At 58.1% G+C, this 112320-nt stretch carries 108 protein-coding genes and 4 pseudogenes (1 of these 112 only partly in view); 55 read left to right on the forward strand and 57 right to left on the reverse strand.

Annotated features, from left to right (window positions below; genetic code table 11):
- Both ACIOVB_RS04745 and ACIOVB_RS04750 read left to right on the forward strand, forming a co-directional pair.
- A pseudogene (locus ACIOVB_RS04745) lies at nucleotides 1-361 on the forward strand (LLM class flavin-dependent oxidoreductase); the annotation flags it as partial.
- Nucleotides 362-736: 375 nt separating this feature from the next.
- Nucleotides 737-1009, forward strand: a complete 273-nt coding sequence (locus tag ACIOVB_RS04750) for a hypothetical protein (RefSeq protein ID WP_401265332.1) — start codon at nucleotides 737-739, stop codon at nucleotides 1007-1009.
- 450 nt (nucleotides 1010-1459) lie between these two features.
- Here ACIOVB_RS04750 and ACIOVB_RS04755 read toward each other — a convergent pair whose 3' ends face one another.
- From ACIOVB_RS04755 to ACIOVB_RS04775, 5 genes are all read right to left on the reverse strand, one after another.
- Nucleotides 1460-1705 carry a hypothetical protein gene (locus tag ACIOVB_RS04755; RefSeq protein ID WP_305442903.1) on the reverse strand — a complete coding sequence of 82 codons (246 nt, stop codon included), beginning with the start codon at nucleotides 1703-1705 and terminating at the stop codon, nucleotides 1460-1462.
- A 241-nt stretch (nucleotides 1706-1946) separates the two neighbouring features.
- Nucleotides 1947-2585 (reverse strand): hypothetical protein, encoded by a 639-nt coding sequence (locus ACIOVB_RS04760; RefSeq protein WP_305442901.1) that lies wholly within the window; start codon nucleotides 2583-2585, stop codon nucleotides 1947-1949.
- Nucleotides 2586-2591: 6 nt separating this feature from the next.
- Entirely contained in the window at nucleotides 2592-11081 is an 8490-nt protein-coding gene (locus tag ACIOVB_RS04765) for a DUF637 domain-containing protein (RefSeq protein ID WP_401265334.1), read from the reverse strand.
- A 25-nt stretch (nucleotides 11082-11106) separates the two neighbouring features.
- Nucleotides 11107-12813, reverse strand: a complete 1707-nt coding sequence (locus tag ACIOVB_RS04770; RefSeq protein WP_401265336.1) for a ShlB/FhaC/HecB family hemolysin secretion/activation protein — start codon at nucleotides 12811-12813, stop codon at nucleotides 11107-11109.
- Between the two features lie 93 nt (nucleotides 12814-12906).
- Entirely contained in the window at nucleotides 12907-13356 is a 450-nt protein-coding gene (locus tag ACIOVB_RS04775; RefSeq protein ID WP_401265337.1) for a winged helix-turn-helix transcriptional regulator, read from the reverse strand.
- Nucleotides 13357-13531: 175 nt separating this feature from the next.
- Between ACIOVB_RS04775 and ACIOVB_RS04780 the strand changes: the two genes are divergently transcribed.
- The 3 genes and pseudogenes from ACIOVB_RS04780 (at nucleotide 13532) to ACIOVB_RS04790 (ending at nucleotide 15333) form a co-directional block, all read left to right on the forward strand.
- On the forward strand, nucleotides 13532-14350 hold the full coding sequence (locus tag ACIOVB_RS04780) for an alpha/beta fold hydrolase (protein ID WP_401265340.1): 819 nt from the start codon (nucleotides 13532-13534) through the stop codon (nucleotides 14348-14350).
- A 70-nt stretch (nucleotides 14351-14420) separates the two neighbouring features.
- Nucleotides 14421-14591 (forward strand): annotated as a pseudogene (locus tag ACIOVB_RS04785) (cytosine permease); the annotation flags it as partial.
- 118 nt (nucleotides 14592-14709) lie between these two features.
- A complete protein-coding gene (locus ACIOVB_RS04790; RefSeq protein ID WP_401265342.1) occupies nucleotides 14710-15333 on the forward strand; it encodes a glutathione S-transferase family protein in 624 nt (207 codons plus the stop codon).
- 6 nt (nucleotides 15334-15339) lie between these two features.
- Here the strand turns inward: ACIOVB_RS04790 and ACIOVB_RS04795 are convergent, their stop codons facing one another.
- Nucleotides 15340-15840, reverse strand: coding sequence for a winged helix-turn-helix transcriptional regulator (locus tag ACIOVB_RS04795; RefSeq protein ID WP_401265344.1), 501 nt, complete (start codon nucleotides 15838-15840; stop codon nucleotides 15340-15342).
- A gap of 98 nt (nucleotides 15841-15938) precedes the next feature.
- Between ACIOVB_RS04795 and ACIOVB_RS04800 the strand changes: the two genes are divergently transcribed.
- Complete coding sequence (locus ACIOVB_RS04800) at nucleotides 15939-16577, forward strand: isochorismatase family cysteine hydrolase (RefSeq protein ID WP_401265346.1); 639 nt, start codon at nucleotides 15939-15941, stop codon at nucleotides 16575-16577.
- Nucleotides 16578-16622: 45 nt separating this feature from the next.
- Here ACIOVB_RS04800 and ACIOVB_RS04805 read toward each other — a convergent pair whose 3' ends face one another.
- A complete protein-coding gene (locus ACIOVB_RS04805) occupies nucleotides 16623-17501 on the reverse strand; it encodes a LysR family transcriptional regulator (protein ID WP_401265529.1) in 879 nt (292 codons plus the stop codon).
- 105 nt (nucleotides 17502-17606) lie between these two features.
- Between ACIOVB_RS04805 and ACIOVB_RS04810 the strand changes: the two genes are divergently transcribed.
- Nucleotides 17607-18998: an aldehyde dehydrogenase family protein gene (locus tag ACIOVB_RS04810; protein WP_401265348.1), complete on the forward strand. Its 1392-nt coding sequence runs from the start codon at nucleotides 17607-17609 to the stop codon at nucleotides 18996-18998.
- A gap of 110 nt (nucleotides 18999-19108) precedes the next feature.
- Here ACIOVB_RS04810 and ACIOVB_RS04815 read toward each other — a convergent pair whose 3' ends face one another.
- The gene (locus tag ACIOVB_RS04815) at nucleotides 19109-19939 is read right to left on the reverse strand and encodes an oxidoreductase (protein WP_401265351.1); all 831 of its coding nucleotides are present in this window, start codon (nucleotides 19937-19939) and stop codon (nucleotides 19109-19111) included.
- A 131-nt stretch (nucleotides 19940-20070) separates the two neighbouring features.
- Here ACIOVB_RS04815 and ACIOVB_RS04820 point away from each other — a divergent pair, with 131 nt between their 5' ends.
- On the forward strand, nucleotides 20071-20979 hold the full coding sequence (locus ACIOVB_RS04820) for a LysR family transcriptional regulator (protein ID WP_401265353.1): 909 nt from the start codon (nucleotides 20071-20073) through the stop codon (nucleotides 20977-20979).
- 81 nt (nucleotides 20980-21060) lie between these two features.
- Here ACIOVB_RS04820 and ACIOVB_RS04825 read toward each other — a convergent pair whose 3' ends face one another.
- Both ACIOVB_RS04825 and ACIOVB_RS04830 read right to left on the reverse strand, forming a co-directional pair.
- A complete protein-coding gene (locus tag ACIOVB_RS04825) occupies nucleotides 21061-22383 on the reverse strand; it encodes a hypothetical protein (RefSeq protein WP_401265356.1) in 1323 nt (440 codons plus the stop codon).
- A 47-nt stretch (nucleotides 22384-22430) separates the two neighbouring features.
- Complete coding sequence (locus tag ACIOVB_RS04830; protein ID WP_401265359.1) at nucleotides 22431-23723, reverse strand: hypothetical protein; 1293 nt, start codon at nucleotides 23721-23723, stop codon at nucleotides 22431-22433.
- Between the two features lie 182 nt (nucleotides 23724-23905).
- On the opposite strand from ACIOVB_RS04830, the gene ACIOVB_RS04835 reads away from it, so the two are divergent.
- Together ACIOVB_RS04835 and ACIOVB_RS04840 are read left to right on the forward strand one after the other, a co-directional pair.
- A complete protein-coding gene (locus ACIOVB_RS04835; RefSeq protein ID WP_401265361.1) occupies nucleotides 23906-24502 on the forward strand; it encodes a paraquat-inducible protein A in 597 nt (198 codons plus the stop codon).
- Nucleotides 24499-25188: a paraquat-inducible protein A gene (locus ACIOVB_RS04840; protein WP_401265362.1), complete on the forward strand. Its 690-nt coding sequence runs from the start codon at nucleotides 24499-24501 to the stop codon at nucleotides 25186-25188. The genes ACIOVB_RS04835 and ACIOVB_RS04840 overlap by 4 nt, the downstream gene beginning before the upstream one ends.
- On the opposite strand, the gene ACIOVB_RS04845 is transcribed toward ACIOVB_RS04840, so the two are convergent.
- On the reverse strand, nucleotides 25121-28147 hold the full coding sequence (locus ACIOVB_RS04845) for an FAD-binding and (Fe-S)-binding domain-containing protein (protein ID WP_401265365.1): 3027 nt from the start codon (nucleotides 28145-28147) through the stop codon (nucleotides 25121-25123). The genes ACIOVB_RS04840 and ACIOVB_RS04845 overlap by 68 nt on opposite strands.
- Before the next feature lie 159 nt (nucleotides 28148-28306).
- On the opposite strand from ACIOVB_RS04845, the gene ACIOVB_RS04850 reads away from it, so the two are divergent.
- Nucleotides 28307-29191, forward strand: coding sequence for a LysR substrate-binding domain-containing protein (locus ACIOVB_RS04850; protein ID WP_401265368.1), 885 nt, complete (start codon nucleotides 28307-28309; stop codon nucleotides 29189-29191).
- A gap of 128 nt (nucleotides 29192-29319) precedes the next feature.
- Here ACIOVB_RS04850 and ACIOVB_RS04855 read toward each other — a convergent pair.
- From ACIOVB_RS04855 to ACIOVB_RS04880, 6 genes and pseudogenes are all read right to left on the reverse strand, one after another.
- Nucleotides 29320-29925, reverse strand: a pseudogene (locus ACIOVB_RS04855) (DUF6338 family protein).
- A gap of 121 nt (nucleotides 29926-30046) precedes the next feature.
- Complete coding sequence (locus ACIOVB_RS04860; RefSeq protein ID WP_401265370.1) at nucleotides 30047-31660, reverse strand: GMC family oxidoreductase; 1614 nt, start codon at nucleotides 31658-31660, stop codon at nucleotides 30047-30049.
- A gap of 153 nt (nucleotides 31661-31813) precedes the next feature.
- Nucleotides 31814-33031, reverse strand: coding sequence for a mandelate racemase/muconate lactonizing enzyme family protein (locus tag ACIOVB_RS04865; protein ID WP_401265372.1), 1218 nt, complete (start codon nucleotides 33029-33031; stop codon nucleotides 31814-31816).
- Between the two features lies 1 nt (nucleotide 33032).
- Nucleotides 33033-34352 (reverse strand): nitrate/nitrite transporter, encoded by a 1320-nt coding sequence (locus ACIOVB_RS04870; RefSeq protein ID WP_401265374.1) that lies wholly within the window; start codon nucleotides 34350-34352, stop codon nucleotides 33033-33035.
- An 83-nt stretch (nucleotides 34353-34435) separates the two neighbouring features.
- Nucleotides 34436-35860 (reverse strand): aldehyde dehydrogenase, encoded by a 1425-nt coding sequence (aldA, locus tag ACIOVB_RS04875; protein WP_401265531.1) that lies wholly within the window; start codon nucleotides 35858-35860, stop codon nucleotides 34436-34438.
- Nucleotides 35861-35982: 122 nt separating this feature from the next.
- Nucleotides 35983-36915 carry a LysR substrate-binding domain-containing protein gene (locus ACIOVB_RS04880; RefSeq protein WP_401265376.1) on the reverse strand — a complete coding sequence of 311 codons (933 nt, stop codon included), beginning with the start codon at nucleotides 36913-36915 and terminating at the stop codon, nucleotides 35983-35985.
- A gap of 186 nt (nucleotides 36916-37101) precedes the next feature.
- Here ACIOVB_RS04880 and ACIOVB_RS04885 point away from each other — a divergent pair, with 186 nt between their 5' ends.
- Both ACIOVB_RS04885 and ACIOVB_RS04890 read left to right on the forward strand, forming a co-directional pair.
- On the forward strand, nucleotides 37102-38280 hold the full coding sequence (locus ACIOVB_RS04885; protein WP_401265379.1) for a hypothetical protein: 1179 nt from the start codon (nucleotides 37102-37104) through the stop codon (nucleotides 38278-38280).
- Between the two features lie 165 nt (nucleotides 38281-38445).
- Complete coding sequence (locus tag ACIOVB_RS04890) at nucleotides 38446-39321, forward strand: LysR substrate-binding domain-containing protein (protein ID WP_401265382.1); 876 nt, start codon at nucleotides 38446-38448, stop codon at nucleotides 39319-39321.
- A gap of 107 nt (nucleotides 39322-39428) precedes the next feature.
- Here the strand turns inward: ACIOVB_RS04890 and ACIOVB_RS04895 are convergent, their stop codons facing one another.
- The 4 genes from ACIOVB_RS04895 to fae all read right to left on the reverse strand — a co-directional run bounded on the left by ACIOVB_RS04895 (nucleotide 39429) and on the right by fae (nucleotide 43986).
- Nucleotides 39429-40793 (reverse strand): MFS transporter, encoded by a 1365-nt coding sequence (locus ACIOVB_RS04895; protein ID WP_401265385.1) that lies wholly within the window; start codon nucleotides 40791-40793, stop codon nucleotides 39429-39431.
- Nucleotides 40794-40998: 205 nt separating this feature from the next.
- Nucleotides 40999-42432: an NAD-dependent succinate-semialdehyde dehydrogenase gene (locus tag ACIOVB_RS04900; protein ID WP_401265386.1), complete on the reverse strand. Its 1434-nt coding sequence runs from the start codon at nucleotides 42430-42432 to the stop codon at nucleotides 40999-41001.
- Nucleotides 42429-43463 carry an aldo/keto reductase gene (locus ACIOVB_RS04905; RefSeq protein ID WP_401265387.1) on the reverse strand — a complete coding sequence of 345 codons (1035 nt, stop codon included), beginning with the start codon at nucleotides 43461-43463 and terminating at the stop codon, nucleotides 42429-42431. Before ACIOVB_RS04905 ends, ACIOVB_RS04900 begins: the two co-directional genes overlap by 4 nt.
- Before the next feature lie 10 nt (nucleotides 43464-43473).
- Entirely contained in the window at nucleotides 43474-43986 is a 513-nt protein-coding gene (gene fae / locus ACIOVB_RS04910; RefSeq protein ID WP_093437400.1) for a formaldehyde-activating enzyme, read from the reverse strand.
- A 116-nt stretch (nucleotides 43987-44102) separates the two neighbouring features.
- On the opposite strand from fae, the gene ACIOVB_RS04915 reads away from it, so the two are divergent.
- From ACIOVB_RS04915 to ACIOVB_RS04925, 3 genes are all read left to right on the forward strand, one after another.
- Complete coding sequence (locus tag ACIOVB_RS04915) at nucleotides 44103-44339, forward strand: hypothetical protein (RefSeq protein WP_401265389.1); 237 nt, start codon at nucleotides 44103-44105, stop codon at nucleotides 44337-44339.
- A 109-nt stretch (nucleotides 44340-44448) separates the two neighbouring features.
- Nucleotides 44449-44706, forward strand: coding sequence for a DUF2024 family protein (locus ACIOVB_RS04920; protein WP_187680692.1), 258 nt, complete (start codon nucleotides 44449-44451; stop codon nucleotides 44704-44706).
- Nucleotides 44707-44710: 4 nt separating this feature from the next.
- On the forward strand, nucleotides 44711-44989 hold the full coding sequence (locus ACIOVB_RS04925; protein ID WP_187680693.1) for a Rho-binding antiterminator: 279 nt from the start codon (nucleotides 44711-44713) through the stop codon (nucleotides 44987-44989).
- A 55-nt stretch (nucleotides 44990-45044) separates the two neighbouring features.
- Here the strand turns inward: ACIOVB_RS04925 and ACIOVB_RS04930 are convergent, their stop codons facing one another.
- Nucleotides 45045-46250: an NAD(P)/FAD-dependent oxidoreductase gene (locus tag ACIOVB_RS04930; RefSeq protein ID WP_401265392.1), complete on the reverse strand. Its 1206-nt coding sequence runs from the start codon at nucleotides 46248-46250 to the stop codon at nucleotides 45045-45047.
- A gap of 293 nt (nucleotides 46251-46543) precedes the next feature.
- Between ACIOVB_RS04930 and ACIOVB_RS04935 the strand changes: the two genes are divergently transcribed.
- Entirely contained in the window at nucleotides 46544-47092 is a 549-nt protein-coding gene (locus tag ACIOVB_RS04935) for an RrF2 family transcriptional regulator (RefSeq protein WP_401265394.1), read from the forward strand.
- A 72-nt stretch (nucleotides 47093-47164) separates the two neighbouring features.
- On the opposite strand, the gene ACIOVB_RS04940 is transcribed toward ACIOVB_RS04935, so the two are convergent.
- A complete protein-coding gene (locus tag ACIOVB_RS04940) occupies nucleotides 47165-47500 on the reverse strand; it encodes a hypothetical protein (RefSeq protein ID WP_187680696.1) in 336 nt (111 codons plus the stop codon).
- Between the two features lie 184 nt (nucleotides 47501-47684).
- Here ACIOVB_RS04940 and ACIOVB_RS04945 point away from each other — a divergent pair, with 184 nt between their 5' ends.
- A complete protein-coding gene (locus ACIOVB_RS04945; RefSeq protein WP_187680697.1) occupies nucleotides 47685-47924 on the forward strand; it encodes a hypothetical protein in 240 nt (79 codons plus the stop codon).
- A 144-nt stretch (nucleotides 47925-48068) separates the two neighbouring features.
- Nucleotides 48069-48431 (forward strand): NUDIX hydrolase, encoded by a 363-nt coding sequence (locus tag ACIOVB_RS04950; protein ID WP_401265397.1) that lies wholly within the window; start codon nucleotides 48069-48071, stop codon nucleotides 48429-48431.
- Between the two features lie 3 nt (nucleotides 48432-48434).
- Here ACIOVB_RS04950 and ACIOVB_RS04955 read toward each other — a convergent pair whose 3' ends face one another.
- The 3 genes from ACIOVB_RS04955 to ACIOVB_RS04965 form a co-directional block, all read right to left on the reverse strand.
- Nucleotides 48435-48677, reverse strand: a complete 243-nt coding sequence (locus tag ACIOVB_RS04955) for a DUF1652 domain-containing protein (protein WP_187680699.1) — start codon at nucleotides 48675-48677, stop codon at nucleotides 48435-48437.
- 106 nt (nucleotides 48678-48783) lie between these two features.
- Nucleotides 48784-49683, reverse strand: coding sequence for a polysaccharide deacetylase family protein (locus ACIOVB_RS04960; RefSeq protein ID WP_401265400.1), 900 nt, complete (start codon nucleotides 49681-49683; stop codon nucleotides 48784-48786).
- A gap of 131 nt (nucleotides 49684-49814) precedes the next feature.
- On the reverse strand, nucleotides 49815-50762 hold the full coding sequence (locus ACIOVB_RS04965) for an ABC transporter substrate-binding protein (protein ID WP_401265403.1): 948 nt from the start codon (nucleotides 50760-50762) through the stop codon (nucleotides 49815-49817).
- A gap of 137 nt (nucleotides 50763-50899) precedes the next feature.
- Between ACIOVB_RS04965 and ACIOVB_RS04970 the strand changes: the two genes are divergently transcribed.
- Together ACIOVB_RS04970 and ACIOVB_RS04975 are read left to right on the forward strand one after the other, a co-directional pair.
- Nucleotides 50900-51580, forward strand: coding sequence for an SOS response-associated peptidase (locus ACIOVB_RS04970; RefSeq protein ID WP_401265406.1), 681 nt, complete (start codon nucleotides 50900-50902; stop codon nucleotides 51578-51580).
- A 270-nt stretch (nucleotides 51581-51850) separates the two neighbouring features.
- Entirely contained in the window at nucleotides 51851-52123 is a 273-nt protein-coding gene (locus ACIOVB_RS04975) for a hypothetical protein (protein ID WP_187680703.1), read from the forward strand.
- 46 nt (nucleotides 52124-52169) lie between these two features.
- Here the strand turns inward: ACIOVB_RS04975 and ACIOVB_RS04980 are convergent, their stop codons facing one another.
- Entirely contained in the window at nucleotides 52170-52376 is a 207-nt protein-coding gene (locus ACIOVB_RS04980; RefSeq protein ID WP_187680720.1) for a hypothetical protein, read from the reverse strand.
- Between the two features lie 151 nt (nucleotides 52377-52527).
- Between ACIOVB_RS04980 and ACIOVB_RS04985 the strand changes: the two genes are divergently transcribed.
- Nucleotides 52528-52911 (forward strand): DUF2784 domain-containing protein, encoded by a 384-nt coding sequence (locus ACIOVB_RS04985; RefSeq protein ID WP_187680704.1) that lies wholly within the window; start codon nucleotides 52528-52530, stop codon nucleotides 52909-52911.
- Here ACIOVB_RS04985 and ACIOVB_RS04990 read toward each other — a convergent pair.
- Nucleotides 52908-53354: an Rrf2 family transcriptional regulator gene (locus ACIOVB_RS04990; RefSeq protein WP_187680705.1), complete on the reverse strand. Its 447-nt coding sequence runs from the start codon at nucleotides 53352-53354 to the stop codon at nucleotides 52908-52910. The genes ACIOVB_RS04985 and ACIOVB_RS04990 overlap by 4 nt on opposite strands.
- A gap of 130 nt (nucleotides 53355-53484) precedes the next feature.
- Here ACIOVB_RS04990 and ACIOVB_RS04995 point away from each other — a divergent pair, with 130 nt between their 5' ends.
- Nucleotides 53485-54372, forward strand: coding sequence for an NAD(P)/FAD-dependent oxidoreductase (locus ACIOVB_RS04995; RefSeq protein WP_401265410.1), 888 nt, complete (start codon nucleotides 53485-53487; stop codon nucleotides 54370-54372).
- Between the two features lie 6 nt (nucleotides 54373-54378).
- Here the strand turns inward: ACIOVB_RS04995 and ACIOVB_RS05000 are convergent, their stop codons facing one another.
- A complete protein-coding gene (locus tag ACIOVB_RS05000; protein ID WP_401265412.1) occupies nucleotides 54379-54906 on the reverse strand; it encodes a DUF3087 family protein in 528 nt (175 codons plus the stop codon).
- A gap of 224 nt (nucleotides 54907-55130) precedes the next feature.
- On the opposite strand from ACIOVB_RS05000, the gene ppnN reads away from it, so the two are divergent.
- Nucleotides 55131-56504, forward strand: a complete 1374-nt coding sequence (gene ppnN, locus ACIOVB_RS05005) for a nucleotide 5'-monophosphate nucleosidase PpnN (RefSeq protein WP_187680707.1) — start codon at nucleotides 55131-55133, stop codon at nucleotides 56502-56504.
- A 76-nt stretch (nucleotides 56505-56580) separates the two neighbouring features.
- Here ppnN and ACIOVB_RS05010 read toward each other — a convergent pair whose 3' ends face one another.
- The 3 genes and pseudogenes from ACIOVB_RS05010 to idi form a co-directional block, all read right to left on the reverse strand.
- The gene (locus ACIOVB_RS05010; protein ID WP_401265415.1) at nucleotides 56581-57552 is read right to left on the reverse strand and encodes a hypothetical protein; all 972 of its coding nucleotides are present in this window, start codon (nucleotides 57550-57552) and stop codon (nucleotides 56581-56583) included.
- Complete coding sequence (dxs, locus tag ACIOVB_RS05015) at nucleotides 57549-59366, reverse strand: 1-deoxy-D-xylulose-5-phosphate synthase (RefSeq protein WP_401265534.1); 1818 nt, start codon at nucleotides 59364-59366, stop codon at nucleotides 57549-57551. The genes ACIOVB_RS05010 and dxs overlap by 4 nt, the downstream gene beginning before the upstream one ends.
- Nucleotides 59367-59441: 75 nt before the next feature.
- A pseudogene (gene idi / locus ACIOVB_RS05020) lies at nucleotides 59442-59939 on the reverse strand (isopentenyl-diphosphate Delta-isomerase); the annotation flags it as partial.
- Nucleotides 59940-60206: 267 nt separating this feature from the next.
- Here idi and ACIOVB_RS05025 point away from each other — a divergent pair.
- Nucleotides 60207-61142 carry a polyprenyl synthetase family protein gene (locus ACIOVB_RS05025; protein WP_401265418.1) on the forward strand — a complete coding sequence of 312 codons (936 nt, stop codon included), beginning with the start codon at nucleotides 60207-60209 and terminating at the stop codon, nucleotides 61140-61142.
- 264 nt (nucleotides 61143-61406) lie between these two features.
- Here the strand turns inward: ACIOVB_RS05025 and ACIOVB_RS05030 are convergent, their stop codons facing one another.
- Together ACIOVB_RS05030 and ACIOVB_RS05035 are read right to left on the reverse strand one after the other, a co-directional pair.
- Nucleotides 61407-62810 carry an FAD/NAD(P)-binding protein gene (locus ACIOVB_RS05030; protein WP_401265420.1) on the reverse strand — a complete coding sequence of 468 codons (1404 nt, stop codon included), beginning with the start codon at nucleotides 62808-62810 and terminating at the stop codon, nucleotides 61407-61409.
- The gene (locus tag ACIOVB_RS05035) at nucleotides 62811-63374 is read right to left on the reverse strand and encodes a helix-turn-helix domain-containing protein (protein ID WP_401265423.1); all 564 of its coding nucleotides are present in this window, start codon (nucleotides 63372-63374) and stop codon (nucleotides 62811-62813) included.
- Between the two features lie 85 nt (nucleotides 63375-63459).
- Here ACIOVB_RS05035 and ACIOVB_RS05040 point away from each other — a divergent pair, with 85 nt between their 5' ends.
- The 7 genes from ACIOVB_RS05040 (at nucleotide 63460) to ACIOVB_RS05070 (ending at nucleotide 70671) form a co-directional block, all read left to right on the forward strand.
- Nucleotides 63460-64398 (forward strand): DMT family transporter, encoded by a 939-nt coding sequence (locus ACIOVB_RS05040; protein ID WP_401265425.1) that lies wholly within the window; start codon nucleotides 63460-63462, stop codon nucleotides 64396-64398.
- A 215-nt stretch (nucleotides 64399-64613) separates the two neighbouring features.
- Nucleotides 64614-67532, forward strand: coding sequence for a monovalent cation/H+ antiporter subunit A (locus ACIOVB_RS05045; protein ID WP_401265427.1), 2919 nt, complete (start codon nucleotides 64614-64616; stop codon nucleotides 67530-67532).
- Entirely contained in the window at nucleotides 67532-67876 is a 345-nt protein-coding gene (locus tag ACIOVB_RS05050) for a Na+/H+ antiporter subunit C (RefSeq protein WP_007910763.1), read from the forward strand. The genes ACIOVB_RS05045 and ACIOVB_RS05050 overlap by 1 nt, the downstream gene beginning before the upstream one ends.
- Nucleotides 67873-69552, forward strand: a complete 1680-nt coding sequence (locus tag ACIOVB_RS05055) for a monovalent cation/H+ antiporter subunit D (RefSeq protein WP_401265430.1) — start codon at nucleotides 67873-67875, stop codon at nucleotides 69550-69552. Before ACIOVB_RS05050 ends, ACIOVB_RS05055 begins: the two co-directional genes overlap by 4 nt.
- Nucleotides 69549-70037, forward strand: coding sequence for a Na+/H+ antiporter subunit E (locus ACIOVB_RS05060; protein WP_187680713.1), 489 nt, complete (start codon nucleotides 69549-69551; stop codon nucleotides 70035-70037). The genes ACIOVB_RS05055 and ACIOVB_RS05060 overlap by 4 nt, the downstream gene beginning before the upstream one ends.
- Complete coding sequence (locus ACIOVB_RS05065; RefSeq protein ID WP_007910754.1) at nucleotides 70034-70312, forward strand: K+/H+ antiporter subunit F; 279 nt, start codon at nucleotides 70034-70036, stop codon at nucleotides 70310-70312. The genes ACIOVB_RS05060 and ACIOVB_RS05065 overlap by 4 nt, the downstream gene beginning before the upstream one ends.
- Nucleotides 70309-70671 (forward strand): Na+/H+ antiporter subunit G, encoded by a 363-nt coding sequence (locus tag ACIOVB_RS05070; RefSeq protein ID WP_187680714.1) that lies wholly within the window; start codon nucleotides 70309-70311, stop codon nucleotides 70669-70671. The genes ACIOVB_RS05065 and ACIOVB_RS05070 overlap by 4 nt, the downstream gene beginning before the upstream one ends.
- A gap of 48 nt (nucleotides 70672-70719) precedes the next feature.
- On the opposite strand, the gene ACIOVB_RS05075 is transcribed toward ACIOVB_RS05070, so the two are convergent.
- A complete protein-coding gene (locus tag ACIOVB_RS05075; RefSeq protein WP_401265432.1) occupies nucleotides 70720-71160 on the reverse strand; it encodes a DUF3995 domain-containing protein in 441 nt (146 codons plus the stop codon).
- A gap of 93 nt (nucleotides 71161-71253) precedes the next feature.
- Here ACIOVB_RS05075 and ACIOVB_RS05080 point away from each other — a divergent pair, with 93 nt between their 5' ends.
- The gene (locus tag ACIOVB_RS05080; protein ID WP_187680716.1) at nucleotides 71254-71640 is read left to right on the forward strand and encodes a DUF2946 domain-containing protein; all 387 of its coding nucleotides are present in this window, start codon (nucleotides 71254-71256) and stop codon (nucleotides 71638-71640) included.
- A 92-nt stretch (nucleotides 71641-71732) separates the two neighbouring features.
- Complete coding sequence (locus tag ACIOVB_RS05085; protein ID WP_401265434.1) at nucleotides 71733-73865, forward strand: TonB-dependent receptor; 2133 nt, start codon at nucleotides 71733-71735, stop codon at nucleotides 73863-73865.
- Between the two features lie 115 nt (nucleotides 73866-73980).
- On the opposite strand, the gene ACIOVB_RS05090 is transcribed toward ACIOVB_RS05085, so the two are convergent.
- The 3 genes from ACIOVB_RS05090 to ACIOVB_RS05100 all read right to left on the reverse strand — a co-directional run bounded on the left by ACIOVB_RS05090 (nucleotide 73981) and on the right by ACIOVB_RS05100 (nucleotide 75780).
- Nucleotides 73981-74997, reverse strand: coding sequence for an ABC transporter substrate-binding protein (locus ACIOVB_RS05090; protein WP_401265436.1), 1017 nt, complete (start codon nucleotides 74995-74997; stop codon nucleotides 73981-73983).
- A 127-nt stretch (nucleotides 74998-75124) separates the two neighbouring features.
- Complete coding sequence (locus ACIOVB_RS05095) at nucleotides 75125-75322, reverse strand: hypothetical protein (RefSeq protein WP_401265437.1); 198 nt, start codon at nucleotides 75320-75322, stop codon at nucleotides 75125-75127.
- 8 nt (nucleotides 75323-75330) lie between these two features.
- On the reverse strand, nucleotides 75331-75780 hold the full coding sequence (locus tag ACIOVB_RS05100) for a hypothetical protein (protein ID WP_401265535.1): 450 nt from the start codon (nucleotides 75778-75780) through the stop codon (nucleotides 75331-75333).
- 422 nt (nucleotides 75781-76202) lie between these two features.
- Here ACIOVB_RS05100 and ACIOVB_RS05105 point away from each other — a divergent pair, with 422 nt between their 5' ends.
- Nucleotides 76203-76478 (forward strand): hypothetical protein, encoded by a 276-nt coding sequence (locus ACIOVB_RS05105; RefSeq protein WP_401265439.1) that lies wholly within the window; start codon nucleotides 76203-76205, stop codon nucleotides 76476-76478.
- A 49-nt stretch (nucleotides 76479-76527) separates the two neighbouring features.
- On the forward strand, nucleotides 76528-76764 hold the full coding sequence (locus ACIOVB_RS05110) for a DUF2789 family protein (protein ID WP_401265441.1): 237 nt from the start codon (nucleotides 76528-76530) through the stop codon (nucleotides 76762-76764).
- Between the two features lie 6 nt (nucleotides 76765-76770).
- On the opposite strand, the gene ACIOVB_RS05115 is transcribed toward ACIOVB_RS05110, so the two are convergent.
- The 3 genes from ACIOVB_RS05115 to ACIOVB_RS05125 all read right to left on the reverse strand — a co-directional run bounded on the left by ACIOVB_RS05115 (nucleotide 76771) and on the right by ACIOVB_RS05125 (nucleotide 79323).
- Nucleotides 76771-76974: a hypothetical protein gene (locus tag ACIOVB_RS05115; protein WP_187681284.1), complete on the reverse strand. Its 204-nt coding sequence runs from the start codon at nucleotides 76972-76974 to the stop codon at nucleotides 76771-76773.
- Between the two features lie 113 nt (nucleotides 76975-77087).
- Nucleotides 77088-78692 carry a methyl-accepting chemotaxis protein gene (locus ACIOVB_RS05120; RefSeq protein WP_401265444.1) on the reverse strand — a complete coding sequence of 535 codons (1605 nt, stop codon included), beginning with the start codon at nucleotides 78690-78692 and terminating at the stop codon, nucleotides 77088-77090.
- A 226-nt stretch (nucleotides 78693-78918) separates the two neighbouring features.
- Nucleotides 78919-79323 carry a TraR/DksA family transcriptional regulator gene (locus ACIOVB_RS05125; RefSeq protein WP_003225981.1) on the reverse strand — a complete coding sequence of 135 codons (405 nt, stop codon included), beginning with the start codon at nucleotides 79321-79323 and terminating at the stop codon, nucleotides 78919-78921.
- 471 nt (nucleotides 79324-79794) lie between these two features.
- Here ACIOVB_RS05125 and ACIOVB_RS05130 point away from each other — a divergent pair, with 471 nt between their 5' ends.
- The 3 genes from ACIOVB_RS05130 to ACIOVB_RS05140 all read left to right on the forward strand — a co-directional run bounded on the left by ACIOVB_RS05130 (nucleotide 79795) and on the right by ACIOVB_RS05140 (nucleotide 82679).
- A complete protein-coding gene (locus ACIOVB_RS05130; protein ID WP_401265447.1) occupies nucleotides 79795-80400 on the forward strand; it encodes a glutathione S-transferase in 606 nt (201 codons plus the stop codon).
- A gap of 2 nt (nucleotides 80401-80402) precedes the next feature.
- Nucleotides 80403-81509, forward strand: a complete 1107-nt coding sequence (locus ACIOVB_RS05135; RefSeq protein WP_401265448.1) for a DNA alkylation repair protein — start codon at nucleotides 80403-80405, stop codon at nucleotides 81507-81509.
- Nucleotides 81510-82076: 567 nt separating this feature from the next.
- Nucleotides 82077-82679, forward strand: a complete 603-nt coding sequence (locus ACIOVB_RS05140) for a hypothetical protein (RefSeq protein ID WP_401265449.1) — start codon at nucleotides 82077-82079, stop codon at nucleotides 82677-82679.
- A 177-nt stretch (nucleotides 82680-82856) separates the two neighbouring features.
- Here ACIOVB_RS05140 and ACIOVB_RS05145 read toward each other — a convergent pair whose 3' ends face one another.
- The 9 genes from ACIOVB_RS05145 to ACIOVB_RS05185 all read right to left on the reverse strand — a co-directional run bounded on the left by ACIOVB_RS05145 (nucleotide 82857) and on the right by ACIOVB_RS05185 (nucleotide 89994).
- A complete protein-coding gene (locus ACIOVB_RS05145) occupies nucleotides 82857-83516 on the reverse strand; it encodes a DUF2931 family protein (protein ID WP_401265451.1) in 660 nt (219 codons plus the stop codon).
- Between the two features lie 11 nt (nucleotides 83517-83527).
- Nucleotides 83528-84208 carry a DUF2931 family protein gene (locus ACIOVB_RS05150; protein WP_401265453.1) on the reverse strand — a complete coding sequence of 227 codons (681 nt, stop codon included), beginning with the start codon at nucleotides 84206-84208 and terminating at the stop codon, nucleotides 83528-83530.
- A complete protein-coding gene (locus ACIOVB_RS05155) occupies nucleotides 84195-84848 on the reverse strand; it encodes a DUF2931 family protein (protein WP_401265456.1) in 654 nt (217 codons plus the stop codon). The genes ACIOVB_RS05150 and ACIOVB_RS05155 overlap by 14 nt, the downstream gene beginning before the upstream one ends.
- Nucleotides 84848-86389, reverse strand: a complete 1542-nt coding sequence (locus ACIOVB_RS05160) for a phospholipase effector Tle1 domain-containing protein (protein WP_401265459.1) — start codon at nucleotides 86387-86389, stop codon at nucleotides 84848-84850. Before ACIOVB_RS05160 ends, ACIOVB_RS05155 begins: the two co-directional genes overlap by 1 nt.
- 139 nt (nucleotides 86390-86528) lie before the next feature.
- Complete coding sequence (locus tag ACIOVB_RS05165; protein ID WP_401265461.1) at nucleotides 86529-86891, reverse strand: DUF6124 family protein; 363 nt, start codon at nucleotides 86889-86891, stop codon at nucleotides 86529-86531.
- A gap of 507 nt (nucleotides 86892-87398) precedes the next feature.
- Nucleotides 87399-87923 (reverse strand): hypothetical protein, encoded by a 525-nt coding sequence (locus ACIOVB_RS05170; protein ID WP_401265464.1) that lies wholly within the window; start codon nucleotides 87921-87923, stop codon nucleotides 87399-87401.
- A gap of 172 nt (nucleotides 87924-88095) precedes the next feature.
- Nucleotides 88096-88458: a DUF6124 family protein gene (locus tag ACIOVB_RS05175; RefSeq protein ID WP_401265467.1), complete on the reverse strand. Its 363-nt coding sequence runs from the start codon at nucleotides 88456-88458 to the stop codon at nucleotides 88096-88098.
- A 584-nt stretch (nucleotides 88459-89042) separates the two neighbouring features.
- Nucleotides 89043-89258, reverse strand: coding sequence for a DUF4287 domain-containing protein (locus tag ACIOVB_RS05180; protein WP_401265468.1), 216 nt, complete (start codon nucleotides 89256-89258; stop codon nucleotides 89043-89045).
- Nucleotides 89259-89439: 181 nt separating this feature from the next.
- Complete coding sequence (locus ACIOVB_RS05185; RefSeq protein WP_187680281.1) at nucleotides 89440-89994, reverse strand: cytochrome b; 555 nt, start codon at nucleotides 89992-89994, stop codon at nucleotides 89440-89442.
- Between the two features lie 209 nt (nucleotides 89995-90203).
- Here ACIOVB_RS05185 and ACIOVB_RS05190 point away from each other — a divergent pair, with 209 nt between their 5' ends.
- The 9 genes from ACIOVB_RS05190 to ACIOVB_RS05230 all read left to right on the forward strand — a co-directional run bounded on the left by ACIOVB_RS05190 (nucleotide 90204) and on the right by ACIOVB_RS05230 (nucleotide 98086).
- Nucleotides 90204-90881: a thermostable hemolysin gene (locus ACIOVB_RS05190; RefSeq protein WP_401265471.1), complete on the forward strand. Its 678-nt coding sequence runs from the start codon at nucleotides 90204-90206 to the stop codon at nucleotides 90879-90881.
- On the forward strand, nucleotides 90871-92352 hold the full coding sequence (locus tag ACIOVB_RS05195) for an AMP-binding protein (protein WP_401265474.1): 1482 nt from the start codon (nucleotides 90871-90873) through the stop codon (nucleotides 92350-92352). The genes ACIOVB_RS05190 and ACIOVB_RS05195 overlap by 11 nt, the downstream gene beginning before the upstream one ends.
- Complete coding sequence (locus ACIOVB_RS05200; protein ID WP_401265475.1) at nucleotides 92349-93023, forward strand: TenA family transcriptional regulator; 675 nt, start codon at nucleotides 92349-92351, stop codon at nucleotides 93021-93023. Before ACIOVB_RS05195 ends, ACIOVB_RS05200 begins: the two co-directional genes overlap by 4 nt.
- Nucleotides 93010-93819: an SDR family oxidoreductase gene (locus tag ACIOVB_RS05205; RefSeq protein ID WP_401265478.1), complete on the forward strand. Its 810-nt coding sequence runs from the start codon at nucleotides 93010-93012 to the stop codon at nucleotides 93817-93819. Before ACIOVB_RS05200 ends, ACIOVB_RS05205 begins: the two co-directional genes overlap by 14 nt.
- Complete coding sequence (locus tag ACIOVB_RS05210; protein WP_187680276.1) at nucleotides 93816-94460, forward strand: tetratricopeptide repeat protein; 645 nt, start codon at nucleotides 93816-93818, stop codon at nucleotides 94458-94460. Before ACIOVB_RS05205 ends, ACIOVB_RS05210 begins: the two co-directional genes overlap by 4 nt.
- An 11-nt stretch (nucleotides 94461-94471) precedes the next feature.
- Nucleotides 94472-95134 (forward strand): response regulator, encoded by a 663-nt coding sequence (locus ACIOVB_RS05215; RefSeq protein WP_047295015.1) that lies wholly within the window; start codon nucleotides 94472-94474, stop codon nucleotides 95132-95134.
- Nucleotides 95131-96546, forward strand: a complete 1416-nt coding sequence (locus tag ACIOVB_RS05220; RefSeq protein ID WP_401265481.1) for an ATP-binding protein — start codon at nucleotides 95131-95133, stop codon at nucleotides 96544-96546. Before ACIOVB_RS05215 ends, ACIOVB_RS05220 begins: the two co-directional genes overlap by 4 nt.
- A gap of 136 nt (nucleotides 96547-96682) precedes the next feature.
- A complete protein-coding gene (fnr, locus tag ACIOVB_RS05225; protein WP_187680273.1) occupies nucleotides 96683-97432 on the forward strand; it encodes a fumarate/nitrate reduction transcriptional regulator Fnr in 750 nt (249 codons plus the stop codon).
- Between the two features lie 90 nt (nucleotides 97433-97522).
- Nucleotides 97523-98086, forward strand: a complete 564-nt coding sequence (locus ACIOVB_RS05230) for a GNAT family N-acetyltransferase (protein ID WP_401265482.1) — start codon at nucleotides 97523-97525, stop codon at nucleotides 98084-98086.
- Nucleotides 98087-98131: 45 nt separating this feature from the next.
- Here the strand turns inward: ACIOVB_RS05230 and ACIOVB_RS05235 are convergent, their stop codons facing one another.
- Entirely contained in the window at nucleotides 98132-99205 is a 1074-nt protein-coding gene (locus tag ACIOVB_RS05235; RefSeq protein WP_401265484.1) for an NAD(P)-dependent alcohol dehydrogenase, read from the reverse strand.
- A 256-nt stretch (nucleotides 99206-99461) separates the two neighbouring features.
- Between ACIOVB_RS05235 and ACIOVB_RS05240 the strand changes: the two genes are divergently transcribed.
- Nucleotides 99462-100388 carry a universal stress protein gene (locus tag ACIOVB_RS05240; RefSeq protein WP_401265486.1) on the forward strand — a complete coding sequence of 309 codons (927 nt, stop codon included), beginning with the start codon at nucleotides 99462-99464 and terminating at the stop codon, nucleotides 100386-100388.
- Nucleotides 100389-100416: 28 nt separating this feature from the next.
- Here the strand turns inward: ACIOVB_RS05240 and arsH are convergent, their stop codons facing one another.
- From arsH to ACIOVB_RS05260, 4 genes are all read right to left on the reverse strand, one after another.
- Nucleotides 100417-101115 carry an arsenical resistance protein ArsH gene (arsH, locus tag ACIOVB_RS05245; RefSeq protein ID WP_187680269.1) on the reverse strand — a complete coding sequence of 233 codons (699 nt, stop codon included), beginning with the start codon at nucleotides 101113-101115 and terminating at the stop codon, nucleotides 100417-100419.
- 12 nt (nucleotides 101116-101127) lie between these two features.
- Nucleotides 101128-101598 carry an arsenate reductase ArsC gene (locus ACIOVB_RS05250; RefSeq protein WP_401265489.1) on the reverse strand — a complete coding sequence of 157 codons (471 nt, stop codon included), beginning with the start codon at nucleotides 101596-101598 and terminating at the stop codon, nucleotides 101128-101130.
- Between the two features lie 27 nt (nucleotides 101599-101625).
- Entirely contained in the window at nucleotides 101626-101973 is a 348-nt protein-coding gene (locus ACIOVB_RS05255; protein ID WP_187680267.1) for a metalloregulator ArsR/SmtB family transcription factor, read from the reverse strand.
- Nucleotides 101974-102048: 75 nt separating this feature from the next.
- A complete protein-coding gene (locus ACIOVB_RS05260; RefSeq protein WP_187680266.1) occupies nucleotides 102049-102936 on the reverse strand; it encodes a LysR family transcriptional regulator in 888 nt (295 codons plus the stop codon).
- 133 nt (nucleotides 102937-103069) lie between these two features.
- On the opposite strand from ACIOVB_RS05260, the gene ACIOVB_RS05265 reads away from it, so the two are divergent.
- The 4 genes from ACIOVB_RS05265 to ACIOVB_RS05280 all read left to right on the forward strand — a co-directional run bounded on the left by ACIOVB_RS05265 (nucleotide 103070) and on the right by ACIOVB_RS05280 (nucleotide 108126).
- Nucleotides 103070-104719: a GMC family oxidoreductase gene (locus ACIOVB_RS05265; RefSeq protein WP_401265493.1), complete on the forward strand. Its 1650-nt coding sequence runs from the start codon at nucleotides 103070-103072 to the stop codon at nucleotides 104717-104719.
- A gap of 146 nt (nucleotides 104720-104865) precedes the next feature.
- A complete protein-coding gene (locus tag ACIOVB_RS05270; protein ID WP_401265495.1) occupies nucleotides 104866-106488 on the forward strand; it encodes an MFS transporter in 1623 nt (540 codons plus the stop codon).
- 145 nt (nucleotides 106489-106633) lie between these two features.
- Entirely contained in the window at nucleotides 106634-107479 is an 846-nt protein-coding gene (locus ACIOVB_RS05275) for a hypothetical protein (protein WP_401265497.1), read from the forward strand.
- Between the two features lie 38 nt (nucleotides 107480-107517).
- Nucleotides 107518-108126, forward strand: a complete 609-nt coding sequence (locus tag ACIOVB_RS05280; RefSeq protein WP_401265499.1) for a hypothetical protein — start codon at nucleotides 107518-107520, stop codon at nucleotides 108124-108126.
- A gap of 33 nt (nucleotides 108127-108159) precedes the next feature.
- Here the strand turns inward: ACIOVB_RS05280 and ACIOVB_RS05285 are convergent, their stop codons facing one another.
- Complete coding sequence (locus ACIOVB_RS05285; RefSeq protein WP_401265501.1) at nucleotides 108160-108528, reverse strand: DUF427 domain-containing protein; 369 nt, start codon at nucleotides 108526-108528, stop codon at nucleotides 108160-108162.
- Between the two features lie 125 nt (nucleotides 108529-108653).
- Entirely contained in the window at nucleotides 108654-110060 is a 1407-nt protein-coding gene (locus tag ACIOVB_RS05290) for a serralysin family metalloprotease (RefSeq protein WP_401265502.1), read from the reverse strand.
- A gap of 221 nt (nucleotides 110061-110281) precedes the next feature.
- Between ACIOVB_RS05290 and ACIOVB_RS05295 the strand changes: the two genes are divergently transcribed.
- Entirely contained in the window at nucleotides 110282-112228 is a 1947-nt protein-coding gene (locus ACIOVB_RS05295; protein WP_401265505.1) for a DNA topoisomerase III, read from the forward strand.
- Nucleotides 112229-112275: 47 nt separating this feature from the next.
- Nucleotides 112276-112320, forward strand: the start of a protein-coding gene (locus ACIOVB_RS05300) for a GNAT family N-acetyltransferase (protein ID WP_401265508.1). 459 nt of this gene lie beyond the right edge of the window; 45 of the gene's 504 nt are visible here — the first part of the coding sequence; it begins with the start codon at nucleotides 112276-112278; its stop codon lies off the right edge, out of view.

A 112320-nucleotide genomic window follows, 5' to 3' on the forward strand; every position in this document is an offset into this window, starting at 1 on the left:
GTGCTGCGCCATACCCACGTTCACACCGCTGATAATCCGGACGGCTGGAAAGTTGGCGCGAAAGCGATCTCACGCTTCTATCGCACCTTCGATGCGTGGTTCGGCAACAAGGAGACGCCGGTCAATGGCTTCCTCGCCCCGAGCCCGGAAGAGAAGTTTGCCGGGCGTCCGGAGTTTGAGCTGGAAAGCCTGCACAAGACGGCGATGATTGGTACGCCGGAGGAGATTATTCCGCGGATCAAATACTACCAGGAACTGGGCGTGGATGAGTTCAGTTTCTGGTGTGATAACAGTCTGCCGCATGAAGAGAAGGAGGTCGTTGGAGTTGTTTATCAAGTATGTGGTGCCGGCGTTTCGGTGAGTGTTCTGCTGATTGAGCCTGGCAAATGAAAACGCCCCGACAGTGTTCGGGGCGTTCTCAATTTGGATATAGGCAAGAGACTACAACATCGTCGGAAGCGACTGCCTTGCATGGCTGGAACGTTGAGGCTTATAGTCCGCCCCGTTGCCCAAATGGCAACTCGGGTTTGGCGACCTGACATAACGAGTGCAAGGGCCATCTGCTTGTTTGCAGGTGCCTGCGCGTCCGCAGAACTGCTGTGTTATGGCGGTTGTGCGCGGGAGACCTTCGGGTCTGCCGGTTACTCGTTTCCGGTTCGCCAACCTGCGTACAGCTGCCACCCATCGTTTGGCGACGAGGGATGTCAGCCTCACCCACTAAACGAGGCTTTACCCAGTGCAAAGATATATCCCCTTAACCGGAATCGACCAGATCCCGGCCTCCCTGCTCATCGACACACAAGCTCCACTAGAAGTCCTGCACGCCATGGCCGACTACCGCATTCGTACCGTCACCCAAGTACTGGAGAACATCGCGTTCCGCGCTGAAATTGGCTGTGACACCGTGGTGCTGTCCGACTTTTCCAAGCTATTGGCGATTCCACTGCGCGATGGCTGTGACTTGATGGATGTGATCGGCAAACGCTTGCAGGCTCAAGCGTCTGAATGAAAGAAATCGGGCAGCCTTTGGGTTGCCCTTCCAAGTAAGGCTGAACGCCTCTGGCAGATAGTCGCCACCGATCATCTAAACCACAATTTCACGGTGAACGCCTGTGGCAGGCGGTGTCTGAATAATTGCCGTATTGGCAACCTACCTCATCTTTCGAACGGGGCTTCAAGCGCGTGAAAAGTCATTTGGAACGGCGCTATAAAAGAAAAGCAACTACCTCAATAAGAAAACAATGCTTTCACTCTGGCGGCTAGGCTTGGAATACTGGCGTAGCTGCACTGATTTGGGTGGGGGTGAACGTCTTGAAATGTTGGAAGCAGCTCAGCTCTGCGTGATGAGGTGCATCATCAGGCGCAGAGATTAGAGTAGATTTGTGGGAATACCTCAGGGTCTGTCCGATTTCCCATCTCTACTTCAATTACGCCAACAAATGCTCACAGCACACTAACCTTAGTGATTGAATAGTTCAAAAATCCACCTCGCCAGAATTTCCGGCGACGTCGTTTCCTTCCGAAGCTGCTCAACACCGCGATCTCTCGCAACAAGGGCAAATTTGCCCGAGTCAGAGATCTCAATATAGGGAGCACCAAACTCCTCTATTTCAGTCCCTAAGGGAAACACCTTATAGGGTTTCCCTTGCTCATTCGCGTAATTAAAAAAACAATGAACTACTTGCTCAAGCTCCACGGATTCCACTTACAGTTTCCTTTATGGATTTGATATACCCGTTCAGCAACAGGGGAAGGGGACAGGTTTATTTTCAACCTGCGAAGTCAGCGTAGGATTTCGTTAATTTTGACCGGCCGTATCAGCCCGACGTCAAGACCCCGACCAAACGTGTATTCAACGTACTTTTCAGTCTCTGCGATGGGGGAAACGGAAAACGGGAAAGACCACGTTCTCGGAGCAATACTCAAACATTAAACGCACCCACCATTCAAACTTGTGCTTTCGGCTTAAAATCATCAACAGTTTTATTCCGCTCACTCATTAGAAACATTACGACTTTGGAGTCGAACCCTATCAAAAACTGAATAGCATCATAAATTTTCCACCCATGCAGGTTTGGTTGATCAATGATGGAGGTCAAGTGTTCCTCTACCAGAGGTAGGTATTCTGAAAAGCCCCCGCTTTTCGCAAAGTCAAAAATACCTGTTATTTCAAAGGGCAACCTATTCGCTAACAAAATAATTTTTGCCAGAGGTGCATACACCTGTGCTCTAGCAGCGTCTATTTCTCCACGATCGGCCACATTGGCAAAATAACTGGTTATTGCCATGAGTATTTGACGATAGGTATCATCGTATCCATGCAATCGATGTGTATAAAACCCTTCGATATCTTCAGGTTTGCTCATAATAACTTCCAGAGCATTCAACCCATCACGAATGCCCCAACTTGTCAGTAGTTTCGCAGCCTGAAAATGCTCCTCGATGTCACTGGTAGTACGGAGCAAGTCCAAAACGGCATCAACTCTTTCCCGAGGAATGTCCTCTGGATCCAAGTCACCTGCTACCACAGCGTAATCTGCACCATCTGGAATACTATTCAAAAGCTCATATGTCTTCGGGCTCATAAAGTCCTACTTTTTTACCGTTTTAATATAGTCGGCTGGCACACAACCCTTGATCAGGCATTCTCCATCACGTGTGGCGTTCCCCAAGTCCCTTTCCGCGCTCATCAACGAGTCCTTGTTTTTATTGGATGGGTTATTTGTATATCGAGTGCGCGCCGCATCAACTTTTGATTGTAGCTCCGCCGCCACCTGTTGACTTGTCAAAAATTTTGTATCTGGCAATGCACCGGAATCAATATCTTGCTGCAGTCGTTTGACGTCGATCTCTATTTTGTTAGTGCCATAATCTTTAGGGTTCGACGTCGCGCTTGGATCGGTAACAGATATGTATGGCGAATTTTCAGGGCTACCACCCCGCACGTGCGATTGAACGCTACCGGTCCCGTCGATGTTTGGCGGGACCAGATCGCCGTTTTCATTTATATGCGCTTTAGGTTTGCCGTTTCCATTCACCGTCGCACTGAAATCATTATCACTGCGCACAACGGTATCACCTGGCTCCTTTGTACCGCCACTCCCGTTACTCCCGGTTTTGGGCAGGTCCGCTGTTTCTGAGGCTCCGGTCTTAGTCGTTCCTTTACTGCTACCGGGCCTACCACCACCCGCAGTATCTGCCAATACTTCTGCAGCATCCCCCCAAAAAGCGCCCGCCTCACCATCACGCTGAACAACAACCTCTCTCGTGATCGTATTTTGTGCAGCCTGGTTATTCTCGGTGATGACCCAGCCCACAGTTGCAGCCGCACCTATATCCCCGCTGAGCCGGAGTTGCTCTGCCAGTTCTCGGATTTTCGGTGCATCGGCTTGCAGTTTTGCCGAAAGCTGGTTGCAGGCCGTTAGATTTTTCTGGCAAAGGCTGCCCAGCTCTGCATTTCTCTGCTCATCCAGATCGGCATAGCGTTCCCGCACTTCTGTTTTGCAGGTTTCGGATGCGCACTTTGCCTGCTCATCGAGCATTTCCACGATTTCGTGGTGCATCAGGTAGTTGTAGTTGGTGGCGTCTTTCGCAATCGTGGCGCCGTCTTGAAGGTTACCGTTGCTCACGGCAGCTGCAGCTACACCCACCAATTGGGAGGACATCGACAACAGGTTGCTGTCGTTCTTCACCAACGTGGCCAACTGGGTAACGAGGGCCTCATTAGCGCCAGCGGCCAATGCACCCGTTTTGAAATCACCACCCGCAGCTTCGTTCAGCAACCCGCCAACAACTGCGTGCAATGCGATTTTTTCGAGACTGCCGTCCTTCCAACCCTGACTAGCAGCAAAGTCGCCCACCGCATTGAATGCCGCCGCATTCAGGGTGCTCAACAGAGCACCTGTCAATGCGTTACCAAAATCCGCATGCTGACCAAGAGCCCCACCCAAGACAGTCGAAGTGGTGTTCTGCAACAGCTGGTTACCGGCGAAACGGCCGATACCTTCCAGACTGCTCAAGTCGGTCATGACTTTACCGGTAATCGGGTTCGTCGTGGTCTTGAGAATGCTGTCGAAGTAACCAGCGGTAAGGCCAGCGGTCACTCCGGAAATCACGTAGCTGGCCAGTGCATCCGAGGAAGTTACATCCTGGAACACAGCTCCAAGGTTTCCGCCATTATTGATGAAACTGGTAGTGGCATTGGTGGCGGCTCCAGTCGCAACAGCAGCAAGACCTGCAGCCCAGACTGTGCCCATACTCGCGCTCAGGGCAGTCAACGCTGCTGGCCCGACAAATGCCGCCATGACAATCGCGATGACTATCTGTGAGGCTGGGCCTAACCCAGAGTTGTCATACTTGAACGACTCATGAATCTCTTTAACGAGCCGCCAGTCAACATCCCCGCGCGCCTCGGCATCCTTCAACCAAGCCAACTGCGGGTCAGCCTTGACCATCGTGTCAATCGTCTGGCTCACGGACTCCTGATTGACATCCTTGATATCAATCTTCAGCCCATCAACGGCCTTGATCACGATGTTGCCCTTGGCAATCATCTGTGTCTGGCGCAAGGTTTCGTCGGTGTTACCACGGCCCTTGGCTGACACCCACGCGGCGTTGTTGTTGGTCTTGGTATGGCTCTCATCATGCAGATCCTTCACCCCTTCAAAGGTGATGGAGCCGCCGCTGTCGAGAACGATGTCCTTGCCGCTGTCGAGCTTGGCCACTTGATAGAGCTGGTCACCCTTGCTGACGAGCGAAAGGTTGCCACCGGTCTTGATCTCGCTACCCACGTGGGTGACCTGGGTGACTTCGTCGCGCTTGAGTTTCAGGCTGCCGAAGCCGCCCTTCTCTTTCATGTCATAGAGGGTGTAGTCCTTGTTCTGCGCGGCCAGCAGGTTCAAATCATTGCCGGCGTAGACGTAGGCTTCATTGCCTGCGCTGATCTTGCTTGCGACCAGCGTGGTGTCGCGTCCGGAACTGGTTTTCACGTCGCCGCCCGCGATGAACTCGGCGGCTTTCTGGACGGTGTGGTTGTCTTCTTCGTGGACGCGTTTCTTGCCATCCTTGCTATGGGTTTCGACATTGTTTTCGTCGCCGGCCGAGGACATGTAGATGTCGCGCTTGGCGTCAACGTTGAGGTTACCTTTGGCTTCGGCGGTGCTGGCGACGACGTTGATGTCGCGGCCGGCATCGAGCTTCAGATTGCCGCCGCTTTTCACCGTCGACGCAAGGTTTTCCACGGTGGTGGTGACGACCGAGCGATGGCCGCCATTGAACACTTCGTGGAGTTCGTTTTCGTTGCGCGTCGCCAGCAGGTTGATGTCGCGGGCTGCGCTCAGGCTGGCGTCGCCGCCGCTGCTGATAGATGACGAGTTGACCAGATCCTGGCCGGACTTGATGGTCAGGCTGTCGCGCGCGGTGATGTTGCCGCCGTCATCGACCAGCGTGCGCATGCCATTGCCGTCACGCACGGCGACAGCGGTGCGATCGTTGACGATGTCGCCCTTCAGGCTGGTGAGGCTGACCTGATTGCCGCGAATCTCGCCGGCCAAGGCGTTGCGAATGCTGTCGGTGGCCATGAGCGTGATGCGCTCGTTGGCTTCGACCAGACCACCCTGATAGAGGCTACCCTTGACGTCGACGGAGACGTCTTTGGTAGCGCTCAAGGTACCGACATTGACCAGGTCATTGCCGGCAAGCAGTTCCAGGTCGCGGCCCTGAATCAGGCTGCCGCCGCGCACGTTGCGCGATTCGGCCTGTGCCAGGTAAAGCACCGGCACCAGCACTTTCTGGCCATCGACGACACGTTCTTCCATCCAGACGATGTCGTGGGTCAGTGCGGCAACCTGCGCGGAGGTCAGGCTGACGCCGACCGACAGGTCCAGTTCGTTCTTGCTGGCGAGCGCGTTATCCATCAGATAACGGAATTGCTCGTAGTCGTTTTCCAGGCCGCCAGCGAGGAAACGCTGGCCGGTCTGGGCCATGACCGCGTCGCTGATCAAACGCGATTCGTAGCGACCGTCACCCAAGCGGCGCGCGGTTTCGTCGGCGCTGAAATCGAGTTTGCCGAGCAGGTAGTCGGAACTCATGAACGCCGCGGTCTGAGTCAGCTCCGGGTTGGTTTCGATCAGGTAACGGCTCTGCGGATTGGTGCTCTGCACGAACATGCCGTATGGGCCTTTCGGCAGACGGAACGTCGAGGAGGCCGTCGGATCGACCGCCGCAAAAGGTACGCCCTTAAAGTCGACCGGGACGAAGCTGATCTGCTTCACGCCATCAGCATCGACGCGTTCGATGCGCGTAACGTCTTTCGGTGCCTGGGTGCTGGCGTCAGTGCTGTGCTTGCCCAGATTGATGTTGATGCCACCCGCCACCGAGGTCTGATCGCTGGACAAAGATCCGGTCAATTGCCCATAGGTGTTTTCGTAAAGCGTGCCATTCTGAATGCTGTTGGTGACGTCCAGTTTGACTTTGCCACCGGCCTGAAGCACCGCCGAGTAGACGTTGTTGCCGTTTTCATTCCAGGTGGTGACGTCGCTGGTCGGGGCGAATCGCGAGTCACTGGAGCGACTGACCAATTCTTCGAAACGCGCCTCGTCGAAGTTGCCCGCCGCTGTCGCCGCGTTGAATGCCGGGATGTCGACGAACTCCATCTGATCCCAGAGGCTGTTGTCGATATGCCCCGGCGTGCCGATCTGCAGCACCCGATGGCCCGAACGCGACACCGCGCCCTGGTTCAACAGGCTGTCGGCAGTCACCGTCAGGTCGCCGTTGGCCGCCAGCAGGCTGTAGCGGTTTTCCACCTGGTTGGCGTGGATGTTGAAGTTTTTGCCGGCCACAAATCGTGCCGCGCGCGAGTCCTTGAGGACTTGATCGTTGAAGTCAGTGGTGATGGTGATATAGCCGCGTTTCCAGCCATCACCGCCACCGCAATGCTGGCCGCACACCCAGCTCAAGCTGCCGGATGATTGCCCCGAAGTCATCTCGAATTCAGCCTTGGCGTTTTCCACCGAGACTGCATTGATATCGATATCACCCTCGCCTTCAACGGTGCCCGACAGGTTACTGAACAACGCGGCACGACCGCCGCCCACAGCGTCGAAACTCAGGTTGCCGCGGCTGTAGATGTCGCCGTAGAAGTTGTTCAGGCTGTTGCTATGCAGCTTCATCGTGCCGCCGCTGAACAGCAGGGTGTCGGCGCCGTTGTAGATGCCGTTGGCAGCGGTGAATTCAAGATTGCCTTGGGCGCCGAGGGTGCCTTTGTTGTTGATACGCGCCGCCGTCACCGTGAGGTTCTGGTTGGCGATCAGGCGACCGAGGTTATCGAGCGTGCCGCGCAGGGTCAGTGCGGTATCGCCACCGCTGACCAGGCGCCCGTCCTGTTGAATCAGATCGTTGGCGCTGATGGTGAGTTTCTGTTGCGCCGACACCCGCCCATTGTTGAGCAGATTGCCGGTCAGGGTCAGCGTCAGATCACTGTCGCTGAGCAGTTGCCCGGCGTTGGTCAGGTTGGCGACATTCAGGCTCAGTGCCGAAGCGCTGGCGATGCGGTCGTCGGCGTTGAGGGTCAGATCCTGAGCGCTGGTGTAGGTCAGGCCTCCATTGAGTTGCCAGGTGCCGACGCCGTTGACCGAGCCGACATCCCACACGCCTTTGCCCAGCCCGGTGAGGCTGCCCTGGGTGCCGGTCAGATTGGTCAGGTCCAGATCGAAGACGCCCTGCGCAGCATGACGCACGCTACCGCTGAGGTTATTGAGCTGGGTCCCGGTAAGCGTCAGATCCTGACTGCCGATCTCGATCACGCCGCTCTGGTTGTTCAGGTTGCCGGTCAGTTTGATCTCGCTGGACGCGCCGCCGAGTGCGCGAATCTGGCCGCCGGCGCTGTTATCCAACTGGCCAGCGCTGAGTTTCAGGCGGGTCGCCGATTCGATCAGACCGCCCTGATTGAGAATCTGACTGACCGCTGCCAGTCCCAGTTGGTTGCCACTGATTTCGCCGCCGGTGTTGTCGAGACTGTCGCCGTTGAAAATCACCTGATCCTTGCCGAACAGTTTGCCGGCGCGGTTGGTCAGGCGTGTCACGGTCAATTTCAAGTCATCGAGCAGGCTGGAAATCAATCCGGCCTTGCCGTTGGCGGCGCTGTTGTCGAGAACGGCGCTGGTGATCTCCAGCGAGTCGGCTTGCAACGTACCGCCCTGGTTTTGCAGGCTGCCGGTGCCAAGGGCCAATTCGGCGTGACTGCCATTGGCGAGGATCACGCCTTGCTGGTTCAGCAGGGTTTTGCCGTTGATTTTCAGGCCGTCACTGCCCGCGATGATCTGGCCGGCAGCGTTGTTGTTGATCGAAGCGCTGGTGATGTCCAGTCGTTTGCCGCGCAGGGTGCCGCCACGATTATCCAGTTCGGTAAGCTGATCGAGCAGCAGGCGTTGTTCAGCGGCATCGACCACACCAGTGACGTTGCTGAAGACACCACTGATTTTAAGTGCGACATCACCGCCGTTGCCGACGATGCCACCTTTGTCGTTGTTGCTCAGTTGGGTGGCGGTCACGTCGATGGTTTTGCCAAGCAGGACGCCGGCGCTGTTGTCGACGACATCGCTTTCGATGTGCAAGTCGGCATCGCTCTGGATTCGGCCTTTGACGTTGAGCAGTTGCGACTGGCCGGGAGCAGCTCGTTTGAGGATCAACCGCGCACCGTCAACACCCGCCGCCAACAGACCGTTATCGCTGTTATCGAGGCTGGCCGCGTGCAGGTGCAGACCATCACTGATCAAGCGCCCGCCACGGTTATCGACGTGGCCGTTTTCAGCCATCACCAGCAGTTGCTGCGCCGCGACGACACCGCCACGGTTATTGAGCGAAGCGGCGTGAATAACCACATCACCCTGACTGGCTTGCAACCGACCTAGTGCGTTGTTCAGGTGCTGCTGGACCACCATCGTAAGTTTGCCGCTATCCGCGCTGAGGGTGCCGTCGTTGTTGCCGGTGAGGTTGGCAAGTTGCACGTCAACCACGCCGCCCAGCAATTTGCCGGCCGAGTTCTGCAGATCGCGGGCGGTAACGTTCAGGCGATCATTGCCCTGAATCAGCCCCTGGCTGTTGTCCAGGTCTTCGCTGGTGACCACGCTGTCATCGGAAGAAAGGGTGCCTTGGGTATTGTCGAGTGTGCCGCGACTGGTCACTTCGAGGGTTTTGCCGATCAGGCTGGCATTGCGATTGTTGATGCTTTGAGCAACGACGGTCAGGCGATCCGATGCCTGTACCTTGCCGTCGTGGTTATCCAGATCCTGCTCAAGTGCCATCTCGGCAGCACCGCTTTCGGCACTGATCACCCCTTTGGCGCTGTTATCGAGGCGAGTGGCTGTGACCTGAATCCGGTCAGCCGCCAGCGTACCGCCGTGGTTGAGCAATTCACCGCCGGACACCGCCAGAGTGTTTGTCGCCTGGATTTTGCCTTTGCTATTGTCGAGCCGCTCACGGGCTACAACCTTGGCATCACCCTGACTGGCGCCGATCAGGCCACGGGTGTTGTCGACTTGCCGGGCATCGATGTCCAGATGGCCTGCTACGATTTTGCCGTCAGCGTTTTGCACATCCCGGGCATCGAGCTTGAGACTGCCGCCAGCGATTTCGATACGGCCTTGACGGTTGTCGAGGCTGTCGACCGACAGCGTCGCCGCCTGACCATCGGCAAAGCGGATCAGACCGTTGAGATTGACGATGGCCGGGGCGCTGAACGCCAGACGGGTTTCGCCATAAATACGTGCGTCGGCGCCTTGGTTGACCAGACGGGTCGCGCTCAAGGTGACGGTTTTAGCCTGGACGATGCCGTTCTGATTGTCGAACTGGCCTGCGACCGTGGCGCTCAGCGAACGACTGGCCAACACGCTGCCAGTGTTGCTCAGTGCCGCGCTGTTGATGGACAGATCACCCGTGGCGTTGCGGCTGTTGTCGGCGTTCACCCCGGCTTCGATCACGCCGTTGTTGGTCAGTTTGCCGCCGCTGTTCAGGATCACACTGTCTCTGGCGGCAAGGCTCTGCCGGTTGACCAGAACTTCAGCGGTTTGCACAGCCAGTTGCGTGCCGGCATAAACAGCGCCTTGGGCATCGAGACTCTTGGCTTTAACATCGACTGCATTGCTGGCAGTGACTTTGGCTACGCTTAACTGGCCGCTGGCATCGATCTGGATATCACCGGCGCTGGAGGCAAGATCGCCGGCCAGTTTCACACCGACGCCCTGCTCCGTCCCCACCAGTTTGATCGCCCCGGCGTACATGCCGCCAAGCGCCGAAGAATCGATGGCCAGTTGCGGTTTGGCACTGCCATCTTCAGCCCGCGCGGTGGCGGCGAGCGTGTCTGCGTTTACGTCGTTGCGGCCGGCGGTGATGTTCAGGCGTTTGGCGTGAATCTGCGCGTTGATCTGCGCGCTGCGCGTGATGATTTCAAAGCTGTCGACGTTGCTCGCATCCAGTCCGGCGCCGTCGATGGACACACTGCCCTGATCCACCTGAAACCGATCCAGTCGACCGTTGTCGAGCACCGGTTTGCCGGTGGTCAACGTCACCCGCGGCGTGTTGATGAACCCGCAGCCGTTACACGTGATGCCATAGGGGTTGGCGACAATCACTCGCGCCGACTGCCCCGCCACTTCTGTGTAACCGCGCAACTGGCTGGGGCTACCACCGTTGACTTCGTTGAGGATGGTTTGCGCAACAGTGCCACGCAGGTTCGGGTTGCCGAGAATGATCCCGCCCAGTTGCGTCAGTTGCGTGCGCGCTGTGGCGTTGTTGAGGATGACGCCTTCAGCACCAACGTTGTAATCATTAAACTGATTGTGCGAAAGCCCCGTCGCATTGGGCGCGGCGATATTGACGATCGGCACGCCGTTGCCCGCGCGGTCGAGTGTGGTGCCGGGGGCATTGACGACAATTCCATCCGCCTGCGCCCACATCGGTTGCCAGAACATGACGTTCGCCAGCAGGAACGCCAGACCGCGTTTTGGCATGCCCAGGAAGTGTTCGCGGTGTTTTACGGCAGCAGAAGGCTGACCGGCCAGGTAGGCGAATTGACGGATGTCCATATCAGAATCTCGGGGCAGGCAAAAATTAGATGAAGAAATCCAGGCGGAAATAGATCGGCGCTTCGCGCTCGGTCAGCGCGTCCGGTCGTTCCAGGGAGTGGGCAAACGTCACGCTGGCGGCGACGTGCTGGCCACGGGCGAACAGCTCGAGCGAGTTGCTCGACATGCGCCCGTGCTGATCGCCGTTGTAACGATCGCCACGAATCACGCCCTGGTCGTAACCGAGGCTGGTGCCGTATTCGGCGAACACCGGTTGCAGCCATTCGAGGGTGACCGGACGCGCCCAGCGCAGGTCATTGCGCCAGTAACCGCCGCTGTCGCCGGACAGCGATTGATCCTTGTAGCCACGGATCGACGATGACCCGCCAAGGCTGGTGCGCTGCGAGCTGAACAACACGTCTTCGCTGCGCTGGCCGGTCATCAGGCTGCTGAAGCTGAAGGACTCACCCCACACCTTGAACGGCTGCAAGTAGCTCAGGGTGGCGGTGTATTTGCGGTAACGCGCATTCGGTTCGCCGGGATCTGGATCGTGGCTGCCCTGCGCATCGAATGCGCCGATGCCTTCCTGCATGCCGGCGTCGAAGTTGACGAACGCACTGCCGACACGGCGGCCGTGGTTGAAGCCGAACTGCGCTTCGCTGATGCGGTTGCTGCTCAGCTTGAGTTTGCTGTCTTCGATATAGGCGTTGGTGCGCAGGTAGGACAGGCCGGCGTTGAGCGAGGTCTTGCTGACGGCGTCGCGGTGGATCACACGCTCGGCGCGGATCTGATGGTTTTCGCTGTCGCCGGTCTGCTTGAAGTTGTAGCCGTTGGCAGCGATCTGCGAGCGGTATTCGCTCTGGCTGTAGGTGTAGCTGAAGTTCCACCAACCCCATGGCAGGTTGTAATTGAGCATGGCGTTGTTGGAGGTGTGCTGGTGATCGGTCATCGCATCGTGACCGCCGCGCAGGCTCAACTGATCGGCCAGGCCCAATGGGCTGTCCCAGTCGAACGTCGTGCCCCACTGTTGCTCGCCGGTGCTGCGCTGGCCGTCGTTGTTACGCGACAAGCCTGCACGCCAGGGTTTCTGTGGGGTATTGTTGACCAGCACGGTGCTGCCGCCGACGTTCTGGCCCGGCGCCAGTTCCATTTTTGCCTGATTGGACGGCAGACGATTGAGCTGATCGACCATCTGCTCGATCTCGCGCAGGTTGACCAGTTCGCCCGACTTGCCGGGAAACGCCATGGCCAGTTCGCGCTCCGACAGCTTGCTGTTCTCGGCGCCTTTCATGCCTTCAAGCTTGCCCTCGACCACCAGCACCTTCAGATGTCCGCCGGACAGATCCTGTTGCGGCAGGTAGGCACGGCTGGTGACCAGACCTTTCTCGATGTAGTAATCGGTGATGACTTTGAGCAGCTCGTTGAGCTGCGGCACACCGAGGCATTCGCCGATGTAGGGTTTGAGCAGGCGAGCCTTGTCGCGCTCGGAAAGGCTGTCGGCGCCCTTGAGCTCGATGTCCTTGATCGGGAAGCAGCGGGTGTCGGTCGGCGCTGCCGGTTGTGCGGGTTTGACGTCCTTGCCGGGCAGGTCCTTGAGTTCTTCGAGACGCCGTTGCTGCTCTTCGAGCAGACGGTTCTGGCGTTCGCGGATCAAATCGGTGTCGCCGGGGGTGGGTGCAGCGGCGGCGAATTGGAGCGGAGACAGGCACAGCAAAGCTACGCACAACCTCGCCATGAGGGCGGGTGGGTACATGTTCGATCCCTCGAGACGGAGAATGACATCAAAATAGTGGCGCGATATTAGATGGCCATCATTTTGACGTCAAATCTATGTTGCAACCGTCCGTCAGTGCTCAACGCTCAATCGGGTGGCTACGTCCTCGGGTGCCAGCAAACGTCCGTCCTCGGCCATCAATTGCAGCTTGCGAATCGGCTGACGATGCTTCGCATCAACCATCACCGAACCCGGCTCACCCGGCGCGTACATGAACTCGCCGCCCCATTGCGACAGCGCGACGATCACGGTCTGCAACGCCTTGCCGCGCTCGGTCAGCACATATTCCTTGTAGGCTCCACCATCGGCCGCCGGCACCGTTTGCAGGATCCCCTGCTGTACCAGCGCCTTGAGACGGGCACTGAGCATGTTCTTGGCGATATCGAGGTTCTTCTGAAAATCACTGAACCGGCGAATTCCGTCGAGCGCATCACGAATGATCAACAACGACCACCAGTCGCCGATCAGGTCCAGTGTCCGGGCGACCGGGCAGGCATTGCCCTGCAGGCTTTTGCGCTTCACGTCTAAGTACTCCATCGAATCGGTGATCAGCCTCGCGGCTCAGGGTTGCATCATACAACCCTGAACGGCAATCGAACCCAGCACCTGCATACAAGTGGTTCGTCATGATTGCGCGGATAGTGAACGCTGCCATTTCGGCATGTCTTTCAAAAGAATCCTGACCCAAGGAGCTTCCATGAGCACGTTCACCACGCAAGACGGCACCGAGATCTATTACAAGGACTGGGGCAACGGTAAGCCCGTGCTGTTCAGCCACGGCTGGCCGCTGGATGCCGACATGTGGGAATACCAGATGGAATACCTGAGCAGCCGCGGCTACCGCACCATCGCTTTCGACCGTCGCGGTTTCGGCCGTTCCGATCAGCCGTGGACCGGTTATGACTACGACACCTTTGCCGATGACATCGCGCAATTGATCAATCATCTGGACCTGCGTGAAGTGACACTGGTGGGCTTCTCCATGGGCGGCGGCGACGTCAGCCGTTACATCGCCCGCCACGGTAGCGAGCGCGTTGCAGGGCTGGTGTTGCTGGGCGCCGTGACGCCACTGTTCGGCCAGAAGCCGGACTTCCCGCAAGGCGTCGAGAAATCGGTGTTCGATGGCATCAAGTCTGGCCTGCTCAAGGATCGTGCGCAGTTCATCGCGGATTTCGCTGCGCCGTTCTACGGCACCAATCAGGGTCAGAAGGTCTCCGACGGCGTACTGACCCAGACGCTGAACGTTGCCCTGTTGGCCTCGCTCAAAGGCACCGTGGATTGCGTCACCGCGTTCTCGGAAACCGACTTCCGCCCGGACATGGCCAAGATCGATGTGCCAACGTTGGTCATCCATGGTGACGGCGACCAGATCGTGCCGTTCGAAACCACTGGCAAGCAGGCGGCTGCGCAGATCAAGGGTGCCGAGTTGAAGGTCTACGCGGGCGCACCGCACGGTTTTGCGGTGACTCACGCTCAGGCATTGAACGAGGATCTGTTGGCGTTCCTTAACCGCTGACAGCAGGCACTGTTTTTTCGTCAATCAGGCCGCGCATGTCCCGGCCTTTTTCCGTCTACAGGCTGCAAACGTGGTCGACAGTGTTCCGGTGCCGGTCGGCATCATCGGCTACCGCTTCATCCATGTGCTCAACCGCATCGGTACGTGGGTGCTGGGGATCGGCATCGTCGTCGGCTTCGGCTATATCTTCACGCACATTCAGACCGATGATTTCCTCACCCGTGGCAGCTTCAACCTCTCCGTTGGCGAGCAGTCATTGAGGTTGCTTTGATGAAAACGGAAGGCCCGCCGTGTGCGGGCCTTCTGCATTGGAGTGTGGTATTTGTTTGCGACCAATCACTACCGGACAGGGAAATCCAATGCTGCGAATACTGGGCAGAGCTTCGTCGATCAACGTGCGCAAAGTGCTCTGGGCCTGCGCTGAACTGGACATTGCATTCGAGCGTGAGGACTGGGGCACAGGCTTTCGGTCGACTGAATCAGCGGAGTTTCTCGCCTTGAATCCCTGCGCCATGGTGCCGGTGATTCAGGACGGTGATTTCACCCTGTGGGAATCGAACACGATCATTCGTTATCTGGCGGCTAATTTCCAAGGCTTGCACCTCTATCCAGCCGAACCACAAGTCCGGGCGCAGGTTGATCAGTGGATTGACTGGCAGGCTTCGGAACTGAACCGCTCGTGGTCGTATCCCTTCATGTCGTTGGTGCGCCACTCGCCGGACTATCAGGACAGCACCGCGCTGGCCGCCGGGATCGAGCAGTGGTCGAAGAACATGGAAATCCTCGACCGACAGCTGGAAAAAACCGGCGCCTACATCAGCGGCGAGCAGTTTTCTCTCGCTGATATCCCCATCGGGCTGTCGGTCAATCGCTGGTTCGAAACCCCGCTCAAGCATCCGCACCTGTCGGCGGTTAACGCCTATTACGAGCGTTTGAGCCAACGGCCCGGCTTTCTGCTACACGGACGCAACGGCACGCCGTGATCGACGCTATTTCGCCTTGAACGCCTCACGCCGCGCCTGCCGTTCGGCGGCGTAGGCTTCTTGCGGCTGGCTGATCAGATCTTCACGCCGCAACGGCTCGCCACAGTGATCACACAGCGGACCGAGACCTGCGCTGTGATTACAATGCTTGTGGGTCATGTTCACCGCCAGCCCTTCCTCCGGTGCCTTGCACCAGGTTTCTCCCCACTTTCGCAAAGCAATGACCACCGGGTAGAACGCCTCGCCTTTCGCGGTGAGGTGGTACTCGTAGCGTTTCGGCCGCTCGTTGTACAAGCGACGCTCGACCAGTCCGTCCGCCTCCAGGCTTTTCAGACGAGCGGCGACCATTTGCGGGGTGCCCCCGGTCTGCGCCTGGATCTCGTCATAACGATGGTTGCCCATGAACAACTCGCGCAAAACCAGCACCGTCCAGCGGTCGCCGACGATCGCCTCGGCCCGGTCAATCGGGCAAAGGGTCTGCGCAGGAGAGCTATCGTTTACAACCATCAGTGCTTGCCTCATTTACATTTACTATGATTATCATATCAACTCAATGTCGGGAGAAGTCCTGCGCAACGATCAATCCAATTGCCGGAGCAACAGCCATGTCGAATTCTCTCTATCCACTCGACCGCACCGCTTACCTGCTGGTCGATCCGTACAACGACTTTCTCTCGGACGGTGGCAAGATCTTCCCGCTGATCAAACCGATGGCCGAGCAGAACGGCTTGCTCGATAACCTGCGCAAACTCGACCGCGCGGTGCGCGAGCTCGACATTCCGGTGGTCATCGTACCCCATCACCGCTGGGAAAAAGGCGACTACGAAAACTGGGATCACCCCACACCGACCCAATGCAAGATCATGCACATGCACCATTTTGCCCGTGGCGAATGGGGCGGCGAATGGCACCCGGATTTCGCACCGAAGGATGGCGACATCGTCGTGCAGGAACACTGGGGCTCCAGTGGTTTCGCCAACACCGACCTGGATTTTCGGCTGAAGCAGAAAGGCATCACCCACGTGATCATCGTCGGCCTGCTGGCCAACACCTGCATCGAGGCCACCGCCCGCTATGCGTCGGAGTTGGGTTACCACGTGACCCTGGTGCGCGATGCCACCGCAGCGTTCAAAGCGGAGATGATGCACGCCGCCCACGAGCTCAACGGCCCGACCTTCGCCCACGTCATCGCCAGCACCGACGAACTGATCGCCAGCCTCAAGCCACAGGGTGAATCGAAATGAGTCTGGTGGGCGCTGCGTAGGTCGTTGCGGACTGCGAGGCGCCAGTCACTCCCCTGCCCGCACCACCCCACGCTCCTCCAGCAAGCGCACAAACATGCTCAAACTGCGCGACACCGTCCCGCGCCGCCACACCAGCCAGGTGGTCAGATAACGAAAATCCGGCGTCAGCGGCCAGACACTGACCGTTGCGCTGCCGGGCATGCTCTGCAGCATTTTGCGCGGCATCAGGGCCAGGCCGGCGCCCGCGCTGACGCAGGCGAGCATGCCGTGGTAGGACTCCATTTCGAAGATCTTGCCAGGCACCGCAGCGTCGGTGCTGAACCATTTTTCGAAGTGATGACGGTAAGAGCAGTTGGAGCGAAACGCATAAATGTTCTCGCCGTTCACATCCGCCGCACGCTGCACTGCGGCGTGATGGAGCGGCGCAATGATGACCATCTCTTCTTCAAACGCCGGCACGCCTTCCAGCGCCGGATGCAGCACCGGGCCGTCAACGAACGCGGCCGCAAGACGCCCGGACAGTACGCCTTCGATCATCGTCCCGGACGGCCCGGTGGACAGGTCCAGATCGACTTTCGGATGCAGTTGGTTGTACGCCGCCAGAAGTTCGGGGATGCGCACCGCCGCCGTACTCTCCAGCGACCCCAGGGGAAACGCGCCTTGTGGCTCCTCCCCCGCCACGGTGGCTCGCGCCTCTTGAACCAGATCGAGAATGCGCCGTGCGTATTCAAGAAAACTCCAGCCAGCAGGCGACAGTCGCAAACGACTTTTCTCGCGAATAAACAGGTCGACACCCAGATCCTGCTCCAGCTGCTTGATGCGCGTGGTCAAGTTCGACGGCACGCGATGGATCTGCGCCGCAGCGGCGCTGATGCTGCCGTGTTCGGCAACGGCTTTGAAGATTTCCAGCTGCACCAGATCCACAGTCATTCTCCAATCGTGAAAGAAACGATCTTTATTATTCAGTTTCCAGAAAACAAACACCACCCTACTCTAGGCCCATCACATTCGACACGCAGGACGAAAGCCATGAGCCAGATTTCCAGCCAGACCCACGCCATCTCGATCAACCCTGCCACCGGCGAGCAGATCGGTCAGTACGCCTTTGAATCCGCAGAAGCCCTCGATGCCGCGCTGACCCGCGCCGCGTTCGGCTTCTCGAAATGGAAGCGCAAGCCGCTGCAGGATCGCTCCCGCGCGCTGACCGCCCTTGCCGGCGCTCTGCGTGAAGGCGCCGAAGCCATGGCGACCATGATCACCCTGGAAATGGGCAAGCCCATTGCCCAGGCTCGTGGCGAAATCGAAAAATGCGCCAAGCTGTGCGAGTGGTACGCCGAACACGGCCCGGCCATGCTTGACGCCGAAGCGACCCAGGTCGAAGGCGGCAAGGCGCGCATCGAATACCGTCCGCTCGGCTCGATTCTGGCGGTGATGCCGTGGAACTTCCCGATCTGGCAAGTGCTGCGCGGCGCAGTACCGACGCTCCTCGCCGGCAACACCTACGTGCTCAAGCATGCGCCGAACGTGATGGGCAGCGCCTATCTGCTGCGTGATGCCTTCAAGCGCGCCGGTTTCGCCGATGGCGTGTTTGAAGTGCTCAACGTCACCCCGGAAGGCGTTTCCACCGCCATTGCTGACCCGCGCATTGCCGCCATCACCCTGACCGGTAGCGTGCGCGCCGGCATGGCGATCGGCGCCCAGGCTGGCGCTGCGTTGAAAAAATGCGTGCTGGAACTCGGCGGCTCCGATCCGTTTATCGTGCTCAACGACGCTGATATCGACGAAGCGGTGCAAGCCGCCGTGATCGGTCGCTACCAGAACTCCGGCCAGGTCTGCGCCGCAGCCAAGCGTTTGATTATCGAGCAAGGCGTGGTCGAGGAATTCACCCGCAAGTTCGTTGAAGCCACGCGCAAGCTGAAAGTCGGCGATCCATTGTCCGCCGACACGTACATCGGCCCGATGGCGCGTTTCGATCTGCGTGACGAACTGGATCAACAAGTGCGCGACACCCTCGAAGAAGGCGCGACCCTGCTGCTGGGTGGCGGCAAGGCTGAAGGTGCGGGCAACTACTACGAACCGACCGTGCTGGCCGACGTCACCGATCGCATGACCTCGTTCAAACAGGAACTGTTCGGCCCGGTCGCCTCGATCATCACCGCCCGTGACTGCGCGCATGCCATCGCTTTGGCCAACGACAGCGAGTTCGGCCTGACCGCGACGATTTACACCGCCAATGTGCAACTGGCCCAGCAACTGACCAGCGAACTGGAAACCGGCGGCGTGTTCATCAACGGCTACTCCGCCAGTGACCCTCGCGTGACCTTCGGTGGCGTGAAGAAAAGCGGTTTCGGCCGTGAGCTGTCGCACTTTGGTGTGCGCGAGTTCTGCAATGCGCAAACCGTGTGGCTGGATCGCAAATAAACCAGACACCTAAAACCCTGTAGGAGCTGCCGCAGGCTGCGATCTTTTGATCTTGTTTTTTAGGACAAGAGCAAAAGATCGCAGCCTGCGGCAGCTCCTACACAGGTTCGTCAGTTTTTGAAGTCGGTAGACAGTGCCAACTCGTTCCACTCGGCCAGTTCTTGCGCCACCAACCGATTCTTCGCCTCGATTCGCGCAACCGTGTCGCTACCCAATGCCAGGCGTTGTGGCGGATTCGGTGCGTTGACCAGCGCGAGGATCGCCTCGGCAAACTGCAGTGGATCACCCGGCTGCGCGTGGTTCGCGGCCTCGGCGAAGGTGCGCATTTTGCCCACGGTTTCGTCGTAATCCGGCAGTATCAGTGCGGTTTTGATCAGCGACTGCTCATCCAGAAAGTCTGTGCGGAAGAAACCCGGTTCGACCACCGTGGCATGGATGCCCAGCGGTGCCAGTTCCTGGTGCAGCGCTTCGCTGATGCCTTCCACCGCAAACTTGGTGGAACCGTAAACGCCCCAACCCATGTACGCCTGATAGCCGCCAATTGACGAGATATTGATCACATGGCCACTGCGTTGCGAGCGCATATGTGGCAGAACGGCGCGGGTGACGTTGAGCAGGCCAAACACGTTGGTGGCGAACAGGCGCTCGGTCTCGCTCGCGCTGGTTTCTTCCACCGCGCCCAGCACGCCAAACCCGGCGTTGTTGATCAGTACATCGATGCGGCCGAACCGCTTGATCCCTTCCGCGACCGCTTGATGCGCTTCCTCTTCTCGGGTCACGTCGAGACGCACCGCCAGCAGATTCGGGTGATCGCCGAGGCGATCAGTGATGTCTTGTGGGTTACGGGCAGTGGCAATCACGGCGTCACCAAAACGCAAGGCGCGTTCTGCGATGAGTGTGCCAAAACCACGGGAAGCTCCAGTAATGAACCAGGTACGCATAGCAACTCCTCCTGTCAGCGACCCTTGGCGATGGTGCCGGGTCTTCTCGATGAGTTGATGCGACTTTAAGCGCGTGCTACTGATGTGATAATCCCAGCAATTTTGCATGACTTTGTGAAAGGCACTCACAGATGAAATCACCCTCAGCGGCTGACCTCTCGGTATTCCTGTGCACGGCGCTGCATTTGAATTTCAGCAAAGCAGCGATTGAACTTGGCCTGACGCCGTCGGCCCTGAGCCACTCGGTCAAAGCGCTGGAGAATCGTCTCGGCGTGCGACTGTTCAACCGCACAACCCGCAGCGTGGCGTTGACCGAGGCTGGCGAACGCCTCTATGCGCGCCTGAAACCGGCGTTTCGCGACATCGATGATGCACTGGAAGACCTCAACCATTTTCGCGACAAACCCTCCGGTAACCTGCGTATCACCGCCGGCCGCCAGGCCTGTGAGCTGGTGCTGCTGCCAATTGCCAGTGAGTTTTTGCAGGTCTATGGGGATATTCGTCTGGAAGTAGTCGAAAGCGATGCACTGCTGGATATCGTCGCTGGCGGTTTCGATGCCGGCGTGCGCTTTGGCAATCGACTGGAGGCCGACATGGTTTCCCTGCCGATTGGTCCGACGATGCGCTCGGTGGTGGTCGGTTCGCCGGCATTTTTTCAGCGCCACGCCACGCCACAAAAACCCGAGGAGTTGCATGATCTGCCGTGCATCCGCCACCGCTTCCCCAGCGGCGCGATGTACCGCTGGGAGTTCGAACGCGGCGGCATCAGCCAGGAAATCGAAGTCAATGGCCCGCTGACCCTGGGCGATGTCAGCCTGATGGTCGGCCCCGCGCTGCAAGGATTGGGGCTGGCCTATGTGTTCGAAGAAATGGTCAGCGAACATCTGCGTTCCGGGCGTCTGGTCCAGGTACTGGCAGACTGGTGCCCCTACTACCCCGGCCTGCATCTGTACTACCCGAGCCGCCGCCATGTGCCGGCACCGCTCAAGGCTTTCATCGACTTCTCCCGCAATCGCACCCAAACCAGCCAGGAGCTGTAACAGGCTGCGATCTTTTGATCTTCGAACAGTGATAAGCCCGGCCATTCACATGACGGGGCTTTGGGTTCAGCAACCGCTTACTCAGACTTTCTGAGCAATCAGACCGCGGGCGACACACGGCACTTGTTGACCATCGACGGTGGCAGCTCCGAAGAACAGCAACGTGTCGTCAGTGAACAAGGCCGAAGCCATCCCGGCGGGGCTGACACTGAATTGCAGCCAACCTTTGCCCCCACCGAAGGTGTTATCCAGAACTCCCGCATCAGTGAATTTCGCGACCACTACCTGGCCGGGACCATAAAGATGTCCGTACACCAGAATGCTGCCATCTTTCTGGACACAAGCGTTATGCCAACTGGTTTCGCGGTCGCCCAGTTTCACCAGCAATGGTTTGCCGCGATTGAACTGTATGTTTGCACTGCCATCAGACTCCCGGCTGATCAATAGCCCGCAATCATCCTCATCAGAGGTGTAACCAATCCCCAATAGACGTTTGTTCGTCTGCTTAACAAGGTTTTCCATCAGAAAGTTCATTTCGCCACTTAGCGGTTCAATCAACAGATAACCATTGTCGGCAAATGAGGTGTCGGTTTTACCCGTGGAATGCAATCTCGTGAACAGTGCCCGGGCGTGCGGGATGTACATTTCCTGGCAGTTACCGACCAGCACATACTTACCATCGTCCGCCAGCAGAATGTCCGTGACTTGGGTATGGGTAAAGTCCGGATGAGCGACCCAGACGATGCCGCTCTCGTTGAAATCCGGATCAAGTACGCCATCAGGTGTCAGTCGAATGATCGCGGTTTGAGTTTCTTCTATGCCGTCATAAATCAGCTCATGCAACAGGATTTTACCGTCGGGCAGAATCGCGCTGTTGCCGGTGGTTCGCGCCATGGACGAACTGTGCAAGCTACCGAAACTGTCATCCTGCTCCTCACCGATACTGCCGAGCGCGATCAGCACTGTCCCGCTTTTGCCAAACGTCTGGTCCGGACTGCCATCAGGGTGCAGACGGATCAGGCCTTTCCAGGTATTGAAAGTGCCGTCGTGGTAGTTGCCGATCAGCAATAGCTTTCCGTCGCGCAACTCGACCACTTCGTTGATCTGTGAATAAGCGCGCCCACCGTTATTTTGGACAAACTCTGCGATCACATAGCCCGCCTGACCGAATGTCGGGTCGATCGCCCCGCTTGCCTTCAGCCTGACGCAGTAGTAGGCAAATCGCCTGGTAGAGGTGCGGATACTGCCGCAGACGTAAAAACGACCCGCAGAATCGACAGCCATACCTCGGGGGGAAATGTTGTCTCCTGGCTCATCGGGTCCTTTCAACAACACCAACCCGCCCTCCCCGAACGTCGGGTCGAGCTGACCTTCATCGCGCAAAAACAAGGCGTCGATTTTCATGCTGATTGCTCCTTGTGCGTTTAGCCGACGCGATGATCTGTCCTGATTCAATTTCGCCCGTGATAACGGAGTACCAGGCCTTGGGAAGCTGGCGTGGATAGAAAGCCTGCGATCACGATTTTTCCATCGCCCTGCAGGTCTATGCCGTCAAAAGAGCCGACCCGCTCCAGTGAAGTGCTGACCCAGCCGACGCCGTTGAAAGTGGTGTCAAGCGAACCATCGCTAAGCAGTCTGGCCACAACCAATTCCCCTTGCTCTTCTGGCCGTTGGATCTTGTCAAGCAAAACAAGGGTTCCGTCAGGTTGCATGGCGGCGCGGCGCCAGAGGGTGTCGACGTTATCCAGTCGGGTCAGCAACGGTTGACCACGGTTGAACTGAATATTGGGGCTGCCATCCGGCTCGAGGCTGATCAGCAGGCCTTGACCCGCAGCCGTTCTCCCGATCGCCAATAGCCGCTTGTTCGGTTGCCCGATCATCGCGTTGATCGTAGGGGTCTGCAGTGTCGGCAATGACACAACGACAAACCCGTCATCGCCAAAGGTTCGATCAAGGTGGCCATCGATGTTATAGCGCGCGAAAAATGGCGCCGGCGTACCTGAACGGGGCGCCAGATTGCCGCCGACCACGATCTTGCCGTCGGGATCAATGAAGCCGTTGCGCAGTTTCACATCCGCCGGGACGCCTCCCGGGTAAACCACTTGGACATGGCCTTTCTGATTGAAAGATTCGTCCGCAGAGCCATCGCTGTTCAGCAAAAAGATCAACGCACGGGTGTCCGCCTCATGAGAGACGACATAGTTGTGCACGACCAGGATTTTTCCGCTATCCAGTGCCGTGAGGCTACACGCATGGTCTTGAGTCTCGCCTTGCGATTGCGGGGCGCGTTGCGCCTGAATGTCTTCGGGCAATCGGAGAATAACCAAGCCTTCAGAGCCAAAATCGCTGTCCAGCGTGCCGTCGCAGAGGAAACGGGCCAGTGTGGGGATTGTGCCCACCTGTCCTGTCAGGAGAATTTTGCCGTCAGCGAGCAACGCGATGGATCTACCCGCAGAGTTCATGTTGAGGGCAAATGAGCCGCTGGAAATGCCATCCACACCGAAGGATTCATCCAGTGTTCCATCCGGCATCAAGCGGCCCAATACGTACGGATAACCGAAAGCGCCTCCGATCGCATAGCCCGCAAAATAAAGGTATTCAAGGTTTGCAGAGCGTTGCACTGCGACGTCATGGATTAAGGTTTGCGACCCTACACGAGGAATATCCAGGCGAAAAATACCGGCATCGGCAAAGCTTTCATCAAGCGACCCGGGGGTCCGCACAGTGTTGTTCGAGTGGCTCATGGAGCGTTCCTTGAGGGGGGATCTCGACTCAAGTAGCTACCCATCAGTCTTTTCCGTCTACTGTAAGGTCTGACAGTAGACACCAAATTTTATCTGTGTGTGCCGACGCTGCACCTACCGTCAAGTGAAGGTCTATAGTGGATTAATCCATTGCCCTCGTGGCCTGCTGTCGAGCGCTGTCCATGGTCAACACCGAACACCTGATCATTTGCGAACACTGCGATTGCGTGTATGAAAAAGTCGCGCTCGCCAAACATCAGAAAACCCTGTGCCAACGTTGCGGCGGGGTGCTCCAGCGCTACAACGGCCTGACGGTTGAACAACGTCTGGCCCTGACGTTCACGGCGGCGATGCTGTGGCTGTTCGCCAATTTCTATCCGGTGATGAGCATCAGCCTCAAAGGCTTGAAAAACAGTGCGACGCTGTGGGATTCGGTGCTCGCGCTGAGTCAGGGGCCGATCACGTTCATGGCGATGGTCGCGGCGATCTCGATCATCATTGCTCCGGCCTTTCAATTGGTGCTGCTGATCTGGGTGCTGAGTTTCGCCCTGTCGTCGCGCCGCGCACCGGGATTCAAGGTGTGCATGCGCTGGCTGGAAACCCTGCGCCCGTGGAGCATGCTTGAAGTGTGTTTGCTGGGAGCGATGGTGGCAGTGTTCAAACTCGCCGGACTGCTCGATGTCTTGCCCGGTATCGGCCTTTTTGCGCTGGCCGTGCTGAGCCTGATGATGATCCGTATTGCCGGCCGCGATATCCGTGACCTCTGGGACATGCCATGAATCGACCAGCGACCGCCAGCGAACTCAATCTGTGCCTGTGCCACAGCTGCGGCCTGGCCTGCGACATGACCGACGAGCCGCACGAATGCCCGCGCTGCGACGCCCCCTTGCACCGGCGCAAGACCAATTCACTGACGCGCACCTGGGCCTATTTACTCGCTGCGCTGGTGTTTTATATCCCGGCCAATCTGCTGCCGGTGATGAACACCACCATGCTTGGCAGTGGCTCCGACAGCACGATCATGAGCGGCGTGCTGGAGTTCTGGCAGCACGGCGCCTGGGACATCGCCCTGATCATCTTCATCGCCAGTATCGCCGTGCCGGGCGTCAAGTTCGTCGCCCTGTCGCTGCTGCTGATTACTGTGCAGCGCGACAGCGGCTGGGCCCGCCGCGAGCGCTCGAAAATGTTCCGTTTCGTCGAGTTGATCGGCTACTGGTCGATGCTCGACGTGCTGGTGGTCGCACTGGTCGCGGCGCTGGTGAAATTCCAGGCGCTGGGCGATATCGAGCCACGCCCGGGCATCCTGTTTTTCGGCATGGTGGTGGTGTTCACCATGCTCTCGGCAATGAGCTTTGACCCGCGGCTGATCTGGGACAACGCCCCCGACGACGAACCGCTCAGCGATGAACAACCTCCAGCAGCACCTGCAATGGATGGCGTAGCGCCCGATCCGACTGGCGCTTGACCTGGCTGCGGCACGAATAACCGGTCGCCAATGCCTCGCCCTTCTCTGCCGGTGCATCGACTTGACGCGCCCACGATTGTTCGTAGATCACTGCCGAGGTTTCGCGGTTACGCGCCTCGTGGCCATAGGTGCCGGACATCCCGCAGCAACCGGTGGCCTGAGTGGCCAGTTTCAACCCCACGCGCTCAAACACTTGCTCCCATTGCCGAGTGGCAGCCGGGGCATTGGTTTTCTCGGTGCAGTGCGCCAGTAAACGGAAGGTCTCGGCCCTGCTCTGGCTAGTCTGTTCCGGCATGACGTCGAGCAGCCATTCCTGCAACAGCGCGACCTCCGGGCATTGCTCCATGCCCGGCACTTTCTGATATTCCTGGCGATAAACCAGTGTCATCGCCGGATCCAGCCCAATCAGCGGCACGCCGACATCCGCCAGCGCTCGCAATTGCCGCGCGTTGCGCACCGCCGCACGGTTGAATGCCGACAGAAAGCCCTGCACATGCAGCGGTTTGCCGTTGGCACTGAACGGCGCCAGATACACCTGATAACCCAGACGCGAAATCAGCTCGACCAGATCCGCCAGCAGCGGCGCTTCGAAATAGCGCGTAAACGCATCCTGCACCAGCACCACGCTGCGTTCACGCTGTGCCTGGGTCAGGCCAGACAGGGTCGACACCGTCGCCGGTTGCACCTGCCAACGACGCATCGCCGCGTGGAAATCAAAGCGACTGAGCAACGGCACATCGACCATTCCGCCGACACGCTCAAGCATGCCGCGAACCCACGAGGCGCCCATTAAACCGTTGTACAACGCCGGAATTCGCGCCATCCAGGGGATGGTGTATTCCAGCGAGGCGATCAGATAGTCCCGCGCCGGGCGCAGATACCGGCTGTGATACAGCTCAAGAAAGCGCGAACGAAACTCCGGCACATTGACCTTCACCGGGCATTGCCCCGCGCAGGACTTGCACGCCAGACAACCGGCCATGGCGTCGTAGACCTCATGGGAGAAGTCTTCGGACTGCGCGCGGCTATTGCGCCAGCGCTGCCACAACGAAGAGAAAAATGCCGGTCGGCGAACGGCATCCGACAATACATCTACACCCGCCTCGCCCTGCAACCGCAGCCACTCACGGATCAACGATGCCCGCCCCTTGGGCGATTGCGCGCGTTCGCGGGTGGCTTTCCATGACGGGCACATCGCATCGTCAGGGTCAAAGTTGTAGCAGGCGCCGTTGCCATTGCAGTGCATGGCCGCGCCGTAGCTCTGCCAGACTTTTTCGTCGATCTGCCGATCCAGTTCGCCACGCAGAGTCACTTCGTCAATTTTCAACAACGCCGCGCCGGTGTTGGCTGGGGTGGCGATCTTGCCCGGGTTGAACTGATTGAACGGGTCAAACGCCGCCTTCAACGCTTGCAGGGCCGGATACAGTTCACCGAAAAACGCCGGCGCGTATTCCGAGCGCAGGCCTTTGCCGTGCTCACCCCAGAGCAGGCCGCCGTAACGTTGGGTCAGCGCCGCAACGCCATCGGACACTGGACGCACCAGCGCCGCTTGCTGTGGATCTTTCATGTCGAGAATCGGCCGCACGTGCAGCACGCCGGCGTCAACATGGCCGAACATGCCGTACTGCAAACCGTGGCTGTCGAGAAGCTCGCGCAACTCGGCGATGTATTCGGCCAGGTGCTGCGGCGGCACGGCGGTGTCTTCGACAAACGGCTGCGGCCGTGCTTCACCGGCGACGTTGCCGAGCAGACCGACCGCACGTTTGCGCATGCCATAGACCTTGTTCACTGCCGCGTGACCGACGGCCAGGGTGTGGCCGAGTCGCTCGACAGTGCGGTCACTGGCCAGGTGCTCGATGAAGGCTTCGACCCTTTTCTGCAAATCCTCGGGATCATCACCGCAAAATTCGACGAGGTTGATCCCCAGGGTCGGTCGCTCGGCGCTCTGCGGAAAATACTCGGCAACGCCGTGCCAGACGATGTCCTGCATTGCCAGCAGCAACACCTTCGAGTCCACGGTTTCAATCGATAGCGGCTTGAGTGCCATCAAGGCGCGAGCGTCGCGCAGCGCGTCCATGAACCCGGCGTAGCGGATGTTCACCAGCATCGTGTGCTTGGGGATCGGCAGCACGTTGAGCCTGGCCTCGACCACAAAACCCAGCGAACCTTCGGCGCCACACAACACGCTGTTGAGGTTGAAACGATTGTCTGCCTCGCGCAGATGTGCGAGGTCGTAACCGGTCAAGCATCGATTGAGGTCGGGAAAGCGCTCTTTGATCAGTGCGCCCTGCTCATCAATGATCTGCCGCGCACAACGATAGACTTCGCCGACCCGATCCTCGCGCGCGCACTGTGTCTCAAGTTCGCTGTCCTCAAGCGGCAAACCGTGCAGACGCTCACCGCCGCGCAGAATCATGTCGAGCTCGAGTACGTGGTCGCGGGTCTTGCCGTAGGTGCAACTGCCCTGGCCGCTGGCGTCGGTGTTGATCATGCCGCCGACGGTGGCACGGTTGGATGTCGACAATTCTGGAGCGAAAAACAGTCCGGCGGATTTCAGCGCGGCGTTGAGCTGATCCTTGACCACCCCGGCCTGCACCCGCACCCAGCGTTCCTCAACATTGATTTCCAGAATACGGTTCATGTGCCGCGACAAGTCGACCACGATGCCGTCTGTCAACGATTGGCCATTGGTGCCGGTTCCACCGCCACGCGGGGTGATGACCACTTGTTGGTAGGCCGGTTCGGCAATCAGTCGTGCAACGCGCGCCACATCGTCGGCGTCCATGGGAAACACCGCAGCTTGCGGCAAGCGCTGATAGATTGAGTTGTCGGTGGCCAGCACCACACGACTGGCGTAGTCGGCGCTGATTTCACCGCGAAATCCACTGGCCTTAAGGGCTTTGAGGAACTGCTGATAATCGGAGGTCAGAGCGGTAGAGGGCGACAGCTGGGCAATCATCGGTCAGGGTATCTCGGGTCAAAATCAGGCCGTGTGGCGGTGAACAGTTGTACGCAACGAATGATTGCGTCAGGCTCCGCCATCTCATGTTGTCCATATTCATTGCTGAAGGATCTTGGGACAACCGTAAATTCGACCCGCTATTAATGACTTTTACGAATGAATCCGCGAACGCTCACCCCTTCCATGTCGTTATTGCTCGCCTTCGAGGCTGCCGCGCGCCACGAAAGCTACACACGCGCCGCCCATGAACTGTCGCTGACGCAAAGTGCGGTCAGCCGTCAGGTGCAGATTCTGGAGAAGATGCTCGGCATGCGCCTGTTCAATCGGGAGGGACGCAAAGTCGTCCTGACGGATGTCGGACGCATGTATCAACGCGAACTCGCCGAGGCCCTCGGGCAAATTCGCAGCGCGACCCTGCAAGCCATGGCGTTTGGTTCGGGGATCCACAGCTTGCGGCTGGCGACGCTGCCGACTTTCGGTTCGAAATGGTTGCTGCCGCGACTCAAGGACTTCTACACAGCCCACCCGGGCATGACCGTGCACCTTCATTCACGCATTGAAGCCATCGACTTTGATACCAGTGAAATCGATGCGGCGATTTGTGTGGGCGCAGGGGAATGGCCGGGGCTGAGCGCCCTGCCCCTGCACACCGAAGAACTGGTAGTTATTGCCAGTGCGCAATTGTCCGTCGCCGAGCGCGATGACGCCGAAAAGCACGTCGCCGGGCAATTGCTGCTCAACGTCAGCAGTAACGCCCAAGCCTGGACCGAGTGGTTCACTCATCACGGCCTGCCGCACCGCAGCATGCGCATCGGCCCGAGCTTTGAAATGACCTCGCACTTGATTCAGGCGGTGCGGGCGAATATTGGTGTCGGCTTGGTGCCGAGGATTCTGGTCGAGGATGAATTGCTCAGCGGTGAGCTGCTGCAACTCGGAGAACCGATCACCAGTCGTCGCAGCTATTACCTGGTGTATCCGCCGCGCAATGAAGCGCTGCCATCGCTGAAGGCGTTTCGGGACTGGTTGGTGGATACGCTCTGACCCGCATCAGCGCTTTAGCGGTGGAGGCGCACTCGGCCCCTTGAACAGTGGTTTCTCCAACGGCTTTCCGTCGGGCCCAAAGAATAGATATTCGTATTTCTTTGGCATTAACTGCATAGCTCTGGCGGTCATGACGAACCCTCTGATGCCGGGCTGAACTCAACCCATTTAACCTTCGCGGAATCTATCAGCAAAAACTCAGCGCCAAAAGGCACCGTTTGGCCATTGCCATCGAGCCAACGCGGATTATGGATCAGGAACTGCCCATTGGCTGACTCCGGCGGCCACTCGGCCGGCCAGCCAGCGACGCGCCTTTCGTCATGCAAATGCAGGGTGATGAGCCGATCAAATTGCGCAAATGCGCAGAACCATTCACTCGGGTAGGAAGATTGTTTCGTTACGTTTCTGCGACGCAACCAGCCATGCAACCTGTCATTGGTAGCAAAATAACAGGACAGCAATCCAAGTAACAGCGAAGAAAGGAATGCCCATGACGTCTGCGCCTTGCCATCCTATATTCCTACAGAAAGTCCCTTCGCCCCCAACCACAAACAGACCACACCAATACCTGTTACCGCCCCATGAATCACAAACGTAAATATCAACGCCTGCACAATCTGCCCGAAGGTATCAGGCCGCTTGAATGCGGTAAGCGTGTAAAAAATCCAGGTTGAGACAAATCCGGGGATGAGGTACTGCAGCAACGGAATAACTTCTTTGACCAGATCATCCATGATCTGCGGCTCCTTGAAAGACATGCCGCCCCCGATTGAGGGCTGGCACTTAAAAGCCTAGTGCACGCTGAAAAAATGCTCGCCGCCAACTGTCACAGGTCATTACCCGAGACCGAAAAACCTAAGCATCCTGCAAGATCAGATCCGCTCCCTTCTCCGCCACCATCAGCACCGCCGCGTGAGTATTGCCCGACGTCACATTCGGGAAAATCGACGCATCGACAATCCGCAACCCTTCAAAACCATGCACCTTGAGACGGTTGTCGACCACTGAAGTCTGCTCGTCCGCGCCCATCGCGCAAGAGCCGCACAGGTGATAGATCGAGCCGCAGTTCTCGCGGAAGTACTGCAACATCTGTTCGTCGGTCTCTACTGCAGGTCCCGGCAGAACTTCGTCGACGGTGATGCTCTTGAGCGCCGGGGCGTTCATGATTTTGCGCATCAGGCGACTGCCCTGGATGACTTCGTCGATGTCCTTCTGCGTGCTCAGATAATTCGGATCGATCAGCGCCGCATCACGGGGATTTTTTGAAGCTATCTCGATGTGCCCACGGCTGGTCGGGCGGCACGGGTTGAAACACAACAGGAAACCGGAATACGGCTCGGGCTTGAGACTGGCCTTGTTGTTTTTCGGGATCTGGTACGAAAGCGGATTGAAATAGAGCTGCAAATTCGGATGATTCTGTTGCTCGTCGCCACGGAAGAAACCGCCTGCCTGATTGACGCTCATCGCCAGTGCACCTTTGCGCGTCAGCAGGTACTTCACACCGAGCTTGAGCTGGCCGAACAGCGAACTCAGTTCATCGTTGAGCGTCGGGATATTGGCCTTGTAGTAGTAACTGGCGCACAAGTGATCCTGCAGGTTCTGCCCGACCGCCGGCAGATGTTTGACCAGAGGAATCTGGTGCCTGGCCAGCAACGCGCGGTCAGCCACACCGGACAGTTGCAGAATTTTTGGTGTATCGACTGCTCCCGCGCAGAGGATCACTTCCTTGCGCGCTGTGAAGGTTCGCACCACGCCGTGCTGGGTAATGGCAATGCCCGTCGCGCGCTGCCGGGTTTCGTCGAACAACACCCGATCCACCAACGCGTAATGCTCAACCTTCAGGTTCGCACGCTTCAGTGCCGGATGCAGGTGGGCGAAGCTGCTGGAGCAGCGCTGCCCATTTTTGGTGTTGACGTCATAAAGGCCGGCGCCTTCGAATTTCGCACCGTTGAAATCTTCGCTACGCGGATAGCCGAGCTCAGAGCAGCCCTGAAGGAATACATCACAAATCGGATGAGTCTGGCCCTTCATCGGCGTAATGCTGATCGGGCCGCTGCCGCCGTGGTATTCGCTGTCGCCCAGCGGATGGTTTTCCAGTTTGCGGAAGTACGGCAGCACATCCTTGAAGCCCCAACCGTCATTGCCATTGGCTGCCCAATCGTCGAAATCATGAGCCTGGCCGCGCACATAGATCATGGCGTTGATCGAGCCCGAACCGCCCTGGACCTTACCGCGTGGTGCATAGATTTCGCGGTTGCCCAACTGCTTCTGGGGCTGGCTGTAATACATCCAGTTGAAGGTCGGGTTGTAATACATTTTGGCGAACCCGACCGGGATCTTGAACCACAGGGAGCTGTCCTTGCCGCCCGCTTCCAGCAGCAGCACGGTGTGTTTGCCAGAGGCCGAGAGCCGGTTGGCCAGCACGCAACCCGCGGCGCCTGCGCCTGCGATGATGTAGTCGTATGTCATGCACGGTTACCGCGTAAGTCGTTGTACAAAAATCGGAATGAACACTGCGATCCCCTGTAGGAGCGAGCCTGCTCGCGATGGCGGCGTGGCAGTCGACATTTGCATGTCTGGCACACAGCTATCGCGAGCAGGCGAAGGCCTACAGGAACCGTGTCAGCCTCGGGCCGGCGATGTGTCTTTGACATCCACCGGCGTCGGCGCCATTTGCAGGTGCAGACGTTCGCCGGTGTAAGGCGAGTGCTTGCGCACCACGTCCATGTTCAGCTCAACCCCAAGGCCCGGCTCGGTGGACGGGATGATGTAGCCGTCCTCCCACTGCAACGGTTTGGTCAGCACCTCGGCGTGGAAACCGCCCCAGGTCTCGATGCTTTCCTGAATCAGGAAGTTCGGCGTGCAAGTCGCTAACTGGAAACTTGCCGCTGCACCGATCGGCCCGTTGTAAAGGTGCGGGGCGATTTGCGCGTAATAGGCCTCGGCCATGCTGGCGATCTTTTTGGCCTCGAGCAGGCCGCCGCAGCGTGCGACGTTCATCTGCAAAATCGACGCACCGCCCGCCTGCAACAATTTGAAGAATTCGTACTTGGTGGTCAGACGCTCGCCGGTAGCAATCGGGATGCTGGTCTTGGCCGCGACTTGCGCCATGGCCTCTTCCTGGCCCGGCGGTACGGGCTCTTCGAACCACAGCGGATCGTATTTTTCCAGGCGCTTGGCCAGCCGGATCGCCGACGACGGCACCATCTGCCCGTGGGTGCCGAACAGCAGGTCACACTTGTCACCCACTGCTTCGCGAATCTTGCGGCAGAAGGTTTCGCAGCGCTCCAGCACTTCCAGTGAGATCTGGTGCCCGGAGTACGCGGTATACGGCCCGGCCGGGTCGAATTTCACGGCGGTGAAGCCTTTGTTCATATTCTCGATGGCGCATTCGGCCGCCAGATCCGCATCGTCGTAGTCGTATTCGCCGCGACTGTTGATCGGGTACAGATAGGTGTAGGAGCGAAGGCGCTCGTTGACTTTGCCGCCCAACAATTCGTAAACCGGTTTGTTCGCCGCCTTGCCGATGATGTCCCAGCAAGCCATCTCCAGGCCGCTGACCACGCCCATCATGGTCAGGTCGGGACGCTGGGTGAAACCGCTGGAATAGGCCTGACGGAAGAAGCGTTCGATATGGTGCGGATCCTGATCGAGCAGATAGCGCTCGAACACGTCCTCAATGATCGGCAGCATGGCTTTGGGACCGAAAGTAGCGGCATAAATCTCGCCGACGCCTTCGATGCCGCAATCGGTCTTGAGTTTGACGAACAGCCAATACATGCCGCCAATGTGCGGCGGTGGTACGGCGACGATGTGAGTTTCAAGGGCGATGACTTTCATCTCAGGCACCTGTCTTTTTCAGTGATTTGCGGTTGATCCGGGCACGCAGGGTCAGCGCGGCAAAAGTGCCGAGCAGACCGACGAAGGCGATGTAGCCGAAATACAGCTGGTAGCCGAGGGCGCCCGGGTAGTGTTCGGTGAGGTAGCCATTGATCAGCGGAATAAAGGCATCCGGCATGTAACCCACTACCGAGACGATGCCGATGGCCAGGCCTGTGATGCGCAGCGGAATGTCACAGCTGTCGAGGATCGCCCAGTACAGACCACGAATCGCGTAGGTCATCAAACCGATGAAAATCACCGTGGCAATCAACAAGCCCATGCTGTTGAGCGCTGGAAACACGATCAGCCCGATCATCGCCAGCGAGGCCAGCAGCAGAGCAACGATCAGCACCGAGATGTTGGAAAACTTGTCGCCCAACCAGCCCCCGCCAATGCCACCCAGCGGGCGCATCCACAACTTGATCGTGGTGATGGTGCCCGCCATGACCGCCGTCAGACCCCCACCTTGCAGGTAATCCGAGAAGCTGTAGGTGGCCCAGAAGATGTGGTAACCGCAGAACACGATGGCGGTGACGAGCCACAACTCAGGGATTTTCACCAGCGTCGTCAGATCCTGGAGCAGGTTGAACTTGCCCTTCTCCACCGCTGGCGTGTCCTCCATCGATTTCGGATCCTTGATCAACACCAGCACACAGCCGATGGCAATACAGGTAAAGGCGTAGAGGTAGACCACATGCTTGAAGCCTTCGGCAGTGGACTCGCCACGGGTCTCGGTGGCGAACGCAAACAGCGCCAATGCAACCGTCGCCAGCAACGCTTCAACCAGACCGCGACCACCATCAAGGATGCCGAAGAAACGACCCTGCTCGGTGTGATGAGCAATCATCTTCACCCGCTTGAGCACCGAGGCCCAAAAGGTCAAACCGGTGGTCAGGCCCCAGCAGCCAAAGATGATCATCAGCCCGGTCATCGACGGCGCGGTCGAATACCAGAGCCCCAAGGCGCCGGTGGCAACCAGCGAGAAGAAAATCAGAAAGCGTGGCGCAATTCGGTCGGCCAGCCAGCCGCTCGGCAAATAGCTGAGCAGGAAGATCGTGCCGAGCATCGAGTACAGATAGCCCAGTTCACTGTGGCTGATCTGAAAAACCTCGAGCATCGTGGTCTGGTAGACCTGGCGCAGATACAGAATCGGATAGATCGCGCCGGCGGCGAGCACCAGCAACATCAATTGGAAATAGCGACTTCCTTTGTCACTTTGGCTTTTCACAGCCGAATTGGAACCCTGAACAGCGGCAGCAGAGGATGCATGCTTGGACATTGAAGTGACCTCGGGCAACCCGGTGCTCCGGGCGCCCCTGATAATTGTTTTTATAGGTGCAGCGTGAGGCGTGTTGCGGTGGATCAGTACTTCATGACCACGAGTCGGGTCTGGGTAAATTCGAGCATGCCGTGCTTGCCGTCATCGCCGCCCAGCCCGGAGCGTTTCCAGCCGGCGTGGTAGCCCTGATACGGATCGGCCGGGGTGCGATTGACGTACAACTCGCCAGCCTCGATGGCATTGGCGATTTTCTGCGCGGTGCGATAGTTCTCGGTGTAGAGCACCGACGCCAGGCCGAACTGGTGGTCGTTGGCCATGGCCAGCGCCTCGTCGATATCCCGATACTTGAGCACCGGCAGCACCGGGCCGAAGATTTCTTCCTGAACGATTTCCATGTCCTGACGGCAGCCACTCAGCAGCGTTGGCGGGTAGAAATGCCCCGGTCCTTGCGGCAGTACACCGCCACTTTCGAGGGTCGCGCCTTGTGCAACGGCGCGCTGGACCATGGCGTGGATGTTCTTCTGCGAACTGGCGTTGACCAGCGGGCCCATGAGGTTTGCGTCGGTCGCGCGATCGCCGAATTTGACGTTGGCGATTTTGGTCTTGAGCAGACCAAGGAACTGCTCGTAGATGCTTTCCTGCACATAGACCCGCTCCACCGCCGTGCACAACTGGCCGCAATGGGTGGTCTTGGAGGCAATGATCGCGCTCGCGGCAGCTTCCAGATCGGCATCCGCCTCGATGATCGCCGGGGTCTTGCCGCCCAACTCCAGCGACGGCTTGGCGATGTTGGTCTTGCAGTAGTCGAGCACGATACGCCCGGCGTTGACGCTGCCGGTCAGGGTAATCAGGCCCACCGCTTTATGAGTGCAAACCGCCGCTGCGGTGGCGTGATCCATGGTCAGGATATTGATGACACCCGCCGGCATGCCCGACTGCTGCACCGCTTTGGCGATTTCGAACGCCGAAGTCGGTGTGTTGTTGCTCGGACGCACCACCACGGTATTGCCGGCAATCAACGCCGGGGCGATTTTGCGCAGCAAGGTATAGACCGGGTAGTTGAACGGGATCAGGCAGGCCACGACACCAATCGGCTCGCGATGCAGAAACAGGTTCTCGTCGGGACTGTCGCTGGGGATGATTTCGCCTTCGATACGCCGCGCCCACTCGGCGTGGTAGCGGGTGATCTGTGCGGCGTAGCGGGCTTCGTTGCTGGCATCGCTGATGCTTTTGCCGGACTCCGCTGCCAACGCGGCGCCGATGGCCTCGGCGCGATCCTCAAGAGCCGTGGCGAGCGCTCGCAGATGTTCGCCGCGTTCGATGCTGGTGAGTTTGCCCCAGACCTTTTGCGCCGCTGCGGCGGCGTCGACGGCGGCGGTGGCCTCTTCAGCAGTGGCGCCCGACACATGGCCGAGCAGCGCTTCGGTGGCCGGGTTGTAGACCGCGATCAGCGCCGCGCTGGCAGGCTCGATGAATTGGCCGTTAACAAAATTTCGCTCGGTTCGCATGTGCATCGCCCATCGTTGTTTTTATCAATGCCACCAGTCTTGTCATCGATGGCAGGTTGAACAAACGATTTATCGGGCGCCAGAACATTCGAAAAATGCAGGTTACTCCCAATAGCGATGTCTCAGATGGCCGCAGTCGAAGGCTCCAACTGGCGCTGGGCCAACCAGATCTCTTCCTGCAACCACTGACTGAACACCTGCAACTGCGGCATTTCAGTCTGCTCCGGCCGGGTTACCAGCCAATACGACTGATGCCCCTCGACATGCACGTTCAGCACTTGGGTCAACTGACCGCTGGCCAACTCTGCGGCGACCATGTGCCAGTCGGCAATGGTAATGCCCAGCCCATCGGTCGCCGCTTGTATCGCCAGATCCAGCAGGTCGAACTCATAGCCGCCCTGGGTATCGACACCGCTGATACGTGCCGCGTCGAGCCAGTGTTTCCAGGTCAGGTAACGCTGATCTTCCTTGGCCAACACATGCAGCAGTGTCAGGCGATTGAGATCGATGCCCTGCTCGCTACCCTCGCGGGTGTATAGAAAAGGCGCACACACGGCGATATGTCGCTCCTGGATCAGCAAAGAGCTGTCGAGCCCGTCCCACTCGCCGTCGCCAAAACGGATCGCACAGTCCAGGTTGCTGGTTTCCGCCAGGCTGTCCTGCAAGCGCGTGGTGATGCTCAACTCGAGTTCCGGGTGCTGCTCGCGCAAACGCCCCAGCCGCGGCATCAACCAGCGACTGGTAAAGGTCGGCGGCGCGTTGATGTGCAGACGATTGGAGTGGGTTTTCTGCTGGATGCTGCGCACCGTCAGCTCAATCTTGTCGAATGACTGATGCAGCGCCCGCAGCAGAACCTTGCCGGCACTGGTCAGCTCCAGATGATGATGGCGGCGCTCCAGCAGGCTTTCGCCGAGCTGCTCTTCCAACTGCCGGACCTGACGGCTCACCGCGCTTTGGGTGACATTGAGCAACTCGGCGGCGCGGGTGAAGCTGCCGGTGCTACCGGCCACTTCGAACGCTTTGAGCGCATTCAGGCCGGGCATTTTGCGTTTCATATCAAGGCACTCGAAAACCACTGACAAGACGCGAAGCATCCCACGAGTTTGACGGACTGTCCTACAGGAATTTCCGAGTAACATGCATTCGACGCAGGTTCTTCCGTCGTTTTTATCGTTTGTTCCAGATCTGTCGGATGGCAAAACTGCGCGGCATCTCTAATAAAAACAATCGAGAGCCGCTCCATGCCCTTCCCCTCTTTGTTTCGCCTGCGCACGACCTCCATCGCTCTGTTTTGCAGCTTTGCCGCTCCGGCAATGGCGGTGCAGGTCACCGATAATCTTGACCTGGGCGGCGCCATTCGCGCGCGCTGGGATGTCGATCCTGATCGCGACATTCAAAAGTTCGGCCTCGACACGGTGTTCCTCAGCGCCAAGTACAACTCCGACACCTGGATCGGCGAGGCGCAATACCGCTTCTACGGTCGCTCCTACCCTTACCAGTACAGCAAAAACTACGGCGACATCCGCTTCGCCAAGTTCGCGTGGGCCGGGTACAAATTCAATCCCGATCAGCAAGTGCAGGTGGGGTTGAACACGGTGCCGTTCGGTTTGCAGCCCTACTTCGGCAGCACCTTTTACGAAACCCTGGGCAACGTCATCGGCCTGGAAGATGTGCAGCAGGTCGGCGCCAAATACATCCAGCAAAGTGGCGACTGGAATTTCCAGGCAGGTTACTACCTGCGTCCTGCCTGGCAAGGCAAAGGCACCAGCAATGGCGTGACCTATTCCAGCGTGGTGTCCGAGGCTGACAGCTATGTCGCTGACGGCAGCGACAACCAGGAGCGCAACACCGTGGTGCTGCGGGTGGCCAAGGCCATGGATCTTGGCCCCTGGAAATCCGAAGTCGGCGTCTCGGGCCTGACTTCAAGCCTTCAGAACAGAGACACCGACAACGATGGGCGACGCAACGCCGTCGCCGTCCACTATCTGGGCAAGAACGGCCCGTGGGGCGTGCAACTTCAGGCGGCGCGACAGCAGATGTCGCCGCGCAACCCCGGCAGCGATGAAGTGGTGACGCTCGGCGGCTATGACGGCACCTATAACGTTGCCAGTCGCGGCAATTTGTACGTCGCGGATGTGAGTTATGACGTCGCCGGCAAGTACCTTTTCGATCAAGTCAGCGGGATCAAGCTCTACGCCAACTACAGCGCTTTCGACAAGTCTGCCAGCGGCTTCAAGACATCAGAACGAATGATCCTCGGCAGCTCGTTTTCGGTGAGCAAGTTGTGGGTGGCCGCCGAATGGCTGATCGGCAAGAACGATCCCTACATCGGCGGCAGCAGTTACACCCAGAGCCTGGGCGCCGGCGGACTGGATCAGTGGGAGAACCAGATGTATGTGAACATTGGGTATTACTTCTGATCCGGAATTGACTGCGTATCAAAGTCAGCCTTCGCGAGCAAGCTCGCGAAGGCGTCCTGCCAAACACCACTTGCATCCGCCCCTCACCAATAGTCAGATAGGCCCTACAAACCAAACTTACAAAAATAAAACCGAGCTAAACGCTCGATCCGGGGTTCTGCCTCCATGCGTCAACTGCCCTCGCTCAACACCCTGCGCGTGTTCGAAGAAGTCGCGCGCCATCGCAGTTTCAGTCAAGCCGCACAAGGACTGAACGTCACTCAGGGCGCAGTCAGTCGCCAGATCAAACAACTCGAAGACTACCTGGGCGTGGCGCTGTTCGTCCGCACCCCGCAAGGCCTGTCACTGACCGAAGCCGGCAGCAACCTCAAACCGCATCTGGCCGAAGCGTTCGACCACATGGAACGTGCGCTGCAAGCGGTGCGCGTGCCCAACCTGCGTCAACGCCTGCGCGTGCTCGCACCGCCAACCTGGGCGACACGCTGGCTATCGCCGCACTTGCGTGCGTTCTGTCAGCGCTATCCAGACATCAGCCTGAGCGTGACCAATCAGGCCAGCCACGACAGCGCCGCAGAAATCGACTGCCACATCCGTTTCGGCCTTTGCGCCTCTACGCATTGCGCCAGTCAATTGTTGGTGATGGAACGGCACATCGCAGTCGCCAGCCCTGAGTTATTCAATGGCGATCAAGCGCCGGATCTGAGGGAGTTTCCACTGTTGCACATCCTCCACGACGGCAAGCGCCTGAAGGTTTGGGAGAACTGGCTGGCGGCCATGGGCCGGGAGGACATCGATGCCGGGCAGGGACTGGAATTCAGCACACTGGATCAGGTGATCCACACCGCGCTGGCCGGAGGTGGCCTAGCGGTGATCGATCGGCAGATGATCGAGAAGGAACTGGCTAACGGCAGCCTGTTACCGATCACCCCGATTGAAGTGATCGGCCCCTACGGTTACTGGCTGGATGTGGCGAATGACAAGCAAGGCTTGTCGAAAGTGAAGCTGTTTACTGACTGGTTGAGTCTGGTCAGTAATCCTTGAAACACCGCGCTCCCATTGTAGGAGTGAGCCTGCTCGCGATAGCGGTCTTTCAGCCAGCATCCATTTTGGATGTCAGTCCCTCATCGCGAGCAGGCTCACTCCTACAGTCAGATTTGTGTCGCCACTTTGGTCACTGTGGTGACACTCCCCTCCACCGGACTCTGCGCCTTGCACGCCTGACTCAACGTCAACGACTTGGTCTCCGGCGCCCATGCCCACGACAGCAACGCACCGATCGCCAGAATCGCTGCCAGAATGCCCATGGTCGGACTCAGGCCAATCCCCGCCACACTGACCGGCAACAGGAACGTACTCACTGCCGAGCCCAAGCGACTCACTGCTGTTGCCAGGCCAATACCGCTGGCGCGCACTTCGGTCGGGAAACTCTCTGCCGGGAACACCCCGACCAGATTGCTCACCGCCGACAACACCAGTGTGAACACGCCGAACACCAGCACCATCAGCCACGCCGCACTGCCCGGCAACACCGCCAGCAGGAGCAACGCCACCGCAAGGATGATGAACGAGTTGATCAGAAATCCGCGGCGGGTGAACTTGATCGTGCACCAGATGCCGATCAGCGCACCGAGGATTAGCAGCATGTTCAGCATCAGTTCGGTGCCAAAGCCTTCCGCCAGGCCCATCTGCTGCAGGATCGACGGCAGAAACGTGTAGATCGCAAAATACGGCATCACGATGCACACGAAAAACAGGCAGTTGAACGCGGTGCGTTTGCGGTACTCGCGGCTGAACAACACCGCATAGCCGGAACGGGTTTCCGTGGAGCGGGTTTCATCCAGCTCTACGTTATCGCCCAGATGTTTTTTGACGATCGCCCGCGCCTCGGCCACCCGCCCTTGATTGACCAACCAGCGTGGCGACTCCGGCGTGCCGATCCGCGCAATCAGAATCAACGCAGCGGGGATCGCTGACGAGGCCAGCATCCAGCGCCAGGCATCGTCGCCAAGGCTGAGCATCGCGGTGCCGACGAAGGTGGCGGCAACGTAACCAAACGTCCAGATCACGCTGAACGACCCGAGCAACACGCCACGATGCTTCTTCGGCGAGAACTCGGCCAGCATCGCGTGACCGACGCTGAAATCACCGCCCAGCCCAATGCCGATCAGCACGCGGCAGAGAAACAGGCTCATCGCCGTTTCAACGTAGAACTGCATCACCGAGGCAACAGTGATGAGCACGAAACTGACCAGGAAGATTTTCTGCCGGCCGACCTTGTCCGAGATCCAGCCGAAAAACAGACTGCCGAAAAACAGCCCGATCAACGCCGAAGCGCCAATCAATCCCTGCCAGAACGCATCCAGTTGCATTTGCGGGCTGAGCAAGGTGAACGCAATGCCGATCAGGCCAAGGATATAGCCGTCGGTGAAGTGCGCGCCGAAGGTCAGGCCGGCGATTTTGATGTGGAAGCGACCGATGGGCAGGTCGTCGATTTTTATTGGTTGAGCGGACATGTTCATCTCCAATTGTTGTTATTGACGGAGAAATCGATTGCTCTTGTTTTAACGGTGGACGCGATCCCTGTGGCGAGGGGATTCATCCCCGATGGGGTGCGAAGCAGCCCTTCTTTTGAATCAAAAAGCAGGGGAGTACTGCGCAACTCATCGGGGGATAAATCCCCTCGCCACATAACGCCTCACAAGGTTTCATCAGGAGAAGTCAGAGACCGCCCATCAACAAGTATTTGATCTCCAGATAGTCATCCAGACCGTACTTCGAACCTTCGCGCCCGAGGCCCGATTCCTTGATCCCGCCGAACGGCGCTACTTCCGTAGAAATGATCCCTTCGTTGATCCCGACCATCCCGGCCTCAAGTCCTTCGGCCATGCGCCACACCCGGCCGATATCGCGACTGTAGAAATACGCCGACAGCCCGAATGGCGTGTCATTGGCGCGCCGCAATACTTCGGCTTCATCCTTGAAGCGGAAACACGCGGCGACCGGCCCGAAGGTTTCGTCCTGCGCGATCAGCATGTCGCCATTGACCTCGGTGAGGATGGTTGGCTCGTAGAACGTGCCGCCCAAGGCATGACGACGCCCGCCGCACAACAGCGTGGCGCCCTTCTCCAGTGCATCGCTGACATGGCTTTCAACCTTGGCCAGTGCGGCAGCGTTGATCAATGGGCCTTGCTCGGTATCACCTTCCAACGCACTGCCGACTCGCATCGCTGCAACGGCTTCAGCCAGTTTGCCGGTGAAGGCCTCGTACACACTGTCTTGAATAAAGAAGCGGTTGACGCACACACAGGTCTGCCCGGTGTTGCGAAATTTGGAGGCCATCGCACCTTTGACGGCAGCGTCCAGATCGGCATCGTCGAAGACAATGAACGGCGCGTTGCCGCCCAGCTCCAGCGAGACCTTTTTCAAAGTGTCGGCGGCCTGGCGCATCAGCAATTTGCCAGTGCGCGTAGAACCGGTGAACGACAGTTTGCGCACCACGCTGGAGGCTTGCAGCGCGCCACCAATAGCGACGGCATCGCCGGACACTATATTGAGCACACCCGCCGGAATGCCGGCCTGTTCAGCCAGTACCGCCAGGGCGAACGCCGACAATGGCGTCTCTTCCGAAGGTTTGAGAATCATCGTGCAACCCGCCGCCAACGCCGGCCCCACCTTGCGGGTGACCATTGCCAACGGGAAGTTCCACGGGGTAATCGCCGCAACCACGCCGATGGCTTCCTTGACCACAATGATCCGTGCATCCGCCTTATGGCTCGGGATCACATCACCGTAGGCCCGCTTGGCCTCTTCGCCGAACCATTCGAGGAAGCTTGCGGCATACACTACTTCGCCCATGGCCTCGGCCAACGGCTTGCCCTGTTCACGACTGAGCAGTGTCGCCAGATCTTTCTGGTTGGCGAGCATCAAGTCACTCCAACGCTTGAGCCGTTGGCTGCGCTCCTTCGCCGTCAGTTTTCGCCACGCCGGCAAAGCACGGTTGGCAGCCTCGATGGCCAGAACGGTTTCCTCGGCACCGGCCTTTTGCACCTCGGCAATCAACTCGCCATTGGCCGGATTGCGCACCGGATAAGTCGAGCCACCCCTGCCCCATTGGCCATCGATGAAGTTGCCGTACCGGATCAAATCGCTCATGCCACCGCTCCTTGCAGGGTGAACCGCTCCAGCCCCGGACGGGCCATGCGCAAGATGCGTTTGCCAGCGGTGTAATCGTTGATCACGTCGCACGGCGTGTAATTGCGTTCCAGTTCATGCAGCTCGTCAGCGTCGAGCCTGGTTTCCAGTGCGGCCAGCGCACTGTCGAACTGCGCGGTGGTATCAGCGCCGACCAGCATGCAGTCGACACCGGGGTGATTGGCCACCCAGGCCTGGGCGATTTGCGCATTCGACACGCCGCGAGCCCGGGCTACGCGCTGCACCGAATGGGCGATCTCGAACGAGGCTTCGTCGCTGTACATCTGCTGGGTAAAGAAGTCGGTCTGGTTGCGGGTCGACTGCACGTCACCGGTCAGCAAGCCGCGAGCCAGCGGACTGAACACCGAGACGCCAATACCCTGGTCGCGGCAGAACGGAATCATCTCGCGCTCTTCTTCGCGGTAGGCGCAATTCAATTGCAGCTGCATGTTGATCGGCTTGATCCAACCATTGCGCTCGCAAGCCATGAGGATCTTCGCCAGTTGCCCGGTGAGCATGGTGGATACGCCGATATAGCGAGCCTTGCCCGAGCGCACGATATCGTTCAAGGCGCTCATGGTTTCTTCGACCGGGGTGTTCACGTCGAAGTAATGCAGCATGAACACGTCGACGTAATCCATGTCCAGACGCTTCAGCGACGCATCGATGCTGTCCATGATGTGCTTGCGTGAATGGCCGCTGGCATTGATGCCGGTGCGCGTGCCGTAACCGACCTTAGTGGTGATCACCAGGTCTTCTCGACGAGCCAGACGCTTGACGATGCGCCCCACCACCTCTTCACCGACACCGGCAGAATAGAAGTCTGCGAGGTCGATGAAATTCACGCCGTTATCCAGTGCGTGCGCGACGATCGGCTCGCTCTGCTTTTCATTGAAGATCCACGGTTTCCAGTCCGGCGTGCCCATGTTCATGGTGCCCAGGCACAAGCGGGAAACTTGCAGGCCGGAGTTGCCCAAACGAATGTATTGCATGGCTCTGACCTCAGGCTTTCGGCGTGTAGAAAGGGTTGCTGATGTGCGCGACAACATCTTTGAGTTGCGCGGTTTCCGGCTTGCCGGTCAGGGCTGCGCGAATCGCAGTGCGGCAGGCGTTGTAGTTGTTCAGATACACAGCGTCGAGATCGTCGCAGGCCGGATTGACCCAATTGGCCGTGACGATCGCCCACTCATCTTCGGCTTCCGGTGGCAGCGTGCCGTCGAGCAATGCTTCAAGCACTGCTTTAGCGATCCCGGCTTGCGAAGCGCCCCACGTTGCGTTGCCGTGCAGGTCGCTACTGATCGCGGCTTTGTTCACATACAGGGTCATCGGCTTGACTGGAATGTTTGGCTGCGCAATCACCATGAACGGGCAATGGCCCTGGCTCGGCGACGCGAGGCTGTTGGCGAAAGCCTGCCCCGCCGGACCATTGCGCGGGCCGATCAGAATATTGATGTGCGCGGCGTTCACGCCCGGGCCTTCGAAACCTTCACCGATGTACAGGTCGAGTTCTTTCATCAGTCATTACTCTTTGTGGTGCAGAGGGATTGTTCGGGTGATCGGCAGCTCACGCGGGCCGGATGGCGAGCGTGATCAATAACGGGCATGGGGAGGTGCGGCGGGGAAAATGCGACATGGCTGCAAACGCTCTCTGGTTGTTATTGATGAGCTGTGTTTGCGATTTTTTAACACCGGGCCATGAGCCGGCTGTAACCATTAAAAATCATGGGGCAATGACTTTTAGTCATGGCCCCTTGAAGACGACTGGAGAAAGGCTGCTAGCGACGCAAGCCATGGCTCACGGGCCTGAAGGCATTCACAGCGAGCCAGGCAAAGCCGATGCGGCTTTCGATCTGGTTCATACACACTGAAGGTCAACGCCGACCTGCACAACCCGTTGCTGTGCGTCAGCAGCGTCTATGACATTGCCTCTGGCGACCTCTCGCTGCCGGGCACCTGGAAAATGAAGGAGGGTAAATAATGTTCGTCAAAGTGTTCGATACCCACGTGCGGACCAAAGATGGCCGCTACCTGCACTTCGATGTGCTCACCGATCGCCAGGCAGACGCGGCGAAGTCCTACGCACGGCAGTTTCTGATCGACAACGGCTTGCAAGACGAGGACATTTCCCAGAGCCAGTGCCAGTTCTGCCACAGCGAACCGGCCAATCCGCAGGTCGCTGCGGCGATCAACGAAAAAGGCTACTTCATCATCACTCTGCAAGGCTTCGAGGAGTAACGCCATGACCCGCTATCAGCCACTGAACTGCGATTTGCACGACTATCTGGAAATCGCCTGCATGCGCGGCTATCAATTGGATATCGAGTTGATCGATGGTCAGCGGCTGGTTGCCCGGGCCATCACCACTCGCACCTCCAGCGACAAAGAGGAGTTCATGGTTATCGAACAGGCAGGTGCGCAACAGGACATCCGTCTCGACCAACTCTTCGCAATCACGCCACAGGATGCCAATGCCGAGTTCGGTCGGATCGTGCTCAGCGAAGCATCTTGCGGCATATGAGAAAAAATCCCGCCCGGATTGAACCGGCGCGGGATTTTTTTGGAACGAAGAGGCTTTACGCAACCACAGGAATCATCGGATCGGCAGCCGCCAGAGCACTCACGCGATCAGCCGCCGGCGGATAGATCCACTGAGTGTTGATCTGGGTTTTCAAAGCTTTGCCTTCCTGTTTAACCAGTTTCACCTGTCGATCCCAGCCTTCGGTGTACACCGCGCCCCAGGCACCAAGGTCCAGACACGTTACGTATTTCGGCTGGCTGTACGGCGTCGGGTCAACACCGAGAATCTGCGCCGCAACGTTATTGCCGGCGTGACGACCGAGCGAGATCGCATGCTGGCAGGTCATCAGCGCGTAGTTGCCGATATCGTCGGTAGCGGCGTAGGCCACATCGCCGGTGGCGAAGATGTCGTCCTGACCGATGACTTTCAGGTGCGCGTCGACGTGCAGGCGCCCTTGCTTATCGCGTTCGGCGGGGATTTGTTCAGTCAGAGAGCTGGCGCACACACCGGTGGTCCAGATGACGGTTTTCGCGTCGATGTGCTGACCGTCCGACAGGGTCACACCGTTAGCGTCGATTGATTGCACCGAAACGCCCAAGCGCCATTCAACCCCCAGCTCCTCGCTGGCTTCGACGATGGATTTACTGATTTCTTCGCCCATCGAGGCACCGATCTTCTGTCCACGATCGACGACGATAACCTTGATATCAGCCTGTTCACCGAGAATCTCGCGCAGACGCGCCGGCATTTCCGTCGCCGTTTCAATACCGGTGAAACCGCCACCCGCGACCACAACGGTATTGCGCGCCTGGTTTTCCGGCAGATTTTTCAGGGCTTTCAGGTGAGTTTCCAGGTGAATGGCCGCTTCGATCCGGTCCACATCAAAGGCGTGCTGGCTGACACCAGGTGTGTCGGATTGTGCCAGGCCACTGCCGGCCGCCAACACCAGTTTGTCGTAGTGAAACACTTGCTTCACGCCAGAGGCATCGGTGTAGCCGACCGTTTTTTGCGCGACATCGATGGTCTCGGCCGCGCCTTTGATGAAGTGAACGCCGACCACTTCGAACAGTTCACTCAGCGGTGCAGCCAATTGATGAGCATTCGGTTCGTAGAATCGCGGACGTACACGCAACTCGGCCTGCGGCGCGAGAACGCTGACTTCGACGTCATCACGACCGTGAAGATCCACCAGACGCGTCGCACTCAACGCCGACCACATACCGCCAAAACCCGCGCCGATAACCAGAATCTGCTGCTTCATTGTGTTTCTCCAGAAAAAGCCAAACCGCTGACAGAGAGGTGATCGATGTTGTCGAAAGCCACACACTACCAACCCAATAGCGCCGACTCTATTGGTCGGACATAAATCCAACAAGTCAGATTTACTGATAGATTTAAACGAAATATTAGATATTGATCGCGCTTGATGACCTGCGAAAAACCTAATATTTATTGGAGAAATGACACAGAAGTATGCAACTGCATTTGAACTGACAGATTGCCGAGTCGGCATCAGACTGTTAGCATTTACGACAAATCAAGTCGGACTTATATATGTCTCTTTACAGCGCAGGCGTCGAATACGGCATTCATTGCCTGACTTTTCTGGTGGGTAGCGGAGGCGACAGCCGCGAAGCCAGCGTGCGTGACCTGGCAGAATTGCAAGGCGTGCCAGTGGAATATCTGGCGAAGATCTTCACCAAACTGGCCAAAGGCAAACTGGTAGTGGCGTCTGAAGGTGTGCGCGGCGGGTTCAGCCTGGCGCGGCCGGCCGACGAAATCACCCTGCTCGATATCGTCAAAGCCATTGATGGTCGCAAGAATATTTTCGAATGCCGGGACATTCGCGGGCGTTGCGCGCTGTTTGAAGGCAGTCCCCCGGAGTGGGCGATTGAAGGCACCTGCTCGATCCACGCGGCCATGATGACCGCGCAAAACCGCATGGAAGAAGCGCTTTCGCAGCAAACCATTCTCGACATTGCGAGAAAAGTCGGACGCAAAGCGCCAGCGGAGTTCGGCCAGCAAGTGGAGGACTGGATTCAGGATCGCCGCGAGAAAAAGGGCAATTTCGGTACTATCCCACTGACCGACATTTCAGACTGACCGCCCCTGAAAGCCAAAAAAAAGCAGAAACCGTTGATGCGGTTTCTGCTTTTTTTACGCTCATAAATGGCGTTACAGGCAATCGCGCACCGATTTGCGCAACGACCCGGATTTTGCCCATGGCGGCCCCTGGTACAACGACACGCGGCTACCGTCCTTGTACTTCACGATATCGAGAATCTCGTCAGCCGTGATAATGCTTGGCGCAGTAATACGATAGCCGTTGGAAATCGAAGTCTGCGAGGTCTTGGCGACATCCTGTTGCCATAACGGTAATACACAAGCGGCATAGTCCCTTGGCGTCTTGTCACTGGTTTTGCTCACGTTGGGCTCACCCGGCACCAACGATGTCGGCAGCGAGCATCCCGCCAACATGGCCAACGCCAGACTCCCGATCCATATTCGCATGGTGTTCCCTTAATCAAAAAAAGCGAATGTAACGCCTAACCGTAGTACACATCCATCGTGGCACCGCGCCCTCAATGAACATAGGACAATTTTTTACATCGATCAGGCCAATGACAGGCCAGCTACGCGCGACAGCTGAAAAATGCGGCTACTCTTTTCTACCGAGAATGTTCAGGAGGTGATCATGCGGCTCAACGAATACGAACACGAACTTCAGCGCGACCTGCAGAGTGTCGCATCGGATCTGCGCTGGTCGGCAGTCGACCTTAAACGCATCGCCGAACAGTTGCGCAAGTCCGGTAACGAAGCGGACGCCCAGACAGTCCTGAGATCCTGCGAGGTTTTGCAAAGCGATGAAGAGCGACTGCAGTTGTACGCCAGAGAAGTGAAGGCGCGCGCCATCAGCCGAATCAAAGTCCACTGATACTGACTCGCCCCACCCAACACGAGCCCCGGCGTAAACCGGGGCTTTTTCATTATTGCCTCCTGCAGGAACCTTTAAAGAATGGCTCGGCTCGAATATTGCAGTTTTATTACCAATTCGTGACAGGCAGTTAACAGGTAACAGATGAAAGTACGAGCAACCGTCATTTGCGAACAGGACCGTCACATTCTCCTGGTGCGCAAACCTCGATGCCGCTGGACTTTGCCCGGAGGCAAAGTCGAGCCCGGTGAAACCCGAGCGAATGCAGCCGTGCGCGAATTGCGGGAAGAAACAGGGCTGAAGGCCGACGACGTGCTTTACCTGATGGAACTACAAAGCGGCAGCACCCGGCATCACGTCTATGAAGCCTCAGTGCTGAATATTGATCAGGCACGCCCGCAGAACGAGATCATCGACTGCATCTGGCACCCGCTGAATGCCGTGCACAATCTGCATACCAGCGACGCGACCTTGCGCATCGTCCAGGCTTTTCAACGACGTTTATGAGGTTCAGCCGGCGAAAGCCCTGCGGCCCGCGCTTATTTCCGTGCGTAATTCACCGATGAAATTGGAAATGTCACGGATCGTGACGAGATGTTCCGGGGAAACGCCATTGAGCAGTAACTCGACGCGCCCGCTGTCCGGCTCATAAACCTTGATCCGCAATAACCCCTGCCCTACTTGCGTGCAGTCGCACTTCAGCGCAGGGAAGCCGGATTCGACAATGCGGCAAATGTCGGCAATGGCGAGCATGAGCGGACGCCTCACAGGCGCGGGATCGATCCGATGAGCATAGATGAGCGATTACCGCCCCGCTCGCCCGAAAAACGCCAACTTGATCACATATTCCATCAGTCTCTCAGTGGGTGTCATGGCCCCAGATCCAGTTCCAGAGCCCCGGCAACTGCACCGACTCAGAGCTTTGCTGAACAGTACGCGCCAGTGCAGCCTTCTCCAATGCAGCGCGGTCATCATAGAACGGCTTGTCCGCCAGCCTCACGCCGGTAGCCGCAGCGCTATCAAGCAGGATTTGCAGGTATTCACGCGTATGCCGCGCGGTATAGCGGTTGAGGTCATGGAAGGTCACTACCACCGGAATCACCCCGTCCACGGTTGGAATTTCGCCTTGGGCAATGCGCTCGCGGACTTCCGATAACTGCCGAAGCATGTTCGCCCGTCGACGCGGGCTGGCATTGAAACCCCAGATCTTGCCGTCATTGGCACTCAAGTCGGTCAACAAAACGTGCAGCCCGTGTTGCTGATAGGCGGCGAAAGTACGTTTGTCGTAGTTCCAGAATGGCGGGCGCAACAACTTGGGCGGCGCTCCGGTAATGGCCGCGATGTCCGCTGTGCCGTTGCTCAGCGACTCTTCGAGTTGCTGTGGGTCGAGCGAGCGATGGTTGGTGTGCCAGTGAGTGGCGGTATGAAACGCGAGAATATGCCCCTCATTGTGCTCACGTTGCATGATGCTACGGCCGATCTCGCTATGACCGGCCCGAGGCGCACGAGTCTGGACGAAAAACACGGCTTTGATGTCCGGTTGCAGCGAATTGTCCTTGAGGCTGTCGAGCACCGTGGCCGATGGGTTCCAGAAACTTGAAGCGCTGGGGCCGTCATCGAACGTCAGCAGAAAACGAACCGGGGCTTGATCCTTCAGCCGTGTTTCGGTTTTCGCAGTCATTTCGATGGGCGCGGCGATACAGCCTGCCAGTCCGAAAACGATGGCCGCCGCACAAAGAAGCTTGAATCCGGATGTCATGTTTTGCCTTGAGCCCGACCACTGCGGTCATGTTGTCGATCGGCAAAGCTCCCTCGCCCTTATCCATCCCTGCGCTCGGTTCTGCGAGCTGAGGTTGGATAAGGTACACAGGGTTTGGTTCCGGCGCTCGTTCAGCGAGTCAGCGCCTGCTCAAACGAGGTGTCGATAATCCCCGACGTGGCCAGCGGTGCCGGCAACGCTTTAACTTTAAACAGGAAATCCGCAGTGCTTTGCAGGTCGGTCGCGGCTTGTTGATCGACCGGCCCGACCGTCATGTGCGCCTGGCGCAGCCAGTGCCGCGAAACCTCCTGATCAAGATTGGCCTTCTTCGCCCACAAGTCAGCGTACTCGTCGGTATGGCTATCGACCCACGCGCGCGCCTGCTTTAAACGCCCGAGAAAATCGGCTATCGCCTCACGTTTACTATCGACAGACGGTGTTGATGCTGCAATCGCACTAAGCCCCGGCATGAGATTCTTCGCGGTCAGAATCGGACGAGCGCCGGAGAACAGAATCTGCTGGGAAATGTACGGTTCCCACACCGGAAAGGCATCGATGCTGCCCTGGGGCAAAGCAGCAGCCGCATCAATCGGCATCAGCTTGACGAAGTCAACGTAGCTCTCTGGCAGACCACTCTGCTCCAGTGCGCGCAAGGTCAGTTGCTGGCTCCATGCGCCGGGCCAGTAAGCGACTTTCTTGCCCTTCAGGTCAGCGATGGTTTTTACCGGCGAATCCTTTGGCACCAGCAACGCGATGGTGTCCGGGTTCTGCCGTGACACGCCGATCAGTTTCACGGGCGCCTGTTTCGCAGCGAGAAACAGAAAACCTGAATCGCCGAGGAATCCCAGATCGAGAGAACCTGTCTGCAAGGCCTCAGCCAACGGTGCGGCTGCCTGGAAATGCTTCCAGTCCACCGTGTACGGCGCGTCCTTCAACACGCCCGATGCTTCCACCGAGGCGCGGATGTTGTAGTAATTCTGGTCGCCGACATGCAGGACCACAGGCTCGGCAGCGTAGGACAAAGGCGATGCGAGCAATGCAACGGTCAGCGCGTTGCGGAGGAAACGGGAAAGCTTCATGGCGAGTCCTGCAAATGGAGGATGCATAGACCATAACGCTCTTAACTACCGAATTTTAAATTCGATTAATGCATAAGCTCATCACTGCAAATACCGAGAGCCAACTAAGCTGATATTTCCTACAGGAGATTCAGCCCATGTGCGGAAGACTCTCGCAATACCGTGGCATTCACGACTTCGTCGCGGTGTTGAGCATTCCCGATGCGTTGATCAACCATGTCGACGACGCACCACTGGCACACTACAACGCTGCGCCAACCACTTCGCTGGCCATCCTTCAGCAACACAATCACCAGGTTCATGCGCAAAATCTGCGCTGGGGCTGGCGCCCGCATTGGGCCAAGGACCGAGCACCGCCCATCAATGCGCGCGTTGAAAAAGTTGCCCACGGGCCGTTCTTCCGGTCGATCTGGCGTCATCGCCTGATCGTGCCTGTCGACAACTGGTTTGAGTGGGTGGATGCAGAGGATCACACCCGACAACCCTGGCTGATTCGTAGGGCCGATCACGGGCCGGTTTTCTGCGCCGGCATCGGTCAATTTCCGACACCCGATACGCAAGCACTGGATGACGATGGCTTCGTGATCATCACCGCCGACAGCGAGGGCGGCATGCTCGACATCCACGACCGCCGCCCGGTGGTGTTTTGCGCAGAACTGGCACGCGAATGGCTCGACACGGCCACACCGCTGGAGCGGGCCGAACAAATGCTGTTGTTCGAAGGTGAAAAAACCGAGGTGTTCGAATGGCACAAGGTCGACAGAGCCGTGGGCAATTCACGCAATCAAGGCGCAGGCTTGATTGATGAAGTGGCCTAAAGATTTCTTGCCGTGGCGCGTTATCAAAAGGCACCAACCGAGAGTGATTCCGTTTCGTTACAACGACTGTTTCAACAAAGAAACAGCAACCCGCTAAACAGTCGTTTGAGTGAATTAACCGCCTGTCTGACACTTCAACCGTCATACATACATTTAGATGCGCTACGGATAGCATGCGCGCCGCATTTCCATTTGGTATACCAGTTGACCAAAGAGTCAACAAACAAGGAAATTCCCTACAACTCTTTTTAAGCCTTGCAGAGAACTAAGTTGCGCGACGATTTTGCAATCAAACAGGCCAAGGGCCTGGAGTGTGTATATCTGTCCACGACAGAACGCTTTCAACTCGACTGTTTTATCGGCCATTACATCAAGACCCGAAACCTGAGTTCAGTCCCTGACATCGAACGTATCTTGCGCACCACCCTCGAGGGGTATCCCGGTCATGCGCCGGTGATGGTCAACGAACTCAACGCGTGGATCGACAGAACCTTGGGATATCGGGCAACACATCCGGACTTCACACAGTTGGAAGACCTTTAAAATGCAAAAAAGCCCCGTTTGATACGGGGCTTTTTGTATGGGGCATTCAGGGTTTCAGCGGACGCTCCTGATCCCGATCCGACAACTCTCTGCTGTCATCATGTTTCCAGGTCTGTTCTTGTCGTCTTTTTTGCTCCTCTATCTCAGCTTCCGTTGGCTCATCGTCATCATCATCCGGACGTGTCTGCTCGATTGCCATGCCCACCTCGCTTTTGGAAGAAATCATCATCCTTAGAGCGTAGAACAGTTTCATCGACCCACTTAAAACCACCAATGCAGCAAAGCGAAGAAACCAGCCAAAGACTCTGCCAGCAAATGCCGTTGGAAAGCATGAACAATCTTGCGCAATTGCCCCAGCCCTGCGCGTAACATAGCGCCATTCACAATCGCGTCAGGGAAACGACATGCTGTACCGAATCGCAGCCGATGGGCTGGTGCTGTTTCATTTGCTATTCATTCTGTTCGTGCTGTTCGGCGGGCTGCTGGTGCTCAAGTGGCCGCGGCTGATGTGGCTGCATATACCCGCCGCCGCGTGGGGCTTTGCGGTCGAGATGTTGCACCTGACCTGCCCACTGACCTACTGGGAAAACCTCATGCGCCACGCCGCCGGGCAAACCGAATACGCCGGCGGTTTCATCGAGCATTACATCTGGCCGATCATCTACCCCGCCGGGCTCACCCCGCAGATTCAACTGGCGCTGGGCAGTGTGGTACTGGCGGTTAACCTGCTGGTCTACGGGCGGTTGATTCGCTCGTGGAAACTTCGCCGAGCCGCTGCACACTCTTAACTTGTCTCACCCTCGCGGACTGATGTGAAGCGCGCATCGAAATCTGCCGCCAAATCCGCCAGGGTGATGCCGCCCAATCTCGACAGCAACAGCGCCTGCGCTTCGTCGAAGGTGCGCGTCAGCGCGGCATTCACCGCTTGCTCGACCAGACACTCCGGATGATCCGTCGACAAGCCGATGGCAAAAATCGACTGCGTGCCCAGCGCCTGATGAATGTCCAGCAGCGAGATCTGCCCCAAAGGTTTGGCCAGCGCCCAACCACCCTGATGCCCCTTCTCCGACGTCACGAACCCCTGCTCCTTGAGCAAGCCCATGGTGCGCCGCACCACCACCGGATTGGTGCCCAGCATGCCGGCGATGGTTTCCGAGGTCGCACGTTTTTCGTGGCGATCCATGTGAATCAATACGTGAAGCATGCGCGACAGCCGAGTGTCATTTCTCATCGATGATCCTTTTCAAGCCCTTGCCAAGACGCGCCGAGTATCGCTTGCAATGTCTGAAGTTACGAGACTATTGACAGGCATATTTCACGTAACTTACGGTGTACCGTGAAAATCACACGGAGATTTGATCATGGTGTACGACGTCATCATCGTCGGCGGCAGCTATGCCGGACTGTCTGCAGGCCTGCAATTGGCCCGCGCCCGACGCAAAGTGCTGGTGCTGGATTCGGGCCTGCGTCGCAACCGATTTGCCGAAACTTCCCACGGATTTCTCGGACAGGACGGACGCGCGCCAGGCGATATCGCCCAAGACGCCAGGGCGCAACTGCTGGCTTATCCGACGGTGCAATGGCTGGCAGATACCGCGCTGGAAGCACGTCAGACAGACCAAGGCTTCCAGGTGCACACCACCACCGGCCAGCTAGCCAGCGCCAGACGACTGATCATCGCCAGCGGTGTCATCGATGAATTACCCGCCATCAAGGGTCTTCAAGAGCGCTGGGGTAAAAGCGTGTTTCATTGTCCGTACTGCCACGGCTATGAACTGAATCAAGGCGCAATTGGCGTGCTGGCGACGTCACCGCTGTCGATCCACCACGCCTTGCTCTTGCCGGATTGGGGCCAGACCACTTTCTTCACCAACGGCGTGTTCGAGCCGGACGCCGAACAACTGGCAGAACTCGATCGACGCGGCGTGACGCTGGAATCTCAAACGGTCAGCCATATCAGCGGTAAGCGAGCAGATGTAGTGCTCAGCGATGGCCGGGTGATCAGCGTTGCCGGTCTGTTCGCCATGCCGCGCACTCGAATGGCCAGCCCGTTGGCCGAGCAACTGGGCTGTGTTTTTGAAGACGGCCCGATGGGCCCGTTCATTCAAACCGACGCCATGCAACAGACCAGCATACCGGGCGTGTTTGCATGCGGTGACGCGGCGCTCGCCGCCGGTTCGGTTGCCGTCTCGGTAGGTGATGGCGCACGTGCGGGAGCCGGCACTCACCGCTCACTGGTTTTTGTCTGATACAGACTAACGAGACGTCTGCTTGAGAACTTCCAGCCACGCCGGATCAAGGCGTGGCTGATCGATATCAAAACCAAGCGCCTGCATCCGCTCCTTGTGCGCTTCGACTTCACGGTGCAGTTGCGCATGATCGCTGGAGTTACCGTCCAGCTCATGCATCTGCGTCAGTCCCAAGTGATAGAAACGCAATACCTTCATCGCCGTCGGATCATTCTTCTGCACTGCCGCCGTCACCTGATGCATCACATTGGTGACGCTCATAAGATCGCGCTTGAGCCGCCAGCTATAAACAGCCGGGGCCATCCAGGTCTGATTCCAGAAGCGCCCGCGCAACAAAGCCGCCGTCAGCAGGAACGCCGCAAACACTCCGCCGACATTGAAGCGCAGGTTATCGCCGCCGGGCTCGCCAAACAGTGCCACCGCCACCGTCGAAAACAACATCGCCAGCACCAGGAACAGCACGGCAATGATCATTGTGCTGCGCCGCGTCTGCTGACGAAAAGTGACGGCGTCCATCGGCTGAATCTCGAACATCACGACTGACTTCCTTGAATGACAAAAAGGGCAACGGAAAAAACTGGCCCGCGCATTATCGCCTCTACCAAGGATTTAGCTATGCTGGGGCTCCTTTTCATCTTTTCACCAATCAACGGGGACATGGCGGTACAGCGCAGATCGTGCCATCTTCATTCATGGATACACACTATTCGGATGCCATTCGCCTGGTTTGGGGATGACATCGTTTTAAGGATCATTGCATGACCCAACGACACGTAATCAACGCCTCGGTCAGCCCTAAAGGCAGCCTGGAAACCCTTTCTCAACGTGAAGTTCAGCAACTGAGCGAAGCCGGATCCGGCAGCACCTACACCCTCTTTCGCCAGTGCGCCCTGGCCATCCTCAACACTGGCGCCCATGTCGATAACGCCAAGACCATCCTCGAAGCCTACAAGGACTTCGAAATCCGCATTCACCAACAGGATCGCGGTGTGCGCCTGGAACTGTTGAACGCTCCGGCCGATGCTTTCGTCGATGGCGAAATGATCGCCAGCACCCGGGAAATGCTGTTCAGCGCCCTGCGCGACATCGTCTACACCGAAAACGAACTCGATAGCCAACGCATCGACCTGAGCACCTCGCAAGGCATCAGCGACTACGTCTTTCATCTCCTGCGCAACGCTCGCACGTTGCGCCCGGGCGTCGAGCCGAAGATCGTCGTGTGCTGGGGCGGCCACTCGATCAACACCGAAGAATACAAATACACCAAGAAAGTCGGCCACGAATTGGGCCTGCGCAGCCTCGACATCTGCACCGGCTGCGGCCCCGGCGTGATGAAAGGCCCGATGAAGGGCGCGACCATCGCCCACGCCAAACAGCGGATACATGGCGGTCGCTACCTGGGCCTGACCGAGCCAGGCATCATCGCCGCCGAAGCGCCGAACCCGATCGTCAACGAGCTGGTGATCCTGCCGGACATCGAAAAACGTCTGGAAGCCTTCGTCCGCGTTGGCCACGGCATCATCATCTTCCCGGGCGGCGCCGGGACCGCTGAAGAGTTCCTGTACTTGCTGGGCATCCTGATGCACCCGGATAACGCCGGTCTGCCGTTCCCGGTGATCCTGACCGGGCCGAAACATGCCGCACCGTATCTGGAGCAGCTCGACGCCTTCGTCATCGCCACCCTCGGCGAAGCGGCCAAGCAGCACTACGAAATCATCATCGACGACCCGGCTGAAGTCGCGCGCCAGATGACTCAGGGTCTGAAAGCCGTTAAGCAGTTCCGCCGCGAGCGCAACGATGCGTTCCACTTCAACTGGCTGTTGAAAATCGACGAAGGCTTCCAGCGTCCGTTCGATCCGACCCACGAAAACATGGCCAACCTGAAACTCAACCGCGACCAGCCACCGCACGAACTCGCGGCCAATCTGCGCCGGGCGTTCTCCGGGATCGTTGCCGGCAACGTCAAGGACAAGGGTATTCGCCTGATCGAAGAACACGGTCCGTATCAGATCCGCGGTGATGCGGTGATCATGCAACCGCTGGATGCTCTGCTCAAAGCCTTCGTCGCCCAGCACCGGATGAAACTGCCGGGCGGCGCGGCGTATGTGCCGTGCTATCGAGTGGTGGCGTAAGCGTTCAAACCTTCACGCCCTCTTGCGGGAACCAGAAAGTTGGCTTCCACAAGTGGGCATTCCTGCGAGGTAAGTATCAATCAGGCCGAAACCGTACCTCGCGATAACGAGGTACTGCCAGATGCCAACCAATGTTGCCGATCCATTGCACCCTGAATGCTTCGGCGCACTGTACGGCCTGCTCGCGAATGACCACATCACAGCCCAATCGATCCAGCTCATCAGGCAGCCGCGCCTGAAGATCGAAAAACATCAAGGCCCATGCTTCGATCCGTTGCCTCACTTCAGTCGCTGCCTGATCAGGGCTCAAGCCTTGATGATGGCGCAGGTGGGTCAGCAGGTTGTAAACATCCTCGTCGGGATTTTCCATAATGCGGAATGACAGAAGATCATTGACCGCCTTCATTAAGTTCAGGGTAATCCTGCGAAGCGTCTGCCATGGCGTGCTGTAGTAGACCGCCGAGGGAAGCTCGATCCGGGTTGCAAAATAGGTGAACTCGAAACAAACCTGAAAACCGCCAGCGTTGCGCCAGATGCTTTCATAATCATCAAGCATCGGTTGAGTTCCTTCAACTCGATGAACGGCAGCACACATACAGGCATGAATGTAGCTGGTGTATTGATCGAGCGTCCGACATCTCCATTGCTCGGTCATGGACAACCCTGCCCGAGCAATGATGTTTGCCAGTCCCCCTGCCAACCCTTCGCACGTCCGAAAAGCCCCACCAAGCGCAACGTCATGCACCTTGCGCAGTACCTTTTCCAGTGCTTCGGGTGATCGGCTCAGGTCTTCGTCAGCCAAGTCATCCACGCAACTGAACCAACCCGTCAGATCAGAAAGTATATACAAATCTTCACGCTCAGCATCGGGCCACATGTAGCCCCCGTATTTGCCTGGAAGATAGATATCAAGTTGATGCGTCGCACGCGCGGAAGCCTCAAGCCCAAGGCCTTTGAGCCACTGACGAGTATGTTGCTCGGCCTCTTCACTCAGAGGGCTTAATGTAATCTCAAGCCCCTGTAAACAGGGAGGGAGGCAGTAGGTCACAGTGCACCTCGTGGATTTTTCTCATGGCGGAGGGAAACGTGGGGGTTGAGATTTGGCTGTCCTAGAAACTTCGTGACTGAAAGCGCAATACCCTTTGCATCAAGCGCACATTGCTGAAGGACTTCTTCCGGTGTGGCGTGCTCGATAAAGTCGTCCTCGAATCCAAGTTGCAAGGTTGGACGGAACAAGCCAGCGCTGTTCAAATACTCAAGACACGCCGAGCCGGCGCCACCTTTGATACAACCCTCCTCGACAGTAATCAGCACATCGTGACCACGCGCCAGTTCATCCAGTAAGGAATGATCCAGTGGCTTGATGAACCGCATATTGGCCAAGGTCGCATCCAGCGTTATTGCAGCCTCCAGAGAAGCAGTCACAACTGAACCGAAAGCAAGGATGGCAACTCTCGGGTAATCGAGGTGCGTGGACAAACGACAAATCTCACCTCGACCTACAGGAAGGCTTGCCAATGGCTCTCCATCGGGAACACCAACAACCCGCCCCCTTGGATATCGCACTGCAGCCGGCCCATCGTGCATGAGCGCGGTATTCAACATCTGTCGACACTCGTTTTCATCCGCCGGCGCCATCAACACCAAGCCGGGAATACAGCGCAGATAAGCGATATCAAAGGCTCCGGTATGCGTTGCACCGTCCGCCCCAACGACGCCAGCCCTGTCGATAGCCAATACGACTGGCAAATGCTGGATCGCTATGTCGTGGATCAATTGGTCGTAGGCACGCTGCAGAAAGGTCGAGTAGATCACCACCACCGGTTTGAGTCCCTCTACTGCCAAACCTGCGGCAAAAGTCAGGGCATGTTGTTCGGCAATCCCGACATCGAAACACCGACCCGGAAAGCGCCGCTGAAACTCGACAAGCCCCGAGCCTTCGCACATGGCCGGGGATATGACCATCACTCGCGAGTCGTACTCGGCGACCTCGCATAACCATTGCCCAACGACGTCCGCATAAGTCCGAAGCGAAGCTTTCCCGACCTTGAATCCGCATGCAGGATCAAACTTTCCCGGTGCGTGATAGAGCACCGGGTCATGAACCGCAGGCGCATACCCGTAACCTTTGCGGGTGACAACGTGCAGCACTCTGGGTCCTGGGCGCTTGGCGTACACGCGCAAGGCTGAAACCAGTTGATCGAGATCATGCCCATCGATCGGTCCTGAATAGTCAAAACCCAATGCCTGAAAAAAACCGGAAATTGCCTGCTTGCCTTCGCTGCGAGCCAACACCTGAAGGTGCTCACACAAAGCGCCGACCGGCTTGGAAATGGACATGTGGTTGTCATTAAGAATGACTAGCAAGGGCAGGTGCGTGTGCATTCCCGCATTGTTCAACGCCTCGAATGCCATCCCACCGCTCAGCGCCCCGTCGCCAATCACCGCAATACAGTGCCTTGATTCACCCTTGTATTGTGCAGAGACAGCCATGCCTAGTACGGCTGACAGGGAAGTACTGGCATGAGCAGTGCCAAAGCAATCGAACTCAGACTCCTGGCGGCGAGGAAAGCCAGAAATGCCACCCCGCTGCCTGATCCCGGCCATCGCCTTGCGGCGACCAGTCAAAATCTTGTGCGCATAGGCTTGGTGTCCAACATCCCAGACGATACGGTCAGCAGGTGTTTGAAAAACGTAGTGCAAGGCGATGGTTAGCTCAATCGTCCCTAGATTTGCCGAGAGATGACCGCCAGTTGCAGCCACGCTTTTCAAGACGAACATACGCAATTCCTCAGCCAATCGAGGTAATGCTGATCGATGCAGACGACGCAGATCAGCGGGCGAGTCAATCAGGGCGAGCAGACCCGCCCTGGGTAATACGCAAGCTCTCGATAAGTCGCTCCATGCCTGAATACGTGCAATACCTTGCTGTTGAACAATCATCTGAAACCAAGCGGTGTACACCGAAGGACGAGCCTCCACGTCCCGTTCAAGATCGGCGAGCGTCACCCACCTCCAATCAAGTGCCTCTTCGGGATTGGCCAAAGGGTCAAACGAACTGAAACCGACCAAAACGTGATCGTATTCATGCTCTGTCAGTTGATGGGAGACGCTGGCTCGATAGATAAACGCATGAACTTCGGCCAGGGCTTCACACGCCAGCCCCATTTCTTCATGCAGCCTTCGATTGGCCGCGTCAATGGTGATTTCACCCCATCGCGGATGGCCACAGCAGGTATTGGTCCAAAGTCCTTGCGAATGATATTTGCCCAGCGCTCTGCGCTGTAACAGCAGGCGACCCTCAATATCAAAAATAAATATTGAAAAGGCGCGATGCAAAATGCCGCGTTCGTGAATCTCCATTTTCCCTGCATGACCGACGATATTGTCCTGCTGATCGACAAGAATGAGTTGTTCCACGATAAACCTCGCCACACCCTCGACACTGGAAATAGTACGAACGAGAACCTGAATGCAAGCAATCGATATTAAATAACGCTAGTTGAATATAAAAAAAACTCAAAGATACAAACCGCCGTTCGTCACAACAACGCCTATACCTGTCATAGAATGCAATCCGGAAAAATCTATAACAAATAATTCTTTAAACAGTCTCGCAATGGCTAGAGGTCAACGCTATGGTGCAAAAGACATCGACTTATACATCAGCCCCCATGGACGGGTCGGAAGACGGAAACCATTATGCGCCCGATGTCCATACAGCAATACGAAGCCGCCAAACATAGCTGGGTAATGCCCTTCAACTATCAGGAACAACATGCTGGCATGAAAGTCAGGACTTCCCTGACTCATGCACTGGCTGCGCTGTATGGAATCGACCGCGATCAGACCCAGGCTATTTGTCACTGCGTCGAGCGCTTCAATACCGCCTCCCTGATACACGACGACATCGTCGACGAGGATCGGGTTCGTCGCGGAGCGCCGTCGGTCTGGGTCCAGTATGGTGTTGCCACGGCGATTATCTCAGGTATGTATGGATACATTGATGGCTTGCAGAAGCTGTGTCACACGCAAAACATTGCACTGGTGAAGGCGGGGCTGGAAAGTCTGGAGGCATTGCACATTGGCCAGTATCTCGACACACAGATCAGTGAAGGAGCGATGTTACCCACACTGGACGAATACCGATTTATCGCTGAAACCAATACCGGGTGTTTCTTCCTTTTCATCCTTGAAGCTTGCCAGCACATTAATCCGCTACCCGGGCACTGCTATCTTGAGTTGAAAAAAATGTTATTGGAGCTAGCGGTTTACTACCGCTTCATCAACGACTACTGCGACATCAATCACATCCCTCATTTCAAAAAGAAAGGTTTCGCCCCCGACCTTGAAGGCGGCCCAAAGTCCTTCCTGATGATTCTCGCAAAAGAGACATTGATTAAAAAACAAATAAGCAAACTGCAAAAAAAGAAAATCATTATCGCCTGGGGAAATGCCGGCATATTCTCTCGGGCGCTCCAACTAATGGAGGACAGCTATGAACAAATAGAACAGCACTTATATAATTTACAAAAAAACATAGATAATCGAGACTTCCGCCAACTTGAAGGTTTCTTGCAAAGCATTCATTTCCAGCAAAACTTGCAAGATAACTTCTACGAGAACTTGATTCGCTGACACCCGATGAGTCAAGAACTGTGCGGCCATTACCGATAAGCTGGGCTTCTGATACAAAAGCCAGCACTTTCCAGGGTACTAGGCTCCGTTGATGAAACAGGACGCTGTTAGATGCGATACCACGATAGTCATTGGCTGAACCGGCCTCTTCGCGGGCAAGCCCGCTCCCACAGGTTTCAGTGTTGTTCACACACCACATGTACGACTCGGACACTGTGGGAGCGGGCTTGCCCGCGAAGAGGCCCTGATCAGCAACGTTAATCCTCAGCCTTGCTCAGCACCCAATCGCCCCGCCAACGCCTTGGCCTGTAACGCCACATCCGTCACCGCCGTACTCTCCCACCACATTCCGCGCAACGGCGGGCCCATGGCGAACAACCGATCTGCCGCGTGTCCGTGTTGGTTCAGCACTGCGCCATCAATCGCAGCCGCAATTCCCAACGCCAGCGGCCCCGGTTTAACCAGCCCACGCGTCAATAACTGCTGCGGCAACGGTAGCGCGACCCGCCGCCAGTCGTACTCAATACCGCTTGAATTAATCAACGCCGCGCCACGAACTACGCAGGTTTCCGCTTCACCACGGCGACGAATGCGAATACTCACCTCACCCTCCGCGCACGGCTCAAGCCCTTTGAAAGAAGCGGCCTGAATCCGCAAACGTCCCTCGTCATGCAGACGCTCAACCAACTGCGCACTCAGCGGCGGCGAACGATGGTGATGGCTTTCCCACCAGGGTCGAACATGACGTACGAATTGGCGACGCTGCACGTCAGTCGCCTGACTCCACAACCGTCCTATATGCGCGCGAACCGTGTCCAGCGGTGCTTGCCAGTCGATACCTTGGGCGATGGCATCGCGGCAATGTCGACGCAATTCGTGCAGCAACTGCCGGGGCGAATGAATGTTGTGATCTTCAGCGAGGAAATCCACCCAAACAGGTGGTTGGCGCCGCACATGGGGCAGCAGCCCATGACGGGAAAACACTTCAATCGGCCCCCGATGCCCGGCCTGCTCCAGCGAGACCACGGCATCAACCATGGTCAGGCCGGAGCCGATGATCAGCACGGTGGATTGCGGATCGAGTTGACGCATGGCCGCGACATCCCAAGGATCGAGGGCGGCAGCGTTGAGGCCACTGGATTGTTTTTGCGGCGTGCGCGCGGCGGGAAACATGCCCGTGGCAAGTACCGCGTATGCACCTCTCAAGTGCTGGCCATTGCTGAGGGTGAGTTGCACCGAATCGGCGTCAGTTTGCAGGTCGACGACCTCTGCGCGTATATGCTCGACGGTCGAGCCTTGTTGCGCACCGACACTGCTCGCCTCGGCCAACCGCTGCTGCACGTAAATGCCAAACAACCCACGAGGCGGGAACAGTTCACTGACAGGCACATCTTGCTCAGCCGACTCAGACCAGCCACCGGCGGTAATATGCTCGGTCAGCCACTGCGTAAGGTCATTCGGGTTATCCGGGTCAACGCTCATCCGCGCAGCGTTGCCATTAAGCGTATGGCCCAATTCGACAGCGCTGTAAGCCTCGCCCCGCCCCAGTTCGGCTCGCGGTTCAATGATCAGAATCTTGCGCTGACCGGGCAGACGCAGCAATTGCACCGCCAGCATCGTGCCGCTGAGGCCACCACCAATAATCAGGATATCTGCGCGCTGACTCATTCAAATCACCACATTACGGACAAACCGCGCCGCGACATCCCCGTCATTGCGATAGGCATGCGGCTGATTGCTGGCAAACATGAAGAACTCCCCTGCACCGATGGGCTGCGGCTGATCGCCCAGCATTAACGTCAGGCAGCCTTCAAACACGTAGATCTGCTCGCTCCAGCCGTCGGCATCCGGTTGCGAGGGATAGACCTCACCGGGTTGCAGGCACCATTCCCACTGTTCGACTTCGCGGGTCGCGGTAGCCTTCGACAGCAATACCGCTTTGCTACCGGGAATCACGCCGGCCCACGCCACCTCGTTGATCCGGCTCGGATCACGAGCATCGGGCGCCTGAATCAGATCGCTGAAAGCGACGTCGAGCGCTTCGGCGACACGGTCGAGGGTGGTCAGGCTGACATTCTTTTCGCCCGCCTCGATCGCCACCAGCATGCGCCGGCTCACCCCGGATTTTTCCGCCAGCGCGGTCTGGCTCATGTCGGCCGCGTGGCGCAGGCGTCGGACATTTTGGCTGACGTGTTGCAGGACGGAGGTTCGTTGGCTGGAATCTTTGGGCACTATATTGCTCACTCGGTGGGGTTGGGCAGTATACTGCGCAACGTTGGGCGCATTGTGCGTCCTGCCTTTTATAGTGCGCAAGGTTATGACGTCAGTGAATCGCCCCGACACCTCCCTCCGTTTCTCCCGTTTCAGCAAAGCCGAGTGCGTCCTGGTGCTGATCACCATGGTCTGGGGCGGCACCTTTCTGCTGGTGCAACACGCGATGACCGTCAGTGGGCCGATGTTTTTTGTCGGTCTGCGATTCGCAGCGGCGGCAGCCATCGTCACCTTGTTCTCGTGGCGCCATTTGCGCGAACTGACCCTGTTCGAACTCAAGGCCGGCGCCTTCATCGGCGTGGCGATCATGCTCGGTTACGGCTTGCAGACAGTCGGACTGCAAACGATTCCGAGCAGTCAATCGGCATTCATTACCGCGCTTTATGTTCCATTCGTGCCGTTGCTGCAATGGCTGGTGCTGGGGCGCCGACCGGGGTTGATGCCGAGCATCGGGATCATGCTGGCGTTTACCGGGTTGATGCTGTTGTCTGGACCGTCCGGCGCTTCACTGAATTTCAGCCCGGGCGAGATTGCCACGCTGATCAGCGCCATTGCCATAGCTGCCGAGATCATTCTGATCAGCAATTACGCAGGCCAGGTTGATGTACGCCGGGTGACCGTGGTGCAACTGGCGACGACTTCGGTGTTGTCATTCTTGATGGTGGTACCGACAAGTGAAGCGATTCCGGACTTCTCCTGGCTGTTGCTGGCGTCAGCGCTGGGCCTGGGCGCGGCGAGTGCGGCGATTCAAGTGGCGATGAACTGGGCGCAGAAGAGTGTTTCGCCGACCCGGGCGACGTTGATCTATGCCGGTGAGCCGGTGTGGGCCGGGATAGTCGGGCGGATCGCCGGTGAGCGGTTGCCGGCGATTGCGCTGGTGGGGGCCGGTTTGATTGTGGCGGCGGTGATTGTCAGTGAGTTGAAGACCAAGGGTAAAGCTGCCGTTGAAACTGAGGGCGCACTGGAGAACGACAACGGCAATTGAAAGCAAAGATCAAAAGATCGCAGCCTTCGGCAGCTCCTGTATTGGAATGCGTTTTCCTGTAGGAACTGCCGAAGGCTGCGATCTTTTTTCGCCGTTGAAACAAGGCCAAACACAAATATCCAGACTACTTTGTAGGATTCTGAGACATCCTCGCGTTTGGTGATCAGGGAGCTGGCACGTATGATGCTTCACAAACTTCCGCAGATTAGAAGCCTATGTCCCTGATAGTTCTACTGCTTCTGCCATTCATTGGCAGCTGTCTGGCAGCGATGCTGCCACACAACGCGCGTAATACCGAATCCCTGCTGGCTGGTCTGGTCGCTCTGATCGGCACCGTCCAGGTGGCAATGTTGTACCCGCAAATCGCCCACGGCGGCGTGATCCGCGAAGAATTCATGTGGCTGCCCAGCCTCGGCTTGAACTTCGTCCTGCGCATGGACGGCTTCGCCTGGCTGTTCTCGATGCTGGTATTGGGCATCGGCACACTCGTTTCCTTATATGCCCGCTATTACATGTCGCCGGATGATCCGGTGCCGCGTTTCTTCGCGTTTTTCCTGGCATTCATGGGCGCCATGCTGGGTCTGGTGATCTCCGGCAACCTGATCCAGATCGTGTTTTTCTGGGAACTCACCAGCCTTTTCTCCTTCCTGCTGATCGGCTACTGGCACCACCGCGCCGACGCTCGTCGCGGCGCCTATATGGCGTTGATGGTTACTGGTGCTGGCGGACTATGCCTGCTGGCGGGGGTCATGATCCTCGGCCATGTCGTCGGCAGCTATGACCTGGACAAGGTCCTGGCCGCCGGCGATCAGATTCGCGCACATGCCCTCTACCCTATTCTGCTACCCCTCATTCTTGTCGGCGCACTCAGCAAAAGCGCCCAGTTCCCGTTCCACTTCTGGCTGCCCCACGCGATGGCGGCGCCAACGCCCGTCTCCGCGTACCTGCACTCGGCAACCATGGTCAAGGCCGGGGTGTTCCTGCTAGCGCGCCTGTGGCCGCCGCTGTCCGGCAGTGAAGAATGGTTCTACATCGTCAGCGGCGCAGGCGCCTGTACGCTGTTACTCGGCGCCTATTGCGCGATGTTCCAGAACGATCTGAAAGGATTGCTGGCCTACTCGACCATCAGCCACCTCGGCCTGATCACTCTGCTGCTGGGCCTGAACAGTCCATTGGCCGCCGTCGCTGCGGTGTTCCATATCCTCAACCACGCTACGTTCAAAGCCTCGCTGTTCATGGCCGCGGGCATCATCGACCACGAAAGCGGCACCCGCGACATCCGCAAGCTCAGCGGTTTGATCAAACTGATTCCGTTCACCGCGACGCTGGCGATGGTTGCCAGTGCTTCGATGGCAGGTGTGCCGCTGCTCAACGGCTTCCTGTCGAAGGAAATGTTCTTCGCCGAAACCGTGTTCATCAACGCCACGGCGTGGGTTGAAGCCGCGCTGCCGATTGTCGCGACCATCGCCGGCACGTTCAGCGTGGCTTATTCGCTGCGCTTCACCGTCGATGTGTTCTTCGGCCCAACGGCCACCGACCTGCCGCACACCCCGCACGAACCGCCACGCTGGATGCGTGCGCCGGTGGAATTGCTGGTGTTCACCTGCCTGTTGGTGGGGATTTTCCCGGCACAAATCGTCGGCCCATTATTGGCCGCTGCGGCGTTGCCGGTAGTCGGCGGCACCCTTCCCGAATACAGCCTGGCAATCTGGCATGGTTTGAACGCGCCCATGATCATGAGCCTGATCGCCATGTCCGGCGGCATCGTGCTCTACCTGTTGCTGCGCAATCAGTTCAGACAGGGCCGCTTCAAATATCCGCCACTGGTGGGCCGCTTCAACGGTAAACGCCTGTTCGAGCGCAGCCTGGTAGTGATGATGCGCATGGCCCGTCGGGTAGAACGCCGACTCGGCACCCGACGCCTGCAAATGCAGCTGTTCCTTATGGTGTTGGCGGCCGTGCTCGCCGGCCTGATTCCGATGCTGCACAGCAGCCTGAGTTGGGGCGACCGGCCGAAGATTCCTGGTTCCATTGTTTTCGTGACTCTGTGGCTGCTGGCAATTGCCTGCGCCCTCGGTGCCGCGTGGCAGGCCAAGTATCACCGTCTCGCCGCTCTGACCATGGTCAGTGTCTGCGGGCTGATGACTTGCGTGACGTTCGTCTGGTTCTCTGCACCGGATCTGGCGCTGACGCAGCTGGCGGTCGAAGTGGTGACCACCGTGCTGATCCTGCTGGGTCTGCGCTGGTTGCCACGTCGGATCGAAGAAGTCTCGCCATTGCCGAGCAGCCTGCGCAAGGCGCGCATTCGTCGTTTGCGCGACTTGCTGCTTTCGATTGCGGTCGGTGGCGGCATGGCACTGCTGTCCTACGCCATGCTGACGCGGCAGACGCCAAACAATATCTCCTCGTTCTACCTCAGCCGCGCCATGCCCGAGGGCGGTGGCAGCAACGTGGTCAACGTGATGCTGGTGGACTTCCGTGGCTTCGATACCCTTGGTGAAATCACCGTACTGGTCGCTGTGGCGCTGACGGTATTCGCGCTGCTGCGCCGCTTCCGCCCGCCGAAAGAAAGCCTGCAACTGCCAGCCCAGCAACGCCTGCTGGCGCCGGACGTGGTCACCGATCTGGTCAACCCGCGCTCGGCCAGCGACACCGCGCTCGGTTTCATGATGGTGCCGGCGGTACTGGTGCGCCTCCTGCTGCCGATTGCGCTGGTGGTGTCGTGCTATCTGTTCATGCGCGGGCACAACCAGCCGGGCGGCGGTTTTGTCGCCGGTTTGGTGATGTCGGTGGCGTTCATCCTGCAATACATGGTCGCCGGCACGCAGTGGGTCGAGGCGCAAATGAGTCTACGGCCCCTGCGCTGGATGGGCACCGGGTTGCTGTTCGCTACCGCCACCGGTCTCGGTGCGATGGCCGTCGGTTACCCGTTCCTCACCACCCACACCTGGCATTTCACTCTGCCGCTGCTGGGTGACATCCATATCGCCAGTGCGCTGTTCTTTGATATCGGCGTGTACGCGGTGGTCGTGGGCTCGACGCTGTTGATCCTCACCGCCCTCGCCCACCAATCGGTGCGTGGTCACAAGACTGCAGCGCTGCCCAAGTCCGTCGCCAGCAAAGGAGCCGTCTGATGGAAGAAGTCATCGCAATCGCCATCGGCGTCCTCGCCGCATCCGGCGTCTGGCTGATCCTGCGGCCACGGACATTCCAGGTGGTCATGGGCCTGTGCCTGCTGTCCTACGGCGTCAACCTGTTCATCTTCAGCATGGGCAGCCTGTTCATCGGCAAGGAACCGGTGATCAAGGACGGCGTGACGCAAGACTTGCTGCACTACACCGACCCGCTGCCACAGGCACTGGTACTCACTGCAATCGTCATCAGCTTCGCCATGACCGCGCTGTTCCTCGTCGTTCTGCTCGCCTCGCGCGGCTTGACCGGCACTGACCATGTCGACGGCCGGGAGCCTAAAGAATGATGGCGATGACTCACCTGATCGCCGCACCGATTCTGCTGCCGCTGCTGACCGCCGCCATCATGCTGATGCTCGGTGAAAAGCACCGGCCGCTGAAGGCGAAAATCAATCTGTTCTCCAGCCTCGTCGGTCTGTTCATTTCCGTGATGCTGCTGCAATGGACGCAGACCACCGGCGTGCCCGGCTCCATCGGCGTATACCTGCCCGGCAACTGGCAGGCGCCGTTCGGCATCGTGCTGGTGGTCGATCGCCTGTCGGCACTGATGCTGGTGCTGACCGGGATCATCGGCGTCAGTGCCCTGCTCTTTGCGATGGCGCGCTGGGACGGCGCGGGATCGAGCTTCCACGCGTTGTTCCAGATTCAGTTGATGGGTCTGTATGGCGCGTTCCTGACCGCAGATCTGTTCAACCTGTTCGTGTTCTTCGAAGTGCTGCTCGCCGCTTCTTATGGCCTGTTGCTGCACGGCTCCGGTCGGGCGCGGGTGTCGTCGGGACTGCATTACATCTCGATCAATCTGCTCGCCTCGTCGCTGTTTCTGATCGGCGCGGCATTGATCTATGGTGTGACCGGCACCCTGAACATGGCTGATCTGGCGCTGAAAATTCCGCTGGTGCCGGAAGCCGACCGAGGCTTGCTGCACGCGGGCGCAGGAATTCTCGCGGTAGCGTTCCTGGCCAAGGCCGGCATGTGGCCGCTGAACTTCTGGCTGGTACCGGCCTACTCCTCGGCCAGCGCCCCAGTGGCGGCAATGTTCGCGATCATGACCAAGGTCGGCGTCTACACCCTGCTGCGCCTGTGGACGCTGCTGTTTTCCGGGCAAGCAGGGGCTTCGGCGTTCTTTGGTGCTGACTGGCTGATCTACGGCGGCATGGCGACCATGGCCTGCGCGGCACTGGCGATTATTGCCGCCCAACGCCTGGAACGCATGGCCAGCCTGAGCATTCTGGTGTCGGCGGGGATTCTGCTGTCGGCCGTTGGTTTCGCCCAGCCGAACCTGATTGGCGCCGCGCTGTTCTATCTGGTCAGCTCGACACTGGCATTGAGTGCGCTGTTTCTTCTTTCCGAGTTGATCGAACGTTCGCGCTCGGCCAATGAGATCCCGCTGGAAGACGAAAGCGAATTGCTGCCTCGTCCGCAGGAATCACTGCAACCGCCCAAAGGCATCAACCTCGACGACGAGCAGAAAGCCGTGGTCGGTCAGGTCATTCCGTGGACGATGGCATTTCTTGGCTTGAGCTTCATCGCTTGCGCCCTGCTGATCATCGGCATGCCGCCGCTGTCCGGCTTCATCGGCAAACTCAGCCTGATCGGTGCGTTGCTCAATCCACTGGGCCTCGGTACCGACGCGCCAATTTCCAACGCGGCGTGGGCGCTGCTGGCACTGCTGATCCTGTCCGGACTGGCCTCGTTGATGGCGTTCTCGCGCCTCGGTATCCAACGCTTCTGGACACCGGAGGAGCGCCCATCGCCGTTGCTGCGCAAACTCGAATGCGCACCGATCTTCCTGCTGCTGGGATTGAGCATCGCCCTGACCTTCAAGGCCGAACCGCTGCTGCGCTATACCCAGGCCACCGCCGATGCTCTGAACAACCCGCAGCAATACGTGATGGCGGTGCTCGGCACCCGCGCCGTACCGAGTCCGGAAGCCAAGACAGCCCAACTGGAGGTACAGCCATGAAGCGTGTATTTCCTGCACCGTTACTGTCGTTGGCGCTATGGGCACTGTGGTTGACGCTGAACCTGTCGATCAGCCCGGGCAATCTGCTGCTCGGTGCAATATTGGGTTTTGCTGCACCGCTGATGATGCGCAAGTTACGCCCGAAACAAGTGCGCATCCGCCGCCCGGGGACGATGCTGCGCCTGTTCCTCCTCGTCGGTCGTGACGTGGTGATGTCCAATCTGATCGTCGCCTGGGGTGTGCTCAATGCCGGCCGCCGTCCACCTCGTTCGTGCTTCGTCAAAGTGCCGCTCGACCTGCGCGATGCTCACGGTCTGGCGACGCTGGCAATGATCTGCACGGTGGTGCCCGGCACGGTGTGGTCGGAACTGGCACTGGATCGCAGCATTTTGTTGCTGCACGTTTGGGATCTGGATGACGAAGCGCAGTTCATTGAGCACTTCAAGACCGCTTACGAGCGACCGCTGATGGAGATTTTCGAATGAGCCCATTACTGTCGAACGCGATTCTGCTGACGCTGTTTCTGTTCTCGCTGGCGATGGTGCTGACGCTGGTTCGGCTATTCAAAGGACCCTCGGCTCAGGATCGGGTTCTGGCGCTGGATTACCTCTACATCGTCGCCATGTTGATGATGCTGACGCTGGGCATTCGTTATTCAAGTGACACCTACTTCGAGGCGGCGCTGCTGATCGCGCTGTTCGGCTTCGTCGGCTCGTTTGCCCTGGCGAAATTCCTGCTGCGTGGCGAGGTGATCGAATGAACGCTGAATTGTCTCTGTGGGTTGAGATTCCGGTGGCGATCCTGCTGGTACTCAGCGGCATTTTTGCGCTGATCGGCGCGACCGGTTTGTTGCGAATGAAGGACTACTTCCAGCGCATGCATCCGCCGGCACTGGCCTCGACGCTGGGAGCGTGGTGCGTGGCGCTGGCTTCGATCATCTGCTTCTCGGCGCTGAAGTCCGGGCCGGTGATACATGCATGGCTGATTCCGATTCTGTTGGCGATCACGGTGCCGGTGACCACTTTGCTGCTGGCGCGGGCGGCGTTGTTCCGCAAGCGCATGGCTGGGGATGATGTGCCGGCCGAGGTCAGCAGTCGGCGGACTGAGAGCGGTAGCTAACCCTTTAAAAGATCGCAGCCTGCGGCTGCGATCTTTTGATACTGCTTTTCAGATCCAAGCCACCGCCAACAACCCCGCTCCCAACGCCAGACACAACGGCGAATACACCCACGTATCCAGCCGCGCAAATCGTGAATCCTTCACTTCCTTGAAGAACCCCACCAGATTCGAATCACCAATCGCCCGGGCAAACATCAACAGCGCAATCGCACTGATCACCCATTGCAGCGCCTTGTGATGCACCGCTGGCATTCCCCACCCGACCCGCAGACACACCAAAGCGGCAATCGCCAATAACGCAGCCGCCACCACCAAAGTAATCCACCCCGACGGTTTGAACGCCGGTCGCACCGTTTTCACAAAACCTTCCACCGGTACTTGCGGCACCGCCGCCACCGCCGCCCATTGCCCACCCAGCGCCCAATACACATGTACCAGGGCGATTACCGCGAACGTTGTCACCAGCCATTGAGCCAACACAAAGGTCATGGTTGAAATCCTTGAAAGGGATTTGAACAAATCATCCTAGTCGCATTTTTTTCAAGTGCACGACCGATCAGCGGTACGGTAAAGTGCCGCCCCATGAAATTCTCCCGTTCCGATCGCTCACTGCTGGCCTGGATGCTCTATTGCTGCGTCCTGTTCAACGTGTTCGTCTGCAGCATCGGACACGGGCAAATGGTCGGCATGCAGCTCAACGGTATCGGCGGCCAGTTCTGTACCGTGGACCCGGCGACGCAAGCGCCGCTCGCCGCCAACCCGTCCGAAGAAAAACTGCCAACCCTGTCCAAAGCCTTCGGTTGCCCACTTTGCTCAACAGGCGGCATGGGCCCGGCGTTCAATTCCAGCCTGACCCTGGCGATCCTGCCGGAACAACACAGTCCGCCACTGGCGCCGATCGTCAGCGCCGACCTCCCAGCCCGCTCCACTTGGCCCTCGGCCAACCCTCGCGCCCCACCGCTCGCCTGAGTGTTCTTGCCTTTTTGATTTGTCAGCCCACTGCGCCAACGCGCGGCGTTCGCCTGTGCGCTGACTCCCAGACATGCATTCAGGATTCAACAATGAAACAACTCACTCTGCTGGCGAGCCTGTGCGGCTGCCTGTCCGTTAACGTCTGGGCGCAATCCACCTTGGATCTGGCGCCGATCACCATCGACGGCGAGTCCGGCACCGAACCGGGCCTAAACATCGACCAATCCAGCGGCATGGCCTCGCGCCTTGGCTTGAGCGTGCGCGATACGCCCGCCTCGGTGGCCATCGCCAATCGCAACGACATCGAACGCCACGGCGCACAGAACTTCCAGGACGCCGCCAACACCCTGCCCGGCGTCAATGCCAGCGCACCGCCAGGCTTCGGCGGCTTCGTCTCCTATCGCGGCTTCACCAGCAGCCAGATCACCCAGATGTTCAACGGCATCAATGTGTCCGGCGGACTCGCCCGCCCGGTAGATGCGTGGATTTACGATCGAGTGGAACTGGTCGGTGGCCCGTCATCGCTGATCAACGGCGCAGGCTCCGTGGGTGGTTCGTTGAACTACGTGACCAAACTGGCAACCCGCGACGAACAGGCTGTTGAAGGCAGGGTCAGCTACGGCACTTACGACACCACCGAAACCGCGTTCGGCCTCAACCATGCCCTGACCGACCCGAGCAGCGAGATGCAGCACTACGCACGTCTCGACGTCAGCCACAACACCAGTAACGGCTACATCGACCGTCAGGAACGCGATGCCTGGAGCGTGGCGTTCTCATTGCTCAGCGACCTCACGCCGAACCTGTCGCACACCCTGGCGCTGGAATATCAGGACGAACACGAAGACAGTCCGTATTGGGGCACCCCGGTGCTCAACCCGAAGGCCGGCGAGTTGAAGATCGATAAACACAATCGCTTCAACAACTACAACGTCGAAGACGGTCGATATGAACAGCGGACGATCTGGGTGCGCTCGATCATCGACTACCGGATCAACGACAACACCACCCTGCGCAATACCCTGTATCACCTCGACAGCCAGCGCGATTACCGCAACCTGGAAACCTACCAGTACAACGCCGACAACACGGCGGTGAATCGCTCGACGGCGTATCAGGTACGGCATCAGGGCGAGCAGAACGGCAACCAGTTCGAACTGCGCCACGACAACACGCTGCTGGGTCTGGATACAACGTGGTCAGGCGGCTTCGAGTACAAAGTCAATCAAACCACCAACTCGCCGCTCAACATCAAAGACGTGAGCACGGTTGACCCGAACAACTACCGGCCGGGGCATTTCTATGACATTCCCGGCACCAATCCCAAGCTGATCAGCGACAAGACCAACGAAGTCACCACCAAAGCGCTGTTCGTGGAAAACCGGCTGGCGCTCACCGACAAACTGTCACTGCTCACCGGCCTGCGTTATGACGACATCGATCTCGACGTGACCAACCACCGCACCGTAACCGCCACCAACCCCAAGCACCTCAAGCGCAGTTGGGAGCCAATCACCGGTCGCGCGGGTCTGACCTATCAGTTCATCCCATCGGCTAACGTCTACGTGCAATACAGCACCGCCGCCGAGCAGCCCAACGGCACGCAAGACTTCGACGTCTCGACCGGCAAGCAATGGGAAATCGGCAGCAAGTTCGATTATCTGAACGGGCGCGGCTCGGCGACGTTGGCGGCTTACACGATTGAACGAAAGGACTTTGCCGTCACCGACCCACTTGACCCGACCAGCAGCATCCCGGTCGGTCAGCAGACGTCTAAAGGGATCGAGATTGCCAGCTCGTTGCGGATCACCGACAAACTGCTGGCCGAGGGTAACTTCGCCTGGGTCGACGCGCAGTACGATGACTTCACTGAGAAGAATGCGGCTGGCGTGGTCGTGTCGCGCAAAGGCAACACACCGACCAACGTTCCGGATCGGGTCGGCAATCTGTGGCTGACCTATGATTTCTCGCCGCAGTGGCAAGGCGGGGTCGATGCGCGTTACGTGGCGTCGGTGTTTGCCGATAACGCCAACACCATGACCGTGCCGTCGTACACGCTGTTCGGCAGTTTCCTCAGTTACAAGGTTGATTCGCACACCACCGTTACCGGGCGAGTGCGCAATTTGACCAATGAGGTGTATGCCGAGTTTGCGCATGTTTCGCCGGCGTACTATTTGGGTACGCCGCGAACCTTTGAGCTAGCAGTGCAAACTCGATTCTAAAAGCATCGCGGGCAAGCCCGCTCCCACAGTGTTTTGTGTCGTACACATATTTTGCATCCGACGATAAACCTGTGGGAGCGGGCTTGCCCGCGATGAGGCCTGTGGCCGCGGCTCTCTATTTCAAATCAGCCGAAACCTTGTCCGCCACATCCTTCGGCAACCACGCCTGCCACACATCCGGATGCGCCTTCATGAATGCCACTGCCGCATCACGGGGCGCGGTGTGTTTCTCACTCATCTCAGCCAACGCCTTGTTCAACGGCCCGATCGGAAAATCAACCTTGCTGAAGAACTCGGCAATCTGCGGATACTGCTTCTGAAACGGCGTCGACACACCAATCGACAGCTTCGAGGCCAGCGAGCGGGTCGGTTTCGGATTGGGATTATCGGCGTCGGTCAGCGTCTTCCACGCCTCGGCGTCAAACGGCGGTTCTTCCAGTTGCACCAGTTTGAATTTGCCCAGCAACGGTGTTGGCGACCAGTAATAGAACAGCACCGGTTTGCCCCGTCGAATCGAAGAACTGATCTCGGCGTCCAGCGCTGCACCGGAACCACTGCGAAAATTGGTGTAGTCGTCCTGCAATCCATACGCGGTCAGCTTCTGCTTATTGACCACTTCCGACGTCCAGCCGATCGGGCTGTTGAGAAAACGCCCCTTGCTCGGGTTCTCCGGGTCCTTGAACACGTCTTTGTATTTCTTCAAATCACTGACACTGCGCAGGTCCGGTGCGAGCGGCTTGATGCCCTTGGCCGGGTCGCCCTTGATCACGTATTCCGGCACCCACCAACCTTCGGTAGCGCCCTTGACCGTATCGCCCAGGCTCACGACCTTGCCTTCGGCCTCGGCCTTGACCCACACCGGACTGCGCCCGGCCCATTCTTCGCCGATGACCTGAATGTCATTGTTGGCCAGCGCGGTTTCCAGGGTGATGGTGGTGCCAGGCAAGGTGTCGGTCGGCAATCCGTAGCCCTTCTCGACGATGATCCGCAGGACATCGGTGATCAGGCTGCCGCTTTCCCAGTTCAGGTCGGCAAAATGGATCGGCGCTTGTGCCGCCATGACCGATGGCACTGAAGTCAGCAAACCGAATGTGGCCACGCTGGCGGCCAATAACCGTCGAAATCCGTTCATGCATTGCACCTCGTGCTGTTCACAGCAATGGCAGGATGGCCTGAGAGAAGACCGCAAGCCTCTGCATACTCAGTCAACTGACTGTAGCCGAGGTTCCTGCTTTTTCAGGGCCAGACCCTGGACGAGGTCAGGTTTCAGACTTTTCCTGCATGCTTTGCAGCTCGCGTCTGACCATGCTGGCGTATTCCGCCGGGCGCAACGTGTAGATCTGCGCGGCCACCCAACCGAGCCAGGCGCCTTGCAACTCGGCCTTCGCGGCGAACAACCGCCGGGCCTCATCGCGCGCACTGTCAAGGTTTTGCGAATGGAAATCGGCGCGGCTCAAACCACCGATCACTCGCTGGCCTTGAAAGTCACCAGTTCACCCTTGCGCCATTTCGCGGCTTTGGCGGTGACGGCTTTCAGGGTCTTGGTCAGACCTTCCTGCAACTGCGCATGGGCGGCGAACACGGTCACCAAGCTATGACCTTCCTTGAACAGGATCGCGTGGCCATCCGCCGTCTCGACGAAGGCGTAATCGCCGATGCCATAGACCGTCAGTTTGATTTCGCGAAAACGGATATCCATCTTGCCGCCTTCACGGCTGGGCAACACCGACGCACTGAAATGATCGCCAACCTTGAGCTTCAGGCCCGGTTTGTCATCGACCACCAAAGCGCTCTCAGTGTCGATTTCGGCAACGTAGATGCCTTCAGCGTTTTGCTCGGTGATGTAAACAAAACGTGATTGGAACAGCTTGACCAGCTTTGCACGCAAATCACCCAACACGAACAAAGCATGCATATCGAGATTACTGACTGCCAAAGAAACATCCCCACATCTGAATAAACCGCACACGGAAAACGCGCACGACAAAAAACGGCCAGGCCGATGGAACTGCCAAATGACTCAAAAAAAAGCCCGAACTGAGCAGACTGCTCATTCAACGCGAGGTTCGTAAGACTACTGGATTGTCACTCGCGAAACTCACTCCAATGTCGCCAAAGCTCGAAGGAATAATCCTTACCGGCGACCAAAGAAAGCTGATTACGAACTTTAGGGAAAATTCTCACGAAAAAAAGCATTTTTCCGACATATCACTCGCGAAAAATTGCTTTAGATAAGCCCTGTCGTCACCAAGCACTGGCGATTCTAGAGCAGCGATGCTCATTACGACTACCCGAAACGGCCTGTAAATATCGGCCAACCGATGAAAAGGACTTCATATGTGCACTCTGACTCACTTCGCCATGCCCACTGACGCCCGACTCAAATCGCCCCTTATCCTGCATGTCGCCGATATGAACGATCTGCAGGAACACCAACAAAAGGATATGGCTCCGCGCTTTCAAGTCGTACCGGCCGGCAACGCTTTCTTCCACATCAAGGAAAAATCGACCGGCCGCGTAAGAGGTTTCCGCGAAGATCACAACGAAGCGTGCGCCCTCGCCCGCTCACTCGAAATGCAAATCGAACTCCTGGCCAGTGCTTGCCTCAGATAAAGAGAGCGATCGACTGCGCCAGACCGGCGCACATCAGAAGGAGCAAATGATGGATCTTGAAGGTTATAACTTGAAAACCCTGTTCGATCAGTTGGGTCTGCCTTCAGAGGAAACTGATATTGATGATTTCATCGATAGGCATCCGCTGGACGCTGACACCAAATTAGTCGATGCGCCCTTCTGGTCAGAACCTCAGAAGCAAACGCTTCAAGAGTGGATTGGCAAAGACGATGACAGGGCAATAGTCTTCGACGAACTGAACGTACGCCTTCACGACGGCAAGTAATCTCGATCAGTGCAGGCTGTCACCAGGCGCGGCCTGCAACTGCGCAAGCCACGCAGCCCTGCACTCCTCGGCCTCGTCGCGACTGGCGAACGCAGTACCGCGCCGCTCACCATTGAGCAAAACCACCCAGCAAACACTTCGGCCCATCGCGCGTAAACCGGCGGGCACACCGCTGCCAATCATCACGGCAACATCAACTCTGCACTGCATGCAGACCTCCCCAAATCATTAGCCACCTAACTATGTAGGCATGTTAATGATTTACTCGCGGAGGAAACAGCAACGCCCGTGCATAGATTCATTGCATCAATCGCAACAATCGATCAGCGCGGGCTTTCCGGTTTATAGCCCAAACGCAATCCGCCCCAGTGCCGACCCTTGATCGTGATCGGCACCGACAAGTCGTGCATCAACTCACCGGTATCGCGCGTGTAAGTCTGCAACAACACCGGTTGCTGATGACTGCCACAGCGAATCCCGGTGCGGTCGGCAAACTTGCGCTTGGTGCGATTGTTAACCGCATCGACCTGCGCATCCCCGGTCAACGGCTGACTGAACACCTGATTGTGCGTCGGCACGTAACCCTGCTGTGTGCAGGCAATGGCAAATACCAATCCCTCATGACGCGGCAGCAACGGCTCCTGAATCGCCGGCAGCACCTGATCGGTGTAACGATCAAAACGAGTCTGAAATTTCGCCGGTTGCGTATTCGCGATCGGCTGATACTGACGGTCGAACAAATCGTCGAGGCTGATCCGCCCTTGCTCGACATCCGCCTCGAAACGCGCGGCAATCTGGCTCGCCCCTTCGCGCGCCAGGTCATAGATGCGCTGGTGATAGTCATCCAGCCCGACTTCGGCCAGACGCTCACTGATGGTTTCCGCCTGCCCTTCCATCTGCACCGCCGCTTCGGCGAGGCGACGGGTCTGCTGATCGCTGACCGCCAGATCGCTGCGCATCTGCTCGATGGCTTTGAACAGACTGTCGAGTTGCTCGCGGTTGGTCTCCGCACCCCTGGCGATCTCGCCGACCTGACTTTCCACCCCCGCCGCCAATCGCGCGATATTCTCCAGGTGCTGACCGGTGTGTTCGACCTGTTCGACGCCGCTGCTCAAATCGCTGGATAGTTCGCGGATCTGCTCCACAACCTGGGCGGTGCGCTGTTGAATGTCAGCGACCATCTCGCCGACCTCGCCCGTCGCCGACGCCGTTCGCGCCGCCAAGCCGCGCACCTCATCCGCCACCACTGCAAATCCGCGACCGTGCTCACCGGCCCGCGCCGCTTCAATCGCCGCGTTCAACGCCAGCAGATTGGTCTGGCTGGCAATCGACTGAATCACCAGCGTCACCCGCTGAATGTCATCGCTGCGCAGACTCAAGGCCTCGATCAATTCACGGCTGGCATTGGCGCGCTGGCTGAGCTGATGCATGCGCGAGATCGAATCGACCAATTCGGTTCGCCCCGCTGCACTGCTGTGATGCGCCTCGCTGGCAGCGGCCAACGCTTCACGGCTGAGCTGCGAAGTGGCGTGTTCAGTGGCGATCATCACCTCGGCATTGCTGACAATCCGCGCTGCCGCATCGAGTTGCGATTCAAGTTTGCTCGCCAGTTCCTTGACCGAAAACGCCACCCCGGCCGCCGACAAGGCGTTATGGCTGGTGGTGTAGGAAAGATCGCGAGTGAGTTCGGAAATCGCACTGCCGGAGTCGGCAGGCGTTACATCGGGGACAGCTCGGGAGCGCAGGCGCGGCAGCCAGACAATCAGCACCGCCAAGGGCATGCCGACGTAAAGCGACCATCCACCCAGCGTCATGCCGGCGAGCAACAGCATCAGGGCGATGCTTTGCAGAGTCGGTGCGACCCAGCGGTTTTTTGGCAAAAGCACTGGTGCAGGCAAAGCCCCAACCAGAGATCCGTCTCTCGTCATATCAACACCCCACGCTTGTTCTCATTATTGTGACTGCATTAAACGCCACTACAACGCCATTATCTATGGTCCGTTAGTCGTGGGGTCTTGCAGCAGGTCAATGGAACGGCCCGGGATATCGCAGACGAGCAAAAACAAAGATCGCAGCCCCTGCAACCCCATATAGGAGCTGCCGAAGGCTGCGATCTTTTCAGAACGACCCGCAATCGGCGGGTCGCCTCAGGAATCAGGCCTGACGCTGGTGCTTGTCGATCTGCTCGTGACGCTCTTGAGCTTCGATGCAGTACTTGGTGGTCGGGCTGATCAGCAGGCGTTTCAGGCCAATGGCCTCGCCGCTGTCGTCGCACCAGCCAAAGCTGTCTTCCTTGATGCGCTCAAGGGCCTGTTCCAATTGCGGCAGCATGCGCTGGTCGCGATCGATCGCGTTTACCAGCCAGGTGCGCTCTTCTTCAACCGAAGCCGCGTCCGCCGGGTCAGCCGGGGTGTCCAGGCTTTCGATGGCGATACGGTTTTGCTCAATGCGCTCGTGGGTTTCGACTTTCATGTTCTGCAACAGCTCAGTGAAGAAAGCGTGTTGCTCTGCATTCATGTAGTCATCTGCCGGCATCGCCAGCAACTTGTCCTTTGTCATTGATATCTCTATAAAAAAACGTGCATTAAGGCGAAATAGGGAGCGTTCCGGCGAACCGTGTCCGGTCGACGAAAAGGCATCGTTTATTGCAAACGCCACCCGGCACTCAATTTACGAGGGGCGGCAGTCTAAGGCCCGTTTCAGGCATCAGCAACTGTAAATACAGGGAATTTGTCCGACAAAGCCCGGAAACTGCTCTGACACAAGCTTCACAACGGTCATCGGAGTGCGTTTATAGCAAGAAATTCAGTCGAGCGGCTGTATATAGAAGACAAACGGCTATCAACGACCTGCGAGCAAGGTTATCGGCAGGCTGGAGCTTTTATACAGAACGACCTCATGGACTGCACAAAGCCCACCTTCGCCGGGGTCATGAGAGATTCACAAACAAGCCGGATTCGACGACTGACATTTCCCTCAGGCTCGGCTAGGTTATGCCTACCCCACCGGTTCGACTTGAAGGAACGCGTCATGAAACTGATCGGAATGCTCGACTCACCTTACGTGCGCCGCGTGGCGATCTCCGCCAAACGCCTGGACATCGACCTCGAACACGAGTCAGTCTCGGTGTTCCGCCACTTCGAGCAATTCCAGCAAATCAACCCGGTGGTCAAGGCGCCCACCCTGATCCTCGACGACGGCGTCGTCCTCATGGACTCGACCCTCATCCTCGACTACCTCGAAACCGTCGCCGGCAAAAGCCTGTTGCCGAAAGAGTTGAGCCAGCGCGCCCACGCCCTGCGCCTCATCGGCCTCAGCCTCGCCGCCTGCGAAAAAGCCGTGCAGTTCTACTACGAACGCAACCTGCGCCCGGCCGACAATCAATATCAACCGTGGGTCGAACGCGTCGAAGGCCAACTCGCCGCTGCCTTCACCGCCCTCGAACACGAACTCGAAAAACACGGCCTGCCCACCGACGGCACCCTGACCCAAGCCGGCATCAGCCTCGCCGTCGCCTGGAGCTTCACCGACCTCGTCGTCCCCGACCAGATCGACACCCGACGCTACCCCCACATCGCCCAATACACCGCCTACGCTGAAACCCTCGAAGCGTTCGTCAGCACGCCGATGACCTGAACATGAGCACAACTGAAACCACCGCACCGGCCCTCAAAGAAATCTTCAACGCCGAGCGATTGCGCCACATCGCCACCGAAATGAGCGCCGTGTACCCGGCGTTCAAAGCCAAAGCATTCCTTCAACACGCCAATGACGGACTCGCCGACCTGTCCGTCATGCAACGCATGGCCCGCGTCAGCGAAAGCCTGCACGCCGTGCTGCCGCTGGACTACGAAGATTCCCTCGAAGTCCTGCGCGAACTCGCCCCACGGCTGAACAGCGGATTCGTCAGCATGTGCCTGCCGCACTACGTCGCCAGCTACGGCGCGCACGCCTTCGATACCTCCATGGACGCCCTGAAATACTTCACCACCTTCGGCTCCTCCGAATTCGCCATCCGCCACTTTCTGCGCAGCGACCTGGAACGTTCGCTGGAACGGATGCACGACTGGACCCAAGACGAAAACCACCACGTCCGCCGCCTAGCCAGCGAAGGCAGCCGCCCTCGCCTGCCATGGTCATTTCGGCTGGAAGCGGTGCAGGCTGACCCGCAATTGACAGTCGGGATACTCGATCGATTGAAAGCAGATGAGAGCCTATACGTGCGCAAGTCCGTGGCGAATCATTTGAATGACGTGACCAAGGTGCATCCCGAGTGGGTGCTCGACACGATTGAAGGTTGGTCACTGGAAAACAAACACACGGCGTGGATTGCGAAACATGCGTTGCGCAGTTTGATCAAACAGGGGGATCTGCGGGCGTTGACGGTGATTGGCGCTGGCGGGAAGCCTGAGGTTGAGTTGCTGGATGTGAAGGTTGAACCGGCGGTGGTAAGGCTCGGGGAAGCGATTACGTTGTCGTTTGTGGTGAAGTCGACCGTGGCTGAAGAGCAGCGGTTGGTGATTGATTATGCGATTGACTATGTGAAGGCGAATGGCGGGGTTTCGGGGAAGGTTTTTAAGTTGAAGACGGTGGTGTTGGCGGGGTTTGGAGAGGTGGTTGTAGGGCGGCGGCAGGTGATGAAGGATTTTACGACACGGAAGCATTTTGTTGGGCGGCATGGGGTGCGAGTGATGGTTAATGGGGAGGTGTTGGCGACTAACGCGTTCAACATTATCGCGGGATGACACGACAATGAGATTGAGGAGATATGGCGAAGGTTGAACAGGTGCGAAATCACGGGTGGGCCGCCTTCAGGTCATAATAAGCGGCCAGTTATGAAGGACTGCTATCGACCCAAAGCCGACATTCATTTTGAGTCGCTCAATCGCTGGCTCAGAGGACCGTGTCGTCACTCCGAAATAAACAAGGCCGCAATCGCAGCCTTGTTTATTTCGGAGTGTTAATCGTGCGAATGGCCGTGCTCGGCACTCTCGGAGGTTGTGCCTTTTTCGCCACCACCGCATGGAAAAGGCAGGAAAAGGGGACTGATTTATTATCCAGGGAAATTTACCCCCCGAACCTGTCTCGCGCTCGATGGCAATAATTGATCTGTTTGGGTGGATGAGCTTCGGACAATATGTGGCTGATATTGAGAATTTTGGTGGTTTTACACCACTAGAAAACGTCTAGGAAAATCAGAGTATCCGCGCCCAACTGAAGGATGCCAGAGCCTAAACATGCTTGCTTAGATGGTTTCTTGCGTAAGTGACGGGGGAGGCTAATCTGTCAGCACTAGTCAATAGGAGCGCATGATGAGCTTCAAGCAGATCTACAAGGATGCCGCCGAAGGCCTCAGCGCTACGTTCCATTCTTTCAGTCAATCACGGCTTCTCGCAAGCCGCCCGCTCGATGATCCATCTAGACGTGGGATATGTAGAGCCTTATGCCTCTATGAGGCTCATTATGCTAAAGGGAATCGATCTCGCGAATTCAAACGAGACATGCCCGGCCTCGTTGACAAAATTTGTAGCCTTCAGGAGAACATCAGCGTTCAAAACTCTACGACGCTATCCGAGGCTTTCGCGGAACTTTACGAAAAACAGGCCCAAAATTTGGGGCTAACTTATATAGCGCAGTCTCACTTCGTGCCTGACGTTTACAACTGGCTGCAGGGAGCGGCGGGATATGCGACGCGTAATCCTTTTTACGTTCAGATGGTTCTTCCAAATCATGTCGTTTCTGTGCGACCAGGCGCCCATGGAGGGGTTAGTTTTTTTGATCCCAATGTCGGTCAGATCTCATGTCCTCGGGCTGAACTGTTCTTTTTGCTACACACAATTTTCAATAACCCCGAGATTTCAGATGCTTACCAGCTGACTGGTGCACCTGAAGTTTTTTTGGTGTATCTGGCCTGACACGCCACTTAGGGAATCACAGCACAGCACTAGCTAGCACTGATTACCCTTCCGCGATGGCCGAATCTGGAAAAAGGTGGAAAAAGGGGACTGATTTATTTTCTGGAAATAAATCAGTCCCCTTTTTTCGCTATTAATCTCACTCTCAAGGCGCCCAGCGCGGGATTCGCGCATCGCTTACCAACTTCCATACGGAATGCCGTACTTGTCGATATAACGCTTGGACTTTTCACTCACGGGATACACGTAGCGACCTTCGTTCTTGCCCTGACTCGGCCCCAACGGTTCAATCTCAGCCTGAGCGCGTGCGACTTTGATAGGGTGATGGCACGAATCTCTGACCCAGACCTGCACCACACCACCGGGGGCCAGCCCCAGATACACCGAAGCCATAAACCTTGCTTCCTGATCAGGTGTCTTCGGGCAACGTTGATTGACAGAAGACACCATCAATTGCCTGGCCTCCTCAGGAATATCTACCCATGCTTGCCACGTTTTTTGTTCGACGATTGATTGCCAACGAACCCAGATGCGAACAGGTAGATCTGCTCCCACCACTCGCTTACCGCTGCCGCCTACCCCGCCCGTCCACCCTCGGGCCGACTCTGTGCCATCCTCGGGTTCTCCCCCGGCAGCGGTGCCGCCGCCAGTTTTGTAGTAAATCTTGCCGGTAATGTCTTGAACAGAACTGTTCTCTACCCAGACTTTCATGTAGTCCGGCTCAATAAAGGCCAGCTCCCACCACTGAGATTTCGGATCGTTCCTGGCCGATAGTGGATCAGTAGCCTGGCACCCCGTGACCAGCAACATGCATAGCATCGTGAGGAGTTGTTTCATTGGGTTACGGCTTACCAACTCCCATACGGAATGCCGTACTCCTCAATATAGCGCTTAGCCTTTTCACTCATTGTGTAGGCATAGCGATCACCATGCTTCCCCTGCTGCGGGCCGAGTGGTTCGATCTCGCCTTGGGCATGCGCAACTTCTATTGGGCGGTGGCACGAGTCTCTGACCCAAGCTTGGAGCACTCCGCCGGGAGCTAGACCCACGTACAGCGTCGCCATGTATCGGGCGGTTCTTTCTGGAGTTTCCGGGCAGCGTTGGTGCGTAGACTTCACCATCAATTGCCTCGCTTCTTCTGATATTTCTATGAAGCCTTTATAGGTTTTTTGCTCTGATATGGACTGCCAACGGACGAAGATCATTCTTGGAAGATCGGCGCCGGTAACCGGCATTCCAGAACCACTAACTGTTCCCCAGCCACGCGCAGACTCTGTGCCATCTTCTGGCTCACCTCCGGCGGCTGACTTCCCGCCGACTCTGAAAAACATCAGGTTCTTGATATCCAGAACTGAACTGTCTTCCACCCAGATTTTCATGTAACTCGGCTCAACAAATCCTATTTGCCACCATGGAGACTTGGGATCTTTGGCGCCCGATTCGGAGCTTCCAGTTTGACAACCCGCCAACAGTAAAACGCCAAATAGGACGGCTTTTGATTTACTCACCCAGCGCTTACCAACTTCCATACGGAATCCCGTATTTATCGATGTATTGCTTCGCTTTTTCGCTGACTGGATAGGCGTAGCGACCACCGTGTTTCCCCTGTTCCGGGCCTAGTGGCTCAATCTTGGCTTGACCCCGAGCAATCATTATCGGATTTCGACATGAATCACGGACCCAGGCTTGAAGTACTCCTCCCGGTGCGAGCCCCACGTAAAGTGATGCCATGAACCGAGCTGGTTTTTCCGGTGTTTCCGGGCAACGCCGGTGTGTGGACGTCGCCATCAATTGCCTGGCTTCCTCTGGAATCTCGATGTAGCCCGCGTAGGTTTTTTGCTCTGTGATGGATTGCCAACGAACGAAGATTTGTTTGGGAAGCTCAGCGCCAGTCACAGGTTTCCCAGTTCCACCTACTGTCCCCCAACCACGGGCAGACTCAGTGCTGATTTCAGGTTCTCCGCTGGCAGCAGTGCTCTTGCCGGCTCTAAAAAACACTCTGTTATTGATATCTTGGACGGAGCTGTCCTCTACCCAGACTCTCATGTAGTTCGGTTCAACAAACACTAACTCCCACCAAGGATATTTGGGGTCGTTTTCGCCTGTTTCATGGTTTGCGGTTTGGCAACCTGCCAGAAGGAGAAAGCCCAGCGCAATAATTACTTTCATTACCAAAAATTCCAATCTGGTACATGTGGATGTTGTACGCGGATTGCGTCTTCCGTCGGGGCGTTGATGTAAACAGCGTTAATGCCGCTACCGTCCCTTCTCCCGAGTGGGTGGTTCCAGTTCGCAGAGGTATGGATATATTTCAGTTTAAGCAGCGCGTCTTCCTCAACAGTGATGCGGTAGTCACCGGCAACAAATCGATCACACAGCGGCTGGAGTTCTTGGGGAACTGAGTGCTCCTCACCTTCGGGAATATCGATGAGCGGAACGCCCTTCTCCTTTGCCAGTTGATACATGACTCTCAAATAGACTCTTGAAAGCTTGCCGCTAACCGGCCGCTTGAGTTGCAGAGCTGCGTACACTCGTTTCTGTTTGGGTGACAGTATGTCTTGATGCTCCTGTGGAAGCTCGAAAGAGGGGGGAGTAACAATTTCCAGCCATTGGGCAGGCCATCCGTTCGCGATCCACTGGCTTCTGACTCGCGCAGCATCTTGATAGATCGACGTGGTTGCGACATCGGTGTGGAGAGGTACCGCGAGTGTCTGCATCGGGCTGACCAGTACGCACTCCTCGACTTCATCGATATAGCTGCCGCCAATATCTGAATGAACACCCGGAAAAGAATATTCCGGGTGTGCAGGTTTCACCCGACTCAGCGCGAAATTGGCACGGCATTCATCTCGGGCTACAAGGTGGACAACATCTGTGAAGAATTTGCGGTCCAGGTAAAGCTTCACACCCGGGGCGATGGAGCTTTTCACGCGTCCAAAATTAGTGAAACCGGCGATGGAGGGCACTGTATCGAACAGGCCAATAAACCCCATACGTATGCCGCGTCCAAACTGGCTATCAAAGTTACGGTTGAAATCTCGGGCGCTGCTGTTCAGCAAATTCCCCAGTGGCCCTTGCTTGCCTCGTACCACTTCATTTGCGAAGTGTCGTGCGGCTGCAGCGCCACGACTGAACCCAAACGTATCAAACGTCAGAGACGCAATTTCGCTGTTTGGATTTTCTTTCAGGGTGTCTTCAACAATCTGTCTGATTTGCGTAAATGAGGCCTGTACACGGCCAGCAACTCCGGTATCACCCCGTCCTATTCCGGAACCCAGCACACTGTCTTTTTTATCACTTTGGGTACCGATACCGTCCATGTAGATAGAGCCTGATACTCGGGTAACGAAGCCTGCTCCTTCACCATCCTTAGTTTCCTTATACAACAGATGTAGTTTCGCTACATTTGTAAGTCCTGCGCCATAACTGCTATCTGTATCCCCCATATAGGGCTCACAACTAGCAGGAATATCCTCTGGCGCAATCGGATGCTGCGCGCCACACAGCAACCCAGCCGCTGTGTTATTCGCATTATTCCCAGTGCCATCAAAGAAAACCCCAATCCGCAACGCGATCCCAATCTTCTCGGGCTCGGGCGCGGGTTCTTTCCCGTATTTCTCATATTCCGCCCAACGCTGGGCGTGAATATCGACGGGTTTGGCTTCTTCGTAGCGGTGGTTTTTCGGGGGGTTGGGGACGTAGCCGCTCAATCCTTGATTCCTTGTTCTGATCCTTGAGAACGGCCCGAAGGGTGACAGCCGAGGCTTGGGGGCGCAAGGCGTGGCCGTGTGCCAGCCCGGTTGAGACAGCGTGGTTTGACGAGGGTTTCCCCTCGTCGTGGTGGTTGGGTTATTTGGGGATTTCGACGTTGTCCAGCGCTTGGTTGACGGCCAATTCGGCAAGCATCACGACTTGCGCGATGCCTAGCGCGTTTTTGCGGTGGGAGGTGTCGAGTATGGCGGCGAAGTTGTTGAGCATTTCGCTGGCGGAGCCGAGGGTTTCGCTGGCGTTGGCCAGGAGGGATTCGGTGTCGTACTTCGGGTTGGCGAAGTACATGCGCTCGGGTTCGTTGGTGCTGGCCATGATGTGGTCGGCGGGTTTGAGGTAGTGGTCGAGGGCGCGCTCGGCGGCTTCGTGGAATTTCTTGGAATTGGGGGATTCGTAGGGGGATGCGGGGTCGGTGACTGGCGGGTTTGGCGTTACTTTGAACATAGATGAAGCTCCTAACACATTTAGAGGAGGCTTCACCCTTTCGCTACCAAACGAAGGGTGGCGGCCATGCACAGGTTGGTAGGCCGGGTGTTAGGATCCGGCGCGCCCTAGGACGCCCTGTACATGACCACCATAAGTCCGAATCGGAGAAATCTCGGCGATGGTGGAGCTGTACATCTAACACCGGGCTACCAAACCCGATCACTGTTTTTCAGTGACCGACAAACGATAGAACCCTCGACCTAGACGCACAAGCCGGCGGATTCTGGCGTAGTTGTAGCCGATGGCGCAAGACGTTGTAGGGCATGGATGGCGACAGGAGGTTTCGCTTAAACATGATGGTTAGTGACTGTTTAAAAAACAGCAGATGATAGGGAATAGGCTGCTAGGGAATCTGTACTCTGAAGCGGTTTCACTTTCACATGAAAAGCAGATCTGATCCCTTATCCCGTGTGCCACTGTTTTGGGATTTTGATTCAGCTTTCGCCTCGAACATGTGATTTCGAGTCAATGGGTCTCAAAAGAATTCCACTGGTGTGTGTCCAGAGCAAGCGCGCAATAAGGCTCAAAAACGTAAAGCTCTAGCGCATTCTCGATGGCTATCGCTGCGACGTGGAGTGATTGTAAATAGGATTGGGCCTCGGCGAATGATGTACCAAATAGAAAGTCATCCATTGCTTTGGCGCGCGTGAGCTTGGAGATTGTCCGATCAGGATGCCTTGCCATCGCTATTCGAAATGCCAGGCTCGCGTCGAAATGTGTTTTACCGAATACGTGCTGACGAAGTCGGCTAATCACACTTCTGGAAATCCCAACATAGATGGGTAACCCCTTGTCGATTAGTACGTAGCAACCTGAAAAGTCATGCGCCAGATCGAACCGCTTTAGCAAAGACTTTGTGCCTACACCTGGAACTGCAAACGCCTTCATTTCTCGTGGATCAGCAAGAGCGCTCGTCATTCTGCTCATATGTGCGGGTAGAACTGTTGTCGCTAACGCTTCAAATGTGTGCGGGCATTCGTGTAACGGCATTGGAGAACCGCTCGCTTTAGAAATGAGTGCCAACGCTAGCGCGATACGTCGGGCCGTTACAAGCAATCGCATTTTTGAGAGGCGAAACTTGAGGCGTCATGAACAGGAATAAGGAATAAATTGATAGCTCTCCGTAGCGAAGTACATTGGCATTCGCTACGGAGAACAATACCTACTCTGCTATCTCGACCTTATCCAGAGCCTGGTTGACGGCCAATTCGGCAAGCATCACGACTTGCGCGATGCCTAGCGCGTTTTTGCGGTGGGAGGTGTCGAGTATGGCGGCGAAGTTGTTGAGCATTTCGCTGGCGGAGCCGAGGGTTTCGCTGGCGTTGGCCAGGAGGGATTCGGTGTCGTACTTCGGGTTGGCGAAGTACATGCGCTCGGGTTCGTTGGTGCTGGCCATGATGTGGTCGGCAGGTTTGAGGTAGTGGTCGAGGGCGCGCTCGGCGGCTTCGTGGAATTTCTTGGAGTTGGGGGATTCGTAGGGGGATGCGGGTTCGGTGACTGGCGGGTTTGGCGTGACTTTGAACATGGTGAAACTCCTAGTTATTAAAAAGGAGCCATCACCTTCGCTACCAAACGAGGGTGGCGGCCATACGCGGGTTGGTAGACCGGTAACTAGGACCCGGCACACCCGAAGGTGTCCTGCGCATGGCCACCATTGAGCAGAGACCCGACGGGCCTGCGAACGGTGCGCGATGCGACTAGTTATGGCGGGCTACCAAACCCGATCACTGCTTTTCAGTGACCGACAAACGATAGAACCCGCGACCTAGACGCACAAGCCGGCGGATTCTGGCGTAGTCGTAGCCGATGGCGCAAGACGTTGTAGGGCATGGATGGCGACAGGAGGTTTCGCTTAAACAGGTTTGTTGTTTGTTGTTTATTTTGCTCAATGATTGCTGCGGCGCAGGGGCAACCGTCATCGCGAGCAGGCTCGCTCCTACAGAGGATTGTGGCTGGTTTTGAATTTTTTAGGCCGGGCTGACGCTATCGCGGGCAAGCCCGGCTCCCACAGGTTTTGTGGGTTACTCAGGCTCTGCGTTGAGTCATTTGGATCAAGGCTGATTGACTGCTGCCCGGCGCCAATGGGTGAAGTTCATCGCCGCCCTGCTCTCACTTTTTGCCGCTAGCCAAATGATGCGCGACCAACGCATTGGCATGCCCATGGCCCATGCCATGTTCTTCCTTGAGTAAAGCCACCAGTTCCATGTGTTTTTTATCACCGACACTGGCGAGCAGTTTCAGCCAGTGGTCGATGGGTTGGCCGTACTTTTTCTCGATGGAGGGGAAGTAGGACGCCGGGCCTTTTACTTTGTTGTCTTCGGTCATGCTGCACGCTCCTTGTCGGCAAGGCCTAAGAGTGGACGCGAAGTGCGGTTCCGGCAACTATCGCACTCTGCCAGACAACACAAAAACTGTAGGAGTGAGCCTGCTCGCGATCGCGGTGGTTCAGTCAAAATCGATGCTGACTGCACAGGCGTCATCGCAGCAGGCTCAATCCTACAGGGGGTCAGCGTGAACCTGTGCGCCCCGGCAGCATCCGCACCAGCGTGTTATCGCGCACCCAATAATGGTGAAACAACCCCGCCGCCGCGTGCAGACCGATCACCCAATAACCGCTGCTGCCGATCAGTTCGTGCCAGTACTTGAGGCGTTTGGCGAGGTCCGGGTCGATGGCGACCGGCGCCGGTACGTGGAAGCCGAAGTAGGGGAACGGTTTGTCGCCGGCGGCGAGCATCAGCCAGGCGAGGATCGGCGTGGCGATCATCAGGCCGTAGAGGGCCAGGTGCGTCAGGTGCGCGATGCCGGTCTGCCAGGCTGGGGGTTTGGGGGTGATCGGTGGGCGCGGGGTCAGGCGGCCGATAAGGCGCAGCCACACCAAGGCGAAGATGCTCGCGCCGAACAGGCCGTGAAAGCCCATCAGCAGCCCGCGCGCTTCGCTGCCCTTGGGCATGTAGCCTTTGATTTCGACGCAGGCATAGACGCCGACGAACAGCGCCAGCATCAGCCAGTGCATCGTGATCGAGAGTTTTCCATAACGGGTTGCGGCGTTGTCGCGGGTCATAAAGATGCGCCTCGTGATTGTCGTGGGTGACGGTCGATGCGGTCGACGGTCACGTTCCTTTGGCCGGGCGAACCGACGGTGTCACCCTGCCCGGCCAGTCTTAAGACAGTCTGAAGATCGGCTTGCAGGTTAACCTTTTTTCACCTTCAGACTTCGTTAAGAAATGGCTCGGATACTTCGCTCAAATCTTTGAGGGAGGCGTTCTGCCCATGCCCGATTTCGACTGGAACATCCCCCTGCCCCTGCATTTCGGCCAGTCCGAAACGCCGCAGATGACGCTGACCCATGCGTTGCCCGACGACGCACAACGAACGGCGTTCGAAGCGTTCATTCAGCAACGCTTTCGCAAGGCCCACGGTGCCGATATCCGCCACTTCATGCCCGAGCTGTTCGGCATGCACAACGCCGACGGTGTGCTGAGTGCTGTGGCCGGTGTGCGCCGCGCGCATCTGGAGCCGCTGTTTCTTGAGCGCTATCTGGATGAGCCGATCGAACCGTTGATCAGCGCGGCGGCGGATCGCCCGGTGACGCGCAACGGCATCGTCGAGGTCGGCAACCTCGCCGCCAGCGACACCGGCAGTGCGCGCCTGAGCATCATCGCCATCACCTACTTGCTGGCCATGGGCGGTCTGGAGTGGGTGACCTTCACCGGCAACATCGGGCTGGTCAACAGCTTCCATCGCCTCGGTTTGAAGCCAGTGACATTGTGCGCCGCGAACCCGGAGCGACTGGGTGACGAGCGTCAACATTGGGGCAGTTATTACGAAAGCAAACCTTGGGTTCACGTCGGCAACATCCGCGCCGGGTTCATCCATTTGCGCAATATCGGCCTGTTCACACGCTTGGGGCTGCCGACCTCGATTGAAGGAGCTTTCCATGTCGCTTGAACTGCAACGCTTCCAGGAAACCCTGCGCAGCCATGCCGGGCGCAATGATGGTGCGGTTGCCCTGTGGGGCGATTCGCTGAAAATCGATTACACAACCTTGTACGCCGAGGTGATGTATCGCCAGGAGCGATTGCGCGATGAAAACGTGCAAGTGATTGCACTGGCGCTGGATAACGGGGTCGACGCGATGCTCTGGGATTTGGCCGTGCTGTTCGAAGGCCTGACCTGTGTGACGCTGCCGCCGTTTTTCAGCCCGGCGCAACGTGCCCATTGTCTGGAGCAGAGTCAGGCCGAACGGGTGATTGCCGAGCCGGAGCTGGAAGCCGAATTGCTCGCGGGCGGTTACGAGAAAAGCGGCGAGTTCTGGTGCCGCTCGTTCAGCGGCCCGAGCCGCATGCCCGCCGGCACCGCCAAACTGACGTTTACCTCCGGCACCACCGGCACACCCAAAGGCGTGTGTCTGAGCGCCGCGAGTTTGTTGCGGGTGGCGCGTGAGCTGCATCAGGCAAGCGAACCCACCAATCCTGAGCATCATCTGGCCCTGCTGCCGCTGGCGATTCTGCTGGAGAACCTCGGCTGTTATGCGGCGCTGTATGCCGGTGCGATGTTGAGCCTGCCGAACCAGAAAACTCTCGGGATTCAGGGCGCCAGCGGCGTCGATGTGCCACGCCTGCTGGGCTATCTGGCCAGCCGTGCGCCGGAGAGTCTGATTCTGGTGCCGCAGTTGTTGCTGTTGCTGGTCAGCGCCGCCGAACAGAAAGCCTTCGCCCCCCAAAAACTGCGCTTTGCCGCTGTCGGCGGCGCACGGGTTTCCGAAGATTTGCTGCACCGCGCACAACGGGTCGGCCTGCCGGTTTTTGAAGGGTATGGTTTGTCCGAATGTGCGTCGGTGGTCTGCCTTAATCGCCCCGGTGCGCAACGTCCGGGAAGCGTTGGCCAGCCCTTGCCGCATGTTGAAGTGCGCTTGGCCGAAGACGGCGAAGTGCTGATCAAGGGCTCGCCGCTGCTGGGGTATCTGGGCGACGCGCCGCATGCCGAAGAATGGTGGCCGAGCGGCGATCTGGGCGAGTTCGATCCGGAAGGTTTTCTCTACCTCAAGGGCCGCAAGAAGCATCAGTTCGTCACCAGTTTCGGGCGCAACGTCAACCCGGAATGGGTCGAGTCGGAGCTGACCCAGCGCCGCCACATCGCCCAGGCGTTTGTTTATGGCGAGGCGATGCCGCACAACCATGCACTGCTATGGCCGCACCGCGCCGATTGCAGCGATGCAGAGCTGGCCGCCGCCGTCGCCGAAGTCAACGAGGCCTTGCCCGATTACGCCCAGGTACACCGCTGGACGCGTCTATCCCAACCTTTCAGCGCCGCCAATGGCCTGCTCACCGCCAATGGTCGCCCACGCCGCGAAGCCATCGTCGCGCACTACCACACCCAATTGACTGAATCAGTTATCTGCGAGGAATCCGCGTTATGAATTTTTTCGACACCCTGCAAGAAGCCACGCAGCAGGAACGCCACGAGTTGTTCAACTTGCCGATCATTCTGGATGCCTTGCAAGGCAAGGTCAGCCTTGAGAGTTATCGGGCATTTCTTGCGCAGGCCTATTACCACGTGCGCCACACCGTGCCGTTGATGATGGCGTGCGGTGCGCGTCTGCCGACACGTCTGGAATGGCTGCGCAAAGCGGTGTGCGAGTACATCGAGGATGAATACGGCCATGAACAGTGGGTGCTCAACGACATTGCCGCGTGTGGCGGTGATCGCGATGCCGTGCGCGATGGGCTGCCGTCGCTGTCGATCGAGTTGATGGTCAGCTTCCTCTACGACCTGATCGCCCGGGGCAATCCGGTGGGTCTGTTCGGCATGGTCAATGTGCTTGAAGGCACCAGCATTGCCCTGGCGACTCACGCGGCGGGCAGTATTCGCGAGCGTCTGGCGTTGCCGGAAACGGCGTTCAGTTACTTGAGCTCCCACGGTTCGCTGGACATCGAGCACATGCAGACTTACCGCCGACTGATGAACCAACTGGAAGATCCAGAAGATCAGGCGGCGGTGATTCACGCGTCGAAAGTCGTCTATCGCCTGTACACCGACATGTTCCGTGGCTTGCCGCGCAACACGGAGGCTCAATATGCAGCTGCGTGAAGCACGTGTTGTGTTGACCGGTGCCAGTGGCGGCATCGGCATGGCCATCGCCAATGCCTTGTGCGCCGCCGGCGCGCGGGTGCTGGCCGTGGCCCGCCATCAAGAAGCGCTGCTGCCGCTGCTGGAGCGTTATCCGCAAAACCTGTGCTGGGTCGCCGCCGACCTGACCTACCTCAGCGACCGACGCAAAGTGCTGGCCGCCGCCGAAGCCATCGGCGGCATCAACCTGCTGATCAACGCGGCCGGAGTCAACCACTTCGCCATGCTTGAGCAGCTCGACGACAACGACATCAACGCGATGCTGGCGGTAAACATCAGCGCGCCGATCTGCCTGACCAAGCTGTTGCTGCCAATGCTCAAGCAGGCCGACAGCGCGATGGTGGTCAACGTTGGCTCGACCTATGGCTCGATCGGCTACCCCGGTTACGCCAGTTATTGCGCGACCAAGTTTGCCCTGCGCGGGTTTTCCGAAGCGCTGCGCCGGGAGTTGGCCGATACCCGGGTCAGCGTGCTGTATGTCGCGCCACGCGCCACCCGCACATCGATGAACAGCGCGGCGGCGCGAGCCTTGAACGATGCGCTCAAAGCCAACGTCGATGACCCACAAACCGTCGCCGCAGCGGTGATTCACGCGATTGCCGGAGACCGTCGCGACCTGTATCTGGGCTGGCCGGAACGTTTCTTCGTGCGCCTCAACAACCTGCTGCCGCATCTGGTTGATCGGGGTCTGCGCAAGCAGTTGCCGCTGATCCGCCGCCTCAGTGAAAAACCTGAAAACGAGACCCTCAAGCCATGAAAAAACTTTCCGCATGCCTGTTGTTGGCCGCCCTGAGTCAAAGCGTCTGGGCGCTGGACTCCGCCGATCAGCAACGCCTCACCGGCATCCAGCAGAGCTGGGCGCACATTCAATACGAAGTGGCCGAGAAACAGCGCGCCGCCGCTTTCGAGCAACTGTCCAGCGAAGCCACCGCGTTCACCACGCAACGCCCGGCCGTGGCCGAAGCCTGGATCTGGAAAGGCATCGTCACCAGCAGTTGGGCCGGTGCCGAAGGTGGGCTCGGTGCCTTGAGCAAAGCCAAGGACGCCAAGGCTGATCTGGAAAAATCCCTGACGCTTGACCCCAAGGCCTTGCAAGGTTCGGCCTACACCAGCCTCGCCGCGCTGTATGACCGCGTGCCGGGCTGGCCGATCGGTTTCGGCGACAGCGACAAGGCTGAGCAACTGCTCAAGCAGGCGCTGCAACTCAATCCCAACGGCATCGATAGCCTGTACTTCTGGGGCGATCACCTCTACCGTGAAAAACGCTACGCTGAAGCGAAAGGGGCGTTGCAAAAAGCCCTGCAAGCCGCGCCGCGTCCGGGCCGGGAAAGCGCCGACGCCGGGCGTCGCAAAGAGATCGCCGCCCTGCTGGTGGACGTCAACAAGAAACTCGACTGACAGGAGTCCGCGTGCGTTTATTACTGATTGAGGATGACGTGGCGCTCGGTGAAGGCATTCATCAGGCGCTGGGGCGTGAGGGTTACACCGTCGATTGGCTCAAGGACGGCAGCAGCGCGTTGCATGCGCTGCTCAGTGAAACCTTCGACGTGGCGGTGCTCGATCTCGGCCTGCCGCGCATGGACGGCCTCGAAGTGCTGCGCCGTCTGCGCGACAGCGGCTCGAATTTGCCGGTGCTGATTCTCACTGCCCGCGATGCTACCGAGGATCGCATCGCCGGGCTCGACGCCGGGGCCGATGATTATCTGGTCAAACCGTTCGATCTGGCCGAACTCAAGGCGCGGTTGCGTGCCTTGTTGCGACGCAGCGCCGGGCGCGCCCAGGCGCTCATCGAACACGCTGGCATCAGCCTCAACCCTGGCACCCAGCAGGTCAGCTATCAGGGCCAACCCGTGGCGCTGACGCCCAAGGAATATCAGTTGCTGCACGAATTGCTCTCGCCGCCGGGCCGGGTGATGACCCGCGATCAACTGATTCAGTTGCTCTACGGCTGGAATGAAGAGGCGGAAAGCAACACCCTGGAAGTCCACATCCATCACCTGCGCAAGAAATTCTCCACCGACCTGATCCGCACCATTCGTGGCGTGGGCTATCTGGTGGAGGAGCGTCGATGACCTCGATCCGCCGTCGTACGCTGACGCTGATCATCGGCCTGTTGCTGGCCGGTCTGGCGGTGCTCAGCACGTTCAATGTGCATGACAGCAACCACGAAATCGCCGAAGTCTACGACGCGCAACTGGCGCAAAACGCCCGGTTGCTGCAAGGCGTGATGCGCATGCCAATGGACAGTACCGAGCACGCGCAGTTGTATCAGGCGTTCAATCAGGCCCTGGGCGAAGCCAAGCCCCGGGTCGATGGTCATCCGTACGAAAGCAAAATCGCTTTTCAGGTGTGGGATCCCAAGGGTGAGGTGCTGGTGCATACCGCCAGCGCGCCCTCCTTCACCGCACCGCCGACCCAACCGGGTTTCAGCGATGTGCGGGATTTGAAGGGTCGGCAATGGCGGGCGTTCATGCTGGAGGACAAGCAGAACAGCCTGCGTATCTGGGTCGGCGAACGCGATGACGTGCGCTCAGATCTGGTCGACCGCATCGTCCGTCACACTTTATGGCCAAACGTGATCGGTAGCCTGATCCTCGCGGCCATGATCTGGCTGGCCATCGGTTGGGGCCTCAAGCCGCTGGCGGACATGGCCGCGACCCTGCGCGCCCGCCATAGCGGCTCGCTGGAACCGCTGCAAATGACACCGCTGCCCAGCGAACTGGAACCGATGCAGGCCGCGCTCAACCGCATGCTCGCGCAGATCCAGGAAGTGCTCGGCCGCGAACGCCGCTTCATCGCCGACGCCGCCCACGAAATGCGCACGCCGCTGGCGGTACTGCGGGTGCATGCGCAAAACCTGCTGGAGGCCGGCACCGAACAAGAGCGCCGCGAATCCCTGGAATTTCTGATCGTCGGCGTCGACCGCACCAGCCGTCTGGTCAATCAGTTACTGACCATGGCGCGCCTGGAACCCAAACCCAACCCGCCGCCACTGCAACGCATCGACCTCAGCGAAACCGTGCGCAACAGCCTGGTGCAACTGACACCGTGGTTGCTGAGCAAACAGCTGGAGCTGGCCTTCGAAGACAGCGCCGAACCGCTCCACGTCATGGCCAGCAGCGCCGCCATCGACATTGCCCTGAACAACCTGATCACCAACGCCGCCAACTTCTCCCCGGAACACGGCGTGATCACCGTGACGCTGACTCAGGCCGACGGTTTCTGCCATTTGAGTGTCGAGGATCAGGGGCCGGGCATTGATGAGGAAGATCGAGAGCGGCTGTTCGAAAGGTTCTACAGTCGCGGCAATGCCCAGGGCGCGGGATTGGGGCTGACTATCGTCAACACCATCGCGACGCGGCTGGGTGGGCGGATTACGTTGGTCAATCGGGCTGAGGGTGGGTTGCGGGCGACGTTGTCGATGCCTGGCGCACAATCGCGCCCCGCGACACAACGTATCACCCGCGAGCTACCACAGGGCTGAGTACGCAGCGCAATCCTGGCCGATTCTGATTGGCCGGCCTGCCCGTTCGTCACTTGAGCGGGCAATCGGGCAAATCAACGGCATGCGACCAGCCCACACACCTATGCTTGGTGAACCTTCCAAGGCGTCCTCGCTAATGCCTGAAACTCGTCCTCTGAACATTCAATACCTCAAGACTGCGTGCTCGAGTTGCAGCGTTGTGGAACTGTGCCTGCCGATTGGCCTGACCGGAAAGGAAGTCGAACGCCTGGATACGCTGATCGTGCAGCGTTCCAGGATCAAGAAAGGCGCGGCGCTGTATCGCGCAGGCGATCCGTTGCGCTCGCTCTATGCGGTGCGCACCGGTTCGTTCAAGACCAGTGCTGTATCCGTCGACGGCCGGGAGCAAGTCACCGGTTTTCATATACCCGGCGAGATGCTTGGCCTCGACGCGATCAGTCGCGATGAGCACGTGTGCAGTGCATTTGCCCTGGAGGACAGTGAAGTCTGCCCCATCCATTTCGCCCAACTGGAGAAGCTGGCCCAGACCTTGCCGTCATTGCAGCACAACCTCAACAAACTACTGAGTCGGGAGATCGTGCGCGACCACGACATGCTGATGTTGCTCGGCAACATGAGCTCGGATGAACGCCTGGCGGCATTTTTGGTGAATCTCTCGCAACGCTTCAACATGCGCGGATATTCCTCCAGAGATTTCGTGCTGAAGATGCGCCGCGAAGAAATCGGTTCCTACCTGGGGCTGCGCCTGGAAACCATCTGCCGTGGCATCGGCCATCTGCGGGATCAGGGTTTGGTGGACATCTCGGGACGTAACGTGAAAATCCTCGACATGAGAGGCCTCAAACAACTGATCGTCGGCTGTCGGCCGACTCAGTCGCCGATCTGATCCAGATCAGACGCCCGCATCACCAACGGCGTACAAAGAGATCAGCGCAATGCACCGCGCGTTGATCTTTTCCACGCTGGAGGTCACATCATGCTCACTGTCAAAGACCACAATGATCGGGCCGCGGCTGTGTATGCCACGCACCACGGCCAATACTGGATCGAATCGCTCAAGGACGGCCGACACGTGCTGATCCGGCCGCTGGCCGAAAAGGATCGCGAACGCGAATACGCGTTTATCAAGCGCTTGTCCCCCGAGTCCCGCCACATGCGTTTTCTGGCACAGATCAGCGAGCCGGGCACGGCGTTGCTCGATCAGTTAATGGACATCGACCAGAAGCAACGCGCAGCCTTTATTGCGCTGGTTCACGAGAACGGCGAATTGATCGAGATCGGTATCAGCCGCTATGCCGCCACGGCCGAAAAAGAATGCGAATTCGCGGTGACGGTCGCCGATGAATGGGCGCATCTGGGCCTGGCAACCTTGCTGATGGAGCACCTGATCAAGGCCGCCCGACAGAACAACTTCCGCCGCCTGTACTCCGTGGATTCGGCCAGCAACACGGGCATGCGCGAATTGGCCAAAGCCTTGGGCTTTGAAACCCACAGTGATCCCGACGATAGCCACCAGGTCATCCATCGCCTGTTTCTGTAGCAGATCAACGCGCTCCGCCCCGCCAACGGTACGTGGCGCGTTTGATCACGGTGTAATCGCGACCTTCATCACGCCATCGCGCTGATGGCCGAACAACTCATACGCCGCCTCGATATCGTCCAGTTTGAAATGGTGGGTCACCAGCGGTGACAGATCGACGCCACCGCTTTGCACCACCGCCATCAATCGGCGCATGCGTTCCTTGCCGCCGGGGCACAGGGTGCTGACGATGCTGTAATCGCCCAAACCCGCTGCAAAAGCATCGTAGGGAATGCGCAGATCCGAAGCGTAAACCCCAAGGCTCGACAACCGCCCGCCCGGGCGTAACACCCGTAATGCGGACTCGAACGTGCCTTGGGTGCCCAAGGCTTCGATGGACACATCCACCCCGCGCCCGTCGGTTAGCGCCATGATTTGCTCAACCACGTCACCGTCCTTGAAATTGACTATGTGGGTCGCGCCCAACTGCCGCGCAACCGTCATGCGCTCGGCCACCGCGTCGACACCGATGATGACGCTCGCACCCTTGAGCCGCGCACCGGCCACTGCGCAGAGCCCGATCGGCCCCAGCGCAAACACTGCAACGGTGTCGCCGATACTGACCTCGCCGCGCTCTGCGCCGGAGAACCCGGTGGACATGATGTCCGGGCACATCAGCACCTGTTCATCACTCAGCCCGTCGGGGATCGGACACAGGTTGGCTAGCGCATCCGGCACCAACACATACTCCGCCTGACAACCATCAATGATGTTGCCGAACTTCCAGCCGCCGGTGGCGCGAAAGCCGTGCCGGGTGTCCGGCCCGTCCTGTGAGCCGCAGCCGCACAGGCACGCGTAACTTTGGCCGCTCGGGGTAATGGCGCCGGCAATCACGCGCTGACCTTCGACAAAGCCGCGCACTTGCGAGCCGAGTTTCTCGATGACACCCACCGGCTCATGACCAACGGTCAAGCCTTTGGCCACCGGATACTCGCCGCGCAGGATGTGGACGTCAGTGCCGCAGATCGTGGTGGTGGTGATGCGCACCAGCGCGTCCAACGGGCCTACTTCGGGGATCGGCTTGTCATCCAGCACGATGCGATCCTTTTCGACGAAAATCGCCGCTTTCATCATGGCCATGAGCGATGTTCCTGCGCGGGTGGTTCAAGTGAGTGCAGCACCTATTGGAGACTGCGCCGACTTAACCGACACAAGGTTGATCACGATCAACCATTGCGGGATCGCTTGCGCGATTACCGCGCGTCGGGCGTCAGCGTCGCTGCCCCCTGCCATTGACAAAGATCAAGGCGTGCGACCCGGCACGGAGCAGGATGACTCAACGCCTCTGCCGCCATTGCGCACAAGCGTCCATGCCGTTACCCACGGGAGTTTTGTCATGTCCGAGCAAGCACGTTTCATGCTGGTGGCCCCACCCCTGATGAAAGACAGCCCCGCATTCGAACGGGCTGGCGCACTGGCCAAGGCCTCGGGGGCGGCGCTGCACATTGTGGCGTTCGATTATCTGGAAGGTCTGGCAACCGCCGGACTGGTTAACGAACAGGCGCTGGAACAGATGCGTATCGGCTATGTCGAGCGTCACCGCCAGTGGCTGGAAGATCAGGCCAGACCCTTGCGTCATCTTGGCGTCACGGTGACGACCGAGGTGGTCTGGATCGAGCACCCCTTGCGCGAGATCCTGATTCACCTCAAAGAGCAGCCGATGGCCCTGTTGATCAAGGATCTGGAGCCCGCCTCATTCATGTCCCGGCTGATGTTCACGCCACTCGATCTGCACCTGCTGCGCGAATGCCCGGTCCCCCTGCATTTCGTCAGCCATGTGCACAATGCCCGGCCTCGGCGAATGGTTGCCGCTGTGGATCCGTTTCATCGTGACGCCCGGTACGAAGACTTCAACGACCGGATTCTGCGTGAGGCCGTCAAACTGGCAAGCCTCAGCGACGCCGAACTGGAAGTGATCTATGCCTATGACCTGTCATCGATCAGCGCCGATGAGTTCGGATTCGACAATGCCTCGACGTTTTTCACGCAGGGCAACGCCAAAGCACTGTTCGATGCACAAGCCACCGCGTTCCGCGCACTGGCCGAACGCAACGGCATCCCGCCGGAGCGCCAACACATGATCATGGGCGATCCGGCCAAAGTGCTGTGCAGCTATGCCGATGCCTATGACATCGACGTGATCGTCATGGGCCGTGTCGGCCATCGCGGCCTCGGCCGGTTGGTCGGCAGCACGGTGGAACACCTGCTGTACAAAATGCCCTGCAGCGTCTGGGTGGTGTCGCCGCAAATGCTGTCCGCCTGAACGCAGCCACCCCTTAAAGTCGGCGGGCTCAGATCGAGCGCTGATTGACCCGCGCCATCAATTGTTCGGCCGTTTCTTTGCGCTCCGAATACCGATCGACCAGAAAATCCTGGCGGTCGCGCAGCAGCACGGTGAACTTCACCAATTCTTCCATCACGTCGACGACGCGGTCATAGAACGGCGACGGTTTCATCCGCCCTGCCTCGTCGAACTCCATGTAAGCCTTGGGCACCGAGGACTGGTTGGGGATGGTGAACATGCGCATCCAGCGGCCCAACACGCGTAGTTGATTGACGACGTTGAACGACTGCGATCCACCGCACACCTGCATCACCGCCAGGGTTTTGCCCTGGGTCGGGCGAACGGCGCCAAGCTCCAGCGGAATCCAGTCGATCTGTGCCTTGAACACCGCCGACATGGCGCCATGACGTTCTGGCGAACACCAGACCTGACCTTCCGACCACAGCACCAGTTCGCGCAGCTCCTGCACTTTCGGATGGTCGACGGGGACGTCGTCGGGCAATGGCAAACCGGACGGGTTGAAGATGCGCGTCTCGGCGCCGAAGTGTTCGAGCAAGCGCGCGGCTTCCTCTACCAGCAAACGGCTGAAAGAGCGTTCGCGGGTCGAGCCGTAGAGCAACAGGATGCGCGGTTTGTGTTCGCCCGAGGTCGTGGCTTTAAAGCCTTCGAACAGGGTTGGATCAAGGTTGGGCAGATGTTCTGACATATATCCTCCGGCTTACAGGGAGCCGATTCGATCCAGCTCACGCTGCAGTTCTGCGCGGCTGAGCGTTGTAAAAGGCAGGCCGAGGAAGGTCGAACAGCGCCGCTCGATGATCGCCAGCGTGGCACTGAACGCCGCATCCACTGCGGCCTCGTCACCGGTCACATCGGAGGGATCTTCCAGGCCCCAATGGGCTTTCAGCGCCGGACCGAAGTACACCGGGCAGCTTTCACCGGCGGCCTTGTCGCAGACGGTGATGACGATATCCGGCGGGTTGTCCTCGAAGGCGTCATTGCCTTTGCTGTACAGGCCATCGATGGAAATACCGGCCTGTTGCAGCGTGGCAAGACTGCGTGGCAGCACCTGGCCTTTAGGGAAACTGCCAGAACTCAGCGCTTCGAAACCCGGGCGCGCCAGGTGATTGAACATGGCTTCGGAAAGAATGCTCCGGCAACTGTTGGCCGTGCACATGAACAGAACTCGCATGGGGGGGCTCCTGCGGACGTTAATAATTCAGCAGCACGCTGCTTCGCGGACGGGGCGATCATCCATGTTTAGCAAGCGCGAGGCGTTGTCCTTGAGCCAGTCGGCGTTAGCCTTCGACGTCACTTGCAGGATTTGATGAACCCAATCGGGCAGATCCGGGTTGAGCCGGTAATAGACCCACTGGCCCTGCCGACGATCAAGCAGCAGCCCGTTGCTGCGCAGTTGCGCGAGGTGGCGGCTGATCTTCGGCTGGCTGTCATTGAGGGCACACATAAGCTCGCAAACGCAGAGTTCGCCTTGAGCGGCGATCAGCAGCGTAGCGCGGACACGGGTCTCGTCGGCGAGGCTTTTGAAGAGTTCGGGGGGCGTGATCATCAGGGCGCACCGTACATATGGACTGCCGAATATACGGATATCCATATATTAATCAACCTGAAAGATCAGAAGATCTCAGGAATTGAGCAACAACCCCTGCTCCGCCTCGCACAACCCCACTACATAATCCCAGACCACCCGCAGCCGCACCGACTTGTGCAACTCGCGCCGGGTGCTGATCCAGTAACTGCGCTCGATGCTTTCGTCCGGCAGCAAGGGCACCAGATCCGGCTCAGAGGCCGCCATGTAGCACGGCAACACCGCAATGCCCAATCCCGAGCGAGCGGCTTCCTGCTGGGCGATGACGCTGGTGCTATGGAACACCACCCGAGGACTGCGGCAAAAGCTGTTGAGGAACATCAACTCCTGACTGAACAGCAGATCATCGACGTATCCGATCCATGCATGCCGCCCGAGGTCTTCCCGGCTGCGCAACGGTGGCGCGTTGTCGAGGTAACGCTGGCTGGCATAGAGGGCCAAACGGTAGTCCGTCAGTTTGCGGGTAACGAGCATGTCAGCCGCCGGACGCTCCAGATGAATGCTGATTTCTGCCTCGCGGTTAAGGATGCTGACGAAGCGCGGCACCGCGACCAATTCCACTTCCAGACCGGGGTAGCGCTCGAACAGACCGATCATGCGGCTGGCGAGAAACTTGATGCCGAGGCCTTCAGTGACACCGACACGGATTTTGCCCAGTGGCGCGGTGGATTGGGTGATTTCCTCTTGGGCCAGCAGGGCGACGTTTTCCATGGCTTCGGCGTGCTTGAGCAGCGCCTCCCCCGCCGGGGTCATTTCGTAGCCTTGGGCGTGCTGGACGAACAGCGCGGTGCCGAGGCTTTTTTCGATGGCCTCGATGTGGCGGGCGACGGTGGCGTGGGTGGTGTTCAAGCGGCGGGCGGCGGTGAGCAGGCGGCCACTGCGTTGCAACTCCAGAAAGAACCGCAGATCGTTCCAGTCGAACATGGGGTGTCCTTGTCAGCTATCGTCATTCAGGGCTGTTTAAAAACGCACAGCGGCTGCGCAAAAACTAACATTCTTTTGACGAAAGCTAACAACTAGAGTGTCCGACAATAAAAACAAAAAGCGAGGTCAGGGAATGCAGACTTCCCTTGATGAATACGACTACATCGTGGTCGGCGCCGGCCCTGCCGGGTGCTTGCTGGCCAATCGACTGTCGGCCGATCCGCAGCAGCGCGTGCTGTTGCTCGAAGCGGGCGGACGCGACAACTATGCGTGGATTCACATCCCCGTCGGTTACCTGTTTTGCATCGGCAACCCGCGTACCGACTGGTGCTTCAAGACCGAAGCGCAACCCGGTTTGCAAGGCCGCAGCCTGAGTTATCCGCGCGGCAAAGTGCTCGGTGGCTGTTCTTCAATCAACGGCATGATCTACATGCGCGGCCAGGCCGGCGACTATGACGGCTGGGCAGCCGAGGGCAATCCGGGCTGGGCCTGGGATGACGTGCTGCCGCTGTTCAAACAAAGCGAAAACCATTTTGCTGGCGCCGCTGATTTTCACGGTTCCAAAGGCGAATGGCGGGTCGAGCAACAGCGGCTGTCGTGGCCGATTCTCGATGCGTTTCGCAGCGCCGCCGAGCAGAGCGGCATCGCCAGCATCGATGACTTCAATCAGGGCGACAACGAAGGCTGCGGCTACTTTCAGGTCAACCAGAAGGCCGGCGTGCGCTGGAATGCGGCAAAAGCCTTTCTCAAACCGGTGCGATCCCGGACCAATCTGACCGTGTTGACCGGGGTTGAAGTGGATCGTGTTCTGCTGGAGGACGGTCGCGCATCGAAGGTCAGCGCCCGTCATGAAGGCCAGGTGAAAAGCTTCAAGGCGCGCAAAGAGATCGTGTTGTGCGCCGGCTCCGTGGGTTCGCCGAGCATTCTGCAGCGTTCCGGGATCGGCCCGCGTCCGCTGCTGGAACGCCTCGGCATCGGCGTGATTCATGAGCTGCCGGGTGTCGGCGGCAATCTGCAGGATCACCTGCAACTGCGGCTGATCTACAAACTGGAAAACGCCCGCACCCTCAACCAGATCGCCGGCAGTGTGTGGGGCAAGATGGGCATGGGCCTGCGTTATCTGTATGACCGTAGCGGACCGTTGTCGATGGCGCCGAGTCAGTTGGGGGCGTTCGCCCGATCCGGGCCGGAGCAGACGTCGGCGAATCTGGAATATCACGTGCAACCATTGTCGCTGGAGCGTTTCGGCGAACCGTTGCACAGCTTCCCGGCCTTCACCGCGTCGGTCTGTGACCTGCGTCCGCAGAGCCGTGGCCGCGTCGAAATCCGTTCCGCAAATCCGCAGGAAGCGCCGCTGATTCAACCCAATTACCTCAGCCATCCCGAAGACCTGCGCGTGGCCGCCGATGCGATCCGCCTGACCCGACGCATCGTCAGCGCCCCGGCCCTGCAAGCGTTCAAACCGGTCGAGTATCTGCCCGGGGATAGCCTGCAAAGCGAAGAACAACTGCACGAAGCGGCGGCCAGAATCGGCACAACGATTTTCCATCCGGTCGGTACGTGCCGCATGGGCAATGACGGTGATGCGGTGGTCGATGCGCAACTGCGCGTACATGGTGTACCCGGGTTGCGCATTGCCGACGCATCGATCATGCCGCGCATTACCTCGGGTAATACCTGTTCGCCTACGCTGATGATTGCCGAGAAGGCGGCACAGCTGATCCTTTCTCCAACCGTAAACCCACCCCCTGTAGGAGCTAGCCTGCTGGCGATGACGGACTGACATCCAACATCTCTATGGCTGATGCACCGCCATCGCCAGCAGGCTGGCTCCCACAGGGGACTTGCACCAGATTCAAGGCATCGCGCATCACCCGGACACGCAACACCAGTGGAACAACAAAAACAATCACTGTGAGGGATACCGATATGTCGGAACACGTTCAGCCGCTGGACGCCGTGCGCAGCACGGACACCAGCCCGGATACACGCAAAGTCATCTTCGCCTCCTCCTTGGGGACGGTGTTCGAGTGGTATGACTTCTTCCTCTACGGCGCCCTCGCGGCGGTAATCAGCAAGCAGTTCTTCGCCGGGGTCAACGACACCACGGCGTTCATCTTTGCGCTGATGGCGTTTGCCGCCGGGTTTATCGTGCGGCCGTTCGGGGCGCTGGTGTTCGGTCGGTTGGGGGACATGATCGGGCGTAAATACACCTTCCTCGCGACCATCATCCTGATGGGCGTCGCAACCTTCTGCGTCGGCCTGCTGCCTACCTACGCCAGCATCGGCATCGCCGCCCCCATCATTCTGGTGGTGCTGCGCATGCTCCAGGGCCTGGCGCTCGGCGGTGAATATGGCGGCGCCGCGACTTACGTGGCGGAGCACGCGCCAATCGGCAAACGCGGTTTCCACACTAGCTGGATTCAATCCACCGCCACCCTCGGCCTGCTGCTTTCGCTGCTGGTAGTGCTCGGTTGCCGCTACTTCACTGGCGATCAGTTTGAAGTGTGGGGCTGGCGCATTCCGTTCCTGCTGTCGATTGTGCTGCTGGGCATTTCCACCTGGATTCGCCTGAGCCTGCACGAGTCGCCGGCCTATCTGAAGATGAAAGAGGAAGGCAAAACCTCCAAGGCGCCGATCCGCGAATCCTTCGGCAAGTGGGAAAACCTCAAAGTGGTGCTGATCGCCCTGTTCAGCATCAACGCCGGGCAAGCGGTGACGTTCTACGCAGCGCAGTTTTACGTGCTGTTCTTCCTCACCCAGTTCCTGAAAATGGACCCGGCGGTGGCCAACACCTTGCTGATCATCAGCGTGGTCATCGGCGCACCGTTTTTCATCTTTTTTGGCTGGCTGTCGGACAAGGTCGGGCGCAAACCGATACTGATGCTCGGCCTGCTGCTGGCGACGGCGCTGTACTTCCCGATCTTCAAATCCCTCGCCCATTACGCCAACCCGGCCATCGATCAGGCCAGCCGTCAGGCGCCGATCACCGTGCTGGCCGATCCGGCGACCTGTACCTTCCAGTTCGACCCAGTGGGCAAAGCCAAATTCGATAGCCCGTGCGACAAGGTCAAAACCTTCCTGGTCAAGCAAGGCCTGCCCTACTCCAGCGCCGCCGCGCCGGCCGGCAGCGCGGTGCAAGTCAGCGTTGGCGACGTGAAACTCGACGGCTTCGACGAAGCGGCGTTGCGCGGCGCAATCACCCTCGCCGGCTACCCGCAACAGGCGGATATGCAGCAGATCAACAAGCCAATGATCGTCGCCCTCATCGTCGCGCTGATCATCATCTCGGCCATGTGCTACGGGCCGCTGGCGGCGCTGATGGTTGAGCTGTTCCCGACCCGCATCCGCTACACCTCGATGTCCTTGCCGTACCACATCGGCAACGGCTGGTTTGGCGGTTTCCTGCCAACCGTGTCGTTCGCGCTGGTGGTGTACACCGGGGATATTTTTTATGGGCTGTGGTATCCGGTGCTGATTACCGGGGTGAGCCTGGTGGTAGGGATGATCTGTTTGCGTGAGACGAAGAATATCGATCTCGATAAGAACTGAGTGCGCCATCGAATCCGCTTCAGACTGCCTCTGGAGCGGATTTTTTGCGCCTGAGAACCACGATCGACAGAGTGATTGCATCTAAATATCATTTGCGAACTGAGCTGTTATTCGCCTTTGAGCTCACCATCCTAAGGAACAGGAAATGACCGACGCACCGCCCCCTGAAACATCTTCCCAAACCGCCCCTCAAGACAACATCAATCAGGAAAAGACTTCGCGGGGAGGTAAATTCCTATTGTGGTTTGGCCAAGCCATCGTCCCTCTACTGCTGGGTTCCTTTCTCTTCAGCGGTATTCTCGAGGGCTACAAAAGCACGCTCGGTGAAAAGAAAGACATTATCGATAGCTATTACCGACCGATGAGAACCCTGCAGGCATCTTGCGCCATGCGCCATCAGCAACTTGCCCACCAGTATGGCGAGTTGGCTGATGCCTACCGGCTACAGTTCGACGAGCTGACGCACATGCTAACCGAGCCTGAAGCCGCCGCCGCGGCCGGTTACGAAATCATCCCCAGAACCATTGCGAGCAACAACAAGGAACTGGCCAAAACTACCCGGGAATTGAATGACGGCGTGCGCCAATGCCATGTCGACCTCTACATAAAATATGAAGAGCTGGCGCTGGTAACGGGGACCTATGACAAGTTCAAGCGATTGGTGAGCACTCGGGACAAGCGACTCGCGCAAATCGAGAAGCAATTGCAGGCCAAAAGAGTGCCTTACCTCGCCGCGGGTAGCGCAGAAGACATGATGAAAATGTTGCGAAAATTGGCCACCGTTCGATCTGATACACCGCATGATCGAGCAAAGATGCTCACGGAAATCAGTGTCTACGCCAACCCGACCGTGGAACTCAATCGCCTGCTCATGACGACCGAACGTGAACGCTACGAAGCCGAGCAAGCCTTCTTCGCCTCAACCCGTAATCTGTTCGCGCGCGAGATCAGTGCACGCCAATCCAAAGGTTTTTTCAGCTATCTCTTTTGAATCCAGTGACCAAGCCAAATGATAAGGATCATCACCCAATGAACGATCAATATGTCTCCATTGCCTGCCCAACCTTGCAACCGCTGGAGCCGATACTGCATAGCTGGATATCTTGTACCCGGCGTTACATCGATGTATGGGATGGCGATGACTTGCCCTACTGGTACAACGAGCAAGCCAACGTCAGCATCCTCGCGGGTGCCGCATGGAGGGCTGACTGGACAGCCATCGAGGAATACCAAATCAGCAAGATTGCAACAGAGGCGAATGAGCAAACAGCGTCGATCGGCCGCAATGATTTGTACATTGCCAATGAAGAGCATGGCTTTTGCATCGAGGCTAAAGTGGCCTACGTTGATATAAACGAAATAGAGAAAGCAAAAAAACACATCGCTGCCAGACGTGATCAAGCCACTGGCGATGCGAGGCGAGTCGATTACCACGAGCCACGCCTGGGTGCGGTGTTTGTTGCACCTTACTCGCTTGGCAGCAAAGCCGATGAGCAACAGATCAGAGCCTTCCAGCAGGAGATACTTACCTTGGATTCTCAGGCGCTGGCATGGGTATCACCCACCAAAGCCCAGAAAACCCGCAGCCACGACAACCGCTACTACCCATTGGTTGCCTTGCTGTTGATGACTATATGAAACACAGGTCGAGACCTCACCGAGGGGCTGCGCTCATACCTCAGATTTAATCACTTCAAACTTCACCTGATCCGGATAAAACGCCACGTAGTCGCGGATCGGCGCGACCGATATTTTCGGATTTTCGTAAGTCCACACCGCATTCGCCCCCTCATGCCCCGGCACCTGCAAGCTGAAGTAATTGGCGTCGCCCTTGTACGGGCAGTAACTGGTGTGATCGGTGCGGGCGAAATACTTTTCGTCGATGTCTTCGCGGGGGATGTAGTACACCGGCGGGTAGTTGGCCTCATTGAGGACCATCACGTGGGAGGACGCGGCGACCTGGATGCCGTGGAATTTCACCACCAGGCAACCGATGAGTTGTTCGAGGGCAATGACGGGAGTGGGGCCGGGGGTTTTCATGGGTTTCTCCTGAATACGGCAAAGAGACCGCTTCAGGTATAGCCCATGTGTTCCGGTCATGGGAGGTTCGCAGCCGAACGGCCAACGGCCCGCACACCATCAGGGCGAGGGCCGCTTTTCAGGCATCACGCAACAATATCGGTCGCCAACGCCTGCCCCACCACACCTACGGCAAAATCAATCTCGCCCTGCCCCGTCAGGTCAACCAACAGCGTGGTCTGATCGCTCTGCGCGTAGTAAGTCAAAATCGCGTCCCCCGCATGCCCGGTGAAACCGTTGACGAAATTCAGCGAAGCAGCGCCATTCGCAAACCCGGCAATGCCCGACAGGTCGATCTTGTCCAGGCCACTCTTGAAATCCATGATCCAGTCCGGCTGGTTATTGGTCGAATCGCTGGCCGCGCCAAACACGAAAGTGTCCGCACCCTCGCCGCCCCGCAGCACATCGGCACCGCCGCCACCGTAGAGGATGTCGTTGCCCGCGCCGCCCAACAGATAATTGACCGCTCCGTTGCCGATCAGCAGGTCATTGCCCGAACCACCCACTGCGTTTTCCACGGTTACGCCGTAAGCAATGGATACGTTACCGACCAGACCACCGACGTCAGAGAACGAACCTTCATTGAGGTTGATTTTCTGGTTCTGGGTGAAGCCAGAGAAATTCAACGTGTCATCGCCGCCACCGTCCCACACCGAGAACACCAGTTTCGACGATGCCGAAGTGGCGCTGTAGAAATCGCGTCCGGCGTTGGAACTGAAACCGTACGTGGTGTTATCGGCGCGTGTCTCGCAGTTGGCGCCATACAGTTTCTGTACGGCAACGATATCGTCCAGCAACGGCGCCGAAGCATAGGCGCCGCTGCCGTCCTTGCTGAAGTTCTGGTCGGTATTGGCCTCGCTCCAGTAGCTCATCAGGCTATAGCCACGGGTGTCTTCGGCGTACTTGGCGTCAGCGTAGGTCGGGTTGCCATTGCCGGCGTTGTAGGCGCCAGGGTGCGACAGGCCGAGGGTGTGGCCGATCTCATGGGTCAGGGTCTGACGCCCGTAGTTATTGGTGTCCGGGGTTTTGTTGACCTGGTATTGATCGTTGATCAAATACCACGACTGGCCGTCATAACTACCGCCGCTCGGCAAGTAGGCGAACGCGGCGCCGCCGGTGCTGACGTCGTAGTTGCCAAACGTCATATGACCGTCGCCGCCCTTGCCTTCGGTGAAGGTGACGTTGGCGACGTCGGCCCAGGATTGCATGGCCAGCACGGCTTGAGCCTTTTGCTGGGCGCTGAATTCGCTGAAGTTGCCGAGTTTCGGGTTGTAGTTCGCCGGTTGGTCGGTGAGGAAGGTGTAACTGAGGCTGATCTTGCCGTCGGCATTTTTATCGCCCCACGACAGGCCCTTGCGCAGGATTTCGTCAGCGGCCTGATCGGCAGTGTATGAGGGCTTGCCATTGACCAGTCCTTCGCCACGGTCATACAAGTGGCTGAATGTATTGACTTCATCGTAGGCGCTGCTGGTTTTGGATGTGGCTTGAGCCATGGTGCACGTCCTTGTTCAGTGGTCAGGTGTCGCGTTGAACCTGACATGACCTGCAACCGCCGCGCTAATCAATTTCTCGATAGTTCCTGGCAGCGTCCCCGAATTACCCGTCATTTGCGGCAATGCTTTTTATCTGTATATCCATACAGATAAAAGTTGCCCCTGGCGCCAAGTCCGGCCATTCTGTGCGCCTGTTCGGACCTTGATCGACGATGGTGGTTATGCGGCTGTACCTCTGTGAAAAACCTTCCCAGGCCAAAGACATTGCGGCTGTGCTCGGCGCCAAGCGTCGGGGCGACGGCTGCTGGTTGGGAACGGACGTCACGGTGACCTGGTGCATCGGCCATTTGCTGGAGACCGCTCCGCCGGACGCCTACGACGCGCGCTACAAGCGCTGGGTGCTGGCGGATCTGCCGATCATTCCGGACAAGTGGAAAATGACCGTCAAACCGCGCACCGCCAGCCAGTACAAAGCAGTGAAACGCCTGCTCGGCGAGGCCAGCGAACTGATCATCGCCACCGACGCCGACCGTGAGGGCGAGATGATCGCCCGGGAACTGGTCGAGCACTGCCGCTATCGGGGGCCGATCCGCCGCTTGTGGCTGTCGGCCTTGGACGAGGCGTCGATCCGCAAGGCATTGGCCTCGTTAAAACCGGGAGCAGAAACGTTCAGCCTGTATCACTCGGCATTGGGTCGCTCGCGGGCGGACTGGCTGATCGGCATGAACATGAGTCGTCTGTTCACCCTGCTCGGTCGTCAGTCGGGTTATCAGGGTGTATTGCCGGTCGGTCGGGTGCAAACGCCGACGTTGCGGCTAGTGGTAGATCGTGATCGCAGCATCGCCGATTTCGTGCCGGTGCCGTTTTGGGCGATCGACGTGGAGTTGCTGCACAACGGCACGCCGTTTACCGCGCAGTGGCTGGCACCCTCGGATGTTTGTGACGATCAGGATCGTTGCCTGAATCAGGCGCTGGCGCAGCAAGCCGCCGTCGCGATGAGAAGCGCCGCCAGTGCGCGAGTGGTGAAACTGCGCACCGAGCGTATGCGCGAAGTGGCGCCCCTGCCCTTCGACCTCGGCACCTTGCAGGAAGTCTGTTCGAAGAAACTCGGCCTCGGTGCGCAGGAAACCCTCGACATCGCCCAGGCGCTCTACGAAACCTACAAAGTCATCACCTATCCGCGCAGCGATTGCGGTTTCTTGCCGCTGAGTCAGCACAGTGAGGCGCCGGGGATTCTCGCGGCGTTGCGTCAGGCCGACCCGAGCCTCGACGCGCTGCAGGGTTTTCTCGAACCGCAGCGCAAATCCCGGGCGTGGAACGACGCCAAGGTCAGCGCGCACCACGGCATCATCCCCACCGCAGCGGCAAAGAACCTTGAACGCCTGAGCGGCAAGCACCGTGCGGTCTACACGTTGATCCGCGCCCGCTATCTGGCGCAGTTCCTGCCCAACCATGAATACGATCGCACCCAGGCCGATTTTGATTGCGCCGCAGAGGCGCTGCGCGCGGTCGGCAAGCAAATCATCGAACCGGGCTGGAAACGCGCATTACCCGAGGCATTGGCACCGGCCAAGGGCCGTGAAGCACCAGCACCGCAAACCTTGCCGGCATTGTCTCAGGGCGTCGAGTGCGCGGTCGCAGATGTGAAGTTCAAGGATCTGTGGACGCAACCGCCCAAACCCTATACCGAAGGCGATCTGATCAAAGCGATGAAAAACGTCGCCAAGCTGGTGGAAGACCCGCTGCTCAAGCAGAAGCTCAAGGACACCACCGGTATCGGCACCGAGGCCACCCGCGCGTCGATCATTCAGGGCTTGCTGGATCGTGGGTACCTGGTGAAAAACGGCAAGGCCCTCGCCGCGACACCCGCCGCGTTCAGTCTGATCGACGCCGTACCCCGTGCAATCGCCGACCCCGGCACTACAGCAATCTGGGAGCAGGCACTGGACATGGTGCAAAGCGGTGAGATGAGCCTGGAAGAATTCGTCACCAAGCAAGCGGCGTGGATGAGCAAACAAGTAACCCGATGCTCTGCCCTGAGCCTGACCATCAGCGGCCCGCCACCCGCCGGCAAGGCTGCCGCGCCGTGGAAGAAAAAACGCAAATCGACGCGCAGCAAAACCGCCGGTACCCCTAAACGCACCGCGAAACCCGCAGCCAAAAAGTAATACACGCTACTGTTTCTGAAAGGTCATCACTTTCAGGAAGCCTAAGCATGCATAACGTCGAACTGCACCCCGCCCAGCGCGACGAACTGCAA

Source organism: Pseudomonas sp. NPDC087639 (genome assembly GCF_044743385.1).
Classification (GTDB): domain Bacteria; phylum Pseudomonadota; class Gammaproteobacteria; order Pseudomonadales; family Pseudomonadaceae; genus Aquipseudomonas.

What these genes read in the sequence shown, in the direction of transcription:
- ACIOVB_RS04835 (WP_401265361.1), top strand. Translation starts at nt 23,906, where the DNA reads ATGGTCAACACCGAACACCTGATCATTTGCGAACACTGCGATTGCGTG.
- ACIOVB_RS05230 (WP_401265482.1), top strand. Translation starts at nt 97,523, where the DNA reads ATGCTCACTGTCAAAGACCACAATGATCGGGCCGCGGCTGTGTATGCC.
- ACIOVB_RS04980 (WP_187680720.1), bottom strand. Translation starts at nt 52,376, where the DNA reads ATGAAACTGTTCTACGCTCTAAGGATGATGATTTCTTCCAAAAGCGAG.
- ACIOVB_RS04800 (WP_401265346.1), top strand. Translation starts at nt 15,939, where the DNA reads ATGTCGAATTCTCTCTATCCACTCGACCGCACCGCTTACCTGCTGGTC.
- ACIOVB_RS04925 (WP_187680693.1), top strand. Translation starts at nt 44,711, where the DNA reads ATGACCCGCTATCAGCCACTGAACTGCGATTTGCACGACTATCTGGAA.
- ACIOVB_RS05190 (WP_401265471.1), top strand. Translation starts at nt 90,204, where the DNA reads ATGCCCGATTTCGACTGGAACATCCCCCTGCCCCTGCATTTCGGCCAG.
- fnr (WP_187680273.1), top strand. Translation starts at nt 96,683, where the DNA reads ATGCCTGAAACTCGTCCTCTGAACATTCAATACCTCAAGACTGCGTGC.
- ACIOVB_RS05155 (WP_401265456.1), bottom strand. Translation starts at nt 84,848, where the DNA reads ATGAAAGTAATTATTGCGCTGGGCTTTCTCCTTCTGGCAGGTTGCCAA.
- ACIOVB_RS04905 (WP_401265387.1), bottom strand. Translation starts at nt 43,463, where the DNA reads ATGCAATACATTCGTTTGGGCAACTCCGGCCTGCAAGTTTCCCGCTTG.
- ACIOVB_RS05045 (WP_401265427.1), top strand. Translation starts at nt 64,614, where the DNA reads ATGTCCCTGATAGTTCTACTGCTTCTGCCATTCATTGGCAGCTGTCTG.
- ACIOVB_RS05180 (WP_401265468.1), bottom strand. Translation starts at nt 89,258, where the DNA reads ATGACCGAAGACAACAAAGTAAAAGGCCCGGCGTCCTACTTCCCCTCC.
- fae (WP_093437400.1), bottom strand. Translation starts at nt 43,986, where the DNA reads ATGAAAGAACTCGACCTGTACATCGGTGAAGGTTTCGAAGGCCCGGGC.
- ACIOVB_RS05090 (WP_401265436.1), bottom strand. Translation starts at nt 74,997, where the DNA reads ATGAACGGATTTCGACGGTTATTGGCCGCCAGCGTGGCCACATTCGGT.
- ACIOVB_RS05280 (WP_401265499.1), top strand. Translation starts at nt 107,518, where the DNA reads ATGAACGATCAATATGTCTCCATTGCCTGCCCAACCTTGCAACCGCTG.
- ACIOVB_RS05140 (WP_401265449.1), top strand. Translation starts at nt 82,077, where the DNA reads ATGAGCTTCAAGCAGATCTACAAGGATGCCGCCGAAGGCCTCAGCGCT.
- ACIOVB_RS04760 (WP_305442901.1), bottom strand. Translation starts at nt 2,585, where the DNA reads ATGAGCCCGAAGACATATGAGCTTTTGAATAGTATTCCAGATGGTGCA.
- ACIOVB_RS04825 (WP_401265356.1), bottom strand. Translation starts at nt 22,383, where the DNA reads ATGAAAATCGACGCCTTGTTTTTGCGCGATGAAGGTCAGCTCGACCCG.
- ACIOVB_RS05275 (WP_401265497.1), top strand. Translation starts at nt 106,634, where the DNA reads ATGACCGACGCACCGCCCCCTGAAACATCTTCCCAAACCGCCCCTCAA.
- ACIOVB_RS04840 (WP_401265362.1), top strand. Translation starts at nt 24,499, where the DNA reads ATGAATCGACCAGCGACCGCCAGCGAACTCAATCTGTGCCTGTGCCAC.
- ACIOVB_RS05185 (WP_187680281.1), bottom strand. Translation starts at nt 89,994, where the DNA reads ATGACCCGCGACAACGCCGCAACCCGTTATGGAAAACTCTCGATCACG.
- ACIOVB_RS04820 (WP_401265353.1), top strand. Translation starts at nt 20,071, where the DNA reads ATGAAATCACCCTCAGCGGCTGACCTCTCGGTATTCCTGTGCACGGCG.
- ACIOVB_RS05220 (WP_401265481.1), top strand. Translation starts at nt 95,131, where the DNA reads ATGACCTCGATCCGCCGTCGTACGCTGACGCTGATCATCGGCCTGTTG.
- ACIOVB_RS05175 (WP_401265467.1), bottom strand. Translation starts at nt 88,458, where the DNA reads ATGTTCAAAGTCACGCCAAACCCGCCAGTCACCGAACCCGCATCCCCC.
- ACIOVB_RS04940 (WP_187680696.1), bottom strand. Translation starts at nt 47,500, where the DNA reads ATGCGAATATGGATCGGGAGTCTGGCGTTGGCCATGTTGGCGGGATGC.
- ACIOVB_RS05025 (WP_401265418.1), top strand. Translation starts at nt 60,207, where the DNA reads ATGCGCCCGATGTCCATACAGCAATACGAAGCCGCCAAACATAGCTGG.
- ACIOVB_RS04810 (WP_401265348.1), top strand. Translation starts at nt 17,607, where the DNA reads ATGAGCCAGATTTCCAGCCAGACCCACGCCATCTCGATCAACCCTGCC.
- ACIOVB_RS05030 (WP_401265420.1), bottom strand. Translation starts at nt 62,810, where the DNA reads ATGAGTCAGCGCGCAGATATCCTGATTATTGGTGGTGGCCTCAGCGGC.
- ACIOVB_RS05105 (WP_401265439.1), top strand. Translation starts at nt 76,203, where the DNA reads ATGTGCACTCTGACTCACTTCGCCATGCCCACTGACGCCCGACTCAAA.
- ACIOVB_RS04770 (WP_401265336.1), bottom strand. Translation starts at nt 12,813, where the DNA reads ATGTACCCACCCGCCCTCATGGCGAGGTTGTGCGTAGCTTTGCTGTGC.
- ACIOVB_RS04815 (WP_401265351.1), bottom strand. Translation starts at nt 19,939, where the DNA reads ATGCGTACCTGGTTCATTACTGGAGCTTCCCGTGGTTTTGGCACACTC.
- ACIOVB_RS05235 (WP_401265484.1), bottom strand. Translation starts at nt 99,205, where the DNA reads ATGGCCATGATGAAAGCGGCGATTTTCGTCGAAAAGGATCGCATCGTG.
- ACIOVB_RS05055 (WP_401265430.1), top strand. Translation starts at nt 67,873, where the DNA reads ATGATGGCGATGACTCACCTGATCGCCGCACCGATTCTGCTGCCGCTG.
- ACIOVB_RS04920 (WP_187680692.1), top strand. Translation starts at nt 44,449, where the DNA reads ATGTTCGTCAAAGTGTTCGATACCCACGTGCGGACCAAAGATGGCCGC.
- ACIOVB_RS04945 (WP_187680697.1), top strand. Translation starts at nt 47,685, where the DNA reads ATGCGGCTCAACGAATACGAACACGAACTTCAGCGCGACCTGCAGAGT.
- ACIOVB_RS04960 (WP_401265400.1), bottom strand. Translation starts at nt 49,683, where the DNA reads ATGACATCCGGATTCAAGCTTCTTTGTGCGGCGGCCATCGTTTTCGGA.
- ACIOVB_RS04885 (WP_401265379.1), top strand. Translation starts at nt 37,102, where the DNA reads ATGCCCTTCCCCTCTTTGTTTCGCCTGCGCACGACCTCCATCGCTCTG.
- ACIOVB_RS05285 (WP_401265501.1), bottom strand. Translation starts at nt 108,528, where the DNA reads ATGAAAACCCCCGGCCCCACTCCCGTCATTGCCCTCGAACAACTCATC.
- ACIOVB_RS04915 (WP_401265389.1), top strand. Translation starts at nt 44,103, where the DNA reads ATGGCTGCAAACGCTCTCTGGTTGTTATTGATGAGCTGTGTTTGCGAT.
- ACIOVB_RS05115 (WP_187681284.1), bottom strand. Translation starts at nt 76,974, where the DNA reads ATGCAGTGCAGAGTTGATGTTGCCGTGATGATTGGCAGCGGTGTGCCC.
- ACIOVB_RS04990 (WP_187680705.1), bottom strand. Translation starts at nt 53,354, where the DNA reads ATGAGAAATGACACTCGGCTGTCGCGCATGCTTCACGTATTGATTCAC.
- ACIOVB_RS04860 (WP_401265370.1), bottom strand. Translation starts at nt 31,660, where the DNA reads ATGACATACGACTACATCATCGCAGGCGCAGGCGCCGCGGGTTGCGTG.
- ACIOVB_RS04985 (WP_187680704.1), top strand. Translation starts at nt 52,528, where the DNA reads ATGCTGTACCGAATCGCAGCCGATGGGCTGGTGCTGTTTCATTTGCTA.
- ACIOVB_RS05075 (WP_401265432.1), bottom strand. Translation starts at nt 71,160, where the DNA reads ATGACCTTTGTGTTGGCTCAATGGCTGGTGACAACGTTCGCGGTAATC.
- ACIOVB_RS05085 (WP_401265434.1), top strand. Translation starts at nt 71,733, where the DNA reads ATGAAACAACTCACTCTGCTGGCGAGCCTGTGCGGCTGCCTGTCCGTT.
- ACIOVB_RS05255 (WP_187680267.1), bottom strand. Translation starts at nt 101,973, where the DNA reads ATGATCACGCCCCCCGAACTCTTCAAAAGCCTCGCCGACGAGACCCGT.
- ACIOVB_RS05065 (WP_007910754.1), top strand. Translation starts at nt 70,034, where the DNA reads ATGAGCCCATTACTGTCGAACGCGATTCTGCTGACGCTGTTTCTGTTC.
- ACIOVB_RS05125 (WP_003225981.1), bottom strand. Translation starts at nt 79,323, where the DNA reads ATGACAAAGGACAAGTTGCTGGCGATGCCGGCAGATGACTACATGAAT.
- ACIOVB_RS04880 (WP_401265376.1), bottom strand. Translation starts at nt 36,915, where the DNA reads ATGAAACGCAAAATGCCCGGCCTGAATGCGCTCAAAGCGTTCGAAGTG.
- ACIOVB_RS04870 (WP_401265374.1), bottom strand. Translation starts at nt 34,352, where the DNA reads ATGTCCAAGCATGCATCCTCTGCTGCCGCTGTTCAGGGTTCCAATTCG.
- ACIOVB_RS04965 (WP_401265403.1), bottom strand. Translation starts at nt 50,762, where the DNA reads ATGAAGCTTTCCCGTTTCCTCCGCAACGCGCTGACCGTTGCATTGCTC.
- ACIOVB_RS04780 (WP_401265340.1), top strand. Translation starts at nt 13,532, where the DNA reads ATGAGCACGTTCACCACGCAAGACGGCACCGAGATCTATTACAAGGAC.
- ACIOVB_RS05130 (WP_401265447.1), top strand. Translation starts at nt 79,795, where the DNA reads ATGAAACTGATCGGAATGCTCGACTCACCTTACGTGCGCCGCGTGGCG.
- ACIOVB_RS05260 (WP_187680266.1), bottom strand. Translation starts at nt 102,936, where the DNA reads ATGTTCGACTGGAACGATCTGCGGTTCTTTCTGGAGTTGCAACGCAGT.
- ACIOVB_RS04795 (WP_401265344.1), bottom strand. Translation starts at nt 15,840, where the DNA reads ATGGTTGTAAACGATAGCTCTCCTGCGCAGACCCTTTGCCCGATTGAC.
- ACIOVB_RS05100 (WP_401265535.1), bottom strand. Translation starts at nt 75,780, where the DNA reads ATGCATGCTTTGTTCGTGTTGGGTGATTTGCGTGCAAAGCTGGTCAAG.
- ACIOVB_RS04790 (WP_401265342.1), top strand. Translation starts at nt 14,710, where the DNA reads ATGCTGCGAATACTGGGCAGAGCTTCGTCGATCAACGTGCGCAAAGTG.
- ACIOVB_RS04845 (WP_401265365.1), bottom strand. Translation starts at nt 28,147, where the DNA reads ATGATTGCCCAGCTGTCGCCCTCTACCGCTCTGACCTCCGATTATCAG.
- ACIOVB_RS05200 (WP_401265475.1), top strand. Translation starts at nt 92,349, where the DNA reads ATGAATTTTTTCGACACCCTGCAAGAAGCCACGCAGCAGGAACGCCAC.
- ACIOVB_RS05170 (WP_401265464.1), bottom strand. Translation starts at nt 87,923, where the DNA reads ATGCCGTTACACGAATGCCCGCACACATTTGAAGCGTTAGCGACAACA.
- ACIOVB_RS04865 (WP_401265372.1), bottom strand. Translation starts at nt 33,031, where the DNA reads ATGAAAGTCATCGCCCTTGAAACTCACATCGTCGCCGTACCACCGCCG.
- ACIOVB_RS04995 (WP_401265410.1), top strand. Translation starts at nt 53,485, where the DNA reads ATGGTGTACGACGTCATCATCGTCGGCGGCAGCTATGCCGGACTGTCT.
- ACIOVB_RS04930 (WP_401265392.1), bottom strand. Translation starts at nt 46,250, where the DNA reads ATGAAGCAGCAGATTCTGGTTATCGGCGCGGGTTTTGGCGGTATGTGG.
- ACIOVB_RS05120 (WP_401265444.1), bottom strand. Translation starts at nt 78,692, where the DNA reads ATGACGAGAGACGGATCTCTGGTTGGGGCTTTGCCTGCACCAGTGCTT.
- ACIOVB_RS05240 (WP_401265486.1), top strand. Translation starts at nt 99,462, where the DNA reads ATGTCCGAGCAAGCACGTTTCATGCTGGTGGCCCCACCCCTGATGAAA.
- ACIOVB_RS05150 (WP_401265453.1), bottom strand. Translation starts at nt 84,208, where the DNA reads ATGGAAGTTGGTAAGCGCTGGGTGAGTAAATCAAAAGCCGTCCTATTT.
- aldA (WP_401265531.1), bottom strand. Translation starts at nt 35,860, where the DNA reads ATGCGAACCGAGCGAAATTTTGTTAACGGCCAATTCATCGAGCCTGCC.
- ACIOVB_RS05295 (WP_401265505.1), top strand. Translation starts at nt 110,282, where the DNA reads ATGCGGCTGTACCTCTGTGAAAAACCTTCCCAGGCCAAAGACATTGCG.
- ACIOVB_RS04900 (WP_401265386.1), bottom strand. Translation starts at nt 42,432, where the DNA reads ATGAGCGATTTGATCCGGTACGGCAACTTCATCGATGGCCAATGGGGC.
- ACIOVB_RS04765 (WP_401265334.1), bottom strand. Translation starts at nt 11,081, where the DNA reads ATGGACATCCGTCAATTCGCCTACCTGGCCGGTCAGCCTTCTGCTGCC.
- ACIOVB_RS04895 (WP_401265385.1), bottom strand. Translation starts at nt 40,793, where the DNA reads ATGTCCGCTCAACCAATAAAAATCGACGACCTGCCCATCGGTCGCTTC.
- ACIOVB_RS05290 (WP_401265502.1), bottom strand. Translation starts at nt 110,060, where the DNA reads ATGGCTCAAGCCACATCCAAAACCAGCAGCGCCTACGATGAAGTCAAT.
- arsH (WP_187680269.1), bottom strand. Translation starts at nt 101,115, where the DNA reads ATGTCAGAACATCTGCCCAACCTTGATCCAACCCTGTTCGAAGGCTTT.
- ACIOVB_RS05195 (WP_401265474.1), top strand. Translation starts at nt 90,871, where the DNA reads ATGTCGCTTGAACTGCAACGCTTCCAGGAAACCCTGCGCAGCCATGCC.
- ACIOVB_RS04850 (WP_401265368.1), top strand. Translation starts at nt 28,307, where the DNA reads ATGAATCCGCGAACGCTCACCCCTTCCATGTCGTTATTGCTCGCCTTC.
- ppnN (WP_187680707.1), top strand. Translation starts at nt 55,131, where the DNA reads ATGACCCAACGACACGTAATCAACGCCTCGGTCAGCCCTAAAGGCAGC.
- ACIOVB_RS05210 (WP_187680276.1), top strand. Translation starts at nt 93,816, where the DNA reads ATGAAAAAACTTTCCGCATGCCTGTTGTTGGCCGCCCTGAGTCAAAGC.
- ACIOVB_RS05270 (WP_401265495.1), top strand. Translation starts at nt 104,866, where the DNA reads ATGTCGGAACACGTTCAGCCGCTGGACGCCGTGCGCAGCACGGACACC.
- ACIOVB_RS05265 (WP_401265493.1), top strand. Translation starts at nt 103,070, where the DNA reads ATGCAGACTTCCCTTGATGAATACGACTACATCGTGGTCGGCGCCGGC.
- ACIOVB_RS05070 (WP_187680714.1), top strand. Translation starts at nt 70,309, where the DNA reads ATGAACGCTGAATTGTCTCTGTGGGTTGAGATTCCGGTGGCGATCCTG.
- ACIOVB_RS05080 (WP_187680716.1), top strand. Translation starts at nt 71,254, where the DNA reads ATGAAATTCTCCCGTTCCGATCGCTCACTGCTGGCCTGGATGCTCTAT.
- ACIOVB_RS05250 (WP_401265489.1), bottom strand. Translation starts at nt 101,598, where the DNA reads ATGCGAGTTCTGTTCATGTGCACGGCCAACAGTTGCCGGAGCATTCTT.
- ACIOVB_RS04970 (WP_401265406.1), top strand. Translation starts at nt 50,900, where the DNA reads ATGTGCGGAAGACTCTCGCAATACCGTGGCATTCACGACTTCGTCGCG.
- ACIOVB_RS05145 (WP_401265451.1), bottom strand. Translation starts at nt 83,516, where the DNA reads ATGAAACAACTCCTCACGATGCTATGCATGTTGCTGGTCACGGGGTGC.
- ACIOVB_RS05000 (WP_401265412.1), bottom strand. Translation starts at nt 54,906, where the DNA reads ATGTTCGAGATTCAGCCGATGGACGCCGTCACTTTTCGTCAGCAGACG.
- ACIOVB_RS04955 (WP_187680699.1), bottom strand. Translation starts at nt 48,677, where the DNA reads ATGCTCGCCATTGCCGACATTTGCCGCATTGTCGAATCCGGCTTCCCT.
- ACIOVB_RS05135 (WP_401265448.1), top strand. Translation starts at nt 80,403, where the DNA reads ATGAGCACAACTGAAACCACCGCACCGGCCCTCAAAGAAATCTTCAAC.
- ACIOVB_RS05165 (WP_401265461.1), bottom strand. Translation starts at nt 86,891, where the DNA reads ATGTTCAAAGTAACGCCAAACCCGCCAGTCACCGACCCCGCATCCCCC.
- ACIOVB_RS05040 (WP_401265425.1), top strand. Translation starts at nt 63,460, where the DNA reads ATGACGTCAGTGAATCGCCCCGACACCTCCCTCCGTTTCTCCCGTTTC.
- ACIOVB_RS04950 (WP_401265397.1), top strand. Translation starts at nt 48,069, where the DNA reads ATGAAAGTACGAGCAACCGTCATTTGCGAACAGGACCGTCACATTCTC.
- ACIOVB_RS04830 (WP_401265359.1), bottom strand. Translation starts at nt 23,723, where the DNA reads ATGAGCCACTCGAACAACACTGTGCGGACCCCCGGGTCGCTTGATGAA.
- ACIOVB_RS04935 (WP_401265394.1), top strand. Translation starts at nt 46,544, where the DNA reads ATGTCTCTTTACAGCGCAGGCGTCGAATACGGCATTCATTGCCTGACT.
- ACIOVB_RS05205 (WP_401265478.1), top strand. Translation starts at nt 93,010, where the DNA reads ATGCAGCTGCGTGAAGCACGTGTTGTGTTGACCGGTGCCAGTGGCGGC.
- ACIOVB_RS05060 (WP_187680713.1), top strand. Translation starts at nt 69,549, where the DNA reads ATGAAGCGTGTATTTCCTGCACCGTTACTGTCGTTGGCGCTATGGGCA.
- ACIOVB_RS04890 (WP_401265382.1), top strand. Translation starts at nt 38,446, where the DNA reads ATGCGTCAACTGCCCTCGCTCAACACCCTGCGCGTGTTCGAAGAAGTC.
- ACIOVB_RS05110 (WP_401265441.1), top strand. Translation starts at nt 76,528, where the DNA reads ATGGATCTTGAAGGTTATAACTTGAAAACCCTGTTCGATCAGTTGGGT.
- ACIOVB_RS05050 (WP_007910763.1), top strand. Translation starts at nt 67,532, where the DNA reads ATGGAAGAAGTCATCGCAATCGCCATCGGCGTCCTCGCCGCATCCGGC.